Here is a 115,343-nt window from a genome sequence, read left to right on the forward strand (position 1 = left end):
CCCGGTATCCGATTCGAACTCACCCCCCACCTCCCGCTACACTCTTCCCTCGGTACCACCCGCCGCCTTAGCTCAGTCGGCAGAGCGTCTCACTCGTAATGAGAAGGTCGTCGGTTCGATTCCGACAGGCGGCTCCACGAAGGCCCCTCTGACCAGGCAAAACGCCCAAGTCAGAGGGGCCTTCCTCGTGTCTCGGATCTGCCAGGTACACGCAAAAGTACACAAAGCCGTTTGAGGCCCGCATGTACCGGCGGCACCAGTAGGCAGGGCCGGCGGTGCGAGAGACCCGGGTAGCCCTCGATCTGCACGCGCGAGCCCGCCTTGGACCCAACCGGGCGTAGGTGCCCGAGGAGGGCGGCATTTGGTGCCAGCAGTAGTGACCGCGGTCGGCGCCCGCACCTGCGAGCTGCGTGTGGATGGCTGCCACTCGGGCTTCCTCGACTCGCGGGTCTGGGCTTGGCGGCTACTTACGGCGATCATCGACGGTTGGGGAGGATGGCGGCTGGTCGGCGTCACCGTTGCCAACTCCGCGTGCTTGTACCTCCCATACTGCCGGCGAGCGGCAGGGTAGATGCCGGCAGGTGGTCAAGCGGACGAGCTCGGCGTACTTGCACCCACTGCCGTCGCCGTCAGCGGCGTCAGAACTTTCCGCAGATGATGACGGTGGTAGCGGCCGGCCCCATGATGAGGCAAGTCCGGGCTGTGGCTGGACCCTGATCAGCCCCGGAGCAGACCCGCGTTCCGTTCGTGCAGGGGCCGATCGCGGTCTAATCGGCGTGTCAGCGAGGTTTCGACCTTGCACTTTCGTGGTCCCGATAGGGACCGTGGCTCTAAGCCGCCCACGCTGCGGCCACGAAGGAACCACATGGTGTCATAGAAGCGACCTGAATTAGCCCGGGGCCCAGTTCGGGTCCGCTCATGGGCCCGTGCCTCACGCGGAAGATGCCTGGCGGGCGCGTGTGAGAGACCGAGTGAGGCCGTCTCCAGGGGCACCATTTGGGTCAGCTGGTTCGGAGGCCAGCAAGTTCCATGCGATTTCCTGGTTGGCGCAGGATGATAAGGAGTGGTCCTCCCGGCTGCAGGCGCGCCACGAAGAGCTAGGGCTGAGGCTGACCGTGACAGGGGATCAGCTGCCCGCACCTAGGGCGGTTGCCTGCTGTTGGACTGCGCCGTCCTGTCGGTGTGTGCCCACCTCATTGAGCACACACCGATGGCGCAGTCCAACAACTTCAGGCCAGCGAGGAGGAGAAACTCCTTGCCAGCGGCCCCGGACGAACCTTGAGATCGCCGACGGGGGGCCGCGGTGCTGGGAGGGGGAGTTTGTCCCAGGTGCTCCAGGTTAGTCCGGGACGTGATTCGGATCGACTGAATTGCACGTTGTTGCAGGTGCCAACATGAGATCGAGATCGACTTCGTGTCTGGAGCAGCGAACATAGCTTTTGCACTCCTTCCGATGGTGATCTGTTGGCATCGGACGCGACTAGAGCAGCGAAAGCTGTTCGGTGTCAGGGAAGTCGAAGAACACCATCTGCTCGGCCGAAATCATGCCTGTATCGGTCAGCAACCGTGCCTCGCGAGCGTTGAGCGCGAAGACGACGATCTGCCCGTATAGCCGATGCAGCGATGCCGGGCTGGGGCGAAGGGTCCTGAACAGACGGTTGCGCAAGTAGAGTTCGTCGAGCTCTCGCTGCTGTCGTTCGGCCTCCTGTCGCGCCTTCTAGGCCTCCTGCTGACGTTGTTTCCAAGCGTCCTGGCGTTGACGCACCACCTCATGTCAGGACTCGGCGTCGATGCTGGCAGCGCTGACCCCACAGTCCGCGGCGCCGCGCGTAGCGGCAGGGCCGACCTTGATCTGCCGGTACCGCGGGAACACGCTATGGAACACCAGCGACCCTTCCTGAACCCCGCGGACAAACTCGACCAACGTCAGGTGCGGAGGCATCCACCACCGTCCTGGCTGAAATCGAACTCAGCCACGCTGTCGATGACGACAAGACTGGATTTCTTGGCGACGCGAATGGATGGCACGGTTCCGATCCACCCGGACCAGAGTGGGCTGACCCAGCACACCTCGACGTCGGCGGACTCGTAGCGGGCGGTCCGGTCGCGGATGTCGTCGTCAGCGATTGGCGAAAGCTGCGCCTCCCAAGCGATCCGGCGGACCCCATCCGGCGATGACGCGAGCACGTCGGCCCGCCGGGCGCCGACCGGACCGACCACCTCCAGCTCGGCCCGCCCGGCAGCCGGCCGCGCGGACGGCGGTGGCCATCGCGAGCTTCAGCTAGTAGTGCTTCTGAGACTTGTTGAGCCGGGCACAGTCGGGCGGCCGACAAGGGTCGTGGGCGAAGTGTCGCAACCCGCGCCTAGACACACGGGCGTGCACGCAGGGGTCGCACTCTGGGCACCGCAGCGCGACACGCGGCCGCACCTTGTGCACCTGGTCCCAGGTCAGGCCGTAGCCGAGATCAGGCAAGGTCGCGTCGACGCGACCAGCGTCGGCATGGATCGCGGAAAGGGTCATCCCCTGCCCGGTTAGCAGCGGGCTGCCGTCGGGGTGCCGATTGATTCAGGACAGACCTCCGAGGTCCAGCTCGTGCTGAGCGCGGGTAACGTCCTCCGACATTTCGCTGCCTGCGCTCAATTAGCGACTTTTGTGCTCGTCGAGCACTGTGCTGCCGCCGTGCCACCACGTGCCGCACGTCGGGCACTTGATCTTCCAGTCGTCGGAGCCGGGGATTGGGATCATCTGCCCGACGTTTTCGCCACTCGACGGGCACCGGCCGTCCGTACTGCTGGGGGTCCCATTGCTCATTGTTGTGTTCGCCTCTCGGTAGCAATGGCCAGGACTGTGTAGCGTAGCGATTGACCTCTTTCGAGGCAGCTTGAAGCCGCACCCCACACCGTTCCACCGCAATGAGCCGGGGCGGCAGTCTGGACAATCTCTCGCAGTCGAGCAGGCCAGGGCTGGGGAGAGTGGCCATGGAGACTTCGAACCGTGGGTTGCCCAAACGAGTTTTCCCTCACGTCTCCTCGATGCCGGGCTCGATTACCAGCTCCGCTTCGTAGGCGATCGTTCGCCGGTACTGGGGATGATCCTCGTCCATCTGCTTGGCTGCGTGGAGAGGAACGGGATAGCGCGTGCGCGAGTCCCAGAACTGGGCCTGGTGGCACAGTTTGGCGGTCGTGATCGCGAGGGCCTCGGCCGAGACATCGTCAGCGCAGGTGAGCGGGTAGATCTCAGTTCCTTTCATGGAGTACCAGTTTTGCGGCATCTCTCCTTTGCGTCGATCCTCTTTGTTGTCTGAGGCCACAGAGCGTTTAGCGTCCCACCGGGTGTACTCGGCTCCCAGCCGGCCTGCCTTAGCGCCGTCATAGGAGCGTGGAACGGTCGGAAGGATCCACACCGGACTGCCGAAATCCGTCGTGACCTCGTACAGCGTCGTTGCGGTGGCCTGGTCCTTCGGCGCGCTGTCCTCGGCCTTCGCAAGATGGGTACTCCCGACAGGCTGGGGCACCTCATCGGCGTCGATGTTGATGCGGATGATCGCCCGTGGTCGCTCATCGTGGTGCAGCGTGCTGCCCGGAAGCCAGTGGCGGCTGTTGCGCGCCTCGGGAGAGCTGCTCAGACGCCCGTTCTGGAGGCCGTCCCACATTCGCCTGGACGTCGACTCGTCCATAGTGACGACGTACGGGGTGCCATGCAGCTCGTCGACCAGGTCGGCGAGGGCACCCTCGACGGACTCTGCTGCACCATCCCATCGCTGCCGATAGGTCCCTTTGTCGCCACGAATCTCCGGATACGCACTGGCGTGGAAAGCCGGTTGCGCCAGGGAGTAGTGCTGCCAGTTCGGGTTGGTCGAACTCCAGCCGAGCATCGTCCAGGTGCCGCCGGTCTCCTTGGGGGGAACGAGGGCTGTCGCCGTGATCACTACCTTGGGTTGGCCGAACTCGCCCTTGCGCCGGTTCTGCTGCCTCACATGGATACCGACGTGCGCGATCTGATCGACGGCGTAGCCCGCCTTCTCCGGCTGGAGAGCGTTCGCGATGCGGTCGTCGAGGATGCCGAGCGAACGGTAGAGGTCGAGGAGGGCCTTCTCGGCTGGGTGGTCATCCTTGGCCGTGGGTTGGATGACGGTGCCTTGGTCGTCACGGCCTTTGAGGTACTGCGTTGACACCCCGAGCGGTGCCAGCAGCATTTTGGACTGCGGCTTGCCGTCGATATCGTCGGGGTTCACTCCGGTGTCGTCCACTAGCGGGATCTCGGTCTCGCACCAGGCGCCGACCAGGACACCAGCCTTTGGCTGAACAGCTGCCCCGAGATCGGCCAGCGCCTGCCGGCGGCCGTCGGGAAGTCCGGGCTCGAGGAAGCTGGCGGCATTGTGGAACACCGCAACGACCTTGTCGCCGTACAGGGGCAGTGGGTCGCCGTCGCGCGGGTCGAGGCCGTCCGGAGAAAGGCCGAACGACTTGCAGAAGGTATCGAGCATCCGCAGCCGGGTTTCGTCCCGGTACCACAGACACACGATTCGGAGTTGCGCGCGGCCGACAGCCTGGACAGAGGCGAGGATGGCCTCGGGGGCTGGGAACAGGGTGCCTCGCTGCTTGATCGGCCCAAGTGACTTCGGGTTCGGGTGTTGCTCGCGTTCGGCCTTGCGGCGCTCGTACTCGAGCTTCGAGATGTTCTCTGGGTCGGTCGGACGGTGCGGCATGGCCATCTTGACCTCGCGCATCTCCAATGGCCGCGCCTCGGCGGAGAATACTTTCGTGAAGTGCTGGTGCAGCAGCCGCAGGTGCTGCATGCCTGTTCCCGTACCAATGGGGAAGCGATAGTTCTTGGGCAGGACAGGCCACACCTGGCCGGGGTGTTCGGCAGGAAAGTGAGGCGGTTCCTTGCGCTCTCTTGCGGCGGCGAGGAGTTGCTGCTCCCGCTGTGACCGCTCGTGGATGGTACGCAGGATCGAAGAGTCCACCTGCAATCGTCCGAGAGCCTCGAGGGCCAGGCGATTGATGGTCCGGGCGCCACCGCGGCCGTTGAGAGCGAACTCCAGCAGAGGCCGGCCAAGCCCGGCCTGTTCGGCGAGAGCGGTCTTGGAGAAGACAAGCGACGAGGAGATACGCGTTACCCGTGAACTGAGTAGGAGGACCGGGTTGCCGATATTGGGCATCGTCTTCAGCTTCAGAGCTGTCCGGGACAGCGCGAAGCGGCCCCCTTGATCGTTCTCCCAGGGATCGTCAAGCGCAACCAGGCCGCCAGTGGTATCGGAGCGAAGCCGGATGTTCTTGCTGTCGGAGATCTCCCAGGGTTCGGCGGCGAGGTGCCGGGACAGCTCCCAGGCGATGGTGCGATACAGCCAGCCGGGCGCCGCTGGCTGGGCGTTGTCTGCCGGTTCGAGATAGTTGGAGAGCCGGTGGGCAACTTCTGGGGTGTCAGCGATCCGTTTGGCCAGCTCTGGTGGGGCGCCGAGTTCGATCGTGGCGCCGTCCTCGCCGAGGGCAAGGTGGTAGGTCAGTGTGAAGACGCGGCGGAGAAGTTTGTCGTCGATCGGGTGGAGCGAGGCGAGAAATCGCTCCGTCCGGCCAGGTCCGAGGTAGACGTACCCGCCGCCCGTCATGCTGAGTACTGTGGTCGCGATTGAGTACGGTACTTGGGCGTCGTCGTTGCGGTACTTCCTCTTGCACTGGGTGTCGAAGTCGTCCCAGAGCTTCCATGTCTCGTCGTCGAACTGCCGTACGTGGACGACGGAGTCGCCGACGAGTTCGGGTGTGCAGCGGAAGGCGAGGGTGTTCAGGTACTTGCCGGGGTCGCGGTCGTCGCTCGTCACTTCGTCTCGTCTCATCGGGTGCTGGTTTCGATTCCGGCGTAGGACAGGAAGGCGTTGAGTGCCTCGCCGTACAGGTCGTTCATCCGTTGGCGTACGTCGGGTGGCCACTGGGAGTGCATACGGCGGAGGACGGTTTCCAGGTCGGCACTCCAGGTGTCCTCGTGGAACGCGTAGTCGACCAGATGCAGTACAGCCTCGGTGCCGCCGCGGCGGGCGCGGCCGGCGAGCTGGATGAGGTCGACGATCATGCCCGCGACGATCTCTTCTTGCAGGGACTTGTGCATCGCGGTGAACTGCGGGGCGGTCCGCAGGATCAGCGACAAGCGATCCCAAGCCGCTTCGCAGGCCCTCGCCAGCGCCTCTGACGGATCCGGGACACCGCCGACCGGCAGCGCACCTACACCGGCGGCGTTGATGCTGCCGTACATCTCGGCCGAGTCCTCGAGCAGGGCGAGCGGGCGTACGCAGAGGTAGACCGAGCGGACCGCAGAGCGGGTGCCCTTGACGATGTTGAGTCCGCGGGCGATGAGCGACAGTGGAACGACGAGGATCTTGCCGTGCTGTGGGAAGTCCTCGAACTCCTCGGCAGTCAGTCGCGTGGCTACGCTCTGTTTGGGTAGGTCCGGGTCGGCGCTGTGGCGATCCGGCTTCCGTACTGCGACGCACAGACCGCCGTCGAACCGTCCGGATCGGGAGATGCCGTGCGCGAGCCAGGCGCAGTGCTGGTAGGAGTTGGCGACGATTAGGACGTGTGCGCGGTCCGGATCGTCGACGGCGGTGCGTTCGAGTTCACGGTGGACATAGCGGTCATAAAGATTGCTGCCAAGTTCGATCAGGGCGTCCTTCTTCCGGCTGGGATGAGTGCCGGAGATTTTGATCGGCTCGCCGAACATGGGGTGGTCCTCGCCGTAGTCGATGCGATGCTTGCGGGCCCGAATGGAGTTTGCCTGGGCGTCGGTCATCCACCAGCGAACTGGGGCGTGGATGTGCTCGCGGACGGCTTGGGGGAAGTAGGAGGTGGCAGACAGGCCCATGACCGGACGTTCGACGCCTGCCAGGACGAGCGAGACGATCCCGCCGAGCTCGGCAGTGAACGTGTGCGGATCGCCACCGATGGTCTGGGCGACGAGGGCAGCGTTCTTCTCGCGGTCGTCGAGCCCCGTGACCCGATATCCGGTGAGCGCGCGGCCCAGCATCCCGACGGGCTGTACCGCCGACATCGCGCTGGACTGGAGTCTCTCCACGATCTTCTGAGCGGAGCGCAGGCCGGACGAGCGATGGCCGTGCGCCTTGTCCTGAAGCTCTGACAGTGCCTCGTCCAGTTCGAGCATCGCCGCCCGGATGACCAGCAGGTTGATGGCCTGTGCACGCTGATGCGGGTCCTTGACGACATCGGTGAGGACCTCGTGCAGTTCGACCTTGACGGCGTCCAGGAGATGCTCGCCTCGCGGTGCGACGAGCGCAGTGAGCGCTTCCCTGACCTCGGGCCACTCCGGTGCCGGCACCGTCGTCGGCCCGGCGAGTGGATCGTGCCGCTGGTAGCGCGGCGGCATCAGTGCGCTCAGCCGTTGGTTGAGATCGGCAGGAATCTCGGACAGGTCGGCATCCTCCGTCTGTGGCCACAGGATCCGCAGCAGCGTGCGGTCGCGAGCGCGGGCCAGGTGCCAGCGGGTGCTGGTCTGATCCGGGACGCGGTCTTTCGCGCGTTCGTCCTCGGTGACGTTCAGGCTGAGGGCGCCTTGGCAGATGCTGAGCAGGAGGAACTCGGCCATCAGCCGGACGTGGCTGACCGCGGGCAGGAGGTCATGTTCGTCGTTGATGCGGAGCCGTTTGGTGTCGGTGTCCAGCTCCTGGGGTGCTGCTGACCAATGCCGGCGGGAGTGGAGCTTGATCTCGGTGGCGCACTTGTCGATGGCCCGGGACTGGAACTGGTCGATCTCGTCGACGACGACGGCGTGGCAGGTCCGCAGTGCGAACTCAGCGGCAGTCATGCCGCGTACCGGGCGGCCGTCCAGGTTCACGCCGATCTTGAGGTTGCTGAGCATGAAGGCGTAGTGGTTCATGATGACGACGTTGGCTTCGGCGGCCTCGTATACCGGGGTGTACTTGCCGCAGGTCGGAATCCAGGGACAGGCCGTGGAGCCCACACCCTGCTGGTGCAGCGACTGGCACGGTTCACGGCCGGGCGGGTACTCCCCGGTCGCTTCGATGAAGGTTCGCAGGGCACAGCCGTACGCCAGCTGGTCAATGTCCCGTTCTCCCTGCACGCCCCATTCGCCTGGCGCCTCTGGTTCCTCGTCGATCAGGCCGGCGAGATCGATCGCGCGGTCATGCATGCCGGACGTCGACATCAGGTGGGCGCACGTCGGTTCGTGTTCGAGGAACTCGGTTTGATGGAGGTGGTGCAGATCCCCTCGGGCTTTCGAGGTCATCGCGAGGCAGGATTTGATGTCCGGGAGCACGATTGCGACCCGCAGGTCGCGGGTGGCGAACCATGCGGCCATGACGCGGACCAAGACACTCTTGCCCGTGCCTGTCGGTGCGTTGAAGATCTCCAGGCCGCCGGCTGTCAGGCGAAGCGCGTCAGCGGGGGAGACCGTATCTGCGGTCTTGAGCGCGTCGAAGAGGCCTGCGAGTGTGCGTCGCAGGTAGCGCTCAGTCTCCGGGTAGCGCTGGTCGATCCTGTCGGCGAGGTCGAGCAGTTCGGGTGTGGGGATACGCAGGTCGGCGAGGTAGGGAACGCTGGTGAGCTGTGGAAGATGGTCGTGGCTGAGCGCCTCGGTGAACTGCGGGTAGCTGGGGATGGTCAGCCGGCCGTGGACCTGGCCCTCGCCCTGGACGTAGATCTCTCCGGTCAGCCATGTTCCAGGTCCTGCGAACTCGGGCGGCTTGGGCCGGGCACTCGGGCGCCGGAAACGCGCAGTCGCCCGGTCGACGTAGCCGAGCAGGTCACCGCCGAGCCGGGGTAGTGTGGCCTGTGCCGTGTAGGGGTTGTCGCCGACGACCTCGAACGGCGCAATCGCCGATCCGCCGTCTGCCTCTTGGGTGTTCAGTTGTGCGAGCAATGAACGTGCAGCTACCGAGAACTTCCGGACGTCCGCAAGCTCGGGCGGCGCGATCGCGCACAGCATGGCGATCCGCTGCTTCTCCTGATGAGGCAACGCCCTCCATCGATCCCACGCCTGGTACTTCCCGGAGAGCAGGAACGCTGCCTGAGTGAACGGGGCAGCCTGACGGATTTCCCCGTCGACCGCCAGCGGAAAATAGTGGGCCGCAAGGGCCAGAGACGACCAGATTGCGGTGTCCTTGATCGGGACGTCACTCATGCCAGCTCACCCCTGCCTCCTTGCAGACCAATTCGCCGAATTCGGAAGCCGTCGCAACCTTCATCCCGTACTTCGCGGCCACGCCCGACAGCAGCGGCAGGTGGCTGGCTCGATGATCGGGGACCACGAGCCAATCGGCGCCGCCACGGTCACCTTCTTGGGCATCGATCAACTTCGCGAGGGTCCTCGCCGAGGTGTAGTCCTTGACGTCGACCTTGAACGACCACTTCCTGCCGCCCTTGGACTTGCCTTCGACCAGCAGGTCATAGGAATCGAGGGCCGGCCAGAGCACGACCATCAATCCTCGTCGGATCAGTTGCTCGTAGAGCGCGAGTTCGGGCAGACCAGGAACCGTGGTGTACCGCCAGATCCCACGAGCCAGAGCTTTGAACCCCTCAACTGGCAGCGCCTCGGGGACCGTGCCGAGATCTGGATACAGGACCGTCTCGCGACCCATGGGACGAGGCGGGGCGGGTTCCGGCAGCAGCACTGGCGCGCTCCCGGCGGCCGGCAGCCGGAAACGATACGAGGCACCCATTTCCGCATGTGGTCCGTGCCAGCAGCGGGCCTCTCCCACCTTGGTGCCGGCACTGCGCCGTACAACGATTCGCATCGGCCACTCGCAGACCGGACAGGGAAACCACCAACCCTGATACAGAGAATCGAGCGAGATCTCCTGATAGAGCTCCATGAGCAGCGGCGGCAGGCGCAACTCGCACAGATCATCCACATGACCGGACGGGCGCCGGATCAGGTCAGTGCGGCCCGCCACGTACACGTCCTGATCGCCTTGCTTGCTCAGCAGCGCGAAAGCTGTCTCCTGATCGATCTCCGACTGCAAGTCGCGATCGCTCGCAACACCCGCGCGGCCGTCGAGCTTCCGCAGCGTGTGCAGCAGCATCTGCTGCTCGAACTCGAGATCGAAGGCGCCTTCGGTCAGTCGACCGTCCTGGTCGATGACTCTCAGTCCGCTCAAGTCCAGCGGGCTGATCCCCTCGGGCAGCAACGACACCAAGTCGCCCTTCAGAGCTCGTCGAAACTCGCCGAAGGAGAGCGGGCTGAGCGGGCCGCGTGCGGCTAGCAGGGTGCCATGGCATTCCATCAAGGTCGCGAGTCGCTGCTGCGGCTCGAGCGCAGGCGCGGTCATTGCCTTCGCTGCGCGCAAGGCAGCTCGGGTCACCAGGTAGCGGACGCGGTCATCGTCGACCGCCAGTGCGCTTTCCTCTATCGGAGTCATCACGGCACGGAGCGTAAACGAGGGCGCCGACAGTTTTCGTCCGGCGACATCGGCGTTGGCTAGGACGACCCGCTCGGGTGGGCGCTGAGTCCCGCGGTGTCCACGTGCGGGTAGAGCTCCCGGTAGATATCGAGGTATTCCGCTAGGTGCCGTCGACCGAGTGGGGTCAGCCGCCAGCGATACTCGGAGACATGAGTGCCGCAGGGGGCAGGGATTGGTGTCGCGTCCACCAGTCCACGGCTCGGGCGACCTCCGCGCTTGTTCCGGTAACCGACGCCGATGAAGAACAGAGCACGGCCCGCCAACGCGTCGCTGTGGAGACCCTCTGGTTCGGCTGCCGCGACACGCGCCAGCACCCCCCAAAGCCACTCGGACAACAGATGAGCGCCAGGTGCCCGCGGACGCGGTTCTCCGAGCCCCGCGCGAGCGGCAGCACGGCCGCGCCGGGTCAGCTGGACCAGCACCCGTTCGACCTCCCCGGCGCCGGGATGCTCGATCGAGTCCTCGATGATCACCAACAGCCCGCGACGCTCCAGGGCGTGCACCGTCTGACCAGTACCCGGGTCATGGAGACCGCGCCGCCGGAGGCGTTCCTGCAGCCGGGTGTACCCGACGACCGATGAAGCGGCCCTGAGAGCCAACGGAAGCTTTCGCCACTGAGCCGCCGGCGGCCCCGGTAGTCGTTGCACCCTACGCATCCACATCTCAGTCTCAGTCATGCGATCGTCTCGCATGATCTCCTCCAAGTAGGTCTGCTGACGCTCGTTCAGCGACTCCCAAACCGCCAAAGGTCCCTGTGAGACTGCAGGCGTAGCAGTGCTGCGCAGCACCGGCACGGGGTCGCCTGGCAGGGTACGCATCCAGGCGTCTAGCACCATCCGCACCGGCACCGCGTAGGCCTTCGCCAACGCCTCGAGCAGCCGCCCGGTCACCTCGGGATCTTGCCAGTGCTGTCCATCGACAGGGCGTCCGCTTTCGAGAGCGACGATCTGAGACTCGGAGACGCATAATTCGCGACCGACCGCCGAGGCCCGGAGGAGCTTGATGATCCCCTCGAGCGGCAGCCCCGCAGCGTGTCGCAGATCGCTCAGCGTCTCCTGTCCCTGCGGGACGCCGGCGAGCGCTTCCGCCTCGCACCCCAAAGCAGAGGCCAGCCTCTCCACACTCTCCAGGCTCAGCGGTACCGGCGCACGTCGATCATCCTCATATGAGGCGAGCACCCTCGACGAGATACCCGCCCGCTTAGCAAGCTCAGCCCGAGACAGCCCCGCTGCCGTACGGCGCGCCACCAGATGCGACGGCTCGATCGCGCGAAACAGGGCTGCCACAGGTTCTATCGAAGTCGAAAAAGGACTGGAGAGCAAGAATGCCGCCGCTACCAAGCGCGGCACCTGCCAGAGCGCGGTTCACAACGCCTGTGATGCGCACAGGCTAAGCCGGAAGTTGGGATTGCTGCGCGAGTAGCTGACAGGCTCACCGGGGCGATCGGCAGACGTCGATGCGGTGCTGAGTGCGTCACCGGAAGAGAGTTGTTGCATTGTCAGCAACCACCGATCGGTATGCCGACCTGGACTCCGCTTCCCGACGGGTGAGCGAACTCGGGCAATCAAGGTGACAGGACCGAAAGGGCCCGTGGTCAGCATGCTGACCACGGGCGGTCAAACGTCCTCCTCGGCTGAATCCTGATCTGGACCACGTCAGCCGGCGGCCGGTGGGCAGCTGGAGGTGGCTGCAGTGAGATCATCGGCGAATGCCTTGCGTGAGATTCATGCGAGCGCTCTGGTACCGAACCAGCTCGCCGAGTCGAGTACCAGGACTTTGGCAGGTTAGGTTTGGGGTCACAGCGTGCCCGGTTTCATGACCGCTTGGGAGGGCGAGGAAGCTCGTGTTTGAGAAGGGGCAGCGAGTTCGGGTCTCGGCAGTTGGCGTCCCTGACTTTGCCACTGTCCGGTTCGTCATCCCCGATGAGCAGCCCGGCGCCTTCGACCTGATCGTCGTGGACGACGATGGCCGCCGCCATGAGGTTCATCTGGCGGCTGGCGATACAGACACGGTCCGCGAGTTGGTCGACGACGGTGGAGCTGATTCTGCCCGGGTTCTGGCCGGCATGTGGACACGTTGGATGGATGCCGCTGCGACCAATGCCGAGTCAAGCGCGATGGCCTCGACTCCACTCAAACCGTATGCACATCAGACCACCGCTGTATATGGTGCGATGCTGCCGCAGCCGTTGCTGCGGTTCCTCCTCGCGGATGAGCCGGGCACTGGCAAGACCATCATGGCGGGGCTTTACTTGCGGGAGATGCAGAGGCTCGGCCTCGTCAAGCGAGCGATCATCGTCTGTCCAGCGAACTTGGCCACCAAATGGGTCGACGATTTCCAACGACTTCTCGGCGGCGGTCTGCGCCAGCTGACCTCGGCGACCGTGCGTGAGGACGCGCTCAACAGCAACGACCTCTGGGTAGTGAGTCTCGAGTTGGCCGCGGTGAACCCCGCTGTCCAGGAGGCCATCCGCCCCGACCGCGCAGGGTGGGATCTCGTTGTCTTCGATGAAGCGCACCGGCTCACGCCGACCGCGGCAGGTTTTCATCAGGTCGGTCGGCTGCTGGCCAAGAACACCCCCCGCGCCCTGTTGATGACCGCGACTCCGCACCGGGGCAAGGAATGGCTGTTCCGGCACCTACTACACCTGGTGGACCCTGCCATCTACCCGGACCCTGGCACTGATCCGAACATTGAGCTGAGTGCGCTGCGGCCTGGGCCGATCCACTTTCTGCGCCGCATGAAGGAGGACCTGGTCGATTACGACGGCCAGACACGACTGTTCAAAGGCCGCACGGCTCACAACTACAGTGTCCCGCTATCGCAGGTCGAATACGGCTACTACCAGGCTGCCATCGACATGGTCGACCAGTACTTCCCGACGCAGGCGCAACCCCTCGCCCGCATGGTCTACGGCAAGCGGGCCGCATCGAGTCTCTACTCCCTAGGTGAGACGCTGCGGCGCAGACATGCCCACATGGGAGAGATGAGTGAGGCCGAAGCCGCACTCATCGCAGACAGGGAAGGCCAAGGCGACGACAGTGAAATCGACGAGGCCAAGGTTGTTCACGTGGCGTCAACCGCGAGCCGAGCGGAGCGCACTGCAATAAAGGCGCTCCTCGACCAGATTGGTGCCACAGTAAACGACCCCAATTTGCAGCCGTCGAAGTGGAGCCGACTGACCGCCGATTGCCTCGACAGTCACGGGATCAACCCGGGCAACACTGAACAGGCAGTTATCTTCACCGAGTACGCCGATTCAGCCGAGTGGATCGCCCGCAAGTTGCGGTCCCAGGGCTACACCGCCCGGCTGTATTCAGGGCGACAGAGCAAGGCCGATCGGGACGAAGTTCGCAAGGCCTTCATGCGAGGCGAGTTTCAGGTCATCGTCACCACCGACGCGGGCAACGAGGGCATCGACCTGCAGGCCGCGCACGTCCTGATCAACTACGACATCCCTTGGTCATTGGTCCGGCTTGAGCAACGCATGGGCCGTATCCATCGGGTCGGCCAGCACCGCGACGTCTTCCTCTATAACCTCGTCGCCACCGACACTCGCGAAGGGGAGACGCTGCTACGTCTTCTCGACAACTTCGTCACCGCCGCCAACGAGCTGCGCGGGCAGATGTTCGACAGCCTTTCGGCGGTCGCTGAGATTACTGGCGTCGACTACGACAGATGGCTGTCCGACCTTTACGGCAACGACGAGGTCAAGAAGCAGAACGCGATCGACGCGGCGAAGGCGATCCAGTCGCACGAGCTCACCCGAGTGGCCCGCCAAGTGCGAGATACCGAGCGAAAGCTGGCCAGCCAAGTAGACGCAGTTGCCGCGCTCACTCTGCTGCAACGCGATCTGTTCGCCCGCATCAACCCCGCCATCGTCGAGGCTTACCTCGACAGACTCGCAGCCGCGAATTTCCTGCGTTCAGAACCCACTGCCGCAGGGGCTGGCTTCCGTCGCTTGGCGCTCACCAACGGAACGCTGCCGGCCAGCCTGGGCGGCGGACACGAGGTGCACATCGCCACGAGCGGCGATGCGCTGCGTGATGCGGCCGAGAATATCGACGTAGGGGACACCATCACGCTCGGCCCCGGCGAACCAGGTTTCACCGACCTCATCAGGCTCGCCGACCGCAACCTCGCTGAAGATGTCTACCGGTCCGGAGCGGCTGAGGACCCGACCAGCCTCACCCCTTATGACCTTTACGCCTACGAGGCGACGATGACGGAGAGTGACGGGAAGCGCGCCAGCATTTGGGCGACCTTGATCAAGGTTGACGACAGCGGTACTGCACGCGCCGTGCGATGGGAGACTCTCGCCAACCTCGTCCCAACGTCTCTGTCCGGCACAGGGCCCCACCCAGCCCGACAAGACAGCGCGATCCAAGCCGCCTCCGCGGTTGCACAGGAGACCGTTACGCAGCATCGCAGTGTTCGGACGGACTGGTTTGCTCAAGCGCGCAGGGACCTGACCAACCTGCCTCTGAGCCTGACTGACAGCATCAAAGACCGCGACACCCGGCTCGCTCTCCGCAAACGACTCCAGACCCAGACGGCCGACCGGCTGGAAGAACTCGAGCGCCTTGTCGACATCCAACTCACCGAACCGAAGCTCGTTGGAAGACTGCGCGTCCTTGCTGCCGCAGATCCCAGCGTCCAAGCTGAGATCGACGCCGAGATGGTCTCGATGAGGCACGTCCAGCAACTCCTGCAGGACGACGGCTGGACGGTGGAGGACGTGCATACCGAAGGCCGCGGTTATGACCTCGAAGCCCGCCGCAATAGCCAGGTTCGTCATATTGAGGTGAAGGGTGTGCTCGGCAGTGCAGCCAGTGACGGCATCCGTATGACTGGGAACGAGGTTCTCATCGCCACACAGCACCGCAAGGAGTACTGGCTTTACGTCATAGACACATGTGCCGATGGGAAAGGCCGCTTTTTCGGCGCCTATGAAGACCCTGCAATTCTGTTTGCCAACGACATGATCGGGAACGCGGTCTTCCGTGTCCCCGGTAGCAGGCTAAAGAACGCTCCGGGGAGCAATGCATGACCCGTATGATCGAGCGCTGGTTTCCGTGCGCCGAAGTCTCTGCCAACAGCCGTTCAGGCTGGGGCTCTGGCAACGCCGAAGTCGGCCTTATGACTTGGTTCGCCAAGCGGCCAACGGCACAAGCGAAAGCCGCCACAATCTGTTCGTTGCTGCCCTGGCCGGACAATGAGGCAGAACAGAAGCGATTGCAGGATCTGGTCCGACGAGCCATGACCGGCCGCTTCGCTGCCGCCAACGAGCTTCGCGCCGAGATCGAGAAGGCCAATCCAGAGGGAGTCGCCTTGCTCGACCCCTTCAGTGGCCGCGGGATGATCCCGCTAGAGGGCGCGCGGCTCGGCCTGGAAACTCACGCGATCGACTACAGCCACGTCGCTGTGCTCGCTAGTCGGCTTTTGGCCGACTATCCATGTCGCAACTGGGACACCGAGCCTCCCCTTCCTTTCACGAGGCAAGCCGAGGAGCTGGTCGATGAGCGCCCTCGACTGGTCCAGGATGTCCAGACCTTTCTCGAAGAAGTTGGCCGGCGACACCACACGGTGATGAGCGCGGTTTACCCGACGATCGGGGGCAAGGAGCCATGGGGCTATGTGTGGGCCGTGACGCTGCCGTGTCAGGAGTGCAGCCGAGATTTCCCGTTGATTGGTCAGCTTGATCTTCGCAAGGCCAGCAAACGTAAAGGCCGCAAAGGTTCGCCGGTCTTCGACGACCCTGGGCAGTCGTACTACATCGAAACCGATTCCGCCTCTGGCCTTTGGTCGGTTGTCGTTCACGACGGGGAGCCTCGGAAGTCACCCACCCGTCAGGTGCCGCCAGGCAAGAGCCGTTATGACAGCAACGGCCGGTTGGCGGTGTGCCCGTTCTGCGGCCATGGGCACGATCGTGAAGTTCAGATGCGGCTGTTGCGTTCTGGAGTAGGTGGCGACGCACCACTGCTGGCTGCAGAGCTCGATGACCAGGTTGGGAAGCACTATCGAGCTCTTACGCCTGTCGAGCTCGAGGCGATCGCGCTGGCTGAGGATCAGCTTGCTTCGGAGGAGCCTTTCGGCCGCTTCCTCAGCGCGCGTCCGGATGAGCCGATTCCCGCCGGCAATACGTGGACCATCCAGGCAACGGTCTATGGAGCCGAACGATACGGCGATCTGATGAATACCCGGCAAAGTTTGTCGTTCGTCCGCCTGGCGCGTGTCATCTCGCAGCTGGGCAGCGAGCTGGTGGAGGCGGGATGCTCAGACGACTACGTGCGGGCCTTGACTGGGTATGCCGCTGCGGGCATGGCACGCAAGCTTCGGCGGGCTACACGCGGCTGCACGCTCGACGTCAGCCGAGCTGGTGTCCATGACATCTTCGCGACTGAGTCGAGCCTCAACTTCTCCTTCGACTATTTCGAGGTCGGGCTTGCTGACGGCCCGGGCGGCTGGACATCGGTCTCCTCGGGATCGCTGTCTTCTCTGGCCGCGATCATTCCACCAGGAGGCACGGCTGCACCCTGCTCGGTCAGCCGTGGGACGGCAACCAGGCTCCAGTTCCCCGATCGGCAGATCAGTGCCGTAGTTACCGATCCACCCTATGACGCGATGATCGATTACAGCGATGCCAGCGACTTGTTCTACGTATGGCTGAAGCGGGCTCTCGTAAATTCGTGGCCTGAGTTCTCGATGACAGCGCATGAGCACGGGGTGCAGGAAAAGACCCACGAGATTATCGTGAAAAAGGGTGGCACCAGCAACAATGACCACCGAAATCGCGAACATTACGACACTCTGATTGCGGAGGCGTTCGGCGAGGCTCAGCGCGTGGTGCGCACTGACGGGGTTGTCACGATCGTCTTCGGGCACGGCGAACCTGAGGTTTGGAAAAGACTGCTGAGCGCAATTGAGAGTGCTGGCCTCGTTCTGACAGGTGCTTGGCCGGCCAAGACCGAACCTGGCGGGAAAGCTGGTTTCGCCAATATCGTGACCACATTGGCAATGTCGTGTCGCCCAGCTCCCTTGGGGCGGCCAATGGGACGCAAGGGTGCGGTCGAAGCAGAAATCAAGGCTGAGGTCAGAGATCGCTACGCGGATTGGGAGCGGTGGGGTCTTGCGCCTGCCGATATGCTGATGGCTGCGGCTGGTCCTGCGATGGAGGTCGTCGGCCGGTACAGCGAGGTGCGCGACGCCAAAGGCGACGCCGTTGACATCTACACCTTCCTTCCACTGGCAAGGGCTGCAGTCCAAGAGGCCATGGCCGTCAACATCGACCGGCAGCCACTGGAGACCTTTGATGCGCGGACACGTTTCGCGCTGTGGTGGATCCGCCTCTTTGGACGGCAGGGACAGCCGAAGTCCGAGTTGCGCTGGCAGGCGCTAGCTGCCGAGATGAAGGCCGAGGATATTCGAGACCTAGTGCCGGACGCGGACAAGGGTGTCCGTTTCGTACTGTCTCGTGCCTTCAAAACTCGCATCACTGAAGATTCGTCAGTCATCGATGTAGCACTGGCGTTAGCCGCTGCAGCCGACGAAGGACTCGCCGCTATGGGCGAAGTCCTCGCAGCGTCTGGTCGCACGGATGACGATGCTTACCTTTGGTCCGCGGTCAGATTCATGGCTGATCGTCTCCCCGACGCCGACCCTGACACCATGGCGTTCAGCCGGGTTATGCGCAGCCGAGCGGGGATCGCCAACGCTGCCGACTCGGTCGTGCTCGAGCATCAGCGGGAAGTCGGGCGGCAGAAGGTATCCGAAGACCAGTTGCGGTTGTTGTGACGAATCATGCTGAAAAGGGGATCTTGACGTGGCAACCAGCGTGACGCCGTGGTGGAAGGCATTGAAACTTCGCCAGGAGATCATCACTGCTTCCGGGCAAATCGACGATGTCCAGATGTCTCTGTTCCGGGCGGTCCACGTCAAAGGCGGCGACAGGCCTCCATATGCCGACGCCGCGTACTACGGTGAAATCACTCACCCGACTGAACGGCTCACAGATCTGCTTGCTGAGATCGCGATTCGTATCGGCGGCGGTAGTGGTGACTATCTCAAGGCCCGTGCAGTCACCCGGCTTGACCAGGGTATGGGCGGCGGTAAGTCCCACGCCTGCATCGGTGCGTACCATCTCGCCGCGAATGCGCAGGCACTTCTTGCCACTGAGCTGGGCGAAAGAGTCACAGCCCGAGCGAAAGCAAAGATAGGCCACGATCTTCCAACTGATCTCGGCAAGCCCCATGTCGTCGTCCTGCCTTGCGACAACATGACTCCAGGAGCTGGTGTCCAGGAACTGGACGGGCCAGCTAAGAGTCTCTACGAGCGCTTCCTCTGGCGGCTGTTCTCCAAGGACTACGCACTCTATGAGCGCTATCAGCCTTACTGGAGTGACAAGAACAAGATCGGTGAGGCGATCAAGGCCGTCAACCATCCCGTCCTCATCATCGTCGACGAAGTGCTCGACTACATTGGCAACGGCCTCGATGGTGCCAAGAAGCCAGATCTCGCAGCCCAGGACATCGCCTTCCTCCGCGCACTGCTCGACGTGGTCAATGACATCCCGCACGTTGCATTGCTGATGGTGATGATTGCTTCAGACCGCGACAAAACTGCCCTGTCTGAAGCTGCCCGTGCCCGCCGTGACGACCTCAACAGTCTGTTGGAGCGCAACGGCACGCCGGCCACCGTTACTGAAGTCGGCGACTTTGCTGACATCTTGCGGCGCCGCCTGTTCGACGCTGAACCCGCCAGCGAGGTGCTCGCAGCAACCGCCGCGCTCTACGCGTCCGTGCTCGACGACAAGAGTTGGTCGAAAAACGTCTGGGATGCGACCGGATCCGACTGGCGGCGAGACTGGAAAGCTGAGGTCGCTGCCTGTTACCCCTTCCACCCGATGCTCATGAACATTGCCAAGGAAGAGTGGAGCCAGGTCACCGGATTCCAACGAGTCAGATCCACCATCCGGATCTTTGCCGCGACGGTCTATGCACTACAGCAGCGAGGCAAGGCGGGGCAGTGGGTTCCAGCGCTGGTAGGACCTGGCGATCTGCCGCTGTCCGACAGCGCCGTGCGCGAAGCTATGCTGGGAAGCGGCTTGGTCGAGGACGAGCGAACGATCGCCAACTACCGCAGCCTGGCAGAGATCGAGGTCGTCAACCACGACGGCACTGCGGGTGCAGCGCGTCGCCAAGACCTCGCCCGTGAATCGCTCAACTGGACCGACAGCAACCCACGGGCCGCGGAACGAGCAGCAACGTTCATCTTTCTCGCTAGCATCGTCGGAACCCTGCGCCCAGGGCGAGGGCGCGGTGCTAGCGCTCCTGAGGTGAAAGCAGCAACGAGCGTCCCTGACGCGAGCTACACCCTTACCGACGCCGACAGCGTCCTCGAAGATCTGGTCAATCCCGAGCGTGGGATGGGCGCTGTTGAGACGATCCCAGGTCAGGGCAACAACAAACCCGCTCGCTATTTTCTCTCCACGCGATTGACTTACCGGATGTTGGTCACCAATATCAAGCGCACGATCACCGAAGCCGAACGAGATGACGTACTCACCGAGTTCGCTCAGCGCCTATCCAGTAGCGGCCCTTTCCGGGAGCTAAAGTTCATCAAGGCCGAGATCGACCGAAGCGCGGCAGATGTCCTCACCACCGCTGGTCTCGATACCGCCTACACGACTCGGCTTGTTGTGCTCGACCCAGCTCAGTACAGCCTGCTCAACGGCATGGAAGAGGCGACGGTCGAGGCCCTCACAGTCGCCATGGGGCTAGGCAAAGGCGTTCAGCAGTTGCCAGTCCAATGGGCCAGCAGCGCTGTCTACGCGGTAGTCACTACTCAGCGACGGGCCCACGCCAGAAGCCTGGCCGTTGAATATCTCGCTCGGCATAAAGCGCTAGTGGCCCCAGAGATCCAGAACGATGCTGAGCTCAAATCCACCGGCACCAAGGACCTCGCTGCAGCCAAACAGCAATTGGAGCGGGCGATCAAGCGGGCCTATCAGCACGCTGTCTTCCTCGCCCAACCTGATCCTGATGGCGAGCGGCACCTCGACCAGATCACGTTCGACGACGACAACCTATCTGCACTCGACGGAACTAGCGTGTGGAAAGGCCTCGCCAGTCGCGACAAAGTCTTTGACACCGGTCAGTTCGGGCCCAAGGCACTCCTCCACAACCTTCGAGACCAGGATTACGGCAAGTCGCTGTCAGACATCCGGGCTGCTTTCTACAGTGCTCCGCGGCTCCCCCTGCTCTACGGCGGCGACCCAGACCTGCAACACGCAATCTATGACGCAGTCGTCGAAGGCTCGCTGAGCATCGTCGACGGAAATGGCGTCAGTGTTGCCGTGACCGCTGCAGGCCAGGTGAATCTGACGAGCACAGGGCTTCGCCTCAGCAAGCCAACACCGCAAGTCTGCCCGGACTGCGGACAGCCCGATCATGACGGCATGTGCGTGACCGACGACACAACTGGAGCTGAGACCGGCTCGACCACGCCCCAGGACACGGGAGCGACAGCCTCTAAAGATGGGACCACACCGGTGGCTCCCACCGACGTGAACGAGACAGCAGAGAAGCAAGTTGCGTTCTCTTTCACCAACAGCTTACTCGGGAATCCCGATAGCGCAGATGCCTTCGCCGCCTTGTTCAAGGCGCTCTACATATCCCTCGATGAGCAACAAGTGAGCTATTTACAAGGAACGCTCCAGCTCGTCCTCGATGCCTCGGCCGCCGAATCGGTTAAGCAGCGACTCGGCGAACTCGGAATCACCGGCACATACAAAGACATGTGAGCGCAGTTGAGGTGCGAACCAAGCCAACGGTTGGCTGGGCAAGGGCAGGCGCCCGGACCAATGCTAAGCACCAGCTGGCAACTGGCAACGATTCGGGGACACACTCAGCTTCCGCCGGCCCAGAGGCATCGCCTAGTCAGGTCGGGCTGAAGTCGAGAAGTAGTTGGTCCAGGATTCTGACCGTCGCAGTCGGATCGGTGCTGTGGTGGACGGTCCGGATGCCCAGCAGCCCTGCAGGTGGCAAGTTCGCGGCGACATCGTCTACGTACACACACTGCGATCCGGGCAGCTCCAGGGCCGCGAGCGCACGCTCATAGATCAGTGAAGACGGTTTCCGTACCCCCTCCAGCTCCGAAACGACCACCGCGTCGAAGAAGTCTGTCCACAGGCCTCGATCGGCGTACGGGTTGTAGGGCGCGAGCCCGAAGCTGTTGCTGAGCAACGCGATCTTGATGCCTGCCGCGCGAGCGCGGTTTGCTGCTGCGACGATCTGTGGCTCGGGGCGCAGGTTGGCCAGTGCGCGCCGCATCAGGTCCGTGGGGTCGACACCGAGAATACCGCCGACGACCTGGTTCCAGTCCTCCTGCGTGGCCTGGCCGACTTCCAACGCCGCGTAGACCGCGACACCGTCAGGGTGCCTTTCCAGCGCCGCGAAGTATGCACCCGGTGCCAGCCCTTCAGCTCGCTCGAATGCCTGGCCGTTCAAGCGCATCTGAGTGGTCAGAACGCCCCCGAAATCAAGAATCAGGCCACGATATGAATCGGCCACGGTGCCCTCCCCTTACCTGCCAACTTGGCTTCTGCGCAAAAGATGAGCCATTGTGGCTCGTTGGCCAGCACCGAGCGCTCGAAGGCTTTCCCAACAACACCGCCCAGGGGAATGCGATCTCCGGCTACATCTGCTGGCACAATAAGGGCTCTCATCCCAAAAGACAGTTCGCTAACGATCCCAGGATCCGCCGCCCACTTACCTACCCAACATTGCTTGACGAGGCACTCGTATCTCTCCAGCCACCTGACGTAGGTAGGATCGTCCCATGGCACAACGCGTTGAAGTGCACCTTACCGACGACACCGACGGTACCAACATCCCCACTGGCAAAGGTGAGACCCTGACCTTCGCCCTCGACGGTCAGCTCTACGAGATCGACCTGACGAACAAGAACGCGGAGGCGCTTCGGAAGGCGCTTTCGCCGTACGTCGGCGCTGGCCGGCGCGTAACGACTTCCCGTGGCGCGAAGGTCAAGCACACTAAAGTCGGGCCGGACGCGAAGACTGTCAAGGAATGGGCGCGGGCCAATGGGTACGAGGTTAACGACCGCGGGCGTATCCCGGACGACATCCGCGCGGCGTTCGACGCGGCGAACTAGTGCCCCGCGTCTGAGGTCTTCTGACGGTTGGCTTTCTTGAGGATCTGGTCGGCGGTCTTGGTCCAGACGAAGGGGTGTGATCGGTCGTTCCAACCGGTGATGAAGCGTCGGATCTTGGTGTTGAGGTCGTGCACGGATCGGAAGGTTCCGCGGTGGATGGCTTGGCGTTCGATGATGGAGAACCACACTTCGACCAGGTCCATCCAGGATGCGTGAGTGGGTGTGAAGTGAACGCTCACGCGGGGGTTGTCGGCCAGCCAGGCCTTGATCTTGGGGTGTTTGTGGGCCGCGTAGTTGTCCATCACCAGGTGCAGTTCGCGGCCGGGGTGGGCGCGGGCGACCTGCTTGAGGAAGGCCAGGAACTCTTGGTGGCGGTGCCTTGGTTTGCAGGCCGCGGTGACCTGGCCGGTGGCGATCTCCAGCGCGGCGAACAGGGTCGTGGTGCCGTGGCGGACGTAGTCGTGAGAACGGCGTTCTGCCAAGCCCGGCTGTAATGGCAGGATCGGAGCGGTGCGATCCAGTGCCTGGATCTGCGACTTCTCGTCCACACACAACACGATCGCGTTGTCGGGCGGCGCCAGGTACAGCCCGACCACGTCGGTCACCTTGGCCACCAGTTCGGGATCGGTGGAGAACCGGAACGACTCCGACCGCCACGGCTGCACCCCGAACTCACGCCACGCCCGCGCGACCGTGGCGTCCCCGATCCGCAGATGCCGCCCCAGCAGCCGAGACGACCAATGCGTCACCCCGTACTTCTTCGGTGGCGGCGTCAACGTCGCCACCACGATGCCCCGATGGTCGACCGTGCGCGGCCGGCCCGCACGTGGCTCGTCGTCCAGCCCTGCAAGCCCCCGCTCGCAGTAGCGGTCGCGCCAGCCGATCACCGTCGGCCGCGACACACCAACCAGCTCCGCGATCTTAGTGTTCGACATCCCTTGCGAGGCCAGCAACACGATCCGGGCCCGCTGCGCCAGGCCGGCCCGCACACTCGACGCCCGCGTCAACGCGACCAAGCCTTCCTCATCACCCTCACGCAACACCAACGCAGCAGCAGGACGATTCGCCATACCTCATCATCCCAACCACAAACCGTAAACCAACTAACGACGCGCGGCTCTAGTCTGGTCTGGGGGACGTGGTCGCCCGGAAGATGATCAAGGTGGGCGAGCTTGTCAGTCGCCTTCTCGCAGCGCGATAGCGAGACGCGGTCGAGCTGCGTACCCTCCGGCTCCAATTTGCATGAAGCTGCAACCCCGGCGTTGATCGTTTCCAAAGGCCGGCTGGGTATCGGGGGTCCGACTGTGGGTCAGCCCGTCCCCTTGTCGACTGCATGCAGGAGCCAACCGATTGTCTTGCGCCTGTGCTGCTCGACGCTGACAGGTTCGCGCTTCTGTCGCCGACGACTTGGGGATCAGGCTGAGCGGCTCGAAGGGAAAGCTAAGGGGACCTCGTCTGGGGTTGCTGAAAGTGTCGGTTCTGTGTCCTAACGTAAGATTGCTTACGGCGGGTGTTGTGCCGTTGGTGATTTGCCTAGCTGGTCGGTGCCGGGGTCATCCTGGATGAGGAGTGCAAGAGGAGGCGGAGGTGGCGCAGTTTCCTCGTCCTCTGTCTCCGCAAGCCTCAGTGCGCGATGCGTTTGGAGCGGCTGTCCGTGATCTGCGTGTACGACGGCATCTGTCTCAGGCGGACCTGGGCTCGCTGGTATTCGTCAGCAAGGATCAGATCGGCAAGATTGAAAAGGCCCAGCGCTGGCCGACCGCTGAACTGATCGCGGACCTTGACCGCGAACTCGGCGCTGCTGGACTCCTTCAGGCGTTCGAGCCGGGTCTTCGCTCGCAGCGTCGCATCGCTCAACCTCCTCTGCGACGAGTCGAGACCACGCTCGAACGAGCAGCGCTCGACTGGCTGACCACCTCGACAGGTGAGGTCCGCATCCTGGGGTCCAGGGATGACGAAGCGGTCGACGAGGAGGACGTCGCGGCGGTTGTTCAGCAGCTCGCTCGATTCCGAGAGCTCGACCATCAGCATGGCGCCGGCCGGACTCATCAGTTGGTCTCGGGCTACGTGGCTGTCGACCTCGAGCATCTGTTGACACGGGTGCCAGTTGATGAGGCGACAGCGACGAAGCTGTATGCGACCGCGGCGGGCTTTTGGGAGCTCGTCGGCTATCAGGCGATTGACCTCGGCCGTGATGACCATGCCCGCGACTGCTATTTGCGGGCTCTGGAACTCACGACAGCAGCTGGGGATCGGCTCTATGGCGGCTACCTTCTGGCGGTGAGCAGCGCTCATCTCGCGCTCCACGGAGGCGATGTCGATCAGGCGCTGCGCATGGCTCGAACGGGCCTCCACGGAACCTCTGATATCGCAGATCCCACCGCGCGTTCTGCGTTCGAGGCGGTGCTGGCGAGAGGGGAGGCCCGTCGCGGTGACGAGAAGGCGGCCACGAAAGCTTTGCTGCGTGCTGAGACCCAATTGGCGTCCGCCGCTCCGGGCAATGCGCCTGCGTGGATCGGATACTTCACTCCGGCATACCTGGCCGACGAGATGGCGCATTGTTTTCATGACCTCGGCCATCAGGTCCTTGCTCAGGAGCAGGCCGGTGAAGCCTTGAGTCAGATTGCGTCAGGCCACGTTAGGCGACTTGCGATCGACACGGCGTTGATGGCTTCGTCATTGGCGAGAGCGGGTGATCCGGAGCAAGCATGCGTTGTCGGCCGCGAGGCGGTCGATCTGGCTGCACAGACATCGTCCGCGCGGAGTCGGCATCGGATCGACGGGCTACGTCAGGATCTTGTGCCGTACTCCGATCTGAAACCGGTTGTTGAATTCGGGGACTACGTACGCTTTGCGCTTTCTGACTGACCGAGCATTCGGCGGAAGAACGACAGTTCCGCGTCGAGCACCTTCGCGGTTAAGTCCGGCGCGCTGAGTGTGTGGCTCGACGTGTTCAGGATCAGTAACTCGTGGTCAGCTCCTTGAGCATCCAGGCGTGCGGCTAGTTCGAGCGTGTCCTGGGCTGGGGTGATCGGATCGTGAAGCCCGTGCACGAGTAGGGCCGGGCGCTCGATATCGACAGCGCTGACGGCGATCGCGCCATCCGCCAAGGCGGACGCGTGGGCGCGCTGAAATCGTGGCACGGTGGCTTCCCAGGTCCGCGGGTCGATGATGGGCGACCTGGCGGCGGCTGCCCGGAATGGTCCGCTGCTGGTGGCGGCGCGAAGGGCTGTGTAGCCGCCGGCGCTGGATCCGCAGATGAAGATCTCGGTGGCGGAAGTGAGGCCAACCGCGATGAGGTGCCGAGCTACCGTCACACAGTCCGCCACGTCGTACGTTCCCCACCGGCCGTAGAGGCTGCGTCGGAACTTCCTGCCGTGGCCGGTGCTTCCCCTGTAGTCGACGTCTGCGACGGCGAAGCCGTGGCGAGTGAAGAAGTCGGTCTGTGGGTCACGCCGAAGAGAGATCTCGTCCGTAGGCCCGGGATGTGCACGGACGATGATCGGGGCTTTCCAAGTGCCTGCGGCATCGGCCGGTGGATGCAGCAGGAAGTCGATGCCGGCGACCGAGAGTCGCTCGGGCTGATCGCTCTTGTTCTGTGGAGGCTCTTGCCCGGCGATGACTGAGTACGATCCATCCCTTTCGACGAGTACGACGGATGGCGCAGTGGTTGGGGTCGCGGCGATCATGGCGATGGTGTTGTTCACAGAGCAGAGATAGGGCTTGATTGCGGTGTAAGGCAGATCGACGTTGTCAGAACGCCCATCCTCATGGATGAGTACAAGGCGGTCCTGGAGGTCTTGGCGGACGCGAACTGCTACGGCCCCGTCCTCCAAGAACGCATAGCTTCGGTAGCCGAGCTCCCATGGTGCGGCCGCACAGTCAGCAGCCATCGGCGCGACGGCAGATGTACGGTCGCCGTCCCACCTGTACAGATTGAGCCAACCCGTTCGATCGGACACGAAGTAGAGATCCCCATCCGGACCCCACTGGGGTTCTACGACCGATTCAGAGAGCCCGCCGGCTACAAGCACTGGAGTTCCCAGGGAACTGCCCGGATGACTGCCGTACTGAGCCACCCAGAGTTCGGTGCTGTCCCAGGGCATCTGATCGGCGTCCCAGCTCAACCAGGCCAGGTAGCCGTTCCTGGGCTGAGGTGAAGCGAGGAAGCTCGAGGACTTCCAGAGTTCGCGCACGTGCCCAGTTGATGTGTCGACCTCGACCAGACGGTCCCCGCTTGTTGTCTCGCAGAGAGCGAGAACGGCCTCACCCGAGACGACCAGATCACCGAATCGATCGGCAGACGCCTCGGTCAACGGCGTCGCCTCCGCGGGACTGAGCCGGTGGATCCGGCCGTCCCGCGACGAGATGCCCCACACCCCGTCGGCGGACACTGCCACCGATCCACCGCCGTAGGCATGGGTGTCGTTACCCACTGCGAAGCCCTGCGGTGCGGCGAAGGCGACCCCGTCTCTGGCGGTCCACTTGACGAGTTGGTCGCCCGCTCCGCTCGACTGGATCCAGAACAGAGAGCCGGCGTGCGAAAACAGGCCATCGTACGCCGCAGGAATCGCCACGCTCCGATGCTATCGAAATCGCCTTGCGCAGCAGCTACCAACTCGTAACTGAGGATCGCTGCCATGCGGACAGCCTGACTGTCCGCATGGCATGTATCGACTCGTGCGCGCTGCATCTCCAGACTCAAACAGGTAGCAGCACGTAACGACGGGCCACCATCAGTCAGCCGCTTGATCGGCCGATGGGCCGTATTGCGATAGGAGCGAGGCATCAGATGGCGCGCGATTCGGAAACCCCGCAGAGACCTCTTGCGCTCTGTGGGACTAGAGGTTTGTCCGCTGCTCCTCGCGTGTTCGTACTCGATCGGCATCGTGACTTGTCGGGTGTGTCCGGTACAGGTGTTGTTGCCGAAGGCGTCGAATGGAGCGATGGGTCGGTCGCGTTGCGGTGGTCGGGCGAGAATCCGACCACGGTGGCGTTCGAGACCGGCATGGTCGGTGTCGAGGCGGTTCACGGTCACGGTGGCGCAACCGAGGTGCGGTTCCTCGATGAGATGCGGCGGGGTCGTGTGCCGTCAGATTTCGAGTACCCGCTCTCCACGGGGAAGCGGGCCCCTGCAGCGAGCTGCGATGGCTTGTGCTGCGGGTGCGGCGGGGCGTGGCCGTGCACGCGGTGCCCAGACGCCTTGGATTCCTGAGCCATCAACCTGGACGGAGATCTTCATGCAACGGGTTCACTGCTACTACGGGCAGCACGTCGTAGTCACCGCGAAAAGTCGCGCCGAAACGATGGCCAGGTTTGTTGCCTCTGCACAGCGGCCTGGCCTCGAGCCGGCTGCGGGCGGGATCGCCCTGGTAACCGTCCCGCTGTCTTTGATCATGGACCGGCGACGTACCGGGTCTCCCTCTAAAGCCGGTGAGCGGGCGCGCAGCCATTGGGCTGCTCCCCGCTCGCCGTTCCACCCCGAGGGCCCAATGCGCGGTTCTCGGTCGGCTCCGCTGCTCTCGTCGTCTCCGGGCGCGCTTGGGCGAGGGCAGCGCGATCCAGTTTCCCTAAGCGGTGAGGCGGGTGCGGCGACCCCTGCGGCGAGCATGACCGGAGCGCAGGACGGCGCTACGACCGTGCTGGTCCTCGAAGCTACATCCGTCTCACCTTGGAAGCCTCGGGCATCGACCGCCCCGGAGCGGGTGCTCCGCCAGCGGCTGGTTTCGACCGGTGGCACACCTTTCGCGGGTGTCTGGTTTGTTGGCGGAAGTTCGGGGTCTGTTGATCATCGGTGGCGCGGAGGCCGCTCTCGCCCAGGTGGCGTGGGCCGGAGCTACGGCAACGCGCGCCCGGACACTACCGCGGCTCTGAGCGAACCGGCGATCGGTAATGGTGTCTCGGGTACGGAGTTGATGACACCGACTCGAACCGTTGTGGCCGCCGAGCGGTCCGAGGTCCAGGCGCCGCGGGCTGACCGACGTATCCGTCAGCCTGGTTGCCCGAAGCGTTACCGGTTCCTGTCCATTCAGTAGTCAACCGCACGAAGCCCACTAGTACCCCGAAAGGATCATTGTGACCGATCGTGAAGGCCCGCCCGGCCCCGTTCATGACCAGGAAGATGTGACTACACTCCGTGACATGAATGTCGCTGATGTTGACCTAGCTACCTCTGCCGAGTCACCGCGCGCCGCCCTGGTCGCCCAACTGCGTGAGCAGGGTTCGTTGCGCACCGATCGCGTGACGGCCGCTTTCCTCGCTGTCCCGCGGCATCTGTTCCTTCCCGGTGTCTCGCTGACGAGGGCTTACGAAAACGACTCGGTGGTCACGAAACGCAATGAGCACGGTGTCTCGATCAGTTCGGTCTCGCAGCCGGGGATCGTGGCGATGATGCTGGAGCAGGCCGAGGTCGAGCCCGGGCACCGGGTGCTGGAGATCGGCTCGGGTGGTTACAATGCCGCGTTGCTGACCGAGTTGGTCGGACCGGACGGTGCTGTGACCTCGATCGACATCGACGCGGATGTCATCGACCGGGCACACGCCGGTTTGGCGGCGTCGGGATACACCAGCGTGAACGCCTTCCGTGCTGATGGCGAGTTCGGGGCCAAGGACGATGCCCCGTTCGATCGGATCATCGTGACCGTGGGTGCCTGGGATGTCCCTCCGGCGTGGGTGGAGCAGTTGGCCGAAGACGGCCGGATTGTCGTCCCGGTCCGGATGCGTGGCCTGACCCGATCGGTGGTTTTCGAGCGCGACGGCGACCAGTTGGTGAGCCGATCGGTTGAGGTCTGCGGGTTCGTCGCGATGCAGGGCGCCGGCGAGCACGACGAGCGGCTGGTGCTGCTGCACGGCAAGGAGATCGGGCTGCGCTTCGACGATGAACCGCCGGGTGATGTCGACTTGCTGAACGGTGTCCTTGCGTCGCCGCGGACCGAGGTCTGGTCGGGTGTGACGGTCGGCAACACCGAACCGTTCGACACCCTCCAGGTGTGGCTGGCGACCACCGTGCCGGGGTTTTGCTGGCTCGCCGTCGATCCCGAACTCGACACAGACATCGTCAAGCCGGCCAACCGGATGGCCAGCCCTGCCGTGGTCGACGGCGCAACGTTCGCCTACCTCACTATCCGGAAGGCATCGTCAGAGCCGGGCACCTCGGTATATGAGTTCGGGGTGCACAGCCACGGCCCTGACGCCGAGACGGTTGCCGCGCGGTTCAACGAGCAAGTCCAGGTCTGGGACCGCAGCCACCGTGGCGGAAAGGGCCCCAGGGTCACAGCCACGCCTGTTGGCGCGCCAGACGAGCCGCAGCCGGGCGGTTCGGTGATCCGCAAGAAGCACGTCACCCTCACAGTCTCCTGGACCTGACAGCGGCACCGTCCGCTCACGGGATCTGGGCTTCGGGAATCAACCACCACAACAGTTAGAAAGGCCAACCATGACCGTCACCACGCTCGACACCACTGCCCTCGACGACGAGTTCGACCTGGAGATGCGCGTCTTCGAGTCCGGCGAGCCGATCGCCGCGCTGCTGCGCAACACCGACGACAACTGCGGCTCCACCTGCGTGGGCACCGCGTGCCCGACCAACGTCGCCAACCCGTCCTGATCTAGGGCCAATCGGGTGTGCCGGATGCAGTCTCGTCCGGCACACCCGACCACCGTGAGGACCCTGACCCGGGGAGGTCTTGACCGTGAAAGCACCGCGATCGCTCTACCGGCACAGCGGCATCATGTTGCTGAGGGCCACCACCTGCGACCCCGATCTCAAGCTCCCCGCCTGGCCGGCAGGCGTGCTGGACAGCGATGCCGAGTCGTGGAGCCACTGGCTGGCCGACCTGTGGGACATCACTGAGTTCCGCGACGCGGTGACGATCTCCACCCCGGACTTAGCACGGCAACTCGGTCAGATCCTCAATGTGGAAGGGCCAACAGCCCGTCAGTTGCACCGTATCGTCTTGTCGGTCGCGGCCTACCTCTTACGGTGGCAAGGACGCGCAACCCCGTTCGGTCTGTTCGCAGGGGTCGCGCTATCGCGGATCGATCCGGATGGTTCAGTCCGCTGGAGCGATCGGCAGTCCATCCAGACCAGCCCAGACGCGCACTGGCTCGCCGCGGTCATCGACCGCCTGGACCACGATCCAGCCCTGCTGGAACAGCTACCGGTGATGGTGAACAATGCCAGCTTCCTGCGTGGCGACCGGATCGTCACGCCTGGCCAGCCCAGCAGCATCGCACCGAACGAACTCGCGCCACTGGAGGTCTCAGTCCGCGCCACCGGGCCAGTCCGGGCCGCGATGGCCAAGACCCGCCGCCCGATCCGCTACAGCGACCTGGTCGTTGGACTGAGTGCTGAATTCCCGACCGCGACCGAGGCACGTATCCGGGCCCTGCTGGGAGAACTCCTGGCCAGCCACGTGTTGCTGACGAGTCTGTGGCCGCCGATGACCAGCACCGACCCGCTAGGCCACGTCCTGGTCCAGCTCGAGGGGGCAGGAAGCGGCGAGCTGCCGTCCGTGCTTGCGATCGAGCGCGAACTGCGCAGCGTCCACGCAGAACTGGCCCCGCGCAGGCACAGCGCGATCGACCCAAGGTTGCCTGAACGCATGAAGGCGGTCGCGGACACGGCCGGGCAGCCGCTGGTTGTCACCAGCGGTCTTGATATCGACATCGCCGTACCCGGCACAGTGCTTCGTGAGGCTGAGATTGCTGCAACGACTCTGGTGCGATTGACGCCGTTTCCGTTCGGACAGCCAGCATGGAAGGCGTACCACGCCCGGTTCCTCGACCGCTTCGGTGTCGGCGCCGTGGTGCCACTGCGCAACCTCGTGCAGGATGCTGGCCTGGGTGTGCCGGCCGGCTACCTGGGCTCGGGTCGAAAACAGGGCCCCGCGCCGTTTACTCCTCGCGATGAAACGCTGCTGGGCCTGGTGCAGACCGCGATCATGGCCGGCAACGACGAGATCGAGCTGACCGAAGCGACGATCGCCTCGCTCACCGTGGGTGACACTGCCGAGATGCTCATCCCGCCCGCTACAGAACTGTCCTTCCAGATCCACGCCGAATCCACCGAACACATCAAGCGCGGCGACTTCCAGATCGCGGTGATCGCCGCGCCGCGCACGTCGAGCAGCATGATCGGCCGCTTCGCTGGCCTGCTTGCTCCAAGCGACCGTGATCAGCTTGCCAAGACACTGGCGTCACGACCGACAGCGACCCCTGATGCGGTCCTCGCCCAGTTGTCGTTTCCTCCGCGAGGGCGGCGCAGCGAGAACGTCATCCGCGTACCAGAGTTGCTGCCGAGGCTGATCTCGCTGTCCGAACACCGCGCCCCTGCTGACGATCTGATCTCGCTCGATGATCTGGCGGTCACCGCTGATGCTCGCCAGATTCGCCTGGTCTCACAGTCCACCGGGCAAACGGTGGAACCGGTGGTCTTGCATGCGTTGGAAGCCAGCGTGCAAACACCGCCCTTGGCACGCTTCCTCGCTGAGATCGCGACTGCGCGTTCCGCGGTCTACGGGCCGTTCAACTGGGGCGCTGCCGGCCAGCTGCCCTACCTCCCGCAACTGCGCCACGGACGGACGATCCTGTCGGCCGCGCGGTGGCTGGTGACGGCTACGGATCTGCCGGCCGCAACTGTCGCGGCGACGGTTTGGGACGAGGCGTTCGCTGCGTGGCGGCACCGGTTCGGTGTGCCCAGCGCGGTGGTGATGTGCCACAGCGACCTGCGGTTGCCGATCGACCTCGACCAGCCGGTTCATCGCGAGCTTCTCCGAGCCCGACTCGACCGGGGCGGACGTATCGAGCTGCGCGAAGCCCCAACAGTCAACGATCACGGATGGTGTGGTGGCCGTCCCCACGAACTCGTCGTTCAACTGCACGCCGACCCGCCACCGCCGAACCGCAGCACTCCAGAGCGTTCGGTCCGGGCAGTTCCGATCGATGCCGGTCATCTGCCCGGCAGATCGAGCTGGCTCGCAGTGCATGTTCACGGGCATCAAGATCGCCAGGACGAGATCTTGACCGATCATCTGTCGAAGCTGTTCGACGATTGGGACAGTGGACCTCCAATGTGGTGGTTCCGTCGCTACCGGGACCTGGCAAAACCGGAGGCGGACCGCTATCTGCGCCTCTATATCTCAACGCCCGGCCCCGGCCAGCACTCGCAGGCAGCGGCGCGGCTGAACGGCTGGGCCAACCGACTGCGAGCCAGCGGACTCGTCCCTCACATCGACCTGACCACCTATCACCCGGAGACGGGACGATACGGATTCGGCGCTGCGATGGCAGCTGCCGAAGCCGTGTTTGCCGCGGACTCGATCGCTGCTGTCGCACAGATTCACACCTCAATCCGGAGCAATGTCGAGCGCCAAGCACTGACTGTCGCGGGCCTGGTCGATCTCACGATCTCCTTCGACGGGTCAATGGCCGGCGGAATGCGGCGATTGATCGACGAGCTGCCACACGAACACGTCACGCTGGATCAGCGCCTCCGCGACACCGCGATGAGCCTGGCCGATCCGAGCGATGACTGGGCGGCGCTGCGATCAATCCCCGGTGGCGAACGGGTTCTTGACACCTGGAGACAGCGGCGTGCAGCGCTTACTGAGTACCGCCATCAGTTGACCGCCGCCAAGGATGCGCCGCCGGTGCTCAGATCGTTGCTCCACATGCATCACGTCAGGACCCTCGGTGTCGACCCGAAACAAGAAACGATAGGTCGGCGTCTCACCCGCTCGGTTGCACTGCGATGGGCAGCCACCTCATGAGGACCGCTTTAGCCGACGCCGCAACGGTGATCGCCGACCAACTCACTCAGCCTCGGCAGTTCGCGCCAGGTGAGCGGTGGCGGGCGCAGTCACTGGCCAAGGACGCCGCAGGGATCGCGCTCCTGCACATCGAACGCGCGCATCAGGGCCACGGGGACTGGGCAACAGCCCACACCTGGCTGAAGGCAGCAACCGCGGCAGACATCAGCGCCGCCGACGACGCGGGCCTCTACTTCGGCGCACCGGCAGTCGCCTTCGCACTGCACACCGCGAGCGGCACCGGGCGATACTCCAAGGCACTAGCCGGCCTCGACACCTACGTCACCGCCCTGACTCATCGTCGTCTCGACCGCGCCGAAGCACGCATGACTCGCGCCGAGGTGCCCAGCCTCGGCGAATTCGACCTCATCTACGGCCTGACCGGCATCGGCGCCTACCTGCTGCGCCGTGCCCCCGGCGGCGACGCCCTCCAGCGAACGCTCAGCTACCTCGTTCGCCTCACCGAGCCCATCGACGTCGACGGGACGATGCTGCCCGGCTGGTGGACATTCCATGACCCGTCGTTCAAGGAGTCAGCTGCCTTCCCTGGTGGTCACGGCAACCTCGGTCTGGCTCACGGCATCGCAGGGCCCTTGGCGCTGCTCTCGCTGGCGCTCCGAGCCGGCATCGTGGTCAACGGTCAGGTCGACGCCATCGAGCGGATCTGTGCATGGCTGGACACGTGGCGCCAACACGACCGCGAAGGTTCCTGGTGGCCGCAATGGGTCAGCCGCGACGAACACCAAACACAACGGACGACACAGGAAGGACCGCTTCGGCCGTCGTGGTGCTACGGCACACCCGGACTGGCGAGAGCACAGCAACTCGCCGCCATCGCCACCGACGATCCGGCCCGCAAACAGATGGCTGAGCAAGCACTGATCGCCTGCCTCGCTGACCAGACCCAGGTCGACCGGATCATCGACACCTCGCTCTGCCACGGCTGGGCCGGGCTCCTCCAAACCGCCTGGCGAACGGCCATCGACTCAGGCAACCCCGCGTTCGACACCCTCCTCCAGCACCTTGCAGCTCAGCTAATTGCCCGCGGCCTGCCAGGTCACGGTGACGGGCAGGGGTTCCTCGAAGGCGATGCAGGACTGGCGCTCGCCCTACACACGGCCAGCGGCAGACCGACGGCCAGCGGATGGGACAGCTGCCTGCTCATCAACTGACGCACGCAGTCCACCCACACACCAACCGACATGGAGACCGGCCCCCAATGATTCTCACTACGTCACTGCCCGACATCGAACACGGAGTGCTGGACGTTCTGGCTGGCCGGCCACTCTCGCAGGCCGCAAGTCATCGGGGCATACCGGCCGCGGAGCTCGCCGAGGCCGTCGAGTGCTACCGAACCGCTGGACGCGCCGCCCTGGAGCCGCACACACGAGTGGGCTGGCAGCAGGTCAACCTCGAATTCGCTGACTGGAACTCCATCGAACAAGAACCAGCAGCCCGGCTACGAGCAGCCCTGGAACGTGCCCAGGCAGCAGGCGCGATCGCGTCATGGTGGTTCATTCGCAAGGCACCCTGCTGGAGGCTACGAATCCACCCAGGCAGCACCACAACCCCGCAAGCAGCAATGCAGCACATCGACCGCCCGATCCGCGACCTTACGGTCTCAGGACATATCACCAGATCCTGGACGAGCATCTACGAACCCGAGACCGCAGCATTCGGCGGACACCGAGGGATGCGGATCGCACACAACCTCTTTTACGCCGACAGTCACGCCATCCTGAACTACCTCACCACGACAACCAGCACTACCGAGCACCCTGTCGGGCGGCGCGAACTGTCAACCGTCTTGTGCAGCGCCCTCATGCGCGGAGCCGGGCAGGACTGGTTCGAGCAAGGCGACATCTGGAGCCAAATCGCGGAACTCCGCCCCGTACCGTCAGGCACATCCCTCGAGCGTCTGCCCGAGCTGACCGCAAACTTGCGGCATCTCATGACAATCGACACCAGACCGACAAGCGCCCTGATCACCGGCAGCACCCCATTGGCTTTTGCCTCAGCCTGGATCGAGGCCTTCAGCCGAGCCGGCGCCGCACTCGCCGCGACACCACTCACCAGAGGTGTCCGCGAGACCATTGCCCACCACATCATCTTCCACTGGAACCGCATAGGTCTGTCCGCGACAACACAAAGCATCCTCACACGAGCGGCCAAGGCCGCGGTCTTTCCGCCCGGTACCCAAAGCGTCGACACATGACAGTCAACGAGCGCGGGCGAAATTAGAATTCGGCGAAACCAGTGCAGTGGATGACAGCCATCGAAAGGCCGACAAGCTACTGCCGGACCTGCCACGCACCTGACCGGCTTGCCGTCCTGCGGCCGATCCAGCTGAAGGGGCGCGTCGGTTGCGGGCAGGCCGCCGGACATATGTCTAGGAGTCGATGCCAGCAATCTCGCCAGCATTCGTCTGGCCGCTGGACCGTGAGCGGGGAGCGGTGGGTCTGTTTGGGAATCGGGGCTGATCGGAGCCTTAGTTGGGTGACATCCTGAAGGTGATGACAGCGGAACTAGATCGTTGTCGGGAGAGATGCCCGAGACCGCAGCGCCGAAGTCATGTGAGGCTGACGCGGCGGAGGAGTCTCTCGCAGGTTCGCGATCCAGCGGCGAAATCTGCAGAGTTGCTGCTGCCTGTAAGAAGTCCGGGACGATCGGCCATATACGGGGTGTGGAACCGATGAGCGAGCCAGGACCGGTCGACCTTGAGAGGTTGTACCGGGAGCACTACCGCGCGGTGCTGCGGTACGTCGTACGGCGTACCGGTGACCGGGCGGACGCGGACGACGTCGTTGCGGATGTGTTTCTGGTTGCGTGGCAGCGCCGTGCTGAGCTGCCGGCGGCGCACGCGTTGCCGTGGCTGTACCGGGTGGCTGCGAACGTGCTGTCGGACGTGCGCCGTTCTGAGGAGCGGGCGGGGCGGGCCTATGAGCGCGTCGGCAGCGACTTGGCGACCTGGGTTGAGCCGGTGCCGGGGGATCGCCTGATGGCGTTGGAGGCCGCGGGTGCGCTGCTCGAGCCTCTGAGTCCGAAGGACCGGGAGGTACTGATGCTGCACGCCTGGGAAGGTCTGCGGGGCAAGGACCTGGCCACTGCGCTGGGTTGCTCGGTCACGTCGGCGTCGGTACGTCTGCACCGGGCGCGACACCGGGCCCAACGGCACCTGACCGCCGCAGGCGCTCTGGACGCTGAGCCCGGGGCCCGGCGGAGCGGTTCCACGGTCGTTACCAGTGGCAAGTCCAGGACGCAGGGAGAGAGCTCATGAAGAACGACATCACTGATCTGCTGCGGCAGGGTGACCCCGCGGTCGGGATCGACGACGGACCACTCGGCGGGCATGAGCTCGCCGGGCTGGAGCGGGTGCAGAGACGGATCGCAGCCGAGGGACAGGTCGCTGGCGCGACATCAACCACGAAGGCGCAGGTGCGCCGGTGGCCGAGACGGCGTACGGTCCTGGTCGCTGCCGCGGCCGCGGTCGTGGTGGGTGCCGGTGTTGTGGTGGTGGATCCGTTCGGCTCGGCGCCGGCGGCGACGGCGACGCTGCCGTTGCTCGGCGCGGCTGAGACTGCGGCGGGGCGCCCGGCCAAGGCCGAGCTGCTGGCGCTGGCCGCGGTCGCGGTCAGAGACACGATGCTGCCGGGGAATACCGGTCCGCTGCACGTCGTGCGGACGCGGGCGTGGAATCTGGAAACCCGGGTCGACGGCCCGGACACCAACAACTCGGTCGTGCTGCCGCAGGAGATCACGCTGCAGTGGAACTCCGCGGACCTGTCGGGCCAGCAGACGGTGGCGACGGGCCAGCCGGTGATGGTGGCCGGGCAGAGCGAGGAGGCGTGGCGTGAGGCCAGTCAGCAGCGAACAGAAAACCGTCCCGACAACGAGACGTCTTGGCCCGCCGGTTCCTACCAGCCTGCGTTCAAATACCCGCTCGAGGCAGCCACACTGCCCGCGATGCTCAACACGGCTTTCCCGACCGAGATCGACGGGACCGGGAAGATGACGATGGGGATCACGGCCCTGTACGGGGAGTCGACGCCACCGCCGGCAGTTCGGGCTGCGGTGCTGCGCACGCTGGCCGGTCGCGGTGACGTGGTGGCGCTGGGCCGGATGTCCGACCGGGCGGGGCGGCCCGGGCTCGGGTTCGCCGTGGACACGACCTACACCGGCTGGCCCCGGCGGCACGTGCTGATCTTCAACCCGTCGACGGGCACGTTGCTGGCCGAGGAGGACGTGCTGACGGGAAAGCCAGGAGCGTTGGATCTGCCGTTCCCGTCGGTGATCGGCTACCGGTTGTTCAGCCCGCCCACAAGCCGGTAAGACGATGGGGGCCGCTCTGGATCCGCCTGCAGTGCGGATCCAGAGCGGCCCCTGGTGACAGGTGCTACCGGTCAGTGGTCAGAAGGTGAACCAGGACGACAGCTTGCCCTTGTAGCTGGCGTCAAGGACGGAACTCTTGGAGTTCTCCTGCTCGACCCACATGTAGCCGCTGTAGTTGGCGCCGTCGCAGGCCTGGACCCTGGTGTTGGTGTCGGTGTTCACCCAGCTGTAGGTCGAGTTCTCGAACCCCCACTGCTGAGCCGTGCTCTTCGTGGTGGCGCCGGTGAACTGCAGACGCCGACCAGCGAACTTCTCAGCGGTGTAAAAGCAATAGTAGTCCTTCGCGGTGATCCCGGACGGGCATCCTTCGACGGTCTGGGCGCCGAACTGGGACTCAACCGAAGTGATGCCGGCGCGCTTGAGCGCGTCCGGGCGGATGTTGGTCCCGAGGCCGTCCGGGGCGGTGGTCTGGCCGGGGCTGGGCCACACGACGGTGGTGCCGTTCTCGGGGACGTAGATGGCGTTGTCGCTGACCTGGATCCCGGTCGGCTGCAGCTTCAGCAGCTCGGCCATCTCCTGGGCCACCGACGACGCTGTGGCGACGTCCACGCTCTGACCGGTGTCATAGCCCGCCCACACTTGGGGCTGGCCGGTGGCGGCGGCGGGGGAGTGGTCGGTCAGGGGCTGGGCGGTGGCCGGTACGGCGGCCGAGAGGATGCCGGTCGCGAGGACGGTCGCGAGGACGGCGGCGCGGACGCGCCGGGTGAGCTTGTGGTGCATGGGCGGTGTTCTCCTTCGGGTCAGGGCCTCACTTGGCCCAGGGCCCGGCCGCGCGGGCATGCGCGGCCGGGAGATTGTGGGCTCCTGCTGCTCGGCGAGCGGCGTGGTGCGCCACGGGCGGCGCCGAGCTGGGAGCGGGGTTAGGGCGGTGCCGGGCGGGGACCAGCTCGCACGAGATGAAGCGGCGGTGGTGGCGCGTGCCGCCGGCCCCGCAGGTACTCGGGTAGGCCGCGAGGCCGCCGGGTCGCGTCGGGCTGCGGGAATCCGGGCGCGAGGGTTTGTAGGAGGCCTTGAGCCTGCTCGTGTATGACGGCGTCGCCGCGCTCGAGCGCGCACATGGCGAGCTCAGCGATGATCGCGATCGACTCGCGGGCCCGCTCACCGGGCTGGTGCATGACCCGGCCTGCGGTGTGGCGAGCGGCGAGTGCGTGGAAGGTGGCTTCGCGGATCAGCTGGACCGTCAACGGGCCGACATTCGGCAGCTCGAGCAGCACGGCGTTGGTGACTGAGGCGACCTCTTCGGCGGTGTGGAAGCCTGCCCTCTTCAGGACGTTGAACGATCGGGCCTGGAGTGCTTCGTGGAGGTCTTCGAGCGGGATCTGGTCCAGGGGATGCTGACCGTGCTGGCTGGCGAGGACGGCGCGGATCGTCGCCAGGCCTTCCGGGCCGATCTGCCGTACGTCGAGCAGGTCGGCGTCGCTGGCCGCGACCAGTTCGGTAACGGTCGCGACGCCGGCACGCTCAAGGATGCCTGTGAGCCGGGTCGGCAGCGGCGGCTGGAGTCCGCAGAGCGGGCTGGGCGCGATGTCGCGGCCGCTGAAGAGTGGGGGCGTACCGGGTTGGCTCGTCATTGGGGGCCTGGTTTCTGCCCGATGCCGCCGGCCATGAGGTTGCGGGCGGCGTTGTAGGCGCTGTAGGGATACCTCTTGTCGTCGTCGTCCTTGGTGGGCCAGTCGCGGCACGCGACGACGCCGTTTTCCAGGAGGTGTTGTCCCGGGAACAGGGCCCGGATCTCGTCGAGCGAGCGAAACCGAACGACGGGACCCATGCCTTCGCAGAACCCTTGCTCGGCCTGTAGCGCGTCCTGGACCAGCTCGGGATCCTCCGGGATGTGCAGGTCGCTGATCACCGTGCAGGAGCCTGCCGCTGCGGCGGCGACGTAGGCCTTCATCACCTTGGCCACCGCGGCCACCTCGCCGCAGTGCTGATGCAGGGTCGCGGTCTGCAGGATCGCGATGGGCTGTGACCAGTCCAGGAATGCCTGCACTGTTTCGTCTCTGAGCAGCCCTTTCGGGTTGAAGATGTTGCCGGCGATCACCTCGGTGTTGTCGTTGGTGGCGAGCAGGGCCCGGGCGTGGGCGACGACCATCGGGTCGTGGTCGACGTAGAGCACTTTTGCGTCGGGGTTGATCGATTGCACGACGTCGTGGATCGGGTTCGGGGTCGGGATCCCGACCCCGCAGTCGAGGAACTGGGTGATGCCGACCTCATGCACGAGGTAGGTGCAGGCGCGCTCGCGGAACTCTTGGTTCTCGGTAATCACCGTGCTGAAGCCGGGTGAGAATTTGAGGACGGTGGCGATGACCTCGCGGTCGGCGGCGAAGTTGTTCTTGCCTCCGGTCAGACCGTCCCAGACCCGTGCAGGATTCGGACTCCGCTCGTCGAACTCCACGGGTCGGGCACCGGCATAGCCGGGCGGGAGACACCAGCTCCGAGAGGAGACAACCGCGGCCGACCCGCTGCTGAGGTGCTGAAGCCGCTGGTGCTGATCGTCACCGACGCCGGTCTGGTCATCCGCCGCGGCCGGTGCGATGTGTTTCGTGTTCATCTGTGGGGCGGTTGTTCCTGTCCGATGCTGGCGCGCTCGAGGAGGCTGGCGATTCGGGCGGACAGCTGTGGATCGAAAGCGTCGGGCGGTGTCGCCGCGATGTAGTCCCCCGGGGCGCAGAGGAGCGGTGCCGGGATGGTTCCTCATCGCTGACCTGGCTTGCGTCCGATGCCGCCGACGATGAGGTCGCGGAAGACGTTGTCGGACTTCTCGGGCGGTTGATTGGGCCAGTGGCGGCACGCGACGATGCCGGGGTTGAGGAGTTCCTGGCCGGGGAAGAGGGCGGCGATCTCGTCCGGTGCTCGGAACCAGCCGGTACTGAGACCGGCGAGAAAGATCTTCTCGATGTCGCGCGCGACCCTGTGGCCGCCGGGCTGGTCGGGGTCGACGAGGTGGCTGATCACCGTGCAGGAGCCGGCTGCAACCGCGTCGATGTAGGTCTGCATCACCTCGGTCAGCTCGGCGGCTTCGCCCGGGTGGTGGTGCAGGGTGGCGGTGTGGATGATCGCGACCGGTTGCGACCAGTCGAAGAACGTCTTCACGATGTCGTTCTCGAGCAGCGTGGTCGGATCGAAGATGTCGGCCGCGACGACTTCGGTGTTGTCGTTGGTCTGCAGCAGCGCCCTGGCGTGGGCAAGGACTATCGAGTCGTTGTCGATGTACAGCACCTTCGCGTCAGGCCGGACGGCCTGGACCACTGCGTGCAGGGGGTTCGAGATCGGGAGACCGGCCCCGCAGTCTAGGAATTGGGTGATGCCCAGTTCACCGGCCAGGTAGGCGCCGGCCCGGATCAGGAACTGCTGGTTGTCGACGGCAACCATGCTGAACTCGGGTGCGAGATCCCGGATGGCGGCCACGACCTCACGGTCGGACGCGTAGTTGTTCTTGCCGCCGAGCAGGCAGTCCCAGACCCGTGCACTGGCAGGGACGCCGATGTTGAAGCCGACGTCGGCCGTGTCTGGGTGCGGGTCGTGCTGGCTGCTCACAGTGGCAAGGGCCTCTCGGGCTGCGCGGCTGGAGTGGGGAGGGTGGGCCCGGTGGGTGATCGTGCGGCGACCACCCACCGGGCGATGCGGGATCCTCGGCGGTTCCTGGGAGGGGTATCGACCTGCCGACGGGGGAGTGGCGGATCGACGGCCGCCGGGATCCCGGTCTGGGGTGGTGCTGGAGACAAGGGTGTCGGTGTCATGAACCGAGCCCGCAGTGAGGGGAGGTCGGCCTCGTCTCCGGCACCAGCTGGTGGGGAACTCGCTTCGGCGAGCTGGTGTTCGACCCGGCCGGCGGCATCGTCCTGGGGGGACGACCGGTGTTAGTCGTCCTCGTCGCGCCAGCGGCGGAACTGGTCGTTGAGCCGGGCGAACCAGCGGTGCGCCCAAGTCCTCGTTGAGGCCAGTCGCCGGGTGAGCCACTCCATGGGGTCTCGCCCAGCCCGGTGCCGTCAGGGGCAAGGCCCCTGTCGAGCCGGGGGACAGCCGCAGCTGACGTGCCGTCAATCGCATGGCTGACCTCCCCCAGAAGTTCCCGCAGCGCCACGCGATTGCCACGCAGCTGAGCCCGGTCGTCTCACCCAGTGATGATGAATGTGCAACCAGTAAGCACCGTCGGGGCGTGCCTGGGGATGGCCAAATCGGGACATTCGGCACTTACTGATGGTGGCCAAAAGTGGGCGGCCCACTACCGAGCGGTGTGAGTTGGCGTCTACGGTTGGGCCATGGCAAAGGACCCGGCCTCGCGCAACCTGGCGCTGAAGGCCTGGATGGACGAGCACGAGGTCTCGGCGGGCGAGTTCGCCGAGATGCTGAACGAGGCGATGTACGCAGGCGGCCGGCAGGACGGTGATGTGACGCGGCGGACGGTGTTCCGGTGGCTGTCGGGGGAGCGCCGTTCACCGCAGACGGCACAGCTGAAGGCCTTGGAGACGGTGACCGGGAAGACGGCAGCCGAGCTGGGGTTCGTTCCTCGCCGAGTGCTGGTGCGGCCCATTCCGTCGCTGCAGGACGCACCGGTGCAGCGGCGCACGTTCCTGGCGGCCGCGTCGACGACGACGTTGGCGACACTGGCCGCGACAAGTTCGACCGGGCGGCCGACGGTCGGTTTGCCGGACGTGACGCGGCTGCGGGGGCAGTTGAACGAGTTGTGGCTGCACGACGATCAGTTCGGCGGCGGATCGAGTCTGGAGCAGCGCGCGATCGCGCTGGCCGAGCGCACGCTGGGACTACAGCAAAACGGCGCAGCGACCCAGCGAGTCCGGGCGCGGCTGTACGCGCTGGCGGCAGCGTTCACGAGCGCGGCGATGTTCGCCGCCTTCGACGCCCGCCGCCTCACCGAAGCGCAGCACCACCTGGAGAAGGCGGTGACGCTGGCGGGCCTGTCCGGCGATGCCCAGGTGCAGCACCAGCTCTGGCGCTACGCCTCGATGCTCGCGGTCCACAAGGGCCGCTACACCGACGCGATCGCCGCGGCCGAGGCGTGCGCGCAGACGAAGGTACACCGCGCGGATCCGTTCTTCGCCTCGATGACGCACAGCCGGATCGCGCTGGCCGCCTCGAACCTCGGCGACGGTGCCCGCGCTCTGCGCGCGCTCGAGCGCTCCGCCGAAGCACTTGAGCGGGCCGAGACCTCGATCCCGCGCCCGGCGTCGGTGAACTTCTACACCCTCGGAGAGCTCCACGGCCTGGCCGGCATCGTTCACTACCGGCTGGGGATCGCGGCGGAGTCCGAATCGCATATCCACCGCTGCCTGGCCGAGCTACGTGCCGACCAGCACCGCAACCGCTCCTACTACCGCGCCCAAGCCGCCTTGGCCCAGCTGGCGCAGGGCGACGTCGACCAGGCCCTGGCCACCGCTCAGAGCGTGGTTCCGTCCCCGACCGACCTGACGCCTGGTCGGGTGTCGCACCTGCTGGCGACGTTCACCTCCGCGCTCACCCAGAACGCGGCCAGCGGCACGGCCGTCCGTGACTGGCGCGACTTCGTCCGTGCGCTCTGACCGACCTCGCTGTTCCGCCACCTTCCCCCTGAGGAGCATTGTGTCCGCCGAGATCCAGCTTGTCCGCTACGGCGCCGATCAGCTCGCCGCCATCCGTCCGACGCTGGTCAGCCTGTACGCCGAGGTCTACGAGACCGAAGCGGCCACTGACCCGTTCTTCTCGATTGAGCGGTACGAAGGACGCCTCACCGGGCACTCGTCACGGCCGAGCTGGGAAGCCGTCGTCGCCTTCGACGGCGGCGAGGCCGCCGGCTACGCCTACGCCGCCGCCCTCCCACCGACCACGCGCTGGTGGGACCACATGCTCAATCCACTGCCGCCCGCCGACACCGTGGAGGACGGGCAACGGACCCTAGCGCTGTTCGAGCTAATGGTCCGCAAACCCTGGCGCGGCACCGGCCTGTCGACCCGGATCCACGAAACCCTCCTCGAAGGCCGCCCCGAAGAGCGGGTGACGCTACTCGTCGAACCCGGACACCCCAAGGTGAAGGCCCTGTACGAGTCGTGGGGCTACACCAACATCGGCGACCAACAGCCCTTCCCCGACGCGCCCATCTACGCCACCATGCTGCGGCCCCTCCACTGAGTCGACGCCTCGGGCTGGCTGTACTGGGTCGGTCAGAGCAGTTGCATCACGGCCTGCAGCAGCGCCGCGGCGACCTCCTCCGGCGTACCGTCGGCCGGCTGGCTGCGCAGCGTCCACCCGGACTCGTACAGCTCGTACAGCACGGCGTCGTAGACTGCGTGCTGCGCGATGAACGCAGCCGCTGGGTGTGGCTGGTCGCCGCGGACTGCGGCGCGGGCCTGACAGATGCTGGAGTCGGCGAGCAGCGCGACCGTGAGATCGGGGACGAGCGCGTCACGGTTCAGGGTGCGCAGGAAGTCCGGCGCGGCCCCGGCGAGCTCGTGCAGCGCGAACGCGCTGGGCAGGTAACTGTCGTAGACAACCACCGCCCCGCGCTCCAGGGCTGGAGTCACGACGTGGTTCAACTGTCGGTAGCGGTCGCCGGCAGACAGGCACGCCAGGATCTGACCGTCGTGCCGACCCATCGGCTCGTGCCTGAGGACGTCGCCGATCGGTGATGCGCTGGGTTCGCCGGCCATCACGACCTCGAGCTCCAAGCGGCGAAGACCCGCCGCGAGCAGCGCGCAGGCGGTGGTCTTGCCGACCGCGGTCGGGCCATCGACGACGATAAGGGTGCCGCTCACTCGGCACCCGCCCTGGGTCGGCCGGTTCCAGCTGTACGAGCCCCGTCCGGTGGCCTTTGCGTTGACTGCACAGACCGGCCTCCCGCGGCTGCGAGGTTGCGGATGGTGGTGGCTTCGCTGTGACGGACGACGTCGAGCAGTTTCCTGAGCTGCGATCGGCTAATCGAGTGGTCCAGGCCCGCTGACGCGACGGCGGCCCGGAGCCGTGCTCGCAGGGTGGCCGACAGGTCGCCGGCGATCGGGTGCGACAAGACGTCGCGAGCCGCGTACGCGTCGCCGGTGAGTGCGGGATCGCTGTTCAGCGCCTGAACCAACGACGCCGTCTCGCTGGCCGGGCTGAGGTCGGCAGCAGTGAGGATGAGCCGGGTGCGGAACACAACAAGATCCGCCGCCGGGGCGGCGCGTTCGAGTTCGGCCGGGCTGAACAGCGGCTTGGTGCTGACCGGATCGCAGAGGCGGCCGAGGGCCCGGCGGACGAGGTGTTCCCAGCGTTCGGCCGGCTTGGCGGTGGCCAGGAGTTCGCGGGCGGTAGCGGTGTCGCCGCGCAGGTGGTGGGCGATGACGGCGATCTGGCGGCCGTCGAGGAGCCGGCCGCCGATGCCCCGATGCAGCTCAACGGCGGTGAGTGCTTCATTCCAGCGCCCGGCGGTGGTGAGCGCGCGGGTTCCATCAGCCGACAGCACGGTCCACAGCCACCGGACGATCTCCGGCCGGGCAGCTGGGGTAAGGAGTTCGTCGAAGTCGATCGTGTGGCCTGCGACGTCGACCTGGTCGTCATGCTGGGCTGCGGTGAGCAGGCCGGTCAGGAGCTGGTGGCCCTGCTCAGCCTTCCCTGCGCGGATCTCCAGGCGTGCAAGGTTGACGATGGGCTCAAGCGCCCGCCGGGCGTCGCCCGCGTCGAGCGGCTGGACCTGGCGATACAAGCGCAGTTGTTGCAGGCAGCAGGCCCGGGCAAGGTCGACTAGGCCGGCGTCGCTGGCGATGATCGCTGCCTGATGATGCACCGTCGCGGCCAGCGTCAACGCTTCGGCTCCGGTGGTGCGCCGGGCCCGGCGAACGGTGGCGACGAGCTGGTCGATCCGCCCGCTCAGAGATCGGCAGGCCGATCGCGGGTGCGCGACCAGCGGAAACCACCTCAGCGCGGCGGAGATGTTGATCATCCCTCCACCACCGTCTCCATCAGAACTGGCCACCCGCCCTCAGCGGACGGTGCACCGCAGTTGACAGGTAGCTCATGAGCCGTCGACGGCCGGTGACCGGTGAGGCCGAAGGCGATACCGAACGCGATCGAGGCGAGCACAAGACACAGATCGAGGACCAGCAGGTCGCCACCTGGCACCGGCGTCATCGAATCCCCACCACAGCACGGCACCGGGCGATGACGCCGCGGACCAAGGCCCTGATCCGGCGCGCATCGCCGGGGACGACGTCGACGAAGACCAGCTCCCGGATCCGTCCAGTCTCACCATGTCCGGGTTCGACGCTGCCAAGTTGTTTGCCGCCGGCCACGGCGACCTCGATGTCGCATAGGAGCTCGATCGCGAGCGCGACCGTCTGGCCTCTGCCCAGCCGGTAGTGCCGTTCGAGCCGCAGCAGAACCTGGTGGGTGTCGTCAGCCAGCCACACCGCCACCCTGCGACTCGGCGTACCGCCGCACGAGGTCGCTATCTCGCGGGCCATCGCCTCGAGATCGAGGCCACGGACCCGCGAACGCTGAAACCACCTGCGGCCGACGATGACCGGCCGGTTGCCGCCGGCCACCTCGCCGGTGAGGACCGCGAGTACGGCCAGCGCTCGCCTGACGGCCTCCGTCGCCGAGACTGCTCCCCGGTTCGCGGATCGCTGCAGATCCGCCACCGTGGCCTCGGGCAGGGCTTCGTCGAGGCGATGCAGCGAGTACAGGCCGGGGCTGAGGGGGGCGAGCGTTATCACTGGAATCGGTCTTCCGGAAGTAGTGGGGTTGCGGCGGGCGGCCGCCGATGCAGGAGTCGAGACGGCCGCCCACCGGTTGGGGCGAAGTCCCCGGCGCTCGGGGTGAGGCGCCTCGAGCCAGCCGGACGCAGGGGCGTCCGGAGGGGCGGGTCGAGGGCCGGGGACTTCGGTCAGGAGGGGGTGGGACCCGTACAGCGGCAGCCGGTGAGGAGACCGGCCGCCGGCGGTCGGCTCGGATGAGGAGTTCCGGAGCCGGGTGCCGGGGCCCCACCCCCGGATCAGGGGAACACCTCGGTCACATCGGTTCCTTGCCGCTGCAGGTACTGGCGGCGGGTCTCAGCCGTGGTCCGGCCTTCGAGGTCGATCGCGGCCGGGTCGAGGTGTGCGAGCGTGGTCACGAGCACCGGGCTCGGGGCGGCGGTCTCGATCCTGTTCCGCAACGCCTGGAACCCACCACCCCCACCGTCCGGCTCGTCGACGTAGGTTGCGATGAGGCTGAGCTGGTGCCGCTCTGCGTACTCCCGGATCCGCGCCAGGTGAGCGTCGAGCTCGGCGCGCCTCATCTTCGTGGCGTCGACGTAACCCAAGGTCCAGGCACTCGGCCTGCCCTCCGCCTGGAGGAGTGCTCGCACGGCGTCGCTGCTGCCCGAAACGGCAGCCCCGGTCCATTCGGTGGTCACGTCGGCCCATCCGCTGTCGGCCGCACGGTTGCGCCCGTGCCGGCTTCGATCTGCGCGCGACGGGTCTCGGTTGTCGCGGGTCCGGCGGGCGAGTCGACGTGGTCGAGGTGCGGCACGAGCACGAACTGCGGGTGGAAGCGTTCGATGCTGATCATCAGCGCACGAAACTGCGATCCACCACAGCCTGGATGGTCGACATAGATGTTGCCCAGGCCCAATCGGTGCTTGGCGGCGTACTCCGCGATCTCCGCACGAGCCTTCGACACCGCGTCCGCGGCATCAGCCTCGTCTGCCTGCTCGACGTCGGCCGCCTCGGCCTGTTCGGCGTCTGCACCGTCCGGACTCCGCTGACCAGCGGGCCGGGCCAGTCTGGCCGCGTCGATGTAGCCGATGACGAGCGGGCTCGGGTGGCTACCCCACTCGGTCTCGGCCTCCATCAGGTGTCCTTTCAGGGCCAGTCCTGCATCGATGACGTGTTTGATCATCGGCAGCAGTGCCGGCCCGCGGCGCGGCGCCGCGGTGACCGGCGTCATCGCGCGCACCTGCCATCGACGCGTACCAGCAACGGCACGGGCACCACCGGCACTCCGGCGTCGTCCAGGAGCTTGGCGTAGTGCTTGGGCAGCTCGGTGCCGGCGAGGACGGCGACGGTCGGCACGGGATCGCTGCTGATGACCTTGTCGTGCAGAGCGCTGATCCGCGCTGTTCCGGTCTCGAGCGTCTCGACGAACTGTTCGGCGAGGTTGAACCCCTCGGCCTGGGCGAAATCGGCCAGGTGCTGTCGCAGTTCGTGAGCGGTGTCCGCCGTGGCCGCCGGGTGCTTGATCGTGACGTACCCGAGCAGAGTCGGGCGAGTGAGATCGACCGTCATCCCTTGTCTCCTGCCTGCGGGGCTACCGCAGTCGTTCCGACCAATTGGTTGGTGACACGCAATCCGGCGAATCGGCTGCGCATCGCGCTCTCGTACCGCGCGGCCAGCGCCGGCTCAGCGGTGTACATGGCGATGATGTGCTGGCCGAACCAGACCCGAACTGTCCGACGGCCACCAAGAGCTGAGGACGAGGTCACCAGTCCTTCGCCTCCTGCACCTGATCGCGGAAGAACCCGATACCGGCGGCTGCGGCAAGCAGCCAGAGCAGGAGGTATACGGCCTGGTACATGGTGTCTCCCCGTAGCGCATCGGTCAGTGGGTGCTTGAGCTGTTGCTCTAGGTGACCGATTCTGGAGAGATTCCGCCAGGAAGATCGAGGGTTCTGCTGTTGACAAATAGTTTGTCAACAGCCAGATCGTGCGATCATGAATCACCTGTAGTGACCTGGTGGTGACGAAATTCGTGCCTTCGAGGGGAGAAGCTGTGAGGAAGACGGGGAAGGGTTCAGGCTCACTGGAGTCGGCCCAGCAGTTCTTCGGTGCCGAGCTGCGGCACTGGCGAACCACCCGCGGTCTTTCGCTGCGCCAACTCGCGGAACTTACGCACGAGTCGTACGCCTTGATCTACAGGGTCGAGAAAGCCGAGCGATCTCCGTCAGCCGATCTGGCAGTTCGCGCTGACGCTGTCCTGAACACCGATGGTGCCTTGAAGAGGAGCTGGTCGCGCGTCGAGCAGGCCAAAGCTGCGGCCAAGAAGGCTCCAGAACCGATTGCTTCCACGCTGGGCTTGGGGTGGGACTCGTCGACCGCCTCGACCGTGGGCACCGTGGCGGGCCTTTGGCGGGCGGACCTGAGTGGCGTCGAACCAGTCGTGGGAGCTGCCTGGACACCTGAAGCAGCCCTGGACCCGGCCCGGCGCTGGCTGTCGCATGACGACGATCTCGACACCTCGCACCGCGGCGGCCGGAGGATCGGGCGCAGCGAGGTCGAGGTGATGTGGTCGATGTGCCGAGCCTTCGCGGATGCTGATCACCATCTCGGTGGCGGATATGCCCGCTCGACGCTGATCCAGTTCGTGAACCAGACCGTCTTGCCGCTGCTTGCAGGCACCTACGACGCGGAGACCGGCCGACAGTTGCTTACCGCGGCCGCCCGGTTGTCCGACCTCGGCGGCTTCATGTGTTTCGACTCCGCTCGCCAGGGCCTTGGCCAGCGCTACTACATCCAGGCACTACGTCTCGCCTCGGCCGCCGGTGACCGGGCGCTCGGCGCGCACATCCTGGCCGACATGTCTCTGCAGGCTCACGACCTTGGGCGACCACGAGAGGCGCTCGCGCTTGCCGAGGCCGGGCACCGCACCGCCCGCGACTGTGGTTCGCCGTCGACGGCAGCACGGTGCAGCGCGCTGCAGGCCAGAGCCCACGCGCTGGCCGGCGATCGGCCCGCGACAGCTGCTGCGATGACGACGGCCGAGCACGAACTCAACACGGCCCAGCCGGACGATGAGCCGTTCTGGATCCGGTTCTTCACCCCCGAGCAGCTCGCCGCGGAGTTTATGTACGCAGCGCATGACCTCGGTCAATCAGCAGAAGTCCAAGAGCACGCACCCACCGTGCTGGCCAGTTCTGCGGCGATGCAGCGCCGTGAGGTCTTGGCCGCGTCGACGCTGGCGTCGTCCTATCTGCCCGGGACCCGCAGCAAGTTCAGCACCGTTGATGTGGAGCGCGCTTGCGACATCCTCACCAAGGCGCTGCCTTCGGCAGCTGGTCTCACCAGCGCTCGAGGGCTGACCTCGATCAACTCCGTGCGGCGTCAGCTCGCGCCGTATCACTCGCTGCCGGCTGTGCAGGAGGTCGAGCAGACGTTCGCGGAGTTCGCCACCGCCGGCAGCTAGAGTGCCGCTCGTGCGCACCGACCTTGACCGAATCCTGCACACGGCTTGCCGCCGCCGGAACATCGATGCCACCGGCGCCGAGCTGATCCATCACTACAGCAACGCCGTGTATCTACTCCCGGCCGCCGAAGCGATCGCCCGGATCAACACCGGTGGTGAGAGTGCCGGCAGGCTGGAGACGACCCAAGTCATCACCTCTTGGCTCGTCGATCACCAGAACTTCGCAGCGACAGCACCACTGCCGGGATCCGAGCTCGTGCAGACGGATTCTTCGACTGTGGTGACGTTCTGGACCTACTATCGCCAACCCGACCCAGCCCCGGAGCTCACCTCCGCGCATCTGGGTGGGCTACTCCACGCCCTCCACCACATCGCGGCACCGCCGGTGGAGGTTCCGGCCTGGCAACCGCTGGAATCTTTGCAGCACGCGCTCGCCGACCCGGTCGCGCAGAACGCGCTGTCACCGGATGAGCGAGGCTGGTTGAAGAGCCGGATCCAGGATCTTGAAGAGGAACTGGCAGGCCTGGACTGGCCGCTCGGATACGGCCTGATCCACGGCGACGCCTGGGCCGGCAATCTGCTGTGGGCGTCCCATCACGATCCCCGTGTCGCCATGCTGTGTGACTGGGACCGGGTCAGTCACGGACCCCGGGAAGTCGATCTGATCCCGACTTGGCACGCTGCCCTCCGCTACGGCCGCGACGAGGCGTGGATCCAGGGTTTCGTGAATCGCTACGGCTACGACCTGCGTGACGGCGTCGGCTACGAGGCGCTCCTGGCCATGCGAGACCTCGCTCAACTTCCGGGACCGATGCGCCGCACATCGAGCCCTGCTTATGCAGCAGTGCTCCGCCAACGGTTCGACGCGATCCGCGCAAATCACAGCCCGGGCACCTGGGTCACGCTCTAAGCTCGATCCGTGGACGCGGAGCATGAGCGCTCCCATGCGCGAAGGGCCGCACCGCGGCCAGCCGCCATCGATGCTCTGGATACGGGGAGAAATTGTGCCTGACCTGCCGCAAGAGCTATGGCCACCGGCGCGTGGCCGGCAGATTTTCGGGACCGAGTTGCGACGCTGGCGCCAGACCCGCGATCTGTCTCTTCGCCAATTGGCTCCGCTGACGCATCATTCCTACTCGCTGCTCAGCCGGGTGGAGAAAGGCGAACGCACACCGTCGGCCGACTTGGCCAGACACGCCGACTCGGCCCTGGATACCGGCGGAGCTCTGCTCCGGCTCTGGAATCTGTCCAGCACCAGCCAGCCGCGATCCAGTCGCTCAGCTGCTGGCCACCAGCTGACGCCCGTCGGCTGGACGGTCGATACGCTGACCGCGCTCTCCGACCTGCGAAAGGGAGACGTGGACATCGAGCGTCGATCGGTACTCCGTGCGGCCGGCTACTCAATCGCCGCACTCGCCCTGCCCGGGCATTCGTGGTGGGACGCGATGGTCCTACGCGGCGCCGGCCGCTCCAGTCGCGGTGGCCGGCGTATTAGTGCCGGCGACCTGGAGGCGATCCGGGAGACGGTCGACATGTTCACCCGCATCGACCAGCGTCGCGGCGGTGGCCATGCTCGGAGTGCGGTCGTGCAATACCTGACCTCCGATGTCGCCGGAGCTCTGACGGCCACTCACGCCAGTGACGAGATCCGCCGGGGATTGTTCTCGACCGCCGGTGAGCTGGCCTATCTCAGTGGATGGATGGCGTTCGACAACGCCGAACATGTGGCTGCCCAGCGGCATTTCACCGTTGCGGTCCAGCTTGCCGCCGAAGCCGACGACCCGCCGCTGGCCGGCCACATCCTGCGCGCGATGGCCCACCAGGCCGTCGATCTCGGTCACCACCGGCAAGCCGCCGAGCTGGCCAAGGCCTCGCTGGCGGGACCACGCTCGCGGCTCGCGACCCACCGCGAGCGCGCACTCCTCGAAGTGGTTCACGCCAAAGCCTTGGCCGGCAACGGGCAGAAGGCTGCAGCCTCGCGAGCACTGCTCCGGGCCGAAGACCAGCTCGCGGCCGCTGGCCCCGGTGACGAGGAACCCGGCAGGATGTTCTTCTTCGGCGAGGCCAGCCTCGCCCACGAGACCGCCTGCACTCTCCGCGATCTCGGCGATCTACCGGCCGCCACGGCGCAGTTCCACCAGAGCGTGCGCACACGCAAAGCCACGACGTTCACCCGCACCCACGCCGTGACGCTCGGCTATCTCGGCCAGATCCAAGCACGCCAAGGCGCGGCCGAAGAAGCCTGCGCAACCTGGTCAACGGCGCTCGACGCAATGGACGGAGTCACGTCAGCTCGCACCCGGCAAACCGCCGTCGACATGCGCCCGGTTCTCGCGACGTTTCGCTCCCGCGGCGTTCAGGCCGCCCACGAAGTTGACCAGCGCGCAGCCAACTACCTCGCCGCCGCAACACACTGACACCCCCGGCTCCGAACCAAAGGACCCTTCACGAGATGACCAGCAACGCCATCACGCTCGAGCCGCTCGCACAGGTCATCGGCGGCCGCACACAACCCACGGACGACTACTGGGGCGGCACCCAGGCGATTCTCCGCATCGACGGAAAACGCTTCGACGAACAAGCTCTCATCGGACTCGATGCCTTCTCACACCTCGAGGTCGTCTTCTTCTTCCACCTCACGGACCGCACCGATCTGCCTCTGGCCGCTCGCAGCGCCAGAGACAACCCCGACTGGCCAAAAGTTGGACCCTTCGGGCACCGCAACATGCGCCGGCTCAACTGGCTCGGCGTCTCCCGCTGTCGCCTGATCGGCATTGAAGGACTCGACCTGCACGTCGAAGACCTCGACGCCGTCGACGGAACACCGGTCCTTGACATCAAGCCTTGGTTCCACGAGTTCGGTCCCCGCAGCGAAACTCATCAACCCGCCTGGACAACCGAAATGCTCGCCGACTACTACGCCCCCGACAAACCCGAAGATCCCCGGTGATACCGCGGCTCCTAGCCGGTCAGTCGAGTTCAGAGACAGGGGCGGCGACGACCCGGTTGCGGCCGGAGCGCTTCGCGGCGTAAGTGGCAGCGTCGGCGGCGAGAAGGAGGTCGTCGAGCGCGAGTCCGGCGTCCGGATACGTGGCGGTACCGATCGAGCAGGTCAGCTGATCTAGCGGGACGTGGCCGCGGCCGGTGGTGACGGTCACGACGACGGTCTCGATCCGGCGGCGAATCCGTTCTGCGGCCGCGGTGGTCTCGGCCGGCCCGGTGCCGGGCAGAAGCACGGCGAACTCTTCGCCGCCGAGTCGGCCGATGAGGTCGTCTGTGCGGAGTTCGTCGCGCAGTTCGCGCGCGACGGCTTTGAGGACCTGGTCGCCAGCGAGGTGTCCGTGGGTGTCGTTGACGGTCTTGAAGTGGTCGAGGTCGAGGTAGAGCACGCCGAGGGGGCTGGGGGTGCGTTCGGCCCGGACGAGTTCTTTGCTGGCGATCTCGTGCCAGAACACGGCGTTCGCGAGGCCGGTGAGGGGATCGGTGCGGGCTGCGAACTGGAACTGGCCGACAAGCAGGGCACGGTGGAGTCCGAGGATGGTGATGACGAGGGTGACGGTCAGCCAGGGCTGGTAGACCAGCAGGACGGCGGCGGTGATGCCGAGTCCGATGGCACCGGCGACGATGAACTGGTCGGACAGCCGGCCGAGGGCTTTGCGGGCTGTGCTGTCCGGGTTGGACAGCAGAACGGCTCCGACGACCAGGGCGTAGTTGATGAACCAGTACGCCAGCGCGGCGACGGTCACAGCGATCAGCCCGATCAGGCCACCGGCGTACCCGGGGTGCGCCCCGGGGTTGATCGTGGCGACGCAGATCGTGGCGGCGGCTGAGGCCAGGACGACGGTGGAGGCGGAGAACACGACGCGGTGCGGTTTGCTGCGCCGCAGCCGGATCCAGGAATGCAGGTAGCTCAGCGCGATGATCGCGATCGCCAGCGGTAACGGTAGGACCAGGACGGCGGCGAAGACCCACATCGCCTTCAGGTTCACGTAGGTGGAGCCTTCGGCCGCGCTCCACCGCAGCCGCTCGATCTCACGTCCTGCCTCGATGTGAACCGCTGACCCTGCTGCCAGGACGGCGAACCGGATCCAGTCACCGGAGGTGGTATCTGCTCCGGTGAGCGAGGCGGCCAGGACAGCGATCGCGAGCACGTCGACGACGAGCACGTAGCCCACCACGACCGACGGCGCGGACCACAGCGCCCACTGCCGCGGCGACCGGGCAGCCGTGGTCGCATCGTTCTCGCGACGGCGCCTGCGCTTCGGTCTCCAATGGCGGATACTCGACATGAACGTTTCCCCCAACCCCACATTCGTCCTCACGGTCAGCGTAAACGCGATATTACGCAATGTCACTGCGTTGATCAGACCGGCGGGCGATCCGGATCACGGGAGGAGGTGCGTCGCGATGCGCAACAACGACTGGCCCTGATCGGCCTGACCGAACGCTTCGCCATCACGCCCCCGGCCTTCCCGGTTGACCGGCACGCTCCGCGCGCTGGTAGCCGCGGGCGGCACCGGCTGCGAAGGCGACGCCGAGGACACCCGCAGCGGCCACGACCATGGCCGGCTGCCAACGATCGGCCGCAGCTCCGGCGGCCAGGACCCCGATCCCCTGAGAGACGATCAGCGCAGTGCGGGCCAGGCCGATGACTTGGCCCCGCTGCGCGTCAGGGATGTCCTGCACGAACGTGGCCTGAGCGGTGACCAGGTACGACGCGGACAGCCCGGACAATCCCCACAACGCCACCGTCGCCCACAGCCCCGGCGCGGCTACGCACGCGATCAGTGGAACGCACGACCCGACCGCGAGCGGCCCAATCCATGCCAGTCGCCGCGCAGGGGCCAGCCGAGACGACAGCAAGATCCCCACCACCTGCCCGGCCGGATTGGCCGCGAACAAGACCCCGACCGCGAGCGGCCCGCCGCCGACGGCCGCGGCGTACGGGGCGGCGAGGCCTTCGACGGTGATGTAGAACCCTGGCACGCAGATCAGCGCGGTCAGGTACCGCAGCCTGCGGTCGTCCCAGACCAGCCGGGCTCCGGCCGACAGCGACCCCCACCAGCCCGGCCGCCCGCCCGGGTCGTCGCTGCCAGGCACTGGACGTTCCCTGATGCCGAGCTGCAGCAGGACCGCTGAGACCGCGAACGAGGCCGCGTTGAGGCCCAGAGCCTGGCTCGCGCCGAGCGCGGCGACGACGGTTCCGCCGGTGACGAACCCGGCGAGCTGGGCGGCCTGCCCGGTGATCGCCGAGACCCCTGTGGCTGCCTTGTAGCTGTCGCCGGTCATGAACGATGCCATCGAAGCCGTGCGAGCGGACTGGAAAGGGGCCGCGAGCAACTGCACCGCGACCAGCAGCACGCACAGGATCCACAACGGCGTCCCGGGGATCGCCATCAGCGCGACCAAGACTGCTCGGGCGGCGTCGCAGCTGACCATCACCCGGCGGCGAGGGAACCGGTCGGCCAGCCCGGACAGCAGCGGGCCGCTGACTACGTCGGGCAGCAGCGTCAGTGCGTAGGTGAGCGCCGACAAGCCGGCCGACCCGGTCCGGTCGAACACCAGCACCGCCAGCGCGACCCGGGCAAGCTGGTCCCCGATCACCGACCCGATCAGCGCCGCCCACAGCCACCGGAACTCCGCCACCGCGAACACCTCACGATAGGTCGCGGGCCTTTCAGACGGGTCGGGAGGGCTGGAGCCGGGGCGGGGCATGCCGCTCAAGCTACCCAGCCCGTCGGCGCGGTCGCGCCCGGCGACGGTGAGCCGTTACCGGTTCGACACCCAGCAATGTGAAACGCCACCGGTCCCGGGCGCGATACAGCTGGCAAGGGGGAGGGCCGGGGGACTTATGAGGCGACATCATCAGCAAAGGCAGGGCTTGGGAGCGGAGGCCGCAGCGTTTGAGTTGGTGCGGCGTCTGCGCGGCCTGTGCACGATCATCTCCATGCCCCCGGCGGCCGCGTCCGAGGACGGTGACGAGCAACTGCTCAATTATCTGACCAGCTGCCGTCCCGGACCTGAACGTGGACGGTGTTGCTACCGGTAGACCGGTCTGCCCAGTCGTCCCCCGTGCGGCTGGGCAGGCCACCCGGCCGCCGGCAGGGGTTGGTGTTCAAGTGTTCATCGGGAGAACATCGTCTCCATGAGTGTTGAGTTGTTGCGCCCCGGCCATGCGGCCGTGTTCCTGGACGATGAGCCCGAACTCGACCTGGCCGAAGGCATGCCTGTGGTGATCACTGCCGTACGTGACCAGGACAACGTCGACTTCCGCCTGACCGACGGCCGAACGTTCACAACCACTGCGTCGTCGCTGGCCACCGCTCCCAGGGCCGCTATCCACCCCGCGTAGTGGACGCCAGCTAGCCCACTGACTGGGCGACGGTACGGGGGAGTTTCAGGGTTTGCGGGCTCCGGCGGCGTACAGGATGTAGCTGGCGTCGGCGTGGCGGTCGGTGTCCTCGAACACTTCATCGCTGTCTGGTGCGTGCCACTGGTACAGCGGCACCAGCCCTGATCCGACGAGCTCGAGGCCGGGGAGCAGTGAGGTGATCTCGGCCGGGGTGCGGAAGGTCAGGGTCGACCAGGACTCGTGGAAGCGTTTCTCGAGCGCGTCGGTGCACCGGGCGGCTTCGCTGCCGTCGCGGGGGTTGCAGACGTGGCTGCCTCGCCGGAGTTCACCGCGCTTGTGGCCGCGGCCCGCGCCGCGATCAGCCAGGTGCTTGGCAGCGACGCGGTCCGCCCCGAAGGTGCCGGGCAGCGGCCGCACGCCAGCCTCGGCTACGGCCTGACCAACGCCGACTCCGACCCGCTGATTGGTGACCTCAATGCCCTCGACCCGGCCGCGGTCACGTTCAGCGTCGACCAGGTCCATCTGCTGGCCGTCGACCAGGACCTTACCGCCGGCATCTACACCTGGCGACCACTGGCCACCATCGCGCTCGCTACCACCTGATCGCCTACGCGTTAGCCCGTCTGGCGGCTTGTCCAGAAGGTGAGGGGGAGACCGGCGTAGAGGCGCAGGGGCTCGTAACGGGGCCGCGGATCGCCCAGGCCGGGCAGTCCGGCATCGGCCAGTACAGCGGCAAGCCGGGTGAGAGCGGGCCGGTGTTCAGGATGCTCGTAGACGTACGGCGGGTGGCTGGGGTGCCGGTTGCTGCTCGAGCCTTCCCCCGCGTTGTCACCGAGACAGACGATCAGGTGTTGCTGGACGGGGGACAGGTCGGCGAACGCCCGAGGAGCCACTTGGGGCGTGGAGCCGAATGCGAGGATCACCGCCTCAGCGGCCAGGTCGGCAACCAGGCTGACGTCGACCTTGCGCAGACAGTCGCCCAGCGCGGTGACGATGTCATCGGTCAGGTCATCGAGCTCCTCGCGGCCGGCCAAGGCCAGCAGCATCTGGGCTGTGTACCACTCCAATGGGCCGCCCACGCGGTGATGCAGGGGATAGTTGTCGTCGGCAGCGAACTGGGCGAGGACGGCGACCACTCGGCGTGCCTCGTCGTCACCGGGGCCCACAGCAGACCCCGCAGGCCCAGTTTCGGGGTGCCGGGTGGTGTGGGTAGTGATGATCCGGGCCGAGGCGATCGCGGCCGTCCACCGCACGATCTGGCTGGGTGCGTCCAGCTGCCAGTGAACAGCAGCGGCACAGCTCCGATCACCGATCAGTGCCAAGGTGAGCAAGATGGCGGCACAGACCGTGGGATCGGGCTCAGCCTCCAGAGCGGCGACAAGTGCGGGCCCGCTGGTCGCGGCCTGGCCGGGGAACCATTTCAAGAGGCGCGCGGCCCGGGCCCGCACCGCGGCGTCTGGGTCACCCAGCAGGGCTGTCAGGCCGGGCAGTTCTGCGCGGACGGCCTCGTAAGATCGCGGCCAGCTGCTACGAGTTGCATCGGCCGCGGCCTCCGCCCGGGCGGTCGTGGTGTCGGTTCCGACCCGCAGATCTTCGTGGCGCCCGTCGTGACCGACGGCCAGCTGCTGCAGGATCTGAAGCGCACACAAGCGGGACTCAGGCGCGGCCGCTGCGATGGCGATCCGGGCCAGAAACGGCACCGTGTGCGGCCCTGCGTTGTCGTCCCCGCCAGGCCAGCGCAGATACCGGTCCCACAAGAGCGTGAACGCCCACTCGCGCTCGCGCTGGCCGGCGTCGGCCAGGTCCTGTAGCAAGCGGGGAACGTCGTCCGCGTGTCCCTCCAGGTGCCGCAACCTGCCCCAGTCGATGTCATCGATCCCGCGCAGCAAATCGTCGCTGGTCACCATGGTCTGACTCTCCCACATCAGGCGGGCGATCACCGGCGATTGCCGTGAGAAGTGATCCGGTAGGGCGTTGTTAGCCGCGGCGGTTTCGGAGTTCTGCGGGTAGCCACTCGTCGCGGATCGCGAGGCCGGCTGTGGTCGGGAACCAGGCGGTGCCGTATGCGCTCCGGGACAGGTCGAGCCATCCCAGGCTGATGAACAGCTCGGTCCAGTTGTCGGGCAGGCCTCTGCGCGGATCACGGTCGTACCAGCCGACGAGCCGCACAGGTGGATCCAGCTTGGCGCCGGTGTGGGAGTCGTAACTGTTCAGCGTGCCGTGCAGCGTCGCCCACCCGCGCAGGTCGTCCAGGGTGGTTGCGATCGCGCGCCGTTGAGTCTCGGTGAAGTTGTCGATGATCGCGGTGACGTCGTGATCAGGTAGCCGGGCTGGTGCGGGCCGTTGCTCCATCGGGGCATTCCCTTCGTCGCTTTCGACGCTAGGCCCGTCGGGGAGCAGCCGTTGTGTACGCACGGGCAGGCGGGCGGCGGGCTTGTTGGGTACGAGCGGCCAGGGCTCAGGTACTCGGAGTTGGCTCGGTGGTGGTGATGGCGCCGGCGTCGATGGTTGCGTTGTGCTCGTCGTAGCCGAGCCCGCGCAGTGCTCGGGCGACGACGGCTTCCGCGATCACCGGGAGCGGCGATGGAGTGGTTTCGCTGGGATCGTGCTCGATCGACGAGGCGACGAGGGTCCGCATCAGTCCGGGCGGTGTCATGGCGGCGACGCTCGAGGCGGTGATGGTGACTTCGGCAACGAACTCCCGATCGCTGATCCGAGTGATTGCGGCCTCGGCAAGCTCACGCGGGTCGGTCGAAGCAGTGATGGGCGCGAAAACGCCCAGCAGGTCGAACAGTTGATCGGTGAAGTCGGTGACCGAGCCGAACCGGTGGCCGGTGGTGGGCGGTTGCTGCAACTGGATAGGGACACGAAAGGTGGTCACCTGGTCGTCCTTCGGGTAGGAGAGGTCGCTGCGGGTCCGGCTGAGCTTGGCGAGGATCTGGCGCGCCCCGGGGCCGGGGTTGTTGATGTCGGTGAGGCCGTGGGCTGCGGCTTCGGCGCCGGAGGTGAAGACCGGTACCGGGGAGGTGTAGCCGATGCTGGCCTGGTAGGTGGTGGCGTCGATTCGGTCTTGGGCAAGGGCATAGCGCAGCGCGAGGAGGTTGTCGCCGTCATGGCAGCCCGCCCACCCGGCGCAGATCCGTACAGACGGGTGGTCGGGGCCAGTCTGGTGGCACAGGAACAGTTTGCTGGGTTGTGCCGGGGTGTCGACGTCGTAGCGCGGCAGCTTCTCGTACTCTTCGCGGTCCCACAGCCCTGAGAAGACGTCTTGGCGGTAGGGGCAACTTTCGCACGGTCGCGGTGCGGGCGGCTGGGTCGTCGGCGGCACCGCCCAAGTATGCAGCCTGCCGTGACCCGGTGCTGCCTTGCCCGTGCGGGCACCGCGTGCCGGGGTGCTGGCCGGGACCTGAGATCCTGTGTGGGTGGCTGGGGACGGTGCGGTGCTGATCGTGGTCGACGTGCAGAAAGGTTTCGTGTCGCCGAGCTCGGAGCGCGTCGTACCGCGGGTTGTCGACCTGCTCACCCGGTGGCGAGCGGCGGGTCGGCCGTACGTACTGACGAGGTTCGTGAACCAGTCGGGGTCGTTGTTCGAGCAGTTGATGGGCTGGACCCGTGTCGCGAACTCTCCAGAGACCGATCTTGTGCCGGAGTTGGGTGAGTTCGTTGATGGTGCGGCGGCGGTGATCGACAAGCGGGGGTACTCGTTCTTCATGGCCGAAGGCCGGCTTCTGCTGCAGTCGCGGGGTTGGAGCGAGTTCGTGATCGCAGGGATCGCGACCGATGCCTGCGTGCTGAAGACCGCCGTCGACGCCTTCGAGGCCGGGTCGATCCCGTGGGTGGTGAGCGACGCGTGTGCGAGCGAGGCCTCGGAGGAGGCTCACGCGGCCGGACTGCAGGTGCTGGGCCGGTTGATTGGGCGTCGCCAGCTGCTCACGACCGACAAGCTATTCGATCGGTTTCCATCGCTGGCGGAGGACCGGTGACCAGGATGCCGCGGCCTTCGCCACATGAACTTGGCGACGAGCCTCCGTGGCTGGAGGACCCGCAGGACTGGTTTTGGTGCTCGTCGTGCGAGCACGGTCTGTACTGGGACGAGCGCTACCACGGTGAGCTGTTGAGGTGCGTCAATCAGCAGTGTTTCGCGGCGGAGTTCGCTGTTCCGATCTGGGCGGCACAGAAAAATCGTGACGACCTGTTCGACGAGGCCGCAAACCCGGAGGGCTGGCCGAGGCCGGTCATGGAGAGCCGGCCGGTGCCGTACCTGGTGCCGGTGACGGCAGGCCGGCCGTGGTGGCGCGCGACAGATGGTGAGCGGTTGCTGCGCTGCCAGAACCAGTGGTGGTGCCAGGTCTGCGGCCTGCCGTTGCCGTCGGCCGCGTGGGTGCTGGTTGATGCCGGCGGCGACGTGAGCAGCGATGCCGCTATGCACGAACGGTGCCTGCGGCTCGCGGCCGGGACGTGCCCTCACCTGCTGGACGTGGGTGTGGGGTATCGAGCAGTGCAGGTCCGGCTCGATGATCTGCTGGGAGACGGCCGGCCGCTGCAGTTGGGCGACGCCTGGACGCCGAAACGCTGGACCCTCAGGGATGCGTCTGGAGGGATCGGGTGATCAGGATGGTGGCTCTGTCTCGCGTTCGTGCTCGTTGGGATCGGCGTGTGCCCTTGTGCGGTCGCGGGCGAGCACACCTGACACCGGACTGATCGGTAGGGGAAGCCAGACTCGCTCTCGCCCGACCTGGCCGCGCTTGAGGCCGTGGGGTGGCGCGAGTAGCGCCTCGCTCTGGCGTCGACGGTTCGTGCCAGCCGGCTGTCAAGGAGGTACGGGCAATTGGAAGGTTCGCGGAACCACCTCGCTGCGGCGGGCGCGAAACGAGGCTGTTGGAACCTGGTCCGGGCCTCAGGAGTTCAGTGCTAGACGTGGTTTCGGCCCAGTGGCCGCGCGGTGGTAGCGGCCGCCGCCGTCGCCGCGGCACTGGGGGCACCACGGCTGCAGCCGTGAGTGGCGAGAGAGCGACAGAAAGATCCACATGGCGGGCGTGGCGAACAGGAGCGTTTTGACCTGCTTGGAGATCAGGCCTGTGTGACGAGCAAGGATAACCAGCGCGATGGCCGAGGCCGTGATCACGAGGCAGCCCAGAGGGCGAGCTCGGATCCGATGGACCGTCGTTAGGTTGCGGCGGTATTGCTCGGCTCGGGCGGATCCGTCGAGTGACATCTCGGCGATACAGCGCTCACACAGCGGGCCGCGGGCATGCAGGATCAGTGCGAGGCCGGCGTACAGGACGGTCGTGGTCCAGCTGAGATCGAGCCTATAGGCGAGGCCGCTGGGGAGTGCGACGAGCTTGTCGGCTGCTGTGTCGGTGAGCTGAGCGGCGTACGCGGTGAGGAGGATCCGGTAGGCGTGGTGGCCTATCCAAGAACGGACGAAGAACGCGTAATGCACGGGTTTGGAATCCGCGATCACGTCATCGAACTGGTCCGCGAAGCGCCTTGCTCGGGCCGAGCAATGAGCCGGTAGCGGCCGATCTCCTCCGGGTCCTCACCGGTGAGCCGCTGCACCATTCTGGGCCCTCCCTTGGACTCTCGCGGCATCGAACTGTGCCTGGGCACTCGGATGCAGGCTGCCAGGTTCAGTGCCACTCGCTGCAATTTCAGCGGTCGGTCCGCTGAGCGCATCTTCGTGTGGAGGACTCCAGGACGACGCCGCTATCGTGCTGCCTTCCGCAATGGAACCGCGCGGTGCTCGATGCCGTCGAACGCGACACGCATCGCTTGTTCGTGAACATGTGGTCTGCGCGGGGTACTGACATCGCCGTGCTTCAGGATCGAAAGAAGTAGAGATGAGCGAACCTTCCAGGATGACCGGCATCCAGAAGCACTACCTGGCTGTACTTTCGTCCGTGGTCGGCGAGGACGGGATGATCGGAGCGTACGGACGCGCAGCAGTTAGCCATGTGCTGAAGGGAGCCCCCGAGCATTGCTGGCTTTTCGCCGCGACCGCTCGCCTGAGTTACAGCGAGGCGGAGATGCTCATCGCTGAGCTGCGATCTCAGATCTATACCTCCAGTGCTGCGGGCGAGACACCGCCGTTCGTCCCACACGACCTGGAGGCCGTTCGCCGGGGACTCGCTCTCGGATGGTGGGATCCGGATCCGGACGTGCCTACGCACCTCCGCGACCAGTCGGATCGACTGAGCTGGTGGAGTGCCGCCGTCAATTCGAAGCAGACGGAATTGCCTGAACTCGTGGCAGTTTGCCAGGGACATGCTCTCGGGTGGTGGCACCCGGATCCGGACGTGGCTACAAATCTCCGCGACCAGTCGGATCGACTGAGCTGGTGGAGTGCCGCCATCAACTCGAAGCAAGCGGATTCGCCTGAACTCGTGCCTCTGGATGACTGGCGGCTCGCCCAACGCCTAGCCATGATCGACGGTGAGGTTGGGCAAGACGAGCTGACGGCGCTGGGATCGCTCGGCTGGGTCTCCTTCGCGGATCCGATGCGGGAACTCGCGGGGTTGTTGCGTGTGCCTTATCGGCCCCGTCCCCACTGGTGGAGCGTCTACCTCGTACTTTCGCTGCTCCCGGCGGGTGTGCTGATCGTGCTCAGCCTCCTCACAACAGGAGTTCTGCAGGGGGTTCTGTTGACCCTGGCAGGTGCGATGGCTGGCATTCAGCTCGCGGCTCCATACGTGAAAGCCGTCAGGTTCGTAGCAACCCAACTCGGTGGTCTCGCCGAATCGGAACGCAAGGTATGGCGCAGCCTCGCGACCTACTCCAGATTTGTGTTCGGCCACGAGCGTTATGTTGGATCAGCTCCCATCGGCCATAGGCACGTCGCGCTCCCTCTTGAGCGTGCTCGATACCGGCGCCGATTCAGGCAGTGGACCAAGTACTTCCGACCGATGAGCAGTCGCGTCCTCGTGCGCGGCCGGCTACCTGGCATGGTTGCCGTTCTGAGCCCGTCACCTCGGCTCATACCGCAGAGCCTCTGGAACGCCCGGCAGAGACGCGTACTCCGACTGGTAGGCCGTGATCTCATCCGAGCAAGTGGCAACCGCAACGAGGACGCGTGCGTCCGAACTCTTGCCGACCAACTCGGACTGCCTTACGCGGCCCCAAGGGTGCGGAGACGCTACCTTACGGACATGACGCCTACCGGTGCCAGCGAGTCGATTCGCCAGGTTGGCGAGGTACTGCGCAAGCGACGTGGGAACGCGGCGCCCAGCCGCTAGAGATCCGGCGCGGCATTGTGTGACACCGAATTGGAGGCCAAGGAACGCACGGCGAGACTGACCTCGGTACTGCCGACTGGAATGGGTCATCTGCGTCGACCACCAGCGGCAACGCCTGCTGTTCTGGGCTTTCCACACCGTCGTCTTGATCCCGGACAAGGCGCGAGAAGGTCAGCGGAGTTCCTGAGCGCCGACGGCGAAGCTACTGCTCGTTGTCCATGATCAAGGGCGTGAATCCCCCGAGCGCCTGGGGCGACAAACACGTCGTGCATACCGGCAGACCCTCCTCGACACACGCCAGCAGGTCGTCGCGGCCGTGCCCGGTGTGCCAATCGCCCGTAGCTTGATCTCGAGCGGGCGTCACACCACAGTAGGGGACCAGGTCGCTTCGGCGCCGGTACAGGTGATGTACAACATCGGTGGGCATGGGGCACATGGTGCCATCCCGAATGGCTGGTCCGCTCACCTGGAGACAGTCCCTGGCGGTCAGCCGCCTGTGACGCGCTGTACCTGACCAAAATCTTGCGTATGGAATGATAGGCGCAGGAGGCCGCGTGTCGCAGAGGCATGCGCGACCGAGGCACGAGGGGGCCGACAACATGATCGTCAGGAGCATCCGACTCCGGAAGCAAGGTGTCGTGATCCCGGCTGCTGCGGTGCTTTCGGCTCTTACCTTTGCACTCACCGGCTGCAGCGGCGGCTCGGACGGCCTGAGTGGTGAGTACTACGACAAGGATGGCCAGCTCGTGATCGACGCGAGCTCGGTTACCTACTACGAGTTCGGTTGCGACGACGCCAAGAAGGGCAACGCGGTCATCGACAGCGAGCCGACCTCGTCCGGTGAGCTAAGCAAAGAAGGCGACCAGGTCATCTGGTCGAACGGCAAGGGCACCGGCAAAGTGACTACGAGCAAGAGCGGTGACACCGTCGACATCGACGGGAAGCAGTACACCAGGGTGGACAAGGACAAGGCGCTGGAGTCGTACCAGCCAATGTGTGGCTGATGGCGATCTGAGGGCAGCGGCCCCGAATAAGAAGAACCCCTTGGAGCTTTGAACTGCTCCAAGGGGTTCTTCAGTTACTCGCTCGACGAGTCCTGCCTCCTGCCCCGGCGCTTCGGTGCCTCCGGGGCGGGCCTCGCTGGCCGCGTCGACTTGTCTTGCTGGAGCGGCTGCGGTGCTGGTGCGGCTTCGCGGATACGGGGAGCTGAGTCGGGTTTCCTGATTTGCCGCGGGGATGTGCTAACAGGTGGGCTGGCTGAGCGCTCGATACGTGGTGCGCGTGTGGGACGGGGGATGCGCGGCGACTCGCCCTCGCTGGGCATCGTCGTTGCTTTGCTGTTGCTCGGACCAGAGCCGCGTGGAGGCATGATCGGGGGCCTGCCAGCGCCGTTCGGCCGGCCGTGGGCGTTGCCCGCCGAGCTGTCGCTACTTCCGCTGTTGGGCCTGCTGATTTTCTGACCTGTCGACGGACCGGTTTGGCCAGGGGACCTGCGATGACTCTGGTTATCTGGGCCGACGCCCAGATCTGTCAGGCCACCTTGGTGAGTGACGGTTTCGGCGAGGTCGCGGTCGTTCTGTGAGCGATTGCTGCGCGTGCATGGCTTGTTTTCGCTGGTCGCGATCGGTGAACCTGTGTCAGCCACGGATGAGTGGCTGTGGCCGGTCCTGCCGTTACCTGCACTGTCGGTGCCGTTGCGCGTATCAGCTCCACCGGCGATTCCGGTCCCTCTGGAACCGTCCGCATCTGACCCAGCTGGCAGCTCGCGGCCGGAAGCAGGTCCGCCGCGGCCGCCTGGGCCTCTGTGGCCAATGGGGCTGCCTGCGGGTCCGCCGTCGCAGGGTGGGAGCATCGGTCCGGGTGAGCGGTTCTCGAGTTCGCCTGGAGCGCCGCCAGTGAGCTCGCCCTGCTGCTTGCCTGTTAGCGACAGGCCAGCATTGGTCCCGCCGGCGTTCGTGGTCGCTGTACCGGGCTGGCCGGTGCTCGTGGGTCTACTAGGGCCCGTCTTGGGTGGCTTGCCGCCCAGTTTGCCCATCATGCCGGAGGCCGCGGCCATGCCTGCCCCCGCGCCCAGGCCGTTGGCGATCGCGGGCATCAGACCGCCGTTGGTCTGCTTGGGCGGGGTGGTCGTGTCCAGGAACTTGTCGACCAGTTTGGTTACGGCCTCGTCGAGTGCCTTGAGGACCGTCTTGCGTACCCGCAAGAGGGTGAATGTCACCCCGATGATGAGGATGATCGACACGATCGTCATCACGACCACGGCGATCGAGCCGAGTACCGGGTTGCTGAAGATGTTCGCGAAACCGCGGCCTGAGCTGGTCGGGTTGCTGCTGACCAGCTTCGCGATCGGGCCCTCGATGATTTGCGGCAGCGACACCAGGAGCTCCGAGACGAACTGGTAGAGGAACAGTGTGACCAGCACTTCGAGGATCATGGCAATCGAGTAGATGACGACCTTGGCGATGCCGGCCATCACACCCAGGGTGGCGAAAGGAACTGCCGCGACGGTGCCGAAGGTCCGGCGCAGAGCACCGGTGAGCATTCCGACGCCGTAGAAGATTCCGATGAGTGTGATCGAACTCAGGAGGGTGAAGGTGTTGGCCCAGTACATGAACGAAGCCGGTCCGCTGCCGACCTGAGCCACCGAAGAGTGGAACGAACGCGTGAAACCCGAGGTCACCTTGTTGGACGAGAAGATCGTCATCGAGTCCGTGTTGAACTCGGTGTTCAGGTAGTTGTAGGCGCTGAGCGGGGACAAGTTGCAGTCGGCCGGTTTACCGTCGGTGTTCGGCTCGACGACAGTGAAGCCGCACTTGGTGTTGCCACTGGTCGAGGTGAACTCTGTGCTTGCGCCGTCGGTTCTGGCTGTCAGGCCGGATCCGCTCGTCGCGAGTAGCGGGTGCTCGTTCGGAGGCACTGGCTTGTTGCCGTCGCCGAAGTCCTGGGAGTCCTTGTAGCTCTTGCCGAGGAACCAGTCCTTCTTCAAGTCCCAGTCCACATCCTTCGGGTCGATCGCGGTCACCGCCCCCTGGATGTTTGATTCGAAGTCCGATGAGTTCACCGTCTGGCCCTGGAGGTAGCGGCCGAGCATGCCCAGTGTGGCGAACACGGTGTTCTTGTCGGTGTCGTTGTCCTTCAGCCGCGGGGTGCTGTTGGCCCAGGCGCTACCGGCGTCGCTGATCTTCTCGCCTGCGCTGATTCCGGGGAACTGCCCGGTCTGTGCGTTGATCGCGAGTGCGGAGTTCCGGGCCGAGAACACCGAGACGGGTTGGGCGTGCCCGGTGCTTGCGTCCCAGGTGATCGAGGCGTTCGCCGGCACCTGGAGGCGGTTCGTGTTCATCCACGCGTCGAAGTCGACGTAGGTGGAGAGCACGACTTTGGTCGGGCCTGAGCTCTGTGAGAGCAGGGAGTCGTCGAACTGGTTGAGGATCGAGGTGTACATCCCGCCGATGAGAGGGAGCCCGACGCCGATGAAGACGATGCGTACGGCAACCTTCTTGATGGCGCTGCCGCGCTCCATCTTCTTGAAGAAGACCAACCCGAGTAGCAGGAAGCCGATGAAGAGCGGCACCAGCACTCCCCACGACAGCGACACGAGTGTGCCGTACCACTGGGACACGAAGCTCGACAGGCCCGAGAGAGCTTCCGGTGTCGTGTTGACGCCTGACGATGTGGTCACCATGCCGTCGGCCCACGTCTTGTACGCCGGGGACACTGCCGCGATGCCGTCATGGAACCAGAGGAAAGGGTTCAGGAGCTTCAGGATCTGGATGAAGATCCAGAACAGCAACGAGACCCCCATGGCCAGTGCGTAGACCAGCCAGATCAGCGAGCCGCCGACCGCGTGGATCATCGGGTCGAAACCCGCGGACGACATCATGCCGTCGAAGCCGAGGTCGTGTGCGGCTGCTCCGAAGTGGGCGTAGTCCTTCATGCCGGAGGCTTGTGCGCTGTCGAGCGCGTCGTACTTGATCGTCTGTGACGAGCCCGAGATGGTCGAGAACAGCCATTTCACGAAGCCGTCGTCATCGGCGTAACCGAGCATCGAGCCGGCCTGGGCGGGACTGGCGACAACGGTCTTCCAGGAGTCGCCAACCCCTTTCCCGCCGTTCTCAGGGGCGCTCTTCTCACTGAAGTACACGCTTGCGTTCGACGCGAGGTGGTAGAGGCTGTAGTCCTTCTGATCCTTGTTGCTCGGGTCGTCGGCGTACGCCAGCGGCGCTACCGCGAGCACGATGAGCGACGCGAGCAGAGCCGCGAGCAGTCCGCCTGCGACGGTCCGCATCCAGGACGGCAGCCGCATGACGGATGCCGTCGGCGTGCTGTGTCGAGTCATGGCGCTCTCCGGTCTGGTTGTCTCGTCATCGAGGTCTGCGTGTTCTGCAACCCTGGATCGCAGGGATGGGCCGTCGGCTGCGATCCGGCACCGAGGAACTTCTTCCGCAGCTGCGCTGGCGGCGCACCGTCCTTCGGGGCCGTCGTGTCCTTCCCCGAGTCGTTGCCGCCGCCCGCTTGGGTGATGTTGGCGCCCGGGACCGGTTTGTCGGTCATGACGGCGTCGAATCTGGCGGCGTCCGCGGCTTGTCGCGCGGCGCGCTGCATCGTGCGGCGCTGCTTCTCGCGGTTCGGATTGATGCCCAGCGCCAGGTCCAGGTGGAACACGACGTTGGAGACCCCACGCCGCAGGTAGCTCAGGTTCTCGCCCTTGCGGGTGATGAGCTGGGCCAGGTCGGGTGGGATCCGCTGGTGCAGCAGTTCCTGGTAGTCGGCCACGGTTTTGTCCCGCATCGAGCCGAAGATCGTGTAGTCGGCGGCGTCGAACTTGTTGAACTTCACGCCGGCGAGCATCTTTTCGATGTCGTTGTAGCTGAACACGACCCGGCCGCCGCGCTGGTAGAGCTGCTTGAGCTGCATCTCGATGTACCCCGTGACGCGGTCGTCGATGTTCTCGGCGCCGTGGATCACGACTGTGTCACCGCGCTCGAGTTTGCCGACCGCGAATCCGACGATGTTGACGAGCTGCGCCATCGCGACACCGCGGCCGCGACGCAGGAGCTTCGAGAAGTCGTAGATCACGCGCTTGGCGTTGCGGATGCCGTCGACCGCGGCGGCTGTGTGGTTGTTGAACAGGTCACCGTTGTTGTCGAGCAGGTTCTTCGCGACGCTCTTGAGTACGTTGTACGCGCGCAGCTGGTCGGGGTCGTTCTTGTCGGAGTTCAGCAGGGCCTTGTGCTCGGTGTCCAGGTAGGAGACGAACATCTGCAGGCGCGGCACCTGCTCGTGTGGAATGCCCACGACGCGCAGGCGATGCCGCTGGGCCTTGGCATTTCGCACCCACATGCGCTGGTCGACGTAGAACTGTGTCGCTGTCTTCTCCAGTTCGTTGCGGATGATCGACCCGACACCGCCATCGGCAGACTCGTAGAGCTGCTCGAACATCAGCGCGAGCTTCTGCATCTGCGCCGCGAAGACCGGCAGTTCGTCAGCCTCTTCACCGAACATCTCGAACATGTTCACGTCACCTGTGTTCAGGTCGACGCGAGACGTCAGGGCGTCGAAGCGTGGCCCCAGCCTGTCCAGTTCCGCGCCGTCGAGGACCAGGTGCACCACGCGGCCGTTGTTCAGCAGGCACGACTGGGACAGCTTCGAGCACCACAGGTCGGAGATCTGTGCGCGGTTCAGATAGTCCGAGGTCGCACCGTCGGCGATGACTACGTGGTGGTCGTAGTCGTTGGAATCGAAGAGCACCGCCGAGTTGTTCACGTCGCCGACCATGTAGCCGACGTACTCGCCGCTGCGGTCGTTGAGGCCGTTCGTGACGAGCGAGTATGAGCCGGCGAACTCCGTGGAGGTGAAGTGGAATCCGCGGCCGCGCTTCTTGTCGTTCTTCTTCAGCAGCCCTGACAGCTCCTGGCGCTGCTCGCCGGCGTACGCCGCGGCCTTGAGCGTCCCGAAACGGTCGATGTAGAGCCGCGAGATCCGATCGATGCTGTCTTCCAGGATTGCCAGGTCTGGGGCTTTGAGCAGCAGCCTGTTCTGCACCGACAGGTACGCCGCCCCGTTCTGGATCTCGCTGATCGTGGCCTCGAGGTCGCCGGCGACCTTCCTCGCCTTGAGCTTCGAGGACGTCGTACCGCCGTCGACCAGCTCGCCCGCCTCGAGGTTGTCGAGCTTCTCGGACTGCTTCGTGTACTGGTCGATCCACTTGTCGGTCATCCGTGCGACCTGTTCGTGTACGACCGCGGTCACCCGTTCGTCGAGGCCATCGGGAATGCGCCCGATGCCCCAGAACGGGCCGAAGCTGTCGTGGGCGGCCATGTCGTGGAAGAACGCCAGGACGCAGCCGACCGAGGCGTCGACCTGGAAGTAGTCCGACCGGAAGAGGTACTTCTCCTTGGGCTTCAGCGCGAGCAGGTGTGGGTACGACTCGAACTTTCCCTCGAGACGCTTCGCCTCCTGGCGGCGTCGCCACCAGCCGAGCCTGGCCTCCGAGGGTGTTTGGTCGGCGATTCCGCCGGCCGGATCCTGCCCGCTTGCCACGGATACGGCAGTTGCCGGCGCGTCGGACGAGAATTTGTCGGTGAGCTCGGGACGCGCTTCATCCTTGTTCGGGGTCCCGAGTGAGGTTCGAAGCTTGGTGAGCAGTGCCATCGTCTCGTCTTCTCCTGCGTACGTGCAGGGGTTGCAGTGCTGTCGGGTCAGCCCAGAAGGCTTTCGGTGGTGCCCTGGTAGAGGATCCGGAGCATCTGGTGGGACTCGTCGCGGCCGAGCATCGTGACCTCCTTGATCATGAGAGAGGAACCCTCGACCTCGGCTTGCAGGACCAGGTGTCCCTGGCGCAGCGCGTCGGCGCTCTTGCCCTTGAGCAGGACGTATTGATGGATGGAGGTGAACTTGCCACCCACATGGCCGGTGAGGATGTCGTACTGCTCGTTCTGCAGCTCCAGGAGATCCGGGTCCCGTACCTGGAGAGCCTGATTGCGGCGTTCCAGGTTGGCCACCTGGTGGTAGATCCGCTGTGGCTCCTTCGTGGTGATAAAGACGTGCTCGCAACTGGTCGGCACTTTCCGCCAGAACGAATCGACGCGATCCAGGATCGAGGTCTGGTCCTCGTCGAAGAGCAGGTAGCTCGCCGAACCGACCACGAGGTACACCTGGCCGAGGCTGCCATCGGAGAAGGTGATCGTGCCGTTCTCGGTCACGTCGTCAACACCGACGATCGAGTAGAAGCCGCTTGGATCAGCACTGCGCCGCGTGAGCACCAGCCGGGCCTTCCTCGGCAGGTACGCCAGCAGTGCCGGCACGGTCATGAAGCGCAGTTCTCTGGTCCTGGTCAGGCCGCCGAGGTAGAACACGGTGATGAGCGACCAGACGACGAACAGCACGATGAGCGCCGGTCCGGCCGACTTGATGAACGTCGTTGTTGCCGCCCACAGAGTGACGAGGACGCCGCCGCCCAGGAACAGGATCTGCTTCATGGGAGACGGCGGGACTTGCCAGCCGCCGACGCTGAACGAGATCTCGTGGTCGAGGAAGGACCTGTTCAGCGGTGCTGGGATCTTGTAGGAGTGGCGGGCCATAGTTGCTGTCCTTACTGCCGGGTCATCGGGCCAGGGGAGTGCTCGGCTGTCACGGTGCCTCGAGGAGGGGGACAGGACCGCGCAGGTCGAGGACCGCGAAGCATCCAGGTGTCCGCTCGCGGTCGAGGATTTCCTGGCGGACGGGGACTGGCTGAGTCGCACCGTCTGCCGTTCCGCGCCGAAGGATCGTGCGCTCGGAGTGGCGCAGGTGATAGCGGCCGCTGACGGTGAGCGTTTCCTTGCCCGGGTCAAGCACCGAGAGCACGCGTTCGGTGTGTTCGCGCTGCGCTGTTCGCGCGTACGTCAGGTCGCTCGGGTCCCAGCCCGCGCCGTCGCCCAGGTAGGCGAGCAGCCCCGGAGTGGCCAGAGCCTCATGCGCGAGCACGACGTCAGGACCGGTCGGCGACGACAACAGTCCCTGCGCCTGCGCATCAGTCGTGAGCTCCGCGGGCCACCAGTTCCTGCCCGGCACACGCAGGCTGCGGTCGAGGCTGGCTGCTCCCGACAGCCAGCCGATCGCGTGGACGGGATCGGCGAGGCCGCCGTTGCCTGCGAGGACCACGCCGGAGCGGGGCAACAGATCGATATGGGAGAAGATCTGAACGGCGCCGTTGGCGTCACGGGGGAGAGCGTCGATCAGGTCGTAGTTCTCGAGGCTGCCGAGCACCACGTAGAGCCGGAGCCCCAACTTGGCCAGCGTGCTGTTGAGCTCGTCGAGGGCGCGTGACTCGGCGCGGGTGCCGCTCCAGATCAGCCCGAAGTTGCCGAGCTGTACCAGCGAAGTGCACCCGCGCTGAGCCAGAATCGCCGCGGCTCCCCGCAGAAAACCGGCGTCGCCGTGCGCGTCGCCGATCAGCCCGACGAGTCCGCCCAGGACAGGGGCCGATGCCAGCTGCGCAGGGGCTACAGCCCTCGAAGGATGAACGGTGGTCATCAAGGAAGTCCTTTCGGTTGCTGCCGCGGAGTTCATGCGAAGGCCGGCACGATCTTTTTTCTGCCGTCCTCGTTCTTCCAGGTGAGGTCCGCGTCGAACTTCCTGCCTCTGGCCGAGGTCAGGCCCTTCACGTGGATGCTCGTTCCGCTGGCCAGCGCGGTGCGCTCGTCGTCGGTGAAGACGTGCTGGCACCAACTCGTCGGCGGGAGCGAGGTGTCGAAGTCGGGGACGATCTTCTTGCCTTCGCCGGGCTTGTCTTCCTTGAACCAGACCTTGCACTGGAAGGCGTTGCCCTGCTTGCTGAGGAAGTCGCCGGCCTCGACCGATCCACCGGCCGCGAGCTGTTTGAGCTCGGTGGGTGTGAACACGTGGGAGCACCACTCCTTGGGTGGCTGGGCAGCGCCGCTGGCGTCGCGGCGGCCGAGGCCGAGCTTGCTGAAGCCGACAAACTTGTTGCCTTTGAACGTCTGTTCGGCCAGCTCGCCGAACACGTCGTAGGTCTTGCCCTGCTGGCTCCTGGCCTCGAACTCGATTGTCTCGGCGGCCAGCAACTGCTGTACTTCCTGGTCGCTGAACCGGTGGCCACCCCACGCACGGGCAAATGTCACTGACTGGCCGGTCTTCGCCCAGGTACCAGCCGCACGCTCCTTGTGCGTGACTGCGGTGCCTTGCGGTCCGAGTTTTGCCTCGATTGCCGCGGCATTCTTCTCCATCTGCGCGATGTCCTCGCGCACCCAGTCCGCGACGACGGCGAGGCGTTCCTCGGCGGTCGCGGATCCGGCGGCGATGTCGCGCATGTCGGCATAGATCTTCTCTGTGAGATCCAGGCTGCCGATCCGTGTGCCGGGCAGCAGTAGCCAGCTCAGCTGGCCCGCGTCGGCGAGGGTGAGCTTGCGGCCGCGCTCCACGAGCAGTGGGTACTTCACGCTCGTAGAAGTCACCTCGCTGTAGGTCGAGGTCCGCGTTGCGCCTGTGCCGACGTCGCGCTTCTCGAGCTGCTTCATGAGCCACTTCATGCTCGGGTGCTCGGGGCGCTTGTTCGCGCCTTCGAAGACGAACGGATCGGCGTTGCGGCCGAGTCCCTTGCTGGTCTCAGTCGCCACCGGGTCTGCCGTAGCGGAGTTGTCTGCAGGATTGTCACCGGAGTCCGGGTCGAACACAGCCTTCCAGCCTGCGCTCTTGGGTACGTTCGCGATCCCGACGAACTCCGGGTAGCGCTGTACGTGGCCCTTCTGCTGCTCGTAGACGTAGTCCTCGGCCAGCATGGCCAGGTAATTCTTGGCCAGGGTCTCGTAGATGAGGCGGCCGGTCTGGCCGAACCGTTGCGCGACCTCGTCCAGCGATGCGGGCACCTTCGGTCCCGGCCGGTTCGCACCGTGCGCGCCTTGCGGTTTGACGTGTGTTCGGCGTGGCTTGCGGTGCGTCAATAGAGCAATGTCGACACCGGCGACCGCGGCGATGCTGTCGGCGAGTGGCGCGAGCTCGTTGAACTGCTCCGGCGTGATGGTTTTGTCCTCGGTGCGCGGGTAGCTGACCACCTGTGCCTCGTACATCTTCTGGTACGTCTCGAGGACGAGTTTGGCCCTCACACCCTTGCCCACCAGCATCGACGACAGCGCCGCGAGGTCGAGCAGCCGCGGCGGCGCGGTCTGCTTCGGCACCGTGGCGTCGAGCACGACCGGCGATGCCGAGTACCGCTGCGGTACCTGAGCCAACTGCGCGAATCGCGGCTCGTTCGGGTTCGTGTACATGACGTCGTTCTCGTCGCGGAAACGGTTCTGGAAGAACGGCTGCTTGACGTAGTCGCTGTACGCCTTCAGCTGGTCTCCGACCAGCTTGACCATCGCGGACTTCAGCCGGCCCTGCCGCAGCACCGTGTCCCGGCCGCGGGAGCGCGCGATGCTGGTTGCGCAACGGGTCCACTGCATCGACAGGAAGTCGAACTTGGAGCGGTAGATCGCCTTGGCGTACTCGTCGAAGTGCTGCAGCGAAGCGATCGCCTTACGCGACGAGAACGCCTTCTGCAGCGACACCGGTGCCTCGTCGGTGAAATACATGCGCGACCACGACTTCGGCCGCAGCCCCAGCTCAAGGAACGCATTCACGGCAATCATGCCGCCCTCACCCGTCGGGTCCACATCGGTCGCGATCACGATCTCGTCGCAGCCGGCCAGCGTCTGCTTCACCTCCTGCGCCACCTTGGCGGCGCCCTTGATGAGCTCCAGATCCCAGGTGAGGTCGCGCGGGTCCCAGGGAAGATTCGCCAGGTCCCACTGGTGATACCTGCCTGCCAGAGCGGGATCGGACACCATCTGGTGCGGGTCAACGAACTCATACAGGTGCCCACGCGCGTGGGCGATGACGAACCGCTCGCCGTTGTAGCTGCCGCTCTTGCCTCCCAGTGCTGCCGCGAAGTGGCGCGCGGCCGACGGCTTCTCGGTCAGGATCCCCACAGTCATATCGACTCCACCTCAGATGTCTCCATCGCGGACACCGTGCAGCCTATCCTGATAGTCATTAGATAGTCTATTGAATGACTATCTGAATGGGGGGAGTGATGAGGTGAGGACGTGGATAGGTCGCGACTACTGCGATCGCACCTTCCTGGCACCGGATGCTGATGGCGTGCTGGAGGCGGGCTGTGGCTACGTGCTTACCGGATCGGCCTTCCGTCCCGGTCGTCCTCGAACTTGCTGCGTTTCCGCGTCTCATCCCGGGCTCGGTCGCGAATATAGATCGCGTCCTGGTGCGTGATCGGCGCGTCATGGATGTTGTGCGAACCGCGCAGGAAGTTCACGGTGCGATCGGCGATCGAGTATGCCACCGATTGCTCGATGACAGCGCTGGTCCGCTGAATGGCTGTCGCCATCGCGTGCAGACGCTCCAGCTGGGTGGTGTGCTGGTGCTCCAGTTGCTCGAGGGTATCGATGCGCCCGGCAATCGAACCGAGCAACGGGTCCTGTGAGCGGAACAGCTCGACGGCCGCTTGCGTCGCCGGGTCTGTCTCCATGCGCACGTCCAGCTGGGCCAGCAAGAAAGCCGTCACCAGCGCGCCCTGGCTCAGCCGCCGGCTGAACGCCTCGGCCACCTTGTCGCTGACACCTCGCTCGCGTATGGCCGCGGAGCGAAGCTGCAGGCGCAGCGCATCCACGAGCGGGCGAGGCAGGTTTCGCACCATGGGCTGGCTCGCCAGGCCGATGATCCGGAAACCTGACTCCGGCAGGGATTCGGCAGTACCGCTGCCGCCGCCCCTTGTTCCGGTTGCCGCCTGGATCGCGTCCTGCTGGTCGGTCTTGCGGTGCGCTGACATCGCGGACTCGGCCAGTTGATCGAGGTTCCGCTCGTCCTCGGCGTCCAGTACCGCATCGAGCTCCTGAGGTGCTCCGATCTCCGGCCGTGGACCACTCGTATCTGTGCCATCCGATCGGGGAGACGTCGCTGCTGGTTGCTGTGGGTCCGGTAGGGGTGCCGATGTACCGCCGCTGCCCGACGAGCTGCTGCGGCGCGGGCTACCGCCGTGGTTCGTCGGACTGCCCGCGCCCACTGCCTCAAGCCCATCGTGCGCCGCTCTCTCGGGGGCGGGCTTGTCGGCCACCGGCTCGGACGCCGGGGGGCCGGCTGCCTGCCCAGCAAGAGTGGCATCTTCAATCGGTGGTTCGGCAACGTCGAAGGTCGGCTCGTCGTATGCGGCTCCCTCGGCCGGCGGAGGGGTTCCCGCGCCGGTCCGCCGGAACTCGTCGAGGAAGGATGTGTCGACCTCCATGGAGTCGTTGGCCTTCGCGTCATCGAGCAGGTCCTGAAAACTGCTGCCACCCATGATCACAACTCCCCGTCCTCGGCATCGAGCAGATAGTTGTCGCCTCGAGTGAGGCCGATGAGGGAGTCGAAGCCCTGTGTGACAACCCGCTCGAGGTTCGCGCTGTTCGTCGACAAGGCCTTGACCTCGTCGACCAGCTGATTGAGTCGGGCGATCTCAAGGGTCGGCAGGTCGTAGTCCAGGTTCTCGCGCCGGATCTTCTCGTCGACAGCCTCGGCCATGTACTCGTTGACCGACGTGTATCCGCGACGCTGGGCCCAGTACTCCGCCCGCTGCTTGACGTCCGGATGGAGGCGCACGACCGCGCGCTCCCGGCGATCCTGGTTGACGACTGCCGACATGCCGAACCTCCCCGGTGAGCATCCACGTCCTTTATGAATACATCATACTAAGCCATTTAGATACTCATGTAATGTCTATCTAATGGTTCATTGGATCTGTGGGTGGGCTCGGGCTAGTGAGATCGACAGAGTCGATCCGGGATCTCAGCGAAGAAGAAGCCTGGTTGGTTGCAGGGCGCCCGGTTGAGTCCGGGTGCCGGAACCCGCAGCACGAAGCGTGCGCAGGGCCTCCAATGACCACTGCAGGTCTCATCCATCGACACGACATTGAGGACCACCTGCCATGCCCACAAAGACCATGAACCGAATCGACGCCGGCCTGATCACCCTGAACCTTCCGGTGAGCTCCGATGGAACCTGGTACCAGATCCCGTTCAAAGGTGAGAGCGCCACGTACGTCGACCGCCAGGCAGCCGCATACGTCATCGCGTACCGAGACCGGGTGGACATCGCCATCGACGAGAACACCGACTGGTCACGATTCCCGACAACCTTCGACGCCCTGTGCGCCAACGTGCCTGTCTACGCAGTGGAGTACGCGCAGGCCTGATCCACGTACTCGCCCACCCATGTCCCGAAGCGGGAGCACCGATCACCATGTCATTCCTCGAACGCATCGGCTACCTCGAGACCGAGGGACAGGAGCGGGCGCGACTCGCCCAGTCTCCCGATGGCTCAACCAACCACTACCTGTCCACGCTGCCGATCACCCTTGCTGACTGGCCCCAGGACTTGCTCGTCGAGCTGCCCTGGAAGCCGCCGCGCACCACCGAAGCGCACCGTGTAGTCGTTGTACCCCTCGACTACCGGCCGGACTCGCATCCTGATCGCGTGGACAAGGAGCCGTTGCCGCGCAAGCGCAACAGCGGTGCGTGGAGCTGTGCTGTGGTCTCGTCCGACCATCCGAGCTATCCGGTCGGCGGCTATCGCATCGTCGTGTCAGCCGCCGAGATCGCGCGCGGCCGCAGGGTCGACCTCGCCGGCATCCTGGCCAGTCCGAAACCGACCCCAGCGATGACCACGTGCAAAAGCACGGCTGTGCGATCTAACGGAGGTGGGACGCCGTCATGAGTACCGCTACTTTCACCGACAAGCTCGGCGCCACCGGCCGCACCGGAGACCAGGTGATCGTGCCGATCTGCAACGACGACGGGCTGCCTCAGCTCGCGATCGCCGAGGTGGTCGAAGTCGCCGTGCGGGAGCCCAATCCATTCGCTTCCGAACTGAGCGTGCGCACGCGCGCCGGCGACGACGAAAGCTGCGTCTACGAACCCGACGAGATCGTCATTCTCGCTGCGGCCGGCCCCGCGCAATGAGTGACGGCTATCGGTCCGGCGGCGAGACACGCCAGCTCGCTGACAACGACTTCTCGATGACGTGCATGAGGAGCACCTGCAACACCATCCCTGTGCTGCCCTGCGTGGTGGCCGCGAAGACAGGAGAGCCGTGATCTTCCGTAACATCGCACGAATCCTCGCCGTCGTACTGATCGGCGCCGGCGCACTGGTGGCCTGTAGCGACGATCAGCGGGCCTGTGCCGCCACCGCAGGTAGCCCGTCGAAGCCGAGCCCGCCGAGGCCGGGATCCCAGCGCACCTCGTCGAAGGTGCAAGACCGGCCGATGAGGACCTCTGGCTCGAAACCGGGCAGCAGCAAAGAGACGACAACGAACCTGTACTGGCGCACGTCGACCAAGCCCAGCACCTGGGGCGGCTACAACACCGGCGGGCGAAACTGGTCGCAGCCGTACCGGAAGAACATGCCGCTCGCACCTCAGCCGGTAATCGTGAACTACTACGGCCGCGACTACCGCAGCTATCCAAGCTATCCCGGCTATTACACAGTCGGGGTATGGCCCGAAGGATACGGCGCCCGGTACGGCTGCGTGGCTGACCGCGAGAGTACTCCGGAGCCGACCGGCACACCGACGCCGTCCCCGACAGCAACCGCAACCACCACCGTCGAGCCGACCACGACTCCCACCGCCTCCGCGACTCGCAGCGGAACGGCGACTCCGAGCGGCACTGCTCGCTAGGCGGTGCCCGCCACCTGGGCCTGCATCCCGCTGCAGGACTCCCAGGCCAGGGCATGCAAACCGCCGCCCCGTCTCGACGAGCGCGATGCAAGCACAGCCGCAGCAGACGCCCCTCGTCCACCCCTCCACGCAGACAGGAACCGTTCAATGCGGATCTATCACGGCACAGCGGTAGATGGCGACGCGCCGATCACCAGCATGGTGGCAATCGCCAAGGATGAGGTGACAGCGCGTCGGGTGATGCACGAGTACGAGGCAGACGTTCACACGGACGACCCGCGCCTGGACGACGAGTTCTGGCTCAGTCCGGAGCGGACCCACATTCAGTTCCTCGGCGAGGCTGCACCGTACCTCGCAGCAGGAACCGTGTTGTGTCCCGTGCCGGGCGCCATCTAGTCGTGGACGAGATATTCAGCCCGCCTCCAGCGGACAGGCAGGGAAAGGCCGCTGGTAGTCGATCCGACCGCCGTCTCGTTCTGGGACGATCATGCGGCCCACGTATCGCTGCAGAAGACTGACGAAGTACGAAGGCACACCAGCTACGCGTGCTCCCCCGAACGACCCACCCAAGCGCACAAGGAGACCCCAATGACCGATTCCGATCCGAACCTGACCGTCATCGGCAACGAGATACCGATCCGCTTCTCCGGAGGCCTGGTCGAATTCGTCGGCACGGTGCTCCACGACCCGGCAACCGGGCTACTCATACTGGACACCGGCGACGGTGAGCCCGAGGAGTACCTGAGCATCTCGCTCGATGCCTACGGCATCTCCCGAGCAGCCGACGACGAGGTCTTCGTCAAGGACTGGTCCGAAGGCGAGGGAGTCGCACAGAGCCTCATCGACGCAGGCCTGGCCGAGGTCGTCGGCGAGCACAGTGTCGGATCGTTCTCGTCGCGGGCCGTGCGTCTGCGCATTCTCCCGAAGCACGCGAGCTGATCAGCATGCTCGAGGAAAACGGCGGACCCGTTCCTTACTAGGAGAACCCGCAAGGCATCCGGGCTGCAGAGACACAGCGGCTTCAGTAGGGGAGAAGCTGCAGGACAAAGAGCAGGGATCAACGGAGTTGATCCGGGCTTCATTTGGACAGCACACCTGGTCTGGCTGATCTCGGCCTCGGCGGTCTGCTTGTCGCCACTCAACCGCCTATCCCGTCGACTGGTGCATGACACCTCGGCCGGAGGATGCCTACGGCGTTCACAGGAGGACTGCCCCATGCCCGCACACGATCCGAGCGAGACCGAGATCGACATCGCCGTAGCACAGAAACAACTCGTAAAGCTCGCCGAAGAGCAGCGGCGCATTCAGGACAAGATCCAGGTGGAGCTGAGGACCCAGAACCTGATCGCGTTCTTTGCCGTCCTCAAGCAGCCTGCCAGTCCGGGCGCCGACGACTCAGAGCTCGAAGAACTCGAGCAGGACATTCGCAGCCGCTTGAAGAGCTGATCTGCATGACGCTGTGATGGCCGATCTAATGGCTGCTTCAGGAGGCTCTGGCGCGCCCATCAGCCCCTCTTCCTGCGCCAGGTGTTCGACAGACCCTCATCGGGGCCAGGGACCCAAGCAGAGCAGGGCATCAGGCCAGGCGACGTGGTTGATCCGCGACCCAGAAAGCGTTACTGCACTCGATCGGCGAGGCCGATTCGGGCGGCGAGATGACTACTGAATTGTGACGAGTCGCCTGAACGGCGCAGCCCATTCGAGGCATGCCACGAGCCCAGTCAGCCACCTGTGGCAAGCCGTCTCGGCAATGGGATCAGCAAGTCCATAGCCGTGCCCGCTCCTCCATCCAGCCAACTCACCCAAGGAGACAACATGTCGAACCCGGTCAACCACGGAACCCTCGTCGGCCGTCTGGCCCGTGACCCGATCCGATTCAACAACAGCGACGGCTCGCAGAAGGTCGTCTTCACGGTTTTCGCGGACCGCGACTACAAGAATGCCCACGGCGAAGCTCTGTCGGACGCGATCTCCGTCGAGGCGTTCGTGCGCAAGGAGACGACCTTCGAGGAGACTCCCTTCGCCAAGATTCATCAGGGAGACAAGGTCGCGTTGAGTACGACCTTGCGTATGGATTCCTACGTGCGCAACGGCGAGAACATCTTCGACCTGAAGGTCGTCGTCGAGAAGGTCACTTTCCTCGATTCGCTGCAGGTGACCCAGGCCCGCCTGGCTGAACGCGTTGCCGCTGCCGAGCAGACCAACCAGGCGGCCCGCGCAGCTGTGCCGGCACAAGCCAAGGCCCTCGTCGGGGCCCAGAGCTCGCCGATTGGCTCCGAACTCCCCTTCGGCTGATCACATCCGGCCAGCAACGCAAATACCTGCGGACGGGAACCACACCGGGCATCGGCTGCTGCCGGGAGATGGTTCCCGTCTTCTGGACAATGCCGCGCCGATGCACATCAGCGTGGCCTGGTCCTGGCCTGGACGAGACTCCGCACCCGGCCCGGCCCACCAGTCACTTTTCTGAGCGAACACCCGAATCCATCGCAGCCCCAAGAAGAGGCCCCACCATCGGAAATGAATTGAGAGTGCTGCCCCATGCCCGAACCACTGCTGTCGAAGACGTGGCGCTTCCTGCACCGCGGCCAGGTATTGCGTACTGCGCAGGGTTTCCGCGCTGCCTGGGCCACACATGCGATGGTCGACGGACTCGCGCCACGCATGCTCTGTTCTGAGGCAACAGCGCTAGCGGACCTGCTGTGCGCGTTGGGCGAACCAGAGTTTGCCGGCCTGTTGCTGACCGCGCATACCGTCGAGCACGCGGGCGTGCCGGAGCGCGTGGCCCGCCACCACGGCGATTCCAGGATCGACCAGGCCCAAGTAGAGGCCAGGCTCGCGCATTGGCCGGACTGGAACGAGGTCAGACAGCCACTTCCGGCCGATGACGGCCTCGATGTCGCAGCGCATACAGCGGCCTGGGACCAGATCGCGACTACGGACCGGACCGCCGCTGCATCCGGCCGGCCATCTGGGCTGCCAGGTGCTGAGCAGTAGCCCGAGACGCTTCAGGCCCGCGACGAGGCCTGCCGGTGGCCACCAACGTGAGGTCCGATGGCAAGTTGCCGCCCTTCACGTACTTGCCAAGGGCACCGACACCGATGAGTCGCCCAATTCACCCCAGCCCATCACGCGTCACAGATCGACAGCGTCTGTCTGTGGCATTCCCCAGAGGAGATAGCACGCGATGCAGCTCATCAACGACCGCTCCGAGTACGCACAGTTCACCGACGAGCACCTGACCAGCACCGACTGGCAGCACGCTGCCGAGAGCTACCTCGACGCCAGAGTCGAGGGACGCGCGTTCACTGCCCACGGCCACTGGCCCCGCGCGGTCCAGCGCACCCTGAAGCAACCACTCGAGCAGCACGTGATCTTCTCTCGCATAATTCGCGATGAGTTCACCGGCGCGGTGATGGTCGCGACCGACATCGCCGCGGTCAACCTCGCCACCTTGTGCGCCTGGGCCGCGGAACCACCGCAGAACCAGACAGCCCAGTCCGATGGCATCGACTGTCATCGACGAACCCCGGAATGAGGTGATGGCTGGATGAGCCAGCCCGTCGCGGTGTCGGACCTGAATCCAGGCGACTACGTATGGGACATCGGGTGGACAACGCCACTGTTCGTGACAGGAGTGTCGACCCCCATGCACCCGGCACTGGAAACTGCCGGCTACCTGGTCGTCGCCGGTCACCGGTACCTACTCACCGAGAACCACTGGAGCCCGCGCGAACAGAAGCTCACCCACCGGGCCAACAAGCAACTGACACTCGATGATCCGGCCGCGGCCGCCTCGATCTACGGCGCACCGGCAGGCAAGGAAACGATCGATGGCTAGAACGATCACCACCATCAAGCCCACCACGGTCTAACGCGGCACCGTCTCCAGATCCAAGCCACGAACACCGGACGATCTACAGAGCCACCGGAGCCACGGAGGAAGCCGTGAGTCAAGAATCTCAAGGCGAGATCGATGCTGCATGGCAAGCCATGAAGCTCAAGCACGGTTGTGTCTGTCTGAAGAACCAGACCTCTCCTGAGTGCAACCTGCACAAGGACCAGAAGGAAATTTCGGTCATGTTCCAGGGGCTCTTCGACAAGGCCGCTGACATCACCGACATCGAGTTCAGCCATCGCATGGACGCCCTCCACATCGATATCTACGGGGAGGCGTAGCGAGCAAATCCGAACCATCGCCTGGTGCCGGCGGCCCCGTTGAGCACACCAAGCTGAGGAGCGCTGCTTGACCAACCTCGTCCACAAGTACGCCGAACTGCAATACACAATTCCCAGGGCCACCGCCGCGACGATCCTGCATCGGGCAGCCGCCGACCCGAACGACCAAGTGACGCTGATCGCCGACGAAGGCGGCATCACTGCCACTGTCACCCTGCAGACCGGATACGACAGCGCCGCCCAAGCGACCAGCGACGCGGTGACTCTGGTCAGCGCCGAGATGTACCGCCATACCCGTCAGCAAAGTGGCATCCCGGCGCCCTGGCGGGTGCTGATCGTCGACCGCGACGGCATGGCCGACCACCTCGCACATCCGCATGCCACCACCGGCCCCGAAACATTGTCTCCGCACGATGACGGCTTGGCCGGAACCACATCCTGATCCACACCGTGGTCATCGAATGCCCTGGTTAGAGCCCAGGCCGGACGGGGACCCCTCAGCGGCGACGACCGTGAGGATCAGCAGCCAGGCAGATTCCCGCTGACCTGGACCGACAAATCGAGTACTCCGGGCGACCCCCGCCGATCGAGCCTGGCGCTCAGTCGGCGGGGGTCTTCTTTTCCGCGCAGGGCAAGAGCCCGTCGTTGTGACATCTCGCCGTTTGAGGACTGCGGGTGAGGCGCCGGCCCCTGTGCCGGCTTCTGGCCCACTGTCACTCAGGCAGTAGCCGTCTGGCCATGACCCGGACGGCGGTTGAAGGGAGTACGCAATGGCTGAAATCTCCTGCGCCCACTGCAGGAAGACATGGGACACGCACTATCTGCGGCATGAAATGGGCTGGTTCAAATGTGTCGACTGTGGCGCGCCCATCACGAAATTCAGAGACGGGAGCTGGCAGGACAACCGCTTCCCTTGGCAGGGATCACCGGGGAACTGTACGCATCCGCTCGGCGGCGAGCTGCACTGGAACATCACCCACCGCGCTGGTGTCCCCGATGAGATCGCCGACAGCCTTGACCCGGAGGCCTGGTTCGAGGCTGTAGTTGCTGACCTGGGTTGTCCCGAGTGCGGGGTGCATGGCGGGGGCCCAGCACCCCGAATGTGGACACTGATGCGGTGGGTGCGTTCCTCGATGAGGAAGATCAAGAGAGCGGCAAGCTGACCGCCCACTGAGAGAGTTACGAGAAGCCCTGCCCAGCTTCGGCCGGCAGGGCTTTCTTGTGTTACCAATCTGAACTGGGCTCGGCCTGATCGAGCACGCACCCCGACAGTCCGATCAGGACCCCACAGACTGTTGCCCTCGGCATTGACAGGTCGATGGTGCGAATTGCGTAGCACCGTTCAGGTGCCGACCGCGGGACCTCGCGCTGTTAGTGGCTTCGAGCCGGGCAGGGACGGGGCCATACGCGAGCGAGGCCCGGAAAGCGAATGCCCCGCTGGAAAGCGCGAAGTGAAGGGAGTACCTCTGCTTCGCACCTGCATCAGACGGGGCATTCATGATCCAGTCGCACTGAATCCACCAACCCATGACGGAGGTGGGTGCTCCCAGACCGAAACCATGCTCCCTCACCGTCGAGGCCAGACACAACCACACCCCGACGATGCCTGATGCGAGCGTCGACTTGACGCGACCCAGGCCCCACGCCGCATAACAGGACTCCCCGTTCGCTAGGCCTGCTTCGCTGTTGCGCTGCGAGTTATCCACAGGTAGTTCTGCAGGGATCCGGCTCATCGACCTACGATCGAGACTCAGACCGAGGTCACATGGGCAGGAGGCGGGATGAGCTACGGCAGTCCCTTCACACCTAAGCCCGGTGACGTACCCCTGTGGCCGCATGGGCGCGCCGCCGAATTCGATGCGATCCGGGATCTTGCTCAGCGGGTCGCCGCAGGGGAGGTTGGTGATACGAACGGCTTGCTGATTCATGGCACCCAAGGCATCGGCAAGACAGCGCTCCTCAACGCCGCCAACAGGCAGCTGGCCGATGGTGGCTGGCAGCTGGCGGTCATCAGCAAGTACGACTCGGACGACCTCAGCGACATCTTCCGCAACAGCGTCGACTCCCAACGGATGCGCGGCTTCGCGGCACGAGCTCGAGAGCGGTCGGCGCGTCTGAAGGGCAGCGTCCACGGCGGCAGCCTTTCGATTGGACTGCTGCGCGGTGTCGGCGCCTCAGTCGAGATCGGGCCCTCCAAGATCACGTGCGACGTCGCACAGCAGCTAGTAGACGCCGGCCAGCGTGCTGCCCGATCCGCCCGCCCCGCCATGATCCTGGTCGACGACCTCGAGAACTGGTCGCCTTCCGAGCTCCGGCAGCTCTGTACCGGTCTCGAGCAATGCTCACGGGCGGGGTCTCCGGTCGGCGTGATTGCCACCAGCGCTCCCGCCGGCGACCTACGGCTCGCCCGGGCCGATCGCGCTGGTGTCATCAACGCCCGTCGGCTCGGTCCCCTGACACCAAGCGAGGCCCAGGCGGTCTTGCTGCACACGGCCGGAGCGCGCGGAATCGCTATCGAGCCGGGCGCCTACGAGCGACTCCTGACCTTCTCGCAGGGACATCCACAACGCCTACAGCTAGCCGCCCACGAGGCCTGCAAGGCAATGTCGCCCAACTCAGCCTTGCTGACCGTGGCCGCCGCAGACCACGGCATCGAACGGGCCATCCCCAAGCTGGACCGCCAAGTCCACACACCGAAATGGCACATTCTGACACCAGCAGAACAGTCAGTCGCACAAGCCCTCGCTAGCGTCGGTGGGAACCTCCCGCGCGACCGCGCAGTACTGCGTGCGCACCTGCCAAGAGCAGATCGGGCCCAGTTCGAGCCAGCCTGCGACGCCCTGGTGCGCAAAGACGTGGTCATCGAAGATGCGGCTGGCCGGCTTGCTTTCAGCAACCCCGGCACAGAAGCCTGGATACTGCGCCATCGCCCTCCCATCGGCTCTCCGATCCACGTCTTGCGGGGATCGCCACAGCAGCGTCCACTAAGCTCCCTGACTGCTGGCTCTGGACGACGAGCCAAGCAACTAGGCCAAGGTGCAAGCGCAGACCAGCGCAGCCGACGAGGGATTGGCGGGCCATGACTCAACCTGCATCAGCCGAACGCCAGCGCACAGTACCCGGCCTGGATCTGGATATCGACGACGTCATCGACACCCCAGCCCAGGTCGCCGCGATCGCAGACGCTGCGTCCGACAGAGAGATGGCTGCGATCATCCACTGCACCGAAGCACTCGCTGCCTACGTCGCCGAACTCCACGCCCCGCACGGCTTCGACCAGTTTCTGACGCCAGCCGAATGTGCAGAAGTCACACAGTTCATCGCAGGACTGGGCAAGAACGCCGCTCGTGCTGATGAGTTCTTCGAGCCGCGGACCGGGCTGGAGCTTCGCCGTCGCAACCCGGCAGCCGGCTGGAACGCCACGACCGCGCGTGAGGCGGGCGTGCGAGGGACCGAGCTCCAGACACACGAAGGCCTACCGGCCTACGCGCTCGAATGCATCGCGTTGCTGCAGGCACTGATTGCCTATCTGGACGATTTCCACGGCACCGACGGCTTTCAGGAAGTACTCACGCCGCAGGAACGATCGAAGGTAGGGGAGCTGATCAGCCAGATTCTCAGCGACTGAACAGCCAGCCGAAGGGGAGCACAGCACAAACACCGCTTGTGCATTTGTGAACCGACTTCGCCGGTTTGTGGTGCGCTGGGCACGTTCAGTAACTACAGTTGCCCTGGCGCGGCCCACTGGGGAGACCGCACGTTTTCGGGAGGATGCTGTGGCTGGCACGCGGGCCGGGCTCGAAGGTCGGCAGCACACCCACTTGCTTTTGCCGCATGCCGCCTTGGATGCCCCGCAGCGAGGCTTGTTCGAGAGCGCGTTACGCCCAGCCGGCTGGACAATCGATCCCGACGACAGCTCCAGCATGTCCCTACGCTGGAATCGGGGCCGCGCTGCCCTGCGGCTGCAGACACTCGGCTGGTTCCCACTACTGGTGACGGTCGGCCCGATCGGGAAGGCGACCGCGGTCCACCGGGATGCCGCAGCCAGGCTGACGGCGGCTGTCCTGGCCGGGCGCGGTATGAATTTCACCGATCAGCAACTGGTCGAGTACCTGCCGCAGGCACAAGCCCGCTGGCAGCGCGCGCTGATGGAGCGTCGGCGACTATCCACAGCGGAGCGACTGCTGCGGGCGCGCCGCTGCTCATACTGTGCCTCCTGGTCCGACACGTCCGCGACGCACTGCGCTGGATGCCGTCGACGGTTCACCGTCGCAGACGACACGGAATGGAACACCACAGTCAGCCGAGCGACGGCAACCGTGGCTGAGGCCGAGGCGATCCTCGCCGACCTGGCGCGTGGTGTGGTGCTGGAGCGGCTGACCGGGGCGTCGCATGGCTGAACCGATCGTTGCGACCCGTGAGGCCGAGCAGTGGGGCTGGGAGTACCGCGGGCAAGAGGTTGTAGTCGTCGAGCAGCAAGACCCACCAGTTCCCGCCGTGCCGCCCCCGTCGACGCTCGCTACGCTGGAGACCAAGCGTGCTTCTGCAGCCCGGGTAAGTCCCGTCCTGACCTGGGCGACGGCGGGAGTCATTGCCGCAACGGCTGTGGTCTACGTCGCCGTCGATCCTTTGCTGGCCCTGATGCCTGCCGTGATGGCAGTGGGTCTCGGCTGGTTGCGCTGGGGTCGTCCGGAGATGCTGCGCCAGGCTGCGGTCAAGGAGCACCAGCGGTGGCTGGCCGACTGTGTCACCACGATGGCCGGGTTCGAGCGGGACGTACAGGTTTGGCAGCAGGAGCTGAGCCAGCGGGAGCAGACGAAGGCGCTACAGGTCCGTGCCGTGCGTCCATGGGTGCCGGTAGGCCCGGTGACCAAGGAGCGCGTCGACCTGTACGGCGGGACCGCCGCCGGCTGGCGTGCTGCGCTGCTCGCGATGGGCAGCTCGCTGATGAGTGCGGGCGGGCGGCTCGTGGTACTAGACCTCACCCAGGATGCCGTCGTTGAGCCGCTGCGCCGCATGGCCGGCGAATACGGCGCACCGATGCGGTCGGCCGTCGTACCGAACGAAGCGAAGGCTCTGAATCCGCTGACTGGCCTGAGCCCGGACGAGATCGGTGTGGTGATCGCGGAAGGGCTGCGCGGGGCAGAGCCCGAGCAGAACGAGTCGCGCGGTGTCGACGCGAGCTTGGTCCAGCAGATTGTTGAGTGCTTGACCGATGGTCCGGTTACGTTCACGAGGCTTCATTTGGCGTTCCAGGTGCTGCTGCGGCAGCTAACGCCGGACCAGCGGGGTGAGCTGACGCGTCCGGAGTACATGAAGCTGGCCGATCTGCTCAGCGAGTCTGCGCGGCGTACGGCGGAGGCGCGGTTGTTCCGGCTGGCTGCTGGCGTGCAGCGGTTGTCTGCCGTCACCGGAGATGAGCCGATGGACGGGTGGGACGGCGACGAGGTTTCGTTGCGGGTATTCGAGCTCTCGCCCCGTGAGTCGGAGCTGTCTGCTTCGTTGCTGCGGCACCTGATGTTCCAGATCACGATGGTCCGAATCCAGCGCGGACAGTTGTCGGGGCTGGGCGAGCGCATCGTCGTGATCGCTGGAGCGGATGCCGTCGCGCGGCCGGAACTCGAGCGGTTCGACAGCATCTGCCGACGCAACGGGCTCCGGCTCGTGCTGCTGTTCGCGCATCTGCGCGACAGCGCCGTGGAACTCCTCGGCGGCGGCGACGCGGTGCTGTTCATGCGCCTCGGGAACGCGAAGGAAGCCGAGCAGGCCGCCACGTTCATCGGTCGGCAGCACCGACTGGTGGCGAGCCAGTTCACGTACTCGCACGGGACGAACACGTCCACGTCGACGTCTGACAGCACCACGCGCGGAAACAGCGCCTCGACGAGCGACTCGGTCGGCGTACAGACATCGGACAGCCGGCAGGCGACGTTCGGGCTGCTGTTCAGCCGGCGGCACCGGTCTGGTTCCAAGACGTCTGGTGAGCAGTATTCGTCGTCGACCACGGGTGGAACGTCGTGGTCGGAGGCGATCTCCAGCTCGGAGTCGAGCGGCTCTACGGAGAGTACGTCGGTCGGGTATCAGCGCACGTACGAGTACTCGATGGAGCCGACGGTGCTGCAGGGCTTGTCACCAACCGCCTTCGTGATGGTGGACCCGCTCGATCCGGCGAGTCCGCGGCTCGGCGACTGCGATCCGCGGTTGGGGGATTCATGATCTCGAACAGCGCGATTCCGCAGTGGCGCATCACCGAGGTGCCGCTGGCCGGCGGGCCGGATACGGATGCGGCGCAACGCCTTACCGCGCTTCGGCGCGGGCTGTTGCCGACGCTGATGATGCTGGCATCGGCTGGGCGGCCGTTCAGTTGCTGCTGGACTCGCGCGGTGGCCGGCGGACCGCTCGAGGTCAGGGTGGGGATCGAGCCTGTGGACGGTTCAGTTTCCCATCCGGTCGGCGCACGAGCTGCCGATGCGGACTCAGTGAACTTTCCCTACTGGGTAGAGGTGAACGGCGCACACGACGTACTCACCGCGCTGCCCGAGGCCGAGGTCGAACCAGCCGGAACGTTGGAGGACATGGCCGAGGTCTTGCCGGCCTTCGCCTGGCTGATCACGGCTGCTCCCGTCGGAGCAGGGGAGCGCTCCGAACTGCTCGACGACCTTCATCTGCAGATGACGATGGGGCTGGACCGCGAGAAGGTCTCAGGAAGGGACGCGCTCGAGCTGGAGCGCAACCGCGCCCGCTACCGCGACTTCTCCGCCGCACAAGGCGGCCTGTGGTCCGTGCAGATCCTCGCAGGAGGGGCCGATGAAGACAGTGCGAGACTTGTCGCGCAGACCTTCGCAGGGGTGGCCGACCTGCACGCCACCCCCTACGCCTTGACTCCGCAGCCTGCGATTCGCACTGAAGCGGCCGTGGCCGAGGCGAGTGCACCCGAGCCGACGGGCTTCACGGCGACGGGTGAGCTGCTTGCTGCGATCGGGCGACCGCCGGTGCGTGAGATTGCCGGTGTTCGTGTGGTCGAACAGGTGCGGTTCGACCTGACGCCTGAGACGCCGGCGAACGGGATCCCGCTGGGCGATGTCATTGATGCGGCCGGGCGGGCGGTCGGGAGCATGACGGTTTCGCAGGACACGTTGAACCGGCACGCATTCGTTGCCGGCGCTACGGGGTCCGGCAAGTCGCAAACGATCCGGCATCTGCTCGAAGGGCTCACTGACGCATCCATACCGTGGCTGGTGATTGAGCCCGCGAAGGCCGAGTACGCGGCGATGGCCGGCCGGTTGGGCTCGGACTCGAGTGTTGCGGTCATTCGGCTCGGCGACCCTGACGCCGTACCGCTGAGTTTGAACCCGCTGGAACCCGAAGCCGGGTTCCCGCTGCAGACGCACCTCGACCTTGTCCGTGCGCTCTTCCTCGCGGCATTCGAGACGCACGAGCCGTTTCCACAGGTGCTCAGCCAGGCGCTGAACCGGTGCTACACGTCGTACGGATGGGACCTCGCGCTGAGCCGAGGCGGGACCGAATACCCGTCCCTCGCCGACCTGCAAACGACAGCGCGCGCGGTCGTTGACGACATCGGGTACGGCGCTGAGCTCGCGGCGGACGTCCGCGGCTTCGTCGATGTCCGCCTGACCTCGCTGCTCCTCGGGACGCCTGGCCGGTTCCTCGGCGGGGGATACCCGCTCGACGTTGCTGATCTGCTCAGCCGCAACGTGGTGCTCGAGCTCGAGAACGTTGGAGACGACCAGGACAAAGCGTTCTGTATGGGCGTCGTACTGATCCGGTTGATCGAACACCTTCGCATGCGGCGTGGACCGTCTTCCAGCCTGCGCCACGTGACCGTTGTCGAAGAGGCGCATCGCTTGCTCAAGGCAAGTACTGACGGCACCGCTAGTCACGCAGTGGAGATGTTTGCCGGCTTGCTCGCCGAGATCCGGGCGTACGGCGAAGGCATCGTTGTTGCGGAGCAGATCCCCAGCAAGGTCATCCCGGACGTCGTCAAGAACTCTGCGCTCAAGATCCTGCACCGGCTACCCGCCGCTGACGACCGAGAAACCGTCGGCGCCACCATGAACCTTGAAGAACCTCAGTCCCGAGCCGTCGTGTCGCTTCCGCCCGGTCAGGCCGCTGTATTCACCGACGGCATGGACCGTCCTGTCCGGGTTCGCATCCCGTTCGGCGAACCGCGCGAGCGACGGGCCGTCACAGCGCCGACGGTCAAGGCTGCCGGACGTCGGGCGCGGCTTTCTACAGTTCGCGAGAGCGCTGATGTTGCTCAGCTCCTTGAGCAGAACCCGAGATTCGTCTTGTGGGTCGAGTTGCTGACGGTGGCTCATTTGGCTGCTGCCCCCAAGCCTCTGCCGCAATCGCCCTGGGCGTTTGATGATGTTTCGCCGGCGGTGGTGGAGCGTGCGATTGCCGAGGCCGTGGGAGCGGCTGTTGCCGGACGGGCGTCGGCGATCGAGCATCACGTCGTACCTGCTCAGCTCATCGACCATCTGGCCGAGGCTGTCCTTGGCATCGTGAGGCGGCGAGAGCTCAGCTGCGCGACCACTGAGATCGAGTGGCAGGCGGGGGCCTATCGGTTCGCGGACGTGGCCGACGCCTTGCAGACCTACACCGGACCGTTTGATGCTCCGCACCCGTTGACGGAGGAGTGGGCGGCTCGTGGGGTGAAGCTGTGGGGATCGACCCTTGAGGAGCAGATCGTGACTTACTCAAAAATCCAACCTGAGAAGGCTTCGCCGTCGTTGTTTCTCGGTGATGGGACGCTCCTTCGGGCCGCCGCCAGTCTGTCCACGGGCACTGATCCGTACTCGCAGCTGATCACCGCAGCCCACGAACTGACGGTGCCTGGGCAATGGCACCGTCACGTCTTCCGGATGCTGGAAGGGGCGGGCGAATAGTTTCATGGACCGGCCACGAAGACCCGAACCCATCGAACCGGATGACTCTTCCGGCCAGACGCCCAGCTCTGACGCTCCAGTCGAGCGGCCTATCTCGGACGCTGTTGACCGCCAGCAGGACCTTGCAGACCGCCGGCCACAGAGTGTCAACGGCGCCGGCGATCGAACTGTCGAGGAGCCATCCACGACCCCTGCTGAGTCAAGCAATGACTCGCCTGCTTCACGGCCGGACGAGGCCCAGGAAGATCGGCCGGATCAATCCTCGGTCCAGCCGGATCGGGATGCCGTAGATCCCGCCGGACAACCAAGTCAGCGAGACGCAGCGACGGTAGACACTCCACGCTCTTCTGGCGACGCCACATCAGGCGTTCAGGTGGCCGGCGACCGAGTGTCTGCGGCCACGCGCGAATTGATGCTGCAACACCCTGCGTTTACACGCTTCGGCTGGGGATCCGGCGACGCCAGCATCACTGAAGATCAGCAGCCGGCCGTGACTGGAAACGCGGACCGAGCACTGCAGATCGAAGGAGGGCGCGACGAACAAGCCGCAGGCGACGAGCCGACCGCCGATATGGTGCATCGCGAACCGACTGGCTCAACAGTTGCCGTCGAAGCGACTGCTACGGAGTCTGAGAACAGTTCGGACCCCTCTACGGACCGCTCCGAAGCCTCCCGGCCGGAACCATTCGGTGACCCAGACCGCAGTTCTGAGGACCGAGCTGAGCCTGATGCGGTACCTCAACAGATCGCGCCACAATCCGATACGCCGGTGCTGCCACATCTCTCCCCTCTGCCTGAACAGACCGAGCGCTCCTCGAGTACCGATGCACGTTGGCAGGGCCATGCCGATGGTGGCGTGCAGGAGGTACCCGCGGGTCACGAGACTGTAGAGCACGGTGACGATGCCGAGGACCCCACGGCGCGCGCCAAGATCGCCGAACAGAGCATTGAGATCGGCCGCGAGGTCGTCCAGCCCGCCGGACGTGCTGCCGATGAATCTGAAGGCTTGTCCTTGGCAGCGATTGACCCTGCACCATCCGCGAGCCCAGACGTCAGGCTCGAGCGGTCGCTGACCAGCGAGGACGGCGATCAGTTGACTACGGATGTCTCGGTGACGACTGAAGATGAGGCTCAACGTAGGTACGAACTCGGATACGATCCTGCGGTTAAGCAGTTCCGTCCCGGTGAAACCGAGACGGCATTGCGTATCGAATCCGAGCGAGGTGTTCAACTCGAACGCGCAAAGAGCGCCGACGAGAAATACGACTGGGTTGACTCAGATGGACGCACATATGACGCCATCGGCAATTTTCCTGCAAAGTTTCTGGATCGCCAGTGGGATAATTTAAAGGAAAAAGTGGAGCATCACCTGGAGAAAGCAGATTTCGTGCCAATTGATGTCGCGAAGTTCACTCCGGAGCAGTGTCAGAGAATCCGCGAAACGTTTGCAGTCTACTATCCGCGTGTATTTATTGTTGGAGATGATGGATTCGATGGCCGGAACGATTGAATTTGGCGGCGGTGAGCGCTGGGATGGCCCGCAATGGGTTTTCAACTTTGTAATGAGCTACCTTGTGACCGCGTTGGATGGTGAACCGATCGCTGAAGAGATCCGTGAGATCGATGAAGAAAATGTTGGTTTCCTGAATATCGGTGAGCTCGATACCGCCATGCGGATCAGGATCTTAACGATGATCCACGAGAGTCTGGTCGCTGATGGCGATGCTCGGCTTCCGGAGGATCTGCCAGGGCGAGCGGGAGGTATAGGTCAACTCCAAGAAGTAGCCGATTCGGCGGGGTCTGCCTTGCGATCAGATCGATAGCCTCAGAGCGACTGGGACCAATCGAGGCCAACGCCGTCGCCGGCAGCTACTGATTCGTCCTCTGTGCAATTACCCTTGCAGCATGGCGGATCCCTCGGACTACGAGCTCGCGGCATGGCGTGACTTCCAACGGTTCAAAGGCCGGCCACTGTCAAGAGGGACGAGAAACGTCGGCGAGCAAATGGCCAGCCGTGCCGCAGGCCTCGGCAAGCGCGCCACGAAGTACCTTGAGGATCACCCACGGGCCGAGTCGGCCGTCTCGCGAGGGCAGGAAGTCGCCGCCAGAAGCGCTCACGTAGTCGGCACCGGAGCTCGCATAGCCGCCGATGCCCTCCCCGACTGGAGCGGCACTGCTTTAGGGTCTGCACGGCGGACGGTGGGACGCATCTCGCGAGTTGGACTCTCGTCCAAACGGGTGGTGTCGATCCACAAGAAGCGCGGACATGACGTTGCATCGCTCTCTGACCTGCGTCGCCTCGACCTTGAGCAGATTGACGCTGTCGGTGGACGAGGAGCGAACTGGTATTACCCGGTTGCCGCGGCACTTTCGGGAGCAGGTGCAGGGCTGGTGATCTCCGGAGGCGAGCTTGTCGCCGCAGCCTCTGGCGGCGCCGCGGCAGCGCCCTCGGGCGCAGCAATCGCCGGCGCCTTCACCGGCGACGCCGCAGTCGTTCTCGGCCTCGCGTCTCGCTCCGTCGGCCACATCTCGCTGCTCTACGGCTACGATCCCGAAGAGCCTGCCGAGAAGCTATTCGCGATGTCAGTCGTCAACGCCGGGACGGCGATGTCAGCTACCGCCAAAACCAGCGCGATGGCCGACATCTCGCGGCTCACCCAGGCGCTCGTCCGCGGCAAGACGTGGGCCGTCCTGAACGAGACAGTTGTCGCGAGAGTCTCCGTACAGTTCGCGAAGGCATTCGGCGTCCGCCTTACCAAGCAGGGGCTCGGGAAGGTCGTGCCCGCAGTTGGGATTCTCGTTGGCGGCACCCTCAACTGGGCCACCTTAGAGGCGATCGTTGACGCCGCCGACGTTGCGTATCGACGGCGGTTCCTTCTTGAAAAGTACCCACACCTCGCCGACGAGGAAGCCCCCGGATCATTTCCTGATGTCGGCTCTGCCGTTCCAGACAACACCGATGAGGTGATCAGCGTGCTCGGTGAACTCGCAGAGGCTGGCGGACCCGACATCCCCTGAACCCCGGGCCAGTTCACATTGACCCTGAAGATTGGGCGCCGCCAACGTGCTCGCGTTTCGGCCGCCGCGGCGCCCGCAACGGGCCCATCCAGGCGATCAACGTTCGCCTATACACCTCCGCGGCCCCAAAACTCGGCTTCCGGAATATGACGACATAGCCTCATTGCTCCACGGGACAGGCGGTTCGGTCCCTACCTACACCCCTGGATCGCGAGGAGCCAGCAAAGACTCGTGGTCGGGACGTGGTTTGCTCGACGATCCTGTGCCATGACGTTCCAGGGTTCAGGGGCGACAGTCGGTCCGGGCGACGGGGCTGGTGTGAGGCGGGGCCATGTGGCCATCGGCTTTCGCGACGGAACGAGGTGACGGGACATCTTGCGCTGCGTTGCAGCGCCGGGGGAGCAGCGACCATCGAGTAGCTCGTTCCCACAAAGAAATGCGAGCACAACCATGAGCGCACTGCCCACTGACTTTCCGCAGGTCCCACTCAAACAGATGGATCCGTCGATGCTCGTTTTCGAGCTCGGCCGTGAGGTTCACCGACTCATGCCCGAGTCGAGCGAGCTCATCACCTCCGCCGCTGCGATGGCATCCTTCCTGCACCGCAGGCAAACCAGGTTCGTTCGTGGTCATCTGCCGTGGGTGCCGTACATCGAGCACCCACTTCGCGTCGCGCTACGGCTGATGCGATGGGGAGTGCGTGATCCAGAGGTCGTGGCCGCGGCTCTGCTGCATGATGTCGTAGAAGACTGCTTCGGAGAACTGCGCAGCGTATTTGGTCGTCAAGACGAGATGGCGCTGGGTTGCCTGGCACGGCTCTTCGGCGATGGGACGGCGCAGCACGTGCATCAGGTCACGAACCCTGCTGCTGTGGTCGACCTGGAGAGCTACCAGAACCACGTGACGGCTTTGGCCTGGTTGCGGACTCCGGCAGTTCTGATCAAGGCCAGCGATCTCAAAGACAATGCTGGATCGATCCCCTACCAGTTGGGATACGGGCAGGACGAGCGGATGCTGCGGCTACTTCGTAAGTACCTGCCGTGCGTGCGCGAGGTTGCACGGGGCTTGAGTGCTATGGGGCTGGAGGCAACATCTGAGTTCGCTTGGTCGGCGGCCGCAGCAGACCTGTGCCGGCTCGCGGCAGAGTTGGAAGAGCTGGCCGGCGAGCTTGGCATTGTGCTGTGAGCTGCCCGCTCCGATCGCGCCAGCGTCTCTGTAAGCCTCGCTCCAGCGACCCATCTGCCCTTCTGCGCTCAGCGGTGCTCCTCAGGCATCAGCACAGCTGATTCGGGGGCGCCCTGCCAGATGAGTGGATACAAGTTGGAGTGATAGCCGTGGGCCAGTTCGATCAGTCACCCATGTTCGCCGGAGAGCTCGCTTTCCTGTCGAACTTTGACCAGACGCCGTTCCTCATGCCGCTCCTGGACGCCGAGGTTGCCTCGGCGGAGCATGCGTTCAATGCGTTGAAGACCGTCGACGAAGACCAGCAGCATCACGTGCTCGAGGCGCCGACGCCGGGGGAGAGCAAGCGCCGCGGGCGCAGGGTGACCCTTCGGCCCGGTTGGGATGCCGGCGTGCGGGTCTGGGCCATGCGGCAAGTGCTGACCGCCAAATTCGCGGTCCCTGCCCTTCGCTACCAACTCGTGCGTACCGAGGGCCGCGTGCTGGTGGAGACAAATCACTGGCACGACCAGTATTGTGCACGTTCGGTCAGTGACCACGTGGGGACAGGAGGGCACCTGTGAAGTTCGAATTGGACGAGCCGCGGGTGTTGTTTTGCGGAAGTCGCCGCTGGCCGTGGCCGAGGACGGTGGAGGCTGTGTTGGATCGGCTTGCGACTCGGCATGGTGACCGGCTGGTCGTGATCGAGGGCGCCGCGACGGGCGCGGATCAAGCGGCTCACCAGTGGTGCGAGCGGCGCGGCCTGTCAGATGACCGGCACAGGTGCCATCCGGTCGACTGGCGCGCCGAGCGCCGAGCCCGGCCCAAGGACTGGCGGATGGCCGGGCCAGACCGCAATACGCGGATGTTGCTGCAGGACCGGCCCCAGCTCATTGTCGCCTTCCATGATCACTTCGTTCTAGCCTCGGGCGGCACCTCGGACATGGCGCTGCGCGGTTTGCTCCGCGAGGTTCCGGTCTGGCTGACGCCGGGCGAGAACCCGCTCGTGGGGCGGTGGCTCACGCTCGATCTCTTTCCGCAGCAACGAAGTGACCGGGTTCGTCGGGAACTCGACGCCGCAGATGCAGCGTGAGTTGTACTCGCATGGTCACTGACCGTTAGAGGTCGTGTAATTTGCCTGAGTGAGTTGTGGATCAAGGTGGCAGGTGTTCTACACGGCTCGGGATCTCCCGGCCATCGGCGAACCGATGAAGTTTCTGGCCGGGTTGCCGTCCGACCTGTCGATCTGCCTGGACGCCGAGGATGTTCCGGACGGAACTCCCTACCTGCTGTCACCGTCGTTCGAGTACGACGTCGCGCTGAACTCGTACTTTCTGTCTCACGAGGTTGTCGGGGCACCGGAGAACACCCGCGTGAACCAAGCCGGAGCCTTGAAGCGGTTCCTCGATTTCTTGTGGAGCGCGAGGTCTGGCCGCTCGTGGCGCGATGCCACCGAGGCCGATCACCTGGCCTTTCACCAGTGGCGTCGCCGGGACGAGGACGGGCCGCGGGTGGCCGGCACGACCTGGAGCCAAGAGGTCTCCCACGTCAACCAGTTCTATGTCTGGGCCGTGAAGGCAGGCCACGCCCGCGCGAACCCGATCCCGCAACGACGGCGCCGATCGGCACCACCCGGCGCGGTTCAGTGGAGGGGTTCCTCGTCGGAGACGGTCCCGGCGACCTACTCCCACGACGAGAACGGCCAACGCATCGAATGGCTCCCGCCAGCGTCCTACCGCAGATGGCGCGACGTCGGACTCCGCGGCTACGGCAGCGACGGGCTCCCGAACACCCGATTCCGGGGCCGGTGGGCGTCACGGAACGCGACATACGCGGATCTGATGGTCCGCACCGGGATGCGACTGACCGAGCAGTCGAGCCTGACGGTGCTGGAGATCCCGACCCCGCGCGGGATGGGCGGCTATCAGCGGTTCTGGCTGCCGGGACCGATCGCGAAGTACTTCTCGGCTCGCTGGATCTACACACCGGAGGGTGTGGTCCAGGACTTGGCGTCGTATGCGGAGTTCGACCGGGCCGAGGTCGTCGACAACGCGCGGGCGGCGGGACGCTACCGCGACGTTCGCCGGCCGCTGGTCATCTCGGACTTGTCCCGGCCGACGGTCGTGCGCCAGGTCGGGAGCGCGGCCCGGCAGCGGATCAAGCTGCGTGAGCTGACCCCGAAGGAACGGCGACGGCTGTTCATCGAGACCGAGGACGGGCTCGAACCTGCTCTGTTCTGGCTCGGCGAGGACGGGATGCCGCTGACGGTCTCAGCTTGGAAGAGCGTGTTCGCCACGGCCAACGCCCGCTGCTCGGATCACGGCGTGGCGCTGGTTTGCCACCCGCATCTACTCCGGCACTCCTTCGCGGTGATCACTCTGGAGCAATTGCAGCGCGGCCACCTCGCGGACCTGGCCGAGCTCACCCCACAACAGCGCGGGCACTACACGCGGATCTTCGGCGATCCGCTGGGCTGGGTCCGGCGGAGATTGGGGCACTCCTCGGTCATGACGACCGGGATCTACCTGCATGCCTTGCAGGAACTGGAGATGGAAACCCGCATGGCTCTGGTTCCGGACGGCTGGGAGGACCCGCGGGACACTCCGCTGTCCCAGCTCGGCGACGCCCACGCACCACCGGTCGAAGACGAGGTCCCGACTGTGACCGGCGGGGCGGCATGACCCGTACAGGCCGCGGGAGCACCCGTTACGGGCGTCCTACCGCGCAGCCGACCGGTGACTACGAGCCGCCGCCCGCGGTCCAGCGACAGGCCGGTGGTGGTGTCACGGTCGCGTTCCACGGGGACGACGACCGTCGACACGAGTTCGCCTTCGGCCGGCTCCCGCTGCCCGGTTGGCACGAACTGCTGGCGTCGGCGTTCGCCGAACGGGTCGGACCGGAGGGCACCCTGCGGACGCTGACCTCGGCGCGGAACGCCTGGATGGCCCTGGGCAGGCTGATGCGGTTCCTCCACGGACAACGCCCGTCCCCACCGTTCACGCCGGACGGGCTGACGCTCGCTGACATCAAGGCGTTCTACTGGCACCGCGCTGCCGGGAACGTCTACCTGGGCCACGCCGATCTCCGCGATGTCCGCGGCATCCTGCTCGCCGGGCAGATCGGGCACCTGCTGGACACCGGGGTGGTCGACTTCCTGCAGCAGCGGTTACCCGGCCGCAACCACCTGGGCGGCGAACCCGGCTACTCCAACGGCGAGCTGACCCGCCTGGTCTCCGCCGCACGCGCTGACGTCGCCGCGATCCGGGACCGCATCAAGGCCGGCGAGGACTTGGTCGCCCGCTACAAACAGGACCCCGACGCGGTCGCCGCGGCGGATCGGGAACTCGCCGCCGCGCTGGCGATCATGTCGGACACCGGCGCGGTCCCCGACATGCTCGGCTGGGGCGCGGTGATGCTGCCGAAGCGGATCAACCTGGCCAGCCACCTGTTCCTGACGTTTCGGGACCTGGCGCCGCTGATGGTGCTCCTGGCCGCGGTCACCGGCCGCAACGGCGAAACGCTCAAGGAGCTGCCCGCTGCCCACAGCGTTCTCGACGGCCGCGCCGTCGAGCTGGAGGTGATCAAACGTCGCCGCGGACCGCGCAAATGGTTCGAGAAGGTCACCTGGGAAATCGGGCCGCCAAGCCGGGAACTACACACCCCTGGCGGGATCTATCTGCTCCTGCTGACCCTGACCGCCCGCAGCCGGGCGGTCTGCGGTTCGCCCCACTTGTTCTGCGTCTGGGGCAACCGACACCGCGACGGCGAACGCGGAACCCCCGAGCACTCCGCGGTCTTCTCCGCGACGCTGCACGGGCGGGACCTCGCGTTGTCGAAATGGGCCGCCGAACGACACGACCCGGTGCTCGCCGATCCTGCGCCTACACCGGCTCGACGGGAGGGAGACGAACCGGCCGCCGAGCCCGACCCGGTCGCGCTGAAGGTCTCCTTCAACCGGATCAAGACCAGCGTCGACGTCCGGCGCACCAAGCAGCTCGGAGGCCATCTGCCCTCCGCTGCACGCAGCAACACCATGCCGGTCTTGTTCAACAGCTATCTGCGGTCGGACCCGACCATGCTCGACTGGGCGCACGAGGTCATGGCCGATGCCGTCTCCGAGGCTGAACGCGCAGCCCTGGACGCGCACGAACGAGCCCTGACCGCCGCAGGCGGCGCCCTTCTCGTCGTCGCAGGGCCGACCGAGGCCGACCGGCTCGAACAGGCCGGACTCGACCCAGAGACCGCCCGGCAGGCCGTCGACGGGCAGTTGGACACGGCCTGGACCGGTTGCGTCGACCACGATCACCATCCCGCGACCGGCAGCACCTGCTCCAGCTCGTTCCTCGACTGCTTCCACTGCGGGAACTGCCTGGTCACCGCCGATCACCTCCCGAGGCTGCTCGGCCTGCTCGATGCGTTGAACACCTGCAGGTTGCGCATATCCGAGACCGACTGGTGGAACCGCTACGGCCCGACCTGGGCCGCCATCACCCGCGACATCCTCGCCAAGTTCAGCCCCCAGGAACTCGAACAAGCCGGCCACCGCAAGTCCGCGGATGCCCTCCTCGACCTGGTCGAAGCACCCTGGGAACAGCCGTGAAGGCCGCCGCCGCCACACCGGCCGCCCTTGCCGAGGACGCGTTCGTCCTTGCCGGGCGAGAACTGATGCCTGGCACGGTCTTGGAGTCGACCGCACGACTCGGTGAGGACGTCTGGCGGCTGCGCCCTGCGCAGTTGCAGGCACACGAGCGTTCCCACATCCTCGACTTCCGTCGCATTCCCGCTCGCTATCGCTTGGCATGCAAGGACTTGTGTCATGGATTGCTGTCCGGTGAGCCGCCTGCGCACGAGAAGCGGCCCGCGATGAGCGTGGTCCGGACGTTGTTCACCGAACACATCCGGTTCCTCAACTGGCTCGCCGAACGCGCCGGGCCGGACGAGTCCGCACCTACCTTGGCGGCGCTGACCGCCGATGATCTCCTTGGCTACCAACGCTTTCTCGTCAAGACCTTGCCGAAGTCGCACAACGCTCGGTCCTTTGCGCGAGTGGCGGTGCGCTACTTCTGGCGGTGGCGCAGCCACCTCACGATCGACTGGCTGAGCATCGATCCACTCCACGTCGAGGGCTGGGCAGAGCCACAAGCACCGCGTCATGCTCGGGAAAACACCACCGACCGGGTTCCAGAGCAGGTTCTGGGACCTCTGGTCGCGTGGTCGCTGCGGTTCGTTGACCTGTTCTCTCCGGACATCCTGGCCGCGGATCAGGAATGGAGGGCGTTCCGCGACCCCAACCGTCTCCAAGGCACCGGCGACCCTGGTGCTGCCCGCTCCGTCCTTGCCGCGTTCCTGGACGACCACGTTGCCCGGAACAAGCCGCTACCGGGCAGGAATGGCGTGGTCAACGTCTACTTCGTCGCGACCAAGCTCGGCATCGCGCGCCACAGCATCGAACGCAACCAAGAACTCGTGGACGCTGCTGTCGACGTCGTCGGCGTCTCGTCTCACACCACGTTCGACACCCCGATCTCGGTCGAACTCGACGGCCGGGCTTGGATCGATGGGTTCGCCACCAACCACAACGACCCCGACAGTGTCGCCCGCCTGGCCCGTCACCTTCAGGTCGCCTGCTACGTCGTCATCGCCTACCTGTCGGGCATGCGCGACAGCGAGGTCAAGCACCTCCGTCGAGGCTCGGTGCGCATCGAACGCGACACCGACGGCATCGCCTACCGATGGAAGGTCAATAGCCTCGCGTTCAAAGGCGAGAACGATCCGAGAGGCGTCCCCGCGACCTGGGTGGTCGGCGAACCGGTCACCCGCGCCATCGGCGTCCTCGAAGCGCTGCATCCACCCGAGGTCGACCACCTGTTCGCGAGGCTTGGGCACGGACCGGGCAGCAAACCGTCCTCAGCCACTACCGCGCTGACCAACACCAGCACCAACATCCAGCTCAACATCCTCGTCACCTGGATCAACACCTTCTGCGCCCGCCACGATCGCGTCGACGTCATTCCCGACGTCAAGGGCCAGGTCTGGCACCTGCACACCCGGCAGTTCCGACGCACCTTGGCCTGGTTCATCGCCCGTCAGCCGGGCGGAGCCATCGCCGGAGCCGTTCAATACCGCCACCACGGCATCCAGATGTTCGAGGGCTACGCGGGCACCAGCGAGGCCGGTTTCCGAGCCGAGGTCGAAAGCGAACAAGCACTCGCCCGCGGTGAGCACCTCATGACCATGATCGACGCACACGAGCATCACCACCTCGGCGGCCCTGCAGCGACCGAAGCCGCCCAGCGGCTGGACGAACTCGGTGATCAAGCCCTCTACCAGGGCAAAGTCGTGCTCGACAGGCACAGGCTCCTGCGCATCATGAAGAAGAACGATCCGGGCGTCTATCCCGGTGAATACATCACCTGCGTCCACGACCACACCAAGGCTCTCTGCGAGCGCGCCAAGCGCGGCCGCAGCGAAGGGCTGCCCGATCACGGCGGCTGCCAGCCATTTGCCTGCCGCAACGTTGCCCTCACCTCGGAGAACACGGCGGCCCTTCACAAGGAGATCCGTCGACTCGATGCCCGTCTCGCCACGTCGCCGCCGCTACCGCCCTTGCTTCACCACCGTGTTCTCAGCCGCCGAAACGAGATCGACGTGTTCCTGATCCGCAACGCCCTACCCGACGAGCCGCACGCAAGCTCATGAGCCGACACGCTGACGTTCCTTCGGAAGTCCATGTCCGCAAAGTGCTGCGCGAGCAGCTAGACCGCGCGGAGCAGACCGGCGGGCGTCCGAGCGTGCTTGCTCTCGCCCGTCATTTCGGGCTCAGCAACACGACCTTCCGCCGCCACTTCCCATCCATCGCCAGCGAGATCGGCACCGCTCGAACCACACCCCCTCCAGAGGATCAGCCACGCGGCGCCAGCCGCTATGACCGCCTTGTCGAACGCAACGCGAAACTGCGTCGAGCCAACCGAGATCTCTCCGACCACATCAAGCTCGCCGCCGCCCACATCCAGCGGCTGGCCCTGGAGAACGCTCGACTCACCCAACGGCTCGAAGCCGCCAGCAAGGTCACGAGGATCGATACACGGTCCAGACACCGCACATAGCACCCGATCACAACCATCGCCGGTCTCCGCTGATCCACAGTTTCAAACGGTCAACGGTCAGCTTCAAAGCCTGACTACAACCAGTACTGGGGCTCGTGCTTCTGCCCGAGGCATGAGCAGACTCCCGGTACGAATATGCTCGGCGAGCTGCTGATGGTCATCCGCGCACGTCACAGCTCAACGACCTAGTTTCCCCCGAAGAAGCCCTCCTGGATCTCTCTGATCCGGGAGGGCTTCTTTTTCGCTGAGGCCGTCTGTCTATCGAGCCGTCCCCAGAGGTATCAGGGGCTTGCCAATCGGGTCACCTGGCGGTGACAGGAGAAGCCGTCGGCTACGACCCGAATCCAGGTCGGCGCAGCCTGGAGCCGTCCTGCACGGCGTTGTGGTGAACGGAGGACTGTCGGACTGCGGCGCCGAGTCGAGCAGCTTCTGCGCTCTCTCCACCGCGTCGGCATGGCGGAACTTCCAGCCCCATCCGCCGAGGATGTGCGCCGGTGTTCGCCAGCTGTCGAACGTCTCCATGGTGAGGGTGTTTCTGCGGTGCACGACCGCGGGAACATGGAGCAGCGACAGGTGGATGTAGGCCATGTGGACGGCCTGGGGTGCGATGTCCTCTGCCGTCACGTGCAGCTGGGTCTGGGGGTTCAATCCGGCGGTCCGCATCTCCTGAGTGATGGCGACGATGAACGCGGCTGCTCCACACGCCGGTTCGTACAGCCTCGCGAAACCCTGGGATCGGACCCGCTCGGCAATCGCGTCGATCTGCATCCCTGCCATGAGCCTGGCGACGTCGTAGGGGGTGTAGAACTGTCCGAGGCGGCCATTGCCGAGCTCCAGTTCCATGTAGAGACGGCCGAGTACGTCGCACGGTGCTTCCGCCATCGCATTCACGACGAGCGCGAGGGCGTGCGCGAAGCGGTTCAGTTCCTCGCGGTCGTAGCGACCCGCAACGCGCAGGTACTGCTCCTCGCGCTCGTCGTACCCCCAGGAATCCACCGCGTTCCGGACAGCAAGAGCGGACATCTCGACGAAGTCGTCGAACACTTCCGACATACGCTTCGCGCCGGCGTTCGCCTCGAGCAGCTTCACAATCTCCCGGTAGCCACTCACGATGCAGGCCCGCCAACGCCATCGTCGAAATGCGGCATGAGGACAGGCGGGACCATCAGACAGCCACCTCAGCAGTGGTCTCGTTCTGCGCCATGCTGCCGATCTCCACGTGGCGCGCGGCAATGTACATGCCCTCGCGATTGAGGTGCCGCGAGTAGCTCGAGTCGAGATAAAGCACCGGAATGTCGCCGGCCACCTGCAGGAGTGCCGGGTGCAGCAGCTCGCGGACCGGTCCAGCGCCGCCGCCGTAGACGTAGACGACCTCGGTCGTCGCGCCGGCCTGGGAGAGAACGTCACCGAATGCCGAGACGATCTCATCGACCAGGTACCTCGCTTCATCGGTCACGAACCCGGCCGCCCGCTCGTGCCTACCCTTCTGCAGCATTGAGGGCTCGCCCTGGAGGAAGTCCGCGAGCTGCTTGCGTGACGTGAACTGCAATGTGGAGTCCGACTCGCTCATGCGTTCCATGGCGTTCATGAGCGCGGTGCCGTAGCCCTGCTCGAGCGTAAAGGCCGCCTCGGGGTTGAACCTGCCGTCGGTGAAGACCGGGAAGTTGACCGTGCCTTCACCGACATCGACGCCGATGGTGTTGCGGACCGCCACCAGGTGGGCAGCGGTGACGTCCTCGGCGAGGTGACCTTGGCGGCCGCGGAGATCGTCGAGAAGGGCCTGCGCGAGCGGCTCGCCCTTGTCGGTGATGGCGAACTGGGCCGACGCGCCTTCGGCCATCACCTGGACGTCGACGAACTCGAGACGAACCGAGACCGGCGTCGAGAAGTTCTTGATCGTGACCAGGTGCACCACTGGCGCGGCAGTGCCGGCAGCGCCCATGAACTCGGCGGCGTAGGTATGGCGGCGCGCGACGAACTCAGAAATCGGCAGAGCCAGACCGGCGCGAATCCTCACACGCAGCTCGCGGTCGGGAAGAGTGCCCGCTGCACGAACGTGGTCGCGCAGCGCCTTGGCTGCGAAGACGCCGAGCACGAGCACCTTGGCGAGTTCCTGGTCGACCTTGCTGTGCTTGCCCAAAACCTCGAACTCGGTGAACTTCGACCCGCGCGCGTGGAGCGACGAGCGACCGAAGATGCGGCGGTCGCTGGCGGCGATCAGAGGAGTGGTCATCGTGCAGTCGAGCCGGTTGTAGAAATCATCGCCAGCCTTTGCGGCATCATCGCCGAGCACCTCGGCGGCGGTCGCGTCCGGGAGCGGCACCTTCGGGTTCTGACGGGTCGTTGACACGACCGCTGACGGGAGGTCGATCTCGTCGAAGACGCCGGTCTCTGTGTTGCGAATGACGCCCTTCACGTAGCCGTTGCCAACGTCGATACCGCCGGTAAGGGTAATGGTCTCTGCGCTCATGTCTGGATCCTTCTTTTGCATGGTCTGGTGATCTGCGGCACTGCGGCGGGCACTGGACTACCGGCGGGTGGACGACATGATTTCGTCGATGGAGACCTGCTCCCGGACCACAGGCGCTTCGTGCTGCGCGGCTGTGGCTGCCGGTGCAGCCGCGGGTTCATCGGCGGACTCGACCGGCCCGGAAAGTCGATCCGCGGTCGAAGACGCATGGTCGTGTGCCTTTGCCGGCGGTGCATCGCTCAGCTGGTTGTGTGGCTCGCCTCGCTGAACGACGGACTCCGCCTGCGAAAGGTGGGCCGGCTTCGTTGCCGCGGTAGCGCCCGGCTGGGCTTGTCCGGGGCGGAGCAGTTGCTCTACCGGCTTGTTGACGACGTCGATGTAACCATCGCGCTCGATCGATTCGCGGATCAGCAGCCGGAGCGAGCCCGAGATGTTCTCTTGGAGGTCGAGCCACTGGTTCACCGAGACGTCTGCTGCGGGAACGCTCCAGCGAAGCCGCCGCGGATCTGCCGCCTCTGGCTGACTGGTCTTGGTCATCCGTGCACTCTCCTCGGCCTCGTCTACGGGACTCGGCCAGGTCGCCCCTGAGTCCTCTATCCGATGCTCATCCTATGAGTATTTAATGGTCTTTTGCAAACCTTTTAAAGACCATCTAAAGACCTATGCTCGTTCGGGGTCACCTCGGGGCCCGGCAAGGACGTCGATCAGACCCAGCCGAGCCCACCCGCCAGCTCCTGCCGTGGCCCGTTGATGGTCTTGTCAGCGCTCCAATAGGGGACAGGCCTGGTATCCGGGCCGCCCCGGTTCAGGCCCTGGTCCAGCAGATGCCCAGCATCGACCCCGAGCGCAACGCCTGACGTTTGTCGACGGGACCGGCGGCAGACCGCGATGCGCCCCGGTCCTCCCACAGCCCAGGGACGCACGCCATTAAGGCGAGATCTGGACGGGACTGGGCCCATACGGAGACCGGATGAGTCCCGGGCGGCACTCCCAAGCCCTGCGCTCGGGGCCTTCTTCTTGATGCGCCCACGACTGCTGCGCAGTAGCTGTGAAGGGCCTGCGGCCCACCTCGGGCGCGATGCAACGAGTGCCGGAACGACAGCCGTCGTACGAGCGATGCCGACGACCGTCACGGATGCCGGCCCAAAAGAGCCCAATCGAACTCCGGCACACGATGAGGGGGCAAACCGCTGCGCGGCGCAACAGCCTGTGGATCCACAGCGCCAACCACCGCAGCGATAGAGCGTCGGACCACCCTGTGGCGCCGCTGTGGTAGCCGCTAGCGGCAAGGTATTGCGGAGCCGTAGGCGGTTAGAAGACCCACCAAGGCGAGCATCCGTACAGACGGAGGAAGAGTGCGCCGCTCGTACCTCGCGAGACTGCGAAGACGCATCCGTACGGCGGTGCCACGCGCGCCGATCAGAGCGAACAGCATCAGAGGGCCAAGACCAGGCGAAACAGCACCGGACCGTACACGCGCTCCACGCAAGATGACCCAGAGTCCGGACCGGTACGTACCAACGATTTCGCCTGATACACCAGCGTTCCAGTCCTCCGCTAACGCTCCGGACGTGGAACAGAAGGCGGAGAAGAAAAAGGGCATAAGGGAACCTGGCAACACGTGTCCAGCAGACCTCGCTCCGCTCGGCCCTCTGCGCTGCGCTCCGAGGACGTGTTGGTCGGCATAGCCGACAGGTTCCAACGGTCGCTGGCGCTCCCTGACCTCGCTGCGCTCGGCATGCCCAGATGGCATGGATGAGCCGCCGCGCTCGTCGCCAGCAATCGATGAATGGATGCCCTGCGGGCGCATCGAGTGAGCGGCCGAGGCGACGACCTCGAGCTAGCTGAAACGGCTCAGAGCCAGCAGAGCTGGCACGGGACGGAACAGGAGTAGTCGGGCCAAGCCCAGTTCCTGTACCCCTGAGGAGAGTTCCGTGAATCATGCCTCACACCAGCGCACGCACGTGACGCATCAGCTGAGAGCCGTCCCCTGTCGACCGGCTCGCCTTCGGGAGCGTGCCTGGTGACCACCGACGTCTCTCTGATCACGATTGCAGTCGAATGCCCTGTACCTGACTGCGACTCGATCTTGCGCAGCCGCAACCTGGAGCACGTCGTGTATGAGCACTTGGTCGACAGACATGGATGCATCGACACGGTTGCGCACGTGATGGCCTATGAGGTCTCAGCGTCAGCAGCCGACTAGGGCATGCGCCGCCGGCCAGGCACGCCATCAGCCCGCTACCGATTGAATGCTGGAGTCATCATGCCGATCATCTTGCAGCCCCCCGGGACGAACCTGTTCGGCAGTGGCGCAGACATCCTCGTCAATGCCGTCAACACACGAGGAGTCATGGGCGCCGGTCTCGCCCTGCAGTTCAAACAGCGCTACCCGAGCATGTTCGCCGCCTACCGCGATCGCTGCCAGTCCGCTCTCGTGTCCATAGGATCCATCGACGTGCACATCGTGGAAACACACTCGCCGCGCACAGTGATGGTCGCGAACTTCCCCACGAAAGAACACTGGCGCGACCCATCGAAGCTCCAGTGGATCGAAGCGGGGCTCGTCGCCCTTCGACAGGTAATCATCGAATCCCAAGCCCGATCAATCGCCATCCCGCCTCTTGGCTGCGGCCTCGGAGGACTCGACTGGAGCGACGTATCCAACCGCATCGTCGAATCTCTGACGCCGGTCGCCGAGGCCGGCGTCGACGTCCTCCTGTACCCGCCTGCCAGTCGCAACTGAGCAGGACACGTCTCGCAGATGATTCATCGCACGAGAGGATTTACCATGCCCCACGTCACTCCAGACGATGCCGCAGCGGCGCGAATCGTGAACAACCCGCGCAGCCCCGTGTACTCACACGTCGACCTGGTCACCGGCGCGCGCAGCTGGGACGACGAGATCGGCATGCGTGCCGCCTACCGCGAGGGCTGGCAAGGCTGGGGACCGTCGGGCGTGACCAGCCCGCTGCTGGTGTCCGGGCACTGTCCGGCAGATCGTGACGGTCGCGGCGCGGACGCCATGGCTGAGATGTTGTGGCGGGCCGAGGGGTTCGAGGTTCTGCCCGTTCCCGCCGACTGGAAGACCTATGGCAAGAGGGCCGGCTTCATCCGCAACCAGCAGATGGTCGACCTCGTCGTGGCCCTGCTAAAGCAGGGCAGCGCCGTGCGTTGCACGGCCTTCCTCGACCTGTGCCGCAGGCCGCGATGCCCGCAATCGCACGACCAACAGCTCATGCCGCTGGTGGCAGGGCACTTCTCCCATGGCACCGTTGACTGCCGGACCCGAGCCATCCAGGCAGGCATCGAGACCTTCGACGTGATGCATCCCTCGCTGCGTCCGGTGTGATGTTGGAGCCGGACCGATAGGCCTACGCCCGCTGCGGACTCGAATTCAGAGCCCAAGGCGACGATCGGTTCGGGTCGTACCGGGGGCTATCTCTCCCGGGCGATCCCGTGTGCTTCGTCGTAGGCGGCCTGCAACTCTTTGCTAATCCGCCCCCTGCCTTGGGCATTGAAGCCGTTGTCCCGGCCCCAGGCCCGGATCGTCTCCCGTTCCTCGGGAGTCATCGCGGGGACCTCAGGCCCGGCGCTCCGACGCGGCTTCGGCGCTGCTTTGCGGCTGGCCGTGTCGATCCCGTGCGCTTCGTCGTAGGCAGCCTGCAACTCTTTGCTGATCCGGCCCATGCCTTGGGCATTGAAGCCGTTGTCCCGACCCCAGGCCCGGATCGTCTCGCGCTCCTCGGGAGTCATCTCCGGAACTTGCCGCTGCTTCCTCGGCTCGGCTCTGCGGCCCGCCTGGACGTACTTCTTCAGATCTGCCTCGAACTCGCGCCGCTCCTTGGCGGTGAGGTCGATCTCATACCACTCGTCACCGACCGCGAACGTGACTGTCGCGGCATTCGGACGCTTACTGAGGTCCGACTCGACGACGCTTCGCTTAGCCATGGTGTCGACCATAAACCACTGACTGATCTATGAAAAGTCATTGGATGACGATTCCTATAGATTAAGCAAAGATGATGTGATAACAGCATCAAGAAGAGGTTCGCGCTGCTAAAATCGCATTAGACGATCATTCGATCAGCAAGGACATGATGATGACCACAACCCCCACCTTCGTCGACTCCGATCGCCAGTGGCAGGGTGCCGGAACCAGGTCCGACCTGTTCGCGCTCCTGCGCCAGCGCAGGGGCTGGACCGACGAGTACCTCAAGGCCATCGACTGCGAGAAGCACGACGCGCTGAAGGACCTCGAAACTATGGTGGCCGCGCTTGAAGGCGTCCGTCGTTCGGGAGGCACAATCACCGTAGCTCCCGATTTCGACATGGACGGCATTGCCTCTGGCGTTCTCGGATTCGCGGGGCTCAAGGAGCTCGGGTTCGAGGTGAACCTCTACATCCCCGACTACGGCCGCGGGCACGACCTGACCATCGAGGACATCGCCGACATCCACCGGCACTACCCGGAGACGACCACGCTGCTCACCTGTGACGGGGGAGTGAACTCCCATGCCGGTGTGCGCGCCGCACAGGCGTTGGGGTGGAAGGTCCTGGTGACCGACCATCACCAGGAACTCGCTCCCGGCAGCGCAGCCGACGTGACCGTCGACCCGTGCCGCCTCGATGAGACCTACGCTCTGCGTGGGATCTGCGGCGCCCACGTTCTCTACCAGGTGCTGGAGGCCTATACCGCGGCACACCAGCCATCAAAGCGCTGGGCCATTCGCCTGCTACGCCTGTTCGCCGGCCTCGGTACCGTGTCCGACGTCATGCCCGTGCTGTACGAGAACAGGCAACTGGTGCGGGACTCGCTCTCAATCGCCCGGCTGCTGAGCGCGGCCGCGCCGAGGACGGTTCCGAACCCTTATGGCGGCTTGGACCCGAATCCCGACGGCATCGATGTCCAGAAAGCCACGCTCCTGCAGCTGCTTGCCGCACAGCCTGGTGAGCACGATGCGGCGTACCTGGCGGCGTTCGAGGGTTTCGCGGTCCTCTTGAAGGCCTTCGCGCAGGCAGGCAAGGTCCGAAGCGTCGACGACATCGACGAAGGCTTCTACGGCTTCTATGTCGCCCCGGCGATGAACAGCCCCCGGCGGATCGGCACACCCTTGTCCGACTGCTTCGCCGTGTTCACGAGCCCGACCACGAACCAGAAGCTCGCAGCGGCTCAACGGGTGATCGCGAACAACGAACGCCGCAAGGAACTGGTCGTCGAGCACCTGGCCGAGCTGGCCGACGGCGACCAGCCATTGGCGCCATGGGTCTACTTCTCTGCCGCCCCTGCAGGCATGTACGGCCTGCTGGCCAACCAGATGATGGAGAAGCACGGTCACCCGGTCGTCGTGCTGAACCGGCCGGCGACGCCGTCGGAGCCGGTGAGCGGGTCTGGCAGGGCCCCGGCCTGGTTCGAGATCATCGCCGCGCTCGAGGGTCATGAGGACCTCTGGGCCATCGGTCACCAGCAGGCGTGTGGCGTGAAACTGCGCACCGCCGCAGCGCTCGACAAGCTTTCGGCAATCCTCGAAAGCGCAACCCGCGCCGCAATGCTCGCCGCCGCAGACTCGATCGGGCCGGTGAGTGACCTCATGCTCGGTCCAGGCCCCGAGTGCGACGCACCACTGACCGACGTCGAACCACTGATCGAGCTGGTGCGCCGTATCGAGACACTGCGCCCGTTCGGCCACGGCTTCGTCGAGCCGGTCTTCGAAGTCGCGCTCGACGGATTCAGGGTGGACCGGATCGGCACCGAGAAGCAGCACCTGCGACTCGTCACCGGCACCGGTCTTGCCTGCCTGTGGTGGAACGCGGCGGAGGAGCACCATGACAGGCTTGCTCAGACCGCTACCAGCCACGATCTGGAGGCGTTGCGCTTCCTCGGGAGACTCCAGCTCAACACGTTCATGGGCGAGACCCGTCTCCAGGTGGTCATCACGGAGCCGCTGTGACGACCACCGAGACTGACCGAAGACCGCGGACCGAGCCGCCTCTCGCGGCATCGCGCCGCATCGGCTGGTGCGTGCTCGTGATGCTCGGCGTTCCCGGCGGGTACATCCTGCTCGCCGCGCTCGTCCTGGTGTGGATCCGGAACCCGGTCGTTGCCACGATCGCCGTCGGAACGATCATCACGGTGACTGTTGGCTGCGCGCGCTACCTGCGGCCCAGATCCTTCGCCTTCGATCCCGGACCTGGGCCAATGGACGGAACGCAGCGATCCCCGGGGTTCTGGCGCTGGGTGCTGCTCGCAATGCCAGTGACATTTCTGGCTGGTCAGACGATCGCGCTCATGCTCTATGGGCTGGTGGGGTCTCCTGGCTTCGACCGGCACCGCGAAGCCGAGCAGGCGTCGGCTCAGGTGCTGGTGATCACGCTGACTCTCGTGGTGGCCCCGCTCAGCGAGGAGGCACTCTTGCGGGGGCTCACCTATCCCCTGCTGCGCAAGCAGGTAGGTGTCATGACGTCGGCAGTGCTCACGTCGCTGATCTTCGCCTGTATGCACGGCAACCTCGTCCAGGCGGTGGCGACGGCGCCACTAGGGCTCGTGCTCGCACTAATTGCCGAGCGCACCCGTGGGCTCTGGCAGGTCGTCGCTCTCCACTCGGCGTACAACCTTGCCGCAGCTCTGGTTCCACCGGACGCCGTCCAGGCGCTGGCGACACCGGTCGGCGTCACGGTGATCAGCGCGGCCTGGGTTGGGTGCCTCGCCTGCCTGTTCGTGCGAGTCCGGTCGCGAGGTAGCGCGGCGAGGCCCGGGTGACCGGGGTGAAACCGGTCACCGGGGGACAGTGGAAAGCCGAGTTCGGCCGGCCTGCTGGCCGGTCAGTGCAGCGAAAGGAGCTGATCATCATGGCTGTCATCGAGACCTGCGTCTACGCGGACGGCGAGCTGATGGCTCCGGCGCTGCTGCCGACGCTCAGGGCGAAATCCCGTCTGGCCTTTGCTAGCGCGAAGTACTTCCCAACCTTCGACATCGGCTACACCCACATCTACCGCATCACTGCCTGGGGTCTGTCCTGCGACAAGGCCGAGCGCCGTGCCAGGCGCAAGGTTGGCCGGTTCTACCGGAAGCTGAACCAGGTCGAAGGCTTCAGCACCATCACGCTCGACAAGCGTGAAGACTATGTGCGCAGCAACCAGAACTACTCGGTCACCTACGACATCGTCTATGTGATCGAGCGGACCGGCTCGCGCACCCAACGACCCGACGCCCCGTACCCGGAGTACCAGCACGATCTTCAGAAGCTGACGTTCACGCCGGAGACGGCCGCGGTACTGATCCGGCGGTGACCGGACGCAGATCGTGCATCGGGCAGGACATACGAGAAGGACCGAAGGGATCCCTTCCCACGGGGAATACCCTCCGGTCCTTCTCTTCACGTTTCCATCCGCCAAGAGCGACGGCGACGGCGACAGTCTCCTGCCGTCTGCTTGTCATCGTAGCGGAATCAAAGATCATTCGACAACCATCAATAGATCATGCAGATGTGATCCAAATAGAGCCCGAATAGTCATCCATGACCCTCCCCTTGCGAGTGGCCGACCGCAGTGGCAGTCGTCCACCCACAGCTGCCCGGCAAGATGAGAACTGCTGCCGGCCATCTCCTACCACCCCGAAGCCGGCTACTGCCGGCTCTTCTGCCCCGGATGAGACCTCCTGTCTCGTCCGGGGCACCTTTGTTCAGAGCAGATCGCTGCCAGATGTACCACTTGCTCTGGTACACCTCACGAACCGCGGTCTGACCTGGGGAAACGCATGGCCTGGGATTCGACAGCACGAGTCACCCGTACCACTGCGAACATTCCCGTGGTACACCCGTTTGTCCTGGTCAGACGCGGATTTCGGCCCGATGTACCAGAGGTACCACCGATCTGGCACCGTCCTCTAGCAGTGGGACGGCCGAGACACCGAGTCCCGCCGTCGCGGTGGCGTCGCAGGGGAGTGGGGCCCGGCTGAGAACCCCGGACTGGTCGCAGGCGCACCCGCAGGCATGCGCATGTCAGGTCTGAAATCTCTGGTACCTCTGGTACAGGGGCACTAAAACCCCACCTGACCTGGCGTTCTGTCTGTACCACTTCAAATTTGGGAAGTGGTACAGCCCGGGTAGAAGCCCCGCAGAAACACGATCTGACCTGCGGAAACGCCTGTACCACTTGACGTGGTACAGCCTTCGCTGCCCCAGGGCGCCCAGGATCTGCCCGGGCCTGCCGCCTCCCACGTCCCGCCGCATCCGACGAGCGGACCCACTGGGACGAACTCGGGCGGCTGACGCCGCCCCCGGGTGCTGCTAGGGGCCCGCTCGACGTCGAGCAGCCCTGGCTGCACGGACTGCGCACTCCGGCCCACGCAGCCCGCCCATGGGTGCAGATAGTCATTCAGATAATCATTCAATGGATTGCAGATAATCATTCGAATGACATAGGGTCGGTGGACACGTTCCATTCAGAGACGAACCGTGTCGGCTTCCCACCCCCTGCCGACGGGTCTCCATCACGATGCGAAGAGGCGACGCATGACCACTTCCGGCACGGGCAACGGCTCGTCCGTCTCGCCCGGCGATACCGGATCCTCGCCGCCGGTGACGAGAACCGCGACCCTGCTGACCGAGTTGCTCGACTTCTTCGACCGCCGCTCGCAAGCCGCGGCACCGCAGAACCTCATCGTCACTCATGTCACGACCACCTACTTGTCGGGCCTCGACCTGGACGCTGCACCCACCCCTCGGCTACTGGAGCAGGAGTTGCTTGCCGCCAGCAACGCGATCATCAAGGCCGAGAACGTCAAGATCCCCAAGGGTGACGGCCGGTTGCCACTGGCCAGACGCCTCTCCTGCTGGCAGATCGCGCAGATACTCCTGCGCCTGCACCATGTCATCCGGATCGCGCCCAACGCGAAGGACACCGACCGCGAGTACGACCTACTCGCGATGTACAACGCCACCGGAGTCAATCGCGGCACCTACACCGTGAGCGAAGACGACCTCCGCACGACTGCGAGACGCTACGACACCCAGCTCACCCTGAACGACTTCAAAGAGGTCCTCGCGATCCTGCGCGAGGACAGCCCTCGGACCCAGCGGTGTGCGCACCGGGATCTGCTTGCCGTCAACAACGGCATCGTCTTGTACAGCACAGCCGACCGCGACATCGAGATCGGTGGCCGGACGTTCCACTTCGAGGGCAAGAAGGTCCACCGCTTCGACCCAGCCATCGTCTTTCTCTCCAAGAGCCGCGTCGACTACGTCGAGGATGCGCCTCCGCAGGTCATCACCCACCCCGAGGACGGGGACTGGGAGATCGTCGCCTGGCTAGAGGAAATGTTCGACCAGCCCGGCCAGGAAGGACTGGCCGATCTGATCTGGGAGATCATCGGCGCGATCGTCCGGCCCCATGTTCGCTGGGGCAAGACCGCGTGGTTCTACAGCGAGCGCGGCAACAACGGCAAGGGCACGCTCTGTGCGCTCATGCGCAACCTGGTCGGCGACGGTACCCACACCTCGATCCCACTGTCCGACTTCGGCAAGGACTTCGCGCTGGAGCCACTCGTAAGGGCCAACGCGATCATCGTCGACGAGAACGACGTAGGAACACTCATCGACAAGGCCGCCAACCTCAAGGCGATCGTGACCGGCGACGTCATCCAGATCAACCGCAAGTACCGGATGCCGATCGCGTTCCAGTTCCTCGGCTTCATGGTGCAGTGCCTCAACGAATTCCCGAAAGCCAAGGACAAGTCCGAGAGCTTCTACCGCCGGCAGCTCTTCGTGCCCTTCACAAAGAGCTTCAGCGGCTCAGAACGCAAGTACATCAAGGACGACTACCTACAGCGCACAGAGGTCCTCGAGTACGCGCTGTGGTACGCGATCAATCGTGCCGGAGCCGCAGATCCGGGGAACTACTACCAGCTCTCGGAGCCTGTGGCGACGAAGGCCGTACTCGCCGAGTACAAAGAGGTGAACGACCCGGTCAGGTCCTTCTGGGAGGAGCTCCGCGAGCTGTTCGTCTGGGACCTGTTGCCATTCCCGTTCCTCTACGACCTGTTCAAGAGCTGGTTCCTCCGGGCGTCCCCGTCCGGGTCTCTGATCAGCCGGCAACGATTCGTCTCCAGCCTCGTCGCCATCATCGACGGCGATTCCGACTGGCACTGCCCGGACAAGAACCGCAAGATCCGTCCCGGCCAGATGCTGAGCAAGCCCGAGCCGATGATCGCCGAGTACGAACTGAAGAGCTGGTACGCCCCTGCCTACAAGGGCACCGACCCGCTGAAGATCGGCAAACCCCTGCTCCAGGCGA

The 115,343-nt window shown here is 65.3% G+C and carries 97 protein-coding genes and 1 tRNA gene (1 of these 98 running past the window's edge); 59 read left to right on the forward strand and 39 right to left on the reverse strand.

The genetic code is table 11. The annotated features are described in order from the left end of the window. Positions 1-61: 61 nt before the first annotated feature. Positions 62-137: transfer RNA gene (locus E1261_RS00005), tRNA-Thr, on the forward strand. 227 nt (positions 138-364) lie between these two features. Then, a complete protein-coding gene (locus tag E1261_RS46215) occupies positions 365-571 on the forward strand; it encodes a hypothetical protein (protein ID WP_132399689.1) in 207 nt (68 codons plus the stop codon). 909 nt (positions 572-1,480) lie between these two features. Here the strand turns inward: E1261_RS46215 and E1261_RS00015 are convergent. From E1261_RS00015 to E1261_RS00040, 6 genes are all read right to left on the reverse strand, one after another. Then, entirely contained in the window at positions 1,481-1,666 is a 186-nt protein-coding gene (locus E1261_RS00015; protein ID WP_132399692.1) for a hypothetical protein, read from the reverse strand. Positions 1,667-1,926: 260 nt separating this feature from the next. Further along, positions 1,927-2,226 carry a competence protein CoiA family protein gene (locus E1261_RS00020; protein ID WP_132399695.1) on the reverse strand — a complete coding sequence of 100 codons (300 nt, stop codon included), beginning with the start codon at positions 2,224-2,226 and terminating at the stop codon, positions 1,927-1,929. A gap of 794 nt (positions 2,227-3,020) precedes the next feature. Continuing rightward, positions 3,021-5,837, reverse strand: a complete 2,817-nt coding sequence (locus tag E1261_RS45010) for an RNaseH domain-containing protein (protein ID WP_165952274.1) — start codon at positions 5,835-5,837, stop codon at positions 3,021-3,023. Continuing rightward, complete coding sequence (locus E1261_RS00030) at positions 5,834-9,148, reverse strand: hypothetical protein (RefSeq protein ID WP_132399698.1); 3,315 nt, start codon at positions 9,146-9,148, stop codon at positions 5,834-5,836. The genes E1261_RS45010 and E1261_RS00030 overlap by 4 nt, the downstream gene beginning before the upstream one ends. Next, entirely contained in the window at positions 9,141-10,295 is a 1,155-nt protein-coding gene (locus E1261_RS00035; protein WP_202874220.1) for a restriction endonuclease-related protein, read from the reverse strand. Before E1261_RS00035 ends, E1261_RS00030 begins: the two co-directional genes overlap by 8 nt. Positions 10,296-10,444: 149 nt before the next feature. Then, positions 10,445-11,713 carry a helix-turn-helix domain-containing protein gene (locus E1261_RS00040; protein ID WP_202874221.1) on the reverse strand — a complete coding sequence of 423 codons (1,269 nt, stop codon included), beginning with the start codon at positions 11,711-11,713 and terminating at the stop codon, positions 10,445-10,447. A gap of 557 nt (positions 11,714-12,270) precedes the next feature. Here E1261_RS00040 and E1261_RS00045 point away from each other — a divergent pair. Genes E1261_RS00045 through E1261_RS00055 form a run of 3 tightly spaced genes read left to right on the forward strand, consistent with a single transcriptional unit; the run spans position 12,271 to position 21,228 of the window. Beyond that, a complete protein-coding gene (locus E1261_RS00045; protein WP_132399701.1) occupies positions 12,271-15,477 on the forward strand; it encodes a helicase-related protein in 3,207 nt (1,068 codons plus the stop codon). Continuing rightward, positions 15,474-18,221, forward strand: a complete 2,748-nt coding sequence (locus tag E1261_RS00050; protein ID WP_202874222.1) for a DUF1156 domain-containing protein — start codon at positions 15,474-15,476, stop codon at positions 18,219-18,221. The genes E1261_RS00045 and E1261_RS00050 overlap by 4 nt, the downstream gene beginning before the upstream one ends. Before the next feature lie 28 nt (positions 18,222-18,249). After that, positions 18,250-21,228 (forward strand): DUF499 domain-containing protein, encoded by a 2,979-nt coding sequence (locus E1261_RS00055; protein WP_132399704.1) that lies wholly within the window; start codon positions 18,250-18,252, stop codon positions 21,226-21,228. A gap of 136 nt (positions 21,229-21,364) precedes the next feature. Here E1261_RS00055 and E1261_RS00060 read toward each other — a convergent pair whose 3' ends face one another. Then, a complete protein-coding gene (locus E1261_RS00060) occupies positions 21,365-21,997 on the reverse strand; it encodes an HAD-IA family hydrolase (RefSeq protein WP_132399707.1) in 633 nt (210 codons plus the stop codon). Positions 21,998-22,265: 268 nt separating this feature from the next. Here E1261_RS00060 and E1261_RS00065 point away from each other — a divergent pair, with 268 nt between their 5' ends. Further along, entirely contained in the window at positions 22,266-22,598 is a 333-nt protein-coding gene (locus tag E1261_RS00065) for a histone-like nucleoid-structuring protein Lsr2 (protein ID WP_132399710.1), read from the forward strand. Here E1261_RS00065 and E1261_RS00070 read toward each other — a convergent pair. Further along, positions 22,595-23,668, reverse strand: a complete 1,074-nt coding sequence (locus tag E1261_RS00070) for an IS630 family transposase (protein ID WP_132399713.1) — start codon at positions 23,666-23,668, stop codon at positions 22,595-22,597. The two genes, E1261_RS00065 and E1261_RS00070, sit on opposite strands and share 4 nt — an antisense overlap. Positions 23,669-24,185: 517 nt before the next feature. On the opposite strand from E1261_RS00070, the gene E1261_RS00075 reads away from it, so the two are divergent. Continuing rightward, positions 24,186-25,466, forward strand: a complete 1,281-nt coding sequence (locus E1261_RS00075; protein WP_165952275.1) for a helix-turn-helix transcriptional regulator — start codon at positions 24,186-24,188, stop codon at positions 25,464-25,466. Here E1261_RS00075 and E1261_RS00080 read toward each other — a convergent pair. After that, positions 25,439-27,175, reverse strand: a complete 1,737-nt coding sequence (locus E1261_RS00080; RefSeq protein WP_132399719.1) for a S9 family peptidase — start codon at positions 27,173-27,175, stop codon at positions 25,439-25,441. The two genes, E1261_RS00075 and E1261_RS00080, sit on opposite strands and share 28 nt — an antisense overlap. Before the next feature lie 1,564 nt (positions 27,176-28,739). On the opposite strand from E1261_RS00080, the gene fxlM reads away from it, so the two are divergent. The 7 genes from fxlM to E1261_RS00120 all read left to right on the forward strand — a co-directional run bounded on the left by fxlM (position 28,740) and on the right by E1261_RS00120 (position 37,735). Further along, positions 28,740-29,963 (forward strand): methyltransferase, FxLD system, encoded by a 1,224-nt coding sequence (gene fxlM, locus E1261_RS00090; protein WP_132399722.1) that lies wholly within the window; start codon positions 28,740-28,742, stop codon positions 29,961-29,963. Positions 29,964-30,033: 70 nt separating this feature from the next. Beyond that, a complete protein-coding gene (locus E1261_RS00095; protein WP_132399725.1) occupies positions 30,034-30,204 on the forward strand; it encodes an FxLD family lanthipeptide in 171 nt (56 codons plus the stop codon). 85 nt (positions 30,205-30,289) lie between these two features. Further along, positions 30,290-33,367 carry a lantibiotic dehydratase gene (locus tag E1261_RS00100; protein WP_202874223.1) on the forward strand — a complete coding sequence of 1,026 codons (3,078 nt, stop codon included), beginning with the start codon at positions 30,290-30,292 and terminating at the stop codon, positions 33,365-33,367. After that, positions 33,364-34,578, forward strand: coding sequence for a lanthionine synthetase C family protein (locus E1261_RS00105; protein ID WP_132399731.1), 1,215 nt, complete (start codon positions 33,364-33,366; stop codon positions 34,576-34,578). Before E1261_RS00100 ends, E1261_RS00105 begins: the two co-directional genes overlap by 4 nt. A 218-nt stretch (positions 34,579-34,796) precedes the next feature. Then, on the forward strand, positions 34,797-35,621 hold the full coding sequence (locus E1261_RS00110; protein ID WP_165952276.1) for a thiopeptide-type bacteriocin biosynthesis protein: 825 nt from the start codon (positions 34,797-34,799) through the stop codon (positions 35,619-35,621). 477 nt (positions 35,622-36,098) lie between these two features. Then, positions 36,099-36,683 (forward strand): RNA polymerase sigma factor, encoded by a 585-nt coding sequence (locus E1261_RS00115; RefSeq protein WP_132399737.1) that lies wholly within the window; start codon positions 36,099-36,101, stop codon positions 36,681-36,683. Further along, positions 36,680-37,735, forward strand: a complete 1,056-nt coding sequence (locus E1261_RS00120) for a CU044_5270 family protein (protein ID WP_165952277.1) — start codon at positions 36,680-36,682, stop codon at positions 37,733-37,735. Before E1261_RS00115 ends, E1261_RS00120 begins: the two co-directional genes overlap by 4 nt. Before the next feature lie 78 nt (positions 37,736-37,813). Here the strand turns inward: E1261_RS00120 and E1261_RS00125 are convergent, their stop codons facing one another. The 4 genes from E1261_RS00125 to E1261_RS45015 form a co-directional block, all read right to left on the reverse strand. Beyond that, positions 37,814-38,515 (reverse strand): peptidase inhibitor family I36 protein, encoded by a 702-nt coding sequence (locus tag E1261_RS00125; protein ID WP_132399743.1) that lies wholly within the window; start codon positions 38,513-38,515, stop codon positions 37,814-37,816. A gap of 140 nt (positions 38,516-38,655) precedes the next feature. Beyond that, a complete protein-coding gene (locus tag E1261_RS00130; protein ID WP_132399746.1) occupies positions 38,656-39,366 on the reverse strand; it encodes a DNA-directed RNA polymerase subunit alpha C-terminal domain-containing protein in 711 nt (236 codons plus the stop codon). Continuing rightward, the gene (locus tag E1261_RS00135) at positions 39,363-40,343 is read right to left on the reverse strand and encodes an SAM-dependent methyltransferase (RefSeq protein ID WP_165952278.1); all 981 of its coding nucleotides are present in this window, start codon (positions 40,341-40,343) and stop codon (positions 39,363-39,365) included. Before E1261_RS00135 ends, E1261_RS00130 begins: the two co-directional genes overlap by 4 nt. 143 nt (positions 40,344-40,486) lie before the next feature. Further along, the gene (locus tag E1261_RS45015; RefSeq protein WP_165952279.1) at positions 40,487-41,329 is read right to left on the reverse strand and encodes an SAM-dependent methyltransferase; all 843 of its coding nucleotides are present in this window, start codon (positions 41,327-41,329) and stop codon (positions 40,487-40,489) included. Between the two features lie 725 nt (positions 41,330-42,054). Between E1261_RS45015 and E1261_RS00145 the strand changes: the two genes are divergently transcribed. Further along, complete coding sequence (locus E1261_RS00145; RefSeq protein WP_132399755.1) at positions 42,055-43,332, forward strand: NsdA family TPR-like regulatory protein; 1,278 nt, start codon at positions 42,055-42,057, stop codon at positions 43,330-43,332. Positions 43,333-43,372: 40 nt separating this feature from the next. Then, positions 43,373-43,918, forward strand: a complete 546-nt coding sequence (locus E1261_RS00150) for a GNAT family N-acetyltransferase (protein ID WP_132399758.1) — start codon at positions 43,373-43,375, stop codon at positions 43,916-43,918. 32 nt (positions 43,919-43,950) lie between these two features. On the opposite strand, the gene E1261_RS00155 is transcribed toward E1261_RS00150, so the two are convergent. The 8 genes from E1261_RS00155 to E1261_RS00185 all read right to left on the reverse strand — a co-directional run bounded on the left by E1261_RS00155 (position 43,951) and on the right by E1261_RS00185 (position 48,221). Then, complete coding sequence (locus E1261_RS00155; protein WP_165952280.1) at positions 43,951-44,541, reverse strand: dTMP kinase; 591 nt, start codon at positions 44,539-44,541, stop codon at positions 43,951-43,953. Further along, complete coding sequence (locus E1261_RS45020; RefSeq protein WP_165952281.1) at positions 44,538-45,701, reverse strand: hypothetical protein; 1,164 nt, start codon at positions 45,699-45,701, stop codon at positions 44,538-44,540. Before E1261_RS45020 ends, E1261_RS00155 begins: the two co-directional genes overlap by 4 nt. Next, complete coding sequence (locus E1261_RS00160; protein ID WP_132399764.1) at positions 45,698-45,889, reverse strand: hypothetical protein; 192 nt, start codon at positions 45,887-45,889, stop codon at positions 45,698-45,700. The genes E1261_RS45020 and E1261_RS00160 overlap by 4 nt, the downstream gene beginning before the upstream one ends. Next, complete coding sequence (locus tag E1261_RS00165) at positions 45,886-46,473, reverse strand: hypothetical protein (protein ID WP_132399767.1); 588 nt, start codon at positions 46,471-46,473, stop codon at positions 45,886-45,888. The genes E1261_RS00160 and E1261_RS00165 overlap by 4 nt, the downstream gene beginning before the upstream one ends. A 278-nt stretch (positions 46,474-46,751) precedes the next feature. Then, positions 46,752-47,153 (reverse strand): recombinase family protein, encoded by a 402-nt coding sequence (locus E1261_RS00170; protein ID WP_132399770.1) that lies wholly within the window; start codon positions 47,151-47,153, stop codon positions 46,752-46,754. Further along, on the reverse strand, positions 47,150-47,686 hold the full coding sequence (locus tag E1261_RS00175) for a hypothetical protein (RefSeq protein ID WP_132399773.1): 537 nt from the start codon (positions 47,684-47,686) through the stop codon (positions 47,150-47,152). The genes E1261_RS00170 and E1261_RS00175 overlap by 4 nt, the downstream gene beginning before the upstream one ends. Beyond that, complete coding sequence (locus tag E1261_RS00180) at positions 47,683-48,024, reverse strand: hypothetical protein (RefSeq protein ID WP_132399776.1); 342 nt, start codon at positions 48,022-48,024, stop codon at positions 47,683-47,685. Before E1261_RS00180 ends, E1261_RS00175 begins: the two co-directional genes overlap by 4 nt. Beyond that, positions 48,021-48,221, reverse strand: coding sequence for a hypothetical protein (locus E1261_RS00185; RefSeq protein WP_132399779.1), 201 nt, complete (start codon positions 48,219-48,221; stop codon positions 48,021-48,023). Before E1261_RS00185 ends, E1261_RS00180 begins: the two co-directional genes overlap by 4 nt. Before the next feature lie 286 nt (positions 48,222-48,507). Here E1261_RS00185 and E1261_RS00190 point away from each other — a divergent pair, with 286 nt between their 5' ends. The 4 genes from E1261_RS00190 to E1261_RS00205 all read left to right on the forward strand — a co-directional run bounded on the left by E1261_RS00190 (position 48,508) and on the right by E1261_RS00205 (position 52,867). After that, a complete protein-coding gene (locus tag E1261_RS00190) occupies positions 48,508-49,917 on the forward strand; it encodes a helix-turn-helix domain-containing protein (RefSeq protein ID WP_165952282.1) in 1,410 nt (469 codons plus the stop codon). A gap of 10 nt (positions 49,918-49,927) precedes the next feature. Further along, the gene (locus E1261_RS00195) at positions 49,928-50,827 is read left to right on the forward strand and encodes a phosphotransferase (RefSeq protein ID WP_165952283.1); all 900 of its coding nucleotides are present in this window, start codon (positions 49,928-49,930) and stop codon (positions 50,825-50,827) included. A 94-nt stretch (positions 50,828-50,921) separates the two neighbouring features. After that, positions 50,922-52,334: a helix-turn-helix domain-containing protein gene (locus E1261_RS00200; RefSeq protein ID WP_165952284.1), complete on the forward strand. Its 1,413-nt coding sequence runs from the start codon at positions 50,922-50,924 to the stop codon at positions 52,332-52,334. A 35-nt stretch (positions 52,335-52,369) separates the two neighbouring features. Beyond that, positions 52,370-52,867, forward strand: coding sequence for an SAM-dependent methyltransferase (locus tag E1261_RS00205; protein WP_132399791.1), 498 nt, complete (start codon positions 52,370-52,372; stop codon positions 52,865-52,867). A 19-nt stretch (positions 52,868-52,886) separates the two neighbouring features. On the opposite strand, the gene E1261_RS00210 is transcribed toward E1261_RS00205, so the two are convergent. Further along, on the reverse strand, positions 52,887-54,206 hold the full coding sequence (locus E1261_RS00210) for a GGDEF domain-containing protein (RefSeq protein ID WP_132399794.1): 1,320 nt from the start codon (positions 54,204-54,206) through the stop codon (positions 52,887-52,889). 166 nt (positions 54,207-54,372) lie between these two features. Next, entirely contained in the window at positions 54,373-55,563 is a 1,191-nt protein-coding gene (locus E1261_RS00215) for an MFS transporter (RefSeq protein ID WP_238175919.1), read from the reverse strand. Positions 55,564-56,062: 499 nt separating this feature from the next. Between E1261_RS00215 and E1261_RS00220 the strand changes: the two genes are divergently transcribed. Further along, a complete protein-coding gene (locus E1261_RS00220; protein ID WP_132399800.1) occupies positions 56,063-56,269 on the forward strand; it encodes a hypothetical protein in 207 nt (68 codons plus the stop codon). Between the two features lie 45 nt (positions 56,270-56,314). Here the strand turns inward: E1261_RS00220 and E1261_RS47240 are convergent, their stop codons facing one another. The 4 genes from E1261_RS47240 to E1261_RS45825 form a co-directional block, all read right to left on the reverse strand. Next, a complete protein-coding gene (locus E1261_RS47240; RefSeq protein ID WP_132399803.1) occupies positions 56,315-56,791 on the reverse strand; it encodes an SAM-dependent methyltransferase in 477 nt (158 codons plus the stop codon). A 92-nt stretch (positions 56,792-56,883) separates the two neighbouring features. Further along, on the reverse strand, positions 56,884-58,176 hold the full coding sequence (locus E1261_RS00230; RefSeq protein ID WP_165952285.1) for a HEAT repeat domain-containing protein: 1,293 nt from the start codon (positions 58,174-58,176) through the stop codon (positions 56,884-56,886). Between the two features lie 70 nt (positions 58,177-58,246). Then, positions 58,247-58,621, reverse strand: a complete 375-nt coding sequence (locus tag E1261_RS00235) for a hypothetical protein (protein ID WP_132399809.1) — start codon at positions 58,619-58,621, stop codon at positions 58,247-58,249. Positions 58,622-58,727: 106 nt separating this feature from the next. Next, positions 58,728-59,597 carry a DUF6283 family protein gene (locus E1261_RS45825; RefSeq protein WP_202874224.1) on the reverse strand — a complete coding sequence of 290 codons (870 nt, stop codon included), beginning with the start codon at positions 59,595-59,597 and terminating at the stop codon, positions 58,728-58,730. A 94-nt stretch (positions 59,598-59,691) separates the two neighbouring features. On the opposite strand from E1261_RS45825, the gene E1261_RS00245 reads away from it, so the two are divergent. Next, a complete protein-coding gene (locus tag E1261_RS00245; RefSeq protein WP_132399812.1) occupies positions 59,692-60,252 on the forward strand; it encodes a cysteine hydrolase family protein in 561 nt (186 codons plus the stop codon). Further along, entirely contained in the window at positions 60,249-60,878 is a 630-nt protein-coding gene (locus E1261_RS00250; RefSeq protein ID WP_132399815.1) for a hypothetical protein, read from the forward strand. The genes E1261_RS00245 and E1261_RS00250 overlap by 4 nt, the downstream gene beginning before the upstream one ends. Before the next feature lie 288 nt (positions 60,879-61,166). Here E1261_RS00250 and E1261_RS00255 read toward each other — a convergent pair whose 3' ends face one another. Continuing rightward, entirely contained in the window at positions 61,167-61,733 is a 567-nt protein-coding gene (locus E1261_RS00255; protein WP_132399818.1) for a hypothetical protein, read from the reverse strand. Positions 61,734-62,109: 376 nt separating this feature from the next. Between E1261_RS00255 and E1261_RS00260 the strand changes: the two genes are divergently transcribed. Continuing rightward, the gene (locus tag E1261_RS00260; RefSeq protein ID WP_132399821.1) at positions 62,110-63,501 is read left to right on the forward strand and encodes a hypothetical protein; all 1,392 of its coding nucleotides are present in this window, start codon (positions 62,110-62,112) and stop codon (positions 63,499-63,501) included. 599 nt (positions 63,502-64,100) lie between these two features. Continuing rightward, on the forward strand, positions 64,101-64,505 hold the full coding sequence (locus E1261_RS00265) for a hypothetical protein (protein WP_132399824.1): 405 nt from the start codon (positions 64,101-64,103) through the stop codon (positions 64,503-64,505). 74 nt (positions 64,506-64,579) lie between these two features. Here E1261_RS00265 and E1261_RS00270 read toward each other — a convergent pair whose 3' ends face one another. From E1261_RS00270 to E1261_RS00300, 7 genes are all read right to left on the reverse strand, one after another. Beyond that, the gene (locus tag E1261_RS00270; RefSeq protein WP_132399827.1) at positions 64,580-67,837 is read right to left on the reverse strand and encodes a hypothetical protein; all 3,258 of its coding nucleotides are present in this window, start codon (positions 67,835-67,837) and stop codon (positions 64,580-64,582) included. Then, the gene (locus E1261_RS00275; protein ID WP_132399829.1) at positions 67,834-70,152 is read right to left on the reverse strand and encodes an RNA-binding protein; all 2,319 of its coding nucleotides are present in this window, start codon (positions 70,150-70,152) and stop codon (positions 67,834-67,836) included. The genes E1261_RS00270 and E1261_RS00275 overlap by 4 nt, the downstream gene beginning before the upstream one ends. 47 nt (positions 70,153-70,199) lie before the next feature. Continuing rightward, entirely contained in the window at positions 70,200-71,081 is an 882-nt protein-coding gene (locus tag E1261_RS00280) for a hypothetical protein (RefSeq protein WP_132399831.1), read from the reverse strand. Between the two features lie 49 nt (positions 71,082-71,130). Next, positions 71,131-72,015: a hypothetical protein gene (locus tag E1261_RS00285; protein ID WP_132399833.1), complete on the reverse strand. Its 885-nt coding sequence runs from the start codon at positions 72,013-72,015 to the stop codon at positions 71,131-71,133. A 32-nt stretch (positions 72,016-72,047) separates the two neighbouring features. After that, entirely contained in the window at positions 72,048-74,474 is a 2,427-nt protein-coding gene (locus E1261_RS00290) for a DNA topoisomerase (protein ID WP_132399835.1), read from the reverse strand. Positions 74,475-74,668: 194 nt separating this feature from the next. Then, the gene (locus tag E1261_RS00295) at positions 74,669-75,832 is read right to left on the reverse strand and encodes a hypothetical protein (RefSeq protein ID WP_132399837.1); all 1,164 of its coding nucleotides are present in this window, start codon (positions 75,830-75,832) and stop codon (positions 74,669-74,671) included. Between the two features lie 2 nt (positions 75,833-75,834). Next, the gene (locus E1261_RS00300) at positions 75,835-76,173 is read right to left on the reverse strand and encodes a hypothetical protein (protein WP_020385236.1); all 339 of its coding nucleotides are present in this window, start codon (positions 76,171-76,173) and stop codon (positions 75,835-75,837) included. 283 nt (positions 76,174-76,456) lie between these two features. Between E1261_RS00300 and E1261_RS00305 the strand changes: the two genes are divergently transcribed. The 28 genes from E1261_RS00305 to E1261_RS00440 all read left to right on the forward strand — a co-directional run bounded on the left by E1261_RS00305 (position 76,457) and on the right by E1261_RS00440 (position 102,580). After that, the gene (locus tag E1261_RS00305) at positions 76,457-76,723 is read left to right on the forward strand and encodes a hypothetical protein (protein ID WP_132399840.1); all 267 of its coding nucleotides are present in this window, start codon (positions 76,457-76,459) and stop codon (positions 76,721-76,723) included. Between the two features lie 47 nt (positions 76,724-76,770). Continuing rightward, positions 76,771-77,244, forward strand: coding sequence for a hypothetical protein (locus E1261_RS00310; RefSeq protein ID WP_132399843.1), 474 nt, complete (start codon positions 76,771-76,773; stop codon positions 77,242-77,244). After that, the gene (locus E1261_RS00315) at positions 77,241-77,489 is read left to right on the forward strand and encodes a hypothetical protein (RefSeq protein WP_132399846.1); all 249 of its coding nucleotides are present in this window, start codon (positions 77,241-77,243) and stop codon (positions 77,487-77,489) included. The genes E1261_RS00310 and E1261_RS00315 overlap by 4 nt, the downstream gene beginning before the upstream one ends. A gap of 130 nt (positions 77,490-77,619) precedes the next feature. Then, positions 77,620-78,207 carry a hypothetical protein gene (locus E1261_RS45830; RefSeq protein WP_202874225.1) on the forward strand — a complete coding sequence of 196 codons (588 nt, stop codon included), beginning with the start codon at positions 77,620-77,622 and terminating at the stop codon, positions 78,205-78,207. Between the two features lie 147 nt (positions 78,208-78,354). Next, complete coding sequence (locus E1261_RS00325) at positions 78,355-78,603, forward strand: hypothetical protein (RefSeq protein WP_132399849.1); 249 nt, start codon at positions 78,355-78,357, stop codon at positions 78,601-78,603. Between the two features lie 192 nt (positions 78,604-78,795). Beyond that, positions 78,796-79,146, forward strand: a complete 351-nt coding sequence (locus E1261_RS00330; RefSeq protein ID WP_132399852.1) for a hypothetical protein — start codon at positions 78,796-78,798, stop codon at positions 79,144-79,146. A 276-nt stretch (positions 79,147-79,422) separates the two neighbouring features. Continuing rightward, entirely contained in the window at positions 79,423-79,653 is a 231-nt protein-coding gene (locus E1261_RS00335; protein WP_020385243.1) for a hypothetical protein, read from the forward strand. Between the two features lie 369 nt (positions 79,654-80,022). Continuing rightward, positions 80,023-80,502 (forward strand): single-stranded DNA-binding protein, encoded by a 480-nt coding sequence (locus E1261_RS00340; protein WP_132399855.1) that lies wholly within the window; start codon positions 80,023-80,025, stop codon positions 80,500-80,502. Between the two features lie 246 nt (positions 80,503-80,748). After that, positions 80,749-81,204, forward strand: a complete 456-nt coding sequence (locus E1261_RS00345) for a hypothetical protein (protein ID WP_132399858.1) — start codon at positions 80,749-80,751, stop codon at positions 81,202-81,204. A 190-nt stretch (positions 81,205-81,394) separates the two neighbouring features. Beyond that, positions 81,395-81,745, forward strand: coding sequence for a hypothetical protein (locus E1261_RS00350; RefSeq protein ID WP_132399861.1), 351 nt, complete (start codon positions 81,395-81,397; stop codon positions 81,743-81,745). Positions 81,746-81,757: 12 nt separating this feature from the next. After that, entirely contained in the window at positions 81,758-82,048 is a 291-nt protein-coding gene (locus tag E1261_RS00355; RefSeq protein ID WP_132399864.1) for a hypothetical protein, read from the forward strand. A 107-nt stretch (positions 82,049-82,155) separates the two neighbouring features. Beyond that, complete coding sequence (locus E1261_RS00360) at positions 82,156-82,386, forward strand: hypothetical protein (RefSeq protein ID WP_132399867.1); 231 nt, start codon at positions 82,156-82,158, stop codon at positions 82,384-82,386. A 67-nt stretch (positions 82,387-82,453) separates the two neighbouring features. Continuing rightward, the gene (locus tag E1261_RS00365) at positions 82,454-82,828 is read left to right on the forward strand and encodes a hypothetical protein (protein WP_132399870.1); all 375 of its coding nucleotides are present in this window, start codon (positions 82,454-82,456) and stop codon (positions 82,826-82,828) included. 1,339 nt (positions 82,829-84,167) lie between these two features. Further along, positions 84,168-85,469, forward strand: coding sequence for an ATP-binding protein (locus tag E1261_RS00370; protein WP_132399873.1), 1,302 nt, complete (start codon positions 84,168-84,170; stop codon positions 85,467-85,469). After that, positions 85,466-86,014, forward strand: a complete 549-nt coding sequence (locus E1261_RS00375) for a hypothetical protein (protein ID WP_132399876.1) — start codon at positions 85,466-85,468, stop codon at positions 86,012-86,014. The genes E1261_RS00370 and E1261_RS00375 overlap by 4 nt, the downstream gene beginning before the upstream one ends. A 148-nt stretch (positions 86,015-86,162) precedes the next feature. Continuing rightward, positions 86,163-86,786: a hypothetical protein gene (locus E1261_RS00380; protein WP_132399879.1), complete on the forward strand. Its 624-nt coding sequence runs from the start codon at positions 86,163-86,165 to the stop codon at positions 86,784-86,786. After that, positions 86,779-88,602, forward strand: coding sequence for a hypothetical protein (locus E1261_RS00385; RefSeq protein ID WP_132399882.1), 1,824 nt, complete (start codon positions 86,779-86,781; stop codon positions 88,600-88,602). The genes E1261_RS00380 and E1261_RS00385 overlap by 8 nt, the downstream gene beginning before the upstream one ends. Further along, positions 88,599-91,295, forward strand: coding sequence for an ATP-binding protein (locus E1261_RS00390; RefSeq protein WP_132399885.1), 2,697 nt, complete (start codon positions 88,599-88,601; stop codon positions 91,293-91,295). The genes E1261_RS00385 and E1261_RS00390 overlap by 4 nt, the downstream gene beginning before the upstream one ends. A 373-nt stretch (positions 91,296-91,668) precedes the next feature. Next, positions 91,669-92,805, forward strand: coding sequence for a hypothetical protein (locus E1261_RS00395; RefSeq protein WP_238175920.1), 1,137 nt, complete (start codon positions 91,669-91,671; stop codon positions 92,803-92,805). Further along, entirely contained in the window at positions 92,777-93,118 is a 342-nt protein-coding gene (locus tag E1261_RS00400) for a hypothetical protein (protein WP_157630293.1), read from the forward strand. The genes E1261_RS00395 and E1261_RS00400 overlap by 29 nt, the downstream gene beginning before the upstream one ends. Positions 93,119-93,200: 82 nt before the next feature. Then, positions 93,201-94,313 (forward strand): EcsC family protein, encoded by a 1,113-nt coding sequence (locus tag E1261_RS00405; protein WP_238175921.1) that lies wholly within the window; start codon positions 93,201-93,203, stop codon positions 94,311-94,313. Positions 94,314-94,763: 450 nt separating this feature from the next. Beyond that, a complete protein-coding gene (locus tag E1261_RS00410; RefSeq protein ID WP_165952286.1) occupies positions 94,764-95,498 on the forward strand; it encodes an HD domain-containing protein in 735 nt (244 codons plus the stop codon). Between the two features lie 149 nt (positions 95,499-95,647). After that, complete coding sequence (locus E1261_RS00415) at positions 95,648-96,058, forward strand: NADAR family protein (protein WP_132399891.1); 411 nt, start codon at positions 95,648-95,650, stop codon at positions 96,056-96,058. Further along, on the forward strand, positions 96,055-96,567 hold the full coding sequence (locus tag E1261_RS00420; RefSeq protein ID WP_132399894.1) for an SLOG family protein: 513 nt from the start codon (positions 96,055-96,057) through the stop codon (positions 96,565-96,567). The genes E1261_RS00415 and E1261_RS00420 overlap by 4 nt, the downstream gene beginning before the upstream one ends. 73 nt (positions 96,568-96,640) lie before the next feature. After that, entirely contained in the window at positions 96,641-98,155 is a 1,515-nt protein-coding gene (locus E1261_RS00425; protein ID WP_202874226.1) for a site-specific integrase, read from the forward strand. Next, on the forward strand, positions 98,152-100,074 hold the full coding sequence (locus E1261_RS00430; protein WP_132399897.1) for a hypothetical protein: 1,923 nt from the start codon (positions 98,152-98,154) through the stop codon (positions 100,072-100,074). Before E1261_RS00425 ends, E1261_RS00430 begins: the two co-directional genes overlap by 4 nt. Continuing rightward, positions 100,071-102,173 (forward strand): hypothetical protein, encoded by a 2,103-nt coding sequence (locus tag E1261_RS00435; protein ID WP_132399900.1) that lies wholly within the window; start codon positions 100,071-100,073, stop codon positions 102,171-102,173. The genes E1261_RS00430 and E1261_RS00435 overlap by 4 nt, the downstream gene beginning before the upstream one ends. 41 nt (positions 102,174-102,214) lie before the next feature. Continuing rightward, positions 102,215-102,580 carry a hypothetical protein gene (locus E1261_RS00440; protein ID WP_132399903.1) on the forward strand — a complete coding sequence of 122 codons (366 nt, stop codon included), beginning with the start codon at positions 102,215-102,217 and terminating at the stop codon, positions 102,578-102,580. A gap of 258 nt (positions 102,581-102,838) precedes the next feature. Here the strand turns inward: E1261_RS00440 and E1261_RS00445 are convergent, their stop codons facing one another. The 3 genes from E1261_RS00445 to E1261_RS00455 form a co-directional block, all read right to left on the reverse strand. Then, positions 102,839-103,669, reverse strand: coding sequence for an N-6 DNA methylase (locus E1261_RS00445; protein WP_238175922.1), 831 nt, complete (start codon positions 103,667-103,669; stop codon positions 102,839-102,841). Between the two features lie 76 nt (positions 103,670-103,745). Beyond that, positions 103,746-105,050, reverse strand: a complete 1,305-nt coding sequence (locus E1261_RS00450; protein WP_132399909.1) for a ParM/StbA family protein — start codon at positions 105,048-105,050, stop codon at positions 103,746-103,748. Positions 105,051-105,107: 57 nt separating this feature from the next. After that, the gene (locus tag E1261_RS00455; protein ID WP_132399912.1) at positions 105,108-105,587 is read right to left on the reverse strand and encodes a hypothetical protein; all 480 of its coding nucleotides are present in this window, start codon (positions 105,585-105,587) and stop codon (positions 105,108-105,110) included. Between the two features lie 1,729 nt (positions 105,588-107,316). Here E1261_RS00455 and E1261_RS00460 point away from each other — a divergent pair. Beyond that, the gene (locus E1261_RS00460) at positions 107,317-107,796 is read left to right on the forward strand and encodes a macro domain-containing protein (RefSeq protein WP_165952287.1); all 480 of its coding nucleotides are present in this window, start codon (positions 107,317-107,319) and stop codon (positions 107,794-107,796) included. A gap of 45 nt (positions 107,797-107,841) precedes the next feature. Further along, positions 107,842-108,402 carry a hypothetical protein gene (locus E1261_RS00465; RefSeq protein ID WP_132399918.1) on the forward strand — a complete coding sequence of 187 codons (561 nt, stop codon included), beginning with the start codon at positions 107,842-107,844 and terminating at the stop codon, positions 108,400-108,402. An 86-nt stretch (positions 108,403-108,488) separates the two neighbouring features. Here the strand turns inward: E1261_RS00465 and E1261_RS45835 are convergent, their stop codons facing one another. After that, positions 108,489-109,001, reverse strand: a complete 513-nt coding sequence (locus E1261_RS45835; protein WP_202874227.1) for an Lsr2 dimerization domain-containing protein — start codon at positions 108,999-109,001, stop codon at positions 108,489-108,491. Positions 109,002-109,153: 152 nt separating this feature from the next. Here E1261_RS45835 and E1261_RS00475 point away from each other — a divergent pair, with 152 nt between their 5' ends. The 4 genes from E1261_RS00475 to E1261_RS00490 all read left to right on the forward strand — a co-directional run. Then, positions 109,154-111,001, forward strand: coding sequence for a DHH family phosphoesterase (locus E1261_RS00475; RefSeq protein WP_238175923.1), 1,848 nt, complete (start codon positions 109,154-109,156; stop codon positions 110,999-111,001). Then, entirely contained in the window at positions 110,998-111,810 is an 813-nt protein-coding gene (locus E1261_RS00480; protein ID WP_132399927.1) for a CPBP family intramembrane glutamic endopeptidase, read from the forward strand. Before E1261_RS00475 ends, E1261_RS00480 begins: the two co-directional genes overlap by 4 nt. An 89-nt stretch (positions 111,811-111,899) precedes the next feature. Then, positions 111,900-112,340 carry a hypothetical protein gene (locus E1261_RS00485; protein WP_132399930.1) on the forward strand — a complete coding sequence of 147 codons (441 nt, stop codon included), beginning with the start codon at positions 111,900-111,902 and terminating at the stop codon, positions 112,338-112,340. A gap of 1,223 nt (positions 112,341-113,563) precedes the next feature. After that, positions 113,564-115,343 carry the 5' portion of a DNA primase family protein gene (locus E1261_RS00490; protein ID WP_132399933.1) on the forward strand. It continues 86 nt past the right edge of the window, so only the first 1,780 of its 1,866 coding nucleotides appear in the window; the start codon lies at positions 113,564-113,566; the stop codon falls past the right edge of the window.

Origin of the sequence: Kribbella albertanoniae, from assembly GCF_004348455.1 — a bacterium.
GTDB classification, from domain to species: Bacteria; Actinomycetota; Actinomycetes; order Propionibacteriales; family Kribbellaceae; genus Kribbella; species Kribbella albertanoniae.

Excerpts from the sequence above, each read along its gene's own strand:
- E1261_RS45010 (WP_165952274.1), bottom strand. The coding sequence starts at position 5,837 with ATGAGACGAGACGAAGTGACGAGCGACGACCGCGACCCCGGCAAGTAC.
- E1261_RS00030 (WP_132399698.1), bottom strand. The coding sequence starts at position 9,148 with ATGAGTGACGTCCCGATCAAGGACACCGCAATCTGGTCGTCTCTGGCC.
- E1261_RS00035 (WP_202874220.1), bottom strand. The coding sequence starts at position 10,295 with ATGACCGCGCCTGCGCTCGAGCCGCAGCAGCGACTCGCGACCTTGATG.
- E1261_RS00050 (WP_202874222.1), top strand. The coding sequence starts at position 15,474 with ATGACCCGTATGATCGAGCGCTGGTTTCCGTGCGCCGAAGTCTCTGCC.
- E1261_RS00065 (WP_132399710.1), top strand. The coding sequence starts at position 22,266 with ATGGCACAACGCGTTGAAGTGCACCTTACCGACGACACCGACGGTACC.
- E1261_RS00070 (WP_132399713.1), bottom strand. The coding sequence starts at position 23,668 with ATGGCGAATCGTCCTGCTGCTGCGTTGGTGTTGCGTGAGGGTGATGAG.
- fxlM (WP_132399722.1), top strand. The coding sequence starts at position 28,740 with ATGAATGTCGCTGATGTTGACCTAGCTACCTCTGCCGAGTCACCGCGC.
- E1261_RS00095 (WP_132399725.1), top strand. The coding sequence starts at position 30,034 with ATGACCGTCACCACGCTCGACACCACTGCCCTCGACGACGAGTTCGAC.
- E1261_RS00105 (WP_132399731.1), top strand. The coding sequence starts at position 33,364 with ATGAGGACCGCTTTAGCCGACGCCGCAACGGTGATCGCCGACCAACTC.
- E1261_RS00115 (WP_132399737.1), top strand. The coding sequence starts at position 36,099 with ATGAGCGAGCCAGGACCGGTCGACCTTGAGAGGTTGTACCGGGAGCAC.
- E1261_RS00120 (WP_165952277.1), top strand. The coding sequence starts at position 36,680 with ATGAAGAACGACATCACTGATCTGCTGCGGCAGGGTGACCCCGCGGTC.
- E1261_RS00125 (WP_132399743.1), bottom strand. The coding sequence starts at position 38,515 with ATGCACCACAAGCTCACCCGGCGCGTCCGCGCCGCCGTCCTCGCGACC.
- E1261_RS00130 (WP_132399746.1), bottom strand. The coding sequence starts at position 39,366 with ATGACGAGCCAACCCGGTACGCCCCCACTCTTCAGCGGCCGCGACATC.
- E1261_RS00135 (WP_165952278.1), bottom strand. The coding sequence starts at position 40,343 with ATGAACACGAAACACATCGCACCGGCCGCGGCGGATGACCAGACCGGC.
- E1261_RS00145 (WP_132399755.1), top strand. The coding sequence starts at position 42,055 with ATGGCAAAGGACCCGGCCTCGCGCAACCTGGCGCTGAAGGCCTGGATG.
- E1261_RS45020 (WP_165952281.1), bottom strand. The coding sequence starts at position 45,701 with ATGATCAACATCTCCGCCGCGCTGAGGTGGTTTCCGCTGGTCGCGCAC.
- E1261_RS00160 (WP_132399764.1), bottom strand. The coding sequence starts at position 45,889 with ATGACGCCGGTGCCAGGTGGCGACCTGCTGGTCCTCGATCTGTGTCTT.
- E1261_RS00175 (WP_132399773.1), bottom strand. The coding sequence starts at position 47,686 with ATGACGCCGGTCACCGCGGCGCCGCGCCGCGGGCCGGCACTGCTGCCG.
- E1261_RS00180 (WP_132399776.1), bottom strand. The coding sequence starts at position 48,024 with ATGACGGTCGATCTCACTCGCCCGACTCTGCTCGGGTACGTCACGATC.
- E1261_RS00205 (WP_132399791.1), top strand. The coding sequence starts at position 52,370 with ATGACCAGCAACGCCATCACGCTCGAGCCGCTCGCACAGGTCATCGGC.
- E1261_RS00210 (WP_132399794.1), bottom strand. The coding sequence starts at position 54,206 with ATGTCGAGTATCCGCCATTGGAGACCGAAGCGCAGGCGCCGTCGCGAG.
- E1261_RS00220 (WP_132399800.1), top strand. The coding sequence starts at position 56,063 with ATGAGTGTTGAGTTGTTGCGCCCCGGCCATGCGGCCGTGTTCCTGGAC.
- E1261_RS47240 (WP_132399803.1), bottom strand. The coding sequence starts at position 56,791 with ATGGACCTGGTCGACGCTGAACGTGACCGCGGCCGGGTCGAGGGCATT.
- E1261_RS00230 (WP_165952285.1), bottom strand. The coding sequence starts at position 58,176 with ATGGTGACCAGCGACGATTTGCTGCGCGGGATCGATGACATCGACTGG.
- E1261_RS00235 (WP_132399809.1), bottom strand. The coding sequence starts at position 58,621 with ATGGAGCAACGGCCCGCACCAGCCCGGCTACCTGATCACGACGTCACC.
- E1261_RS00260 (WP_132399821.1), top strand. The coding sequence starts at position 62,110 with ATGAGCGAACCTTCCAGGATGACCGGCATCCAGAAGCACTACCTGGCT.
- E1261_RS00265 (WP_132399824.1), top strand. The coding sequence starts at position 64,101 with ATGATCGTCAGGAGCATCCGACTCCGGAAGCAAGGTGTCGTGATCCCG.
- E1261_RS00270 (WP_132399827.1), bottom strand. The coding sequence starts at position 67,837 with ATGACTCGACACAGCACGCCGACGGCATCCGTCATGCGGCTGCCGTCC.
- E1261_RS00275 (WP_132399829.1), bottom strand. The coding sequence starts at position 70,152 with ATGGCACTGCTCACCAAGCTTCGAACCTCACTCGGGACCCCGAACAAG.
- E1261_RS00280 (WP_132399831.1), bottom strand. The coding sequence starts at position 71,081 with ATGGCCCGCCACTCCTACAAGATCCCAGCACCGCTGAACAGGTCCTTC.
- E1261_RS00285 (WP_132399833.1), bottom strand. The coding sequence starts at position 72,015 with ATGACCACCGTTCATCCTTCGAGGGCTGTAGCCCCTGCGCAGCTGGCA.
- E1261_RS00290 (WP_132399835.1), bottom strand. The coding sequence starts at position 74,474 with ATGACTGTGGGGATCCTGACCGAGAAGCCGTCGGCCGCGCGCCACTTC.
- E1261_RS00295 (WP_132399837.1), bottom strand. The coding sequence starts at position 75,832 with ATGGGTGGCAGCAGTTTTCAGGACCTGCTCGATGACGCGAAGGCCAAC.
- E1261_RS00300 (WP_020385236.1), bottom strand. The coding sequence starts at position 76,173 with ATGTCGGCAGTCGTCAACCAGGATCGCCGGGAGCGCGCGGTCGTGCGC.
- E1261_RS00305 (WP_132399840.1), top strand. The coding sequence starts at position 76,457 with ATGCCCACAAAGACCATGAACCGAATCGACGCCGGCCTGATCACCCTG.
- E1261_RS00310 (WP_132399843.1), top strand. The coding sequence starts at position 76,771 with ATGTCATTCCTCGAACGCATCGGCTACCTCGAGACCGAGGGACAGGAG.
- E1261_RS00315 (WP_132399846.1), top strand. The coding sequence starts at position 77,241 with ATGAGTACCGCTACTTTCACCGACAAGCTCGGCGCCACCGGCCGCACC.
- E1261_RS00325 (WP_132399849.1), top strand. The coding sequence starts at position 78,355 with ATGCGGATCTATCACGGCACAGCGGTAGATGGCGACGCGCCGATCACC.
- E1261_RS00330 (WP_132399852.1), top strand. The coding sequence starts at position 78,796 with ATGACCGATTCCGATCCGAACCTGACCGTCATCGGCAACGAGATACCG.
- E1261_RS00335 (WP_020385243.1), top strand. The coding sequence starts at position 79,423 with ATGCCCGCACACGATCCGAGCGAGACCGAGATCGACATCGCCGTAGCA.
- E1261_RS00340 (WP_132399855.1), top strand. The coding sequence starts at position 80,023 with ATGTCGAACCCGGTCAACCACGGAACCCTCGTCGGCCGTCTGGCCCGT.
- E1261_RS00345 (WP_132399858.1), top strand. The coding sequence starts at position 80,749 with ATGCCCGAACCACTGCTGTCGAAGACGTGGCGCTTCCTGCACCGCGGC.
- E1261_RS00350 (WP_132399861.1), top strand. The coding sequence starts at position 81,395 with ATGCAGCTCATCAACGACCGCTCCGAGTACGCACAGTTCACCGACGAG.
- E1261_RS00355 (WP_132399864.1), top strand. The coding sequence starts at position 81,758 with ATGAGCCAGCCCGTCGCGGTGTCGGACCTGAATCCAGGCGACTACGTA.
- E1261_RS00370 (WP_132399873.1), top strand. The coding sequence starts at position 84,168 with ATGAGCTACGGCAGTCCCTTCACACCTAAGCCCGGTGACGTACCCCTG.
- E1261_RS00375 (WP_132399876.1), top strand. The coding sequence starts at position 85,466 with ATGACTCAACCTGCATCAGCCGAACGCCAGCGCACAGTACCCGGCCTG.
- E1261_RS00385 (WP_132399882.1), top strand. The coding sequence starts at position 86,779 with ATGGCTGAACCGATCGTTGCGACCCGTGAGGCCGAGCAGTGGGGCTGG.
- E1261_RS00390 (WP_132399885.1), top strand. The coding sequence starts at position 88,599 with ATGATCTCGAACAGCGCGATTCCGCAGTGGCGCATCACCGAGGTGCCG.
- E1261_RS00400 (WP_157630293.1), top strand. The coding sequence starts at position 92,777 with ATGATGGATTCGATGGCCGGAACGATTGAATTTGGCGGCGGTGAGCGC.
- E1261_RS00405 (WP_238175921.1), top strand. The coding sequence starts at position 93,201 with ATGGCGGATCCCTCGGACTACGAGCTCGCGGCATGGCGTGACTTCCAA.
- E1261_RS00410 (WP_165952286.1), top strand. The coding sequence starts at position 94,764 with ATGAGCGCACTGCCCACTGACTTTCCGCAGGTCCCACTCAAACAGATG.
- E1261_RS00430 (WP_132399897.1), top strand. The coding sequence starts at position 98,152 with ATGACCCGTACAGGCCGCGGGAGCACCCGTTACGGGCGTCCTACCGCG.
- E1261_RS00450 (WP_132399909.1), bottom strand. The coding sequence starts at position 105,050 with ATGAGCGCAGAGACCATTACCCTTACCGGCGGTATCGACGTTGGCAAC.
- E1261_RS00455 (WP_132399912.1), bottom strand. The coding sequence starts at position 105,587 with ATGACCAAGACCAGTCAGCCAGAGGCGGCAGATCCGCGGCGGCTTCGC.
- E1261_RS00460 (WP_165952287.1), top strand. The coding sequence starts at position 107,317 with ATGCCGATCATCTTGCAGCCCCCCGGGACGAACCTGTTCGGCAGTGGC.
- E1261_RS00465 (WP_132399918.1), top strand. The coding sequence starts at position 107,842 with ATGCCCCACGTCACTCCAGACGATGCCGCAGCGGCGCGAATCGTGAAC.
- E1261_RS45835 (WP_202874227.1), bottom strand. The coding sequence starts at position 109,001 with ATGGCTAAGCGAAGCGTCGTCGAGTCGGACCTCAGTAAGCGTCCGAAT.
- E1261_RS00475 (WP_238175923.1), top strand. The coding sequence starts at position 109,154 with ATGACCACAACCCCCACCTTCGTCGACTCCGATCGCCAGTGGCAGGGT.
- E1261_RS00485 (WP_132399930.1), top strand. The coding sequence starts at position 111,900 with ATGGCTGTCATCGAGACCTGCGTCTACGCGGACGGCGAGCTGATGGCT.